The sequence below is a fragment of the Rhizobium sp. NZLR10 genome (genome assembly GCF_019685125.1).
Taxonomy (GTDB): Bacteria; Pseudomonadota; Alphaproteobacteria; order Rhizobiales; family Rhizobiaceae; genus Rhizobium.
Genome location: NZ_JABDWE010000002.1, coordinates 56,219 through 169,010 on the forward strand (window position 1 = coordinate 56,219; position 112,792 = coordinate 169,010).

General features: G+C 60.9%; 114 protein-coding genes and 6 tRNA genes (2 of these 120 cut by a window edge). 68 read left to right on the plus strand and 52 right to left on the minus strand.

The genetic code is table 11. The annotated features are described in order from the left end of the window. On the plus strand, positions 1-6 hold the end of the coding sequence (gene ald / locus HJB82_RS03445) for an alanine dehydrogenase (RefSeq protein WP_207583918.1). The gene continues 1,113 nt to the left of window position 1, outside the view; the window shows 6 of its 1,119 coding nt (coding positions 1,114-1,119); its start codon lies off the left edge, out of view; it ends in the stop codon at positions 4-6. A gap of 16 nt (positions 7-22) precedes the next feature. Here the strand turns inward: ald and HJB82_RS03450 are convergent, their stop codons facing one another. The 5 genes from HJB82_RS03450 to HJB82_RS03470 all read right to left on the minus strand — a co-directional run bounded on the left by HJB82_RS03450 (position 23) and on the right by HJB82_RS03470 (position 4,132). Further along, positions 23-526: a DUF1203 domain-containing protein gene (locus HJB82_RS03450; RefSeq protein ID WP_221139584.1), complete on the minus strand. Its 504-nt coding sequence runs from the start codon at positions 524-526 to the stop codon at positions 23-25. 370 nt (positions 527-896) lie between these two features. Next, positions 897-1,457, minus strand: coding sequence for a GNAT family N-acetyltransferase (locus HJB82_RS03455; protein WP_207583920.1), 561 nt, complete (start codon positions 1,455-1,457; stop codon positions 897-899). Between the two features lie 5 nt (positions 1,458-1,462). Beyond that, positions 1,463-2,332: a 3-mercaptopyruvate sulfurtransferase gene (gene sseA, locus HJB82_RS03460; RefSeq protein ID WP_207583921.1), complete on the minus strand. Its 870-nt coding sequence runs from the start codon at positions 2,330-2,332 to the stop codon at positions 1,463-1,465. 18 nt (positions 2,333-2,350) lie between these two features. Further along, positions 2,351-3,088 carry an alanyl-tRNA editing protein gene (locus tag HJB82_RS03465; RefSeq protein WP_207583922.1) on the minus strand — a complete coding sequence of 246 codons (738 nt, stop codon included), beginning with the start codon at positions 3,086-3,088 and terminating at the stop codon, positions 2,351-2,353. Positions 3,089-3,094: 6 nt separating this feature from the next. Next, positions 3,095-4,132: a cysteine synthase A gene (locus tag HJB82_RS03470; RefSeq protein ID WP_221139585.1), complete on the minus strand. Its 1,038-nt coding sequence runs from the start codon at positions 4,130-4,132 to the stop codon at positions 3,095-3,097. 226 nt (positions 4,133-4,358) lie between these two features. On the opposite strand from HJB82_RS03470, the gene HJB82_RS03475 reads away from it, so the two are divergent. Continuing rightward, positions 4,359-5,018, plus strand: coding sequence for a ChrR family anti-sigma-E factor (locus HJB82_RS03475; protein ID WP_221139586.1), 660 nt, complete (start codon positions 4,359-4,361; stop codon positions 5,016-5,018). Between the two features lie 99 nt (positions 5,019-5,117). After that, the gene (locus tag HJB82_RS03480; protein ID WP_207583925.1) at positions 5,118-5,951 is read left to right on the plus strand and encodes an SDR family NAD(P)-dependent oxidoreductase; all 834 of its coding nucleotides are present in this window, start codon (positions 5,118-5,120) and stop codon (positions 5,949-5,951) included. Here the strand turns inward: HJB82_RS03480 and HJB82_RS03485 are convergent, their stop codons facing one another. The 5 genes from HJB82_RS03485 to HJB82_RS03505 form a co-directional block, all read right to left on the minus strand. After that, positions 5,952-7,211, minus strand: a complete 1,260-nt coding sequence (locus tag HJB82_RS03485) for a cyclopropane-fatty-acyl-phospholipid synthase family protein (protein WP_221139587.1) — start codon at positions 7,209-7,211, stop codon at positions 5,952-5,954. It abuts the gene before it with no gap. Between the two features lie 95 nt (positions 7,212-7,306). Further along, on the minus strand, positions 7,307-8,158 hold the full coding sequence (locus tag HJB82_RS03490; RefSeq protein WP_207583927.1) for a DUF1365 domain-containing protein: 852 nt from the start codon (positions 8,156-8,158) through the stop codon (positions 7,307-7,309). After that, positions 8,155-9,486, minus strand: a complete 1,332-nt coding sequence (locus HJB82_RS03495; RefSeq protein WP_207583928.1) for an NAD(P)/FAD-dependent oxidoreductase — start codon at positions 9,484-9,486, stop codon at positions 8,155-8,157. The genes HJB82_RS03490 and HJB82_RS03495 overlap by 4 nt, the downstream gene beginning before the upstream one ends. Beyond that, positions 9,483-10,931 carry a deoxyribodipyrimidine photo-lyase gene (locus HJB82_RS03500; protein WP_221139588.1) on the minus strand — a complete coding sequence of 483 codons (1,449 nt, stop codon included), beginning with the start codon at positions 10,929-10,931 and terminating at the stop codon, positions 9,483-9,485. Before HJB82_RS03500 ends, HJB82_RS03495 begins: the two co-directional genes overlap by 4 nt. Before the next feature lie 154 nt (positions 10,932-11,085). After that, positions 11,086-11,412, minus strand: coding sequence for a hypothetical protein (locus tag HJB82_RS03505; protein ID WP_221116304.1), 327 nt, complete (start codon positions 11,410-11,412; stop codon positions 11,086-11,088). A gap of 202 nt (positions 11,413-11,614) precedes the next feature. Here HJB82_RS03505 and HJB82_RS03510 point away from each other — a divergent pair, with 202 nt between their 5' ends. Then, on the plus strand, positions 11,615-11,926 hold the full coding sequence (locus HJB82_RS03510) for a hypothetical protein (RefSeq protein ID WP_207584297.1): 312 nt from the start codon (positions 11,615-11,617) through the stop codon (positions 11,924-11,926). Between the two features lie 122 nt (positions 11,927-12,048). Continuing rightward, positions 12,049-12,726, plus strand: coding sequence for an HAD family hydrolase (locus tag HJB82_RS03515; protein WP_221139589.1), 678 nt, complete (start codon positions 12,049-12,051; stop codon positions 12,724-12,726). A gap of 27 nt (positions 12,727-12,753) precedes the next feature. On the opposite strand, the gene HJB82_RS03520 is transcribed toward HJB82_RS03515, so the two are convergent. From HJB82_RS03520 to HJB82_RS03545, 6 genes are all read right to left on the minus strand, one after another. Next, complete coding sequence (locus HJB82_RS03520) at positions 12,754-15,411, minus strand: nitrate reductase (RefSeq protein ID WP_221139590.1); 2,658 nt, start codon at positions 15,409-15,411, stop codon at positions 12,754-12,756. Beyond that, on the minus strand, positions 15,412-15,747 hold the full coding sequence (gene nirD / locus HJB82_RS03525) for a nitrite reductase small subunit NirD (protein ID WP_207583933.1): 336 nt from the start codon (positions 15,745-15,747) through the stop codon (positions 15,412-15,414). Positions 15,748-15,751: 4 nt separating this feature from the next. After that, complete coding sequence (gene nirB, locus HJB82_RS03530; RefSeq protein WP_207583934.1) at positions 15,752-18,202, minus strand: nitrite reductase large subunit NirB; 2,451 nt, start codon at positions 18,200-18,202, stop codon at positions 15,752-15,754. Between the two features lie 17 nt (positions 18,203-18,219). After that, a complete protein-coding gene (locus tag HJB82_RS03535) occupies positions 18,220-19,461 on the minus strand; it encodes a nitrate/nitrite transporter (protein WP_207583935.1) in 1,242 nt (413 codons plus the stop codon). A gap of 434 nt (positions 19,462-19,895) precedes the next feature. After that, positions 19,896-21,179 carry a CmpA/NrtA family ABC transporter substrate-binding protein gene (locus tag HJB82_RS03540; RefSeq protein WP_221132671.1) on the minus strand — a complete coding sequence of 428 codons (1,284 nt, stop codon included), beginning with the start codon at positions 21,177-21,179 and terminating at the stop codon, positions 19,896-19,898. Positions 21,180-21,213: 34 nt separating this feature from the next. Beyond that, complete coding sequence (locus HJB82_RS03545) at positions 21,214-21,801, minus strand: ANTAR domain-containing response regulator (RefSeq protein WP_207583937.1); 588 nt, start codon at positions 21,799-21,801, stop codon at positions 21,214-21,216. Here HJB82_RS03545 and HJB82_RS03550 point away from each other — a divergent pair. The 6 genes from HJB82_RS03550 to HJB82_RS03575 all read left to right on the plus strand — a co-directional run bounded on the left by HJB82_RS03550 (position 21,793) and on the right by HJB82_RS03575 (position 28,002). Continuing rightward, positions 21,793-22,071: a hypothetical protein gene (locus HJB82_RS03550; RefSeq protein ID WP_207583938.1), complete on the plus strand. Its 279-nt coding sequence runs from the start codon at positions 21,793-21,795 to the stop codon at positions 22,069-22,071. The two genes, HJB82_RS03545 and HJB82_RS03550, sit on opposite strands and share 9 nt — an antisense overlap. Continuing rightward, the gene (locus tag HJB82_RS03555) at positions 22,058-23,884 is read left to right on the plus strand and encodes a TRAP transporter large permease subunit (RefSeq protein ID WP_221139591.1); all 1,827 of its coding nucleotides are present in this window, start codon (positions 22,058-22,060) and stop codon (positions 23,882-23,884) included. Before HJB82_RS03550 ends, HJB82_RS03555 begins: the two co-directional genes overlap by 14 nt. A gap of 16 nt (positions 23,885-23,900) precedes the next feature. Next, positions 23,901-24,899 (plus strand): TRAP transporter substrate-binding protein, encoded by a 999-nt coding sequence (locus HJB82_RS03560; protein ID WP_221139592.1) that lies wholly within the window; start codon positions 23,901-23,903, stop codon positions 24,897-24,899. A gap of 288 nt (positions 24,900-25,187) precedes the next feature. Then, positions 25,188-25,847 carry a peroxiredoxin gene (locus HJB82_RS03565; protein WP_207583941.1) on the plus strand — a complete coding sequence of 220 codons (660 nt, stop codon included), beginning with the start codon at positions 25,188-25,190 and terminating at the stop codon, positions 25,845-25,847. Between the two features lie 149 nt (positions 25,848-25,996). Beyond that, positions 25,997-26,953 carry a lytic transglycosylase domain-containing protein gene (locus HJB82_RS03570; RefSeq protein ID WP_207583942.1) on the plus strand — a complete coding sequence of 319 codons (957 nt, stop codon included), beginning with the start codon at positions 25,997-25,999 and terminating at the stop codon, positions 26,951-26,953. 95 nt (positions 26,954-27,048) lie between these two features. Next, positions 27,049-28,002, plus strand: coding sequence for an NAD(P)-dependent oxidoreductase (locus tag HJB82_RS03575; protein WP_221139593.1), 954 nt, complete (start codon positions 27,049-27,051; stop codon positions 28,000-28,002). Positions 28,003-28,029: 27 nt separating this feature from the next. Here the strand turns inward: HJB82_RS03575 and HJB82_RS03580 are convergent, their stop codons facing one another. Beyond that, positions 28,030-29,295 carry a glycerate kinase gene (locus HJB82_RS03580; protein WP_221139594.1) on the minus strand — a complete coding sequence of 422 codons (1,266 nt, stop codon included), beginning with the start codon at positions 29,293-29,295 and terminating at the stop codon, positions 28,030-28,032. 199 nt (positions 29,296-29,494) lie between these two features. Here HJB82_RS03580 and HJB82_RS03585 point away from each other — a divergent pair, with 199 nt between their 5' ends. Beyond that, complete coding sequence (locus tag HJB82_RS03585; RefSeq protein WP_221116309.1) at positions 29,495-29,794, plus strand: DUF6074 family protein; 300 nt, start codon at positions 29,495-29,497, stop codon at positions 29,792-29,794. A 72-nt stretch (positions 29,795-29,866) separates the two neighbouring features. Here the strand turns inward: HJB82_RS03585 and HJB82_RS03590 are convergent, their stop codons facing one another. Next, the gene (locus HJB82_RS03590; RefSeq protein WP_207583946.1) at positions 29,867-30,958 is read right to left on the minus strand and encodes a PHB depolymerase family esterase; all 1,092 of its coding nucleotides are present in this window, start codon (positions 30,956-30,958) and stop codon (positions 29,867-29,869) included. Positions 30,959-31,168: 210 nt separating this feature from the next. Here HJB82_RS03590 and HJB82_RS03595 point away from each other — a divergent pair, with 210 nt between their 5' ends. Then, complete coding sequence (locus HJB82_RS03595) at positions 31,169-31,576, plus strand: low affinity iron permease family protein (RefSeq protein WP_207583947.1); 408 nt, start codon at positions 31,169-31,171, stop codon at positions 31,574-31,576. Between the two features lie 26 nt (positions 31,577-31,602). On the opposite strand, the gene HJB82_RS03600 is transcribed toward HJB82_RS03595, so the two are convergent. The 3 genes from HJB82_RS03600 to HJB82_RS03610 all read right to left on the minus strand — a co-directional run bounded on the left by HJB82_RS03600 (position 31,603) and on the right by HJB82_RS03610 (position 35,313). Further along, a complete protein-coding gene (locus tag HJB82_RS03600) occupies positions 31,603-31,962 on the minus strand; it encodes a low affinity iron permease family protein (protein WP_207583948.1) in 360 nt (119 codons plus the stop codon). A 147-nt stretch (positions 31,963-32,109) separates the two neighbouring features. Then, positions 32,110-34,227 carry a catalase gene (locus tag HJB82_RS03605; RefSeq protein WP_207583949.1) on the minus strand — a complete coding sequence of 706 codons (2,118 nt, stop codon included), beginning with the start codon at positions 34,225-34,227 and terminating at the stop codon, positions 32,110-32,112. Between the two features lie 165 nt (positions 34,228-34,392). Beyond that, positions 34,393-35,313 (minus strand): hypothetical protein, encoded by a 921-nt coding sequence (locus HJB82_RS03610; protein ID WP_207583950.1) that lies wholly within the window; start codon positions 35,311-35,313, stop codon positions 34,393-34,395. A gap of 340 nt (positions 35,314-35,653) precedes the next feature. On the opposite strand from HJB82_RS03610, the gene HJB82_RS31480 reads away from it, so the two are divergent. Beyond that, positions 35,654-35,833, plus strand: a complete 180-nt coding sequence (locus HJB82_RS31480; RefSeq protein WP_246762740.1) for a hypothetical protein — start codon at positions 35,654-35,656, stop codon at positions 35,831-35,833. Positions 35,834-36,438: 605 nt separating this feature from the next. Here the strand turns inward: HJB82_RS31480 and HJB82_RS03615 are convergent. Next, positions 36,439-36,684 (minus strand): hypothetical protein, encoded by a 246-nt coding sequence (locus tag HJB82_RS03615; RefSeq protein ID WP_207583951.1) that lies wholly within the window; start codon positions 36,682-36,684, stop codon positions 36,439-36,441. 581 nt (positions 36,685-37,265) lie between these two features. Here HJB82_RS03615 and HJB82_RS03620 point away from each other — a divergent pair. After that, positions 37,266-37,598 (plus strand): hypothetical protein, encoded by a 333-nt coding sequence (locus HJB82_RS03620; RefSeq protein WP_207583952.1) that lies wholly within the window; start codon positions 37,266-37,268, stop codon positions 37,596-37,598. A gap of 321 nt (positions 37,599-37,919) precedes the next feature. Here HJB82_RS03620 and HJB82_RS03625 read toward each other — a convergent pair. Together HJB82_RS03625 and HJB82_RS03630 are read right to left on the minus strand one after the other, a co-directional pair. After that, a tRNA-Asn gene (locus tag HJB82_RS03625) sits at positions 37,920-37,994 on the minus strand. Further along, on the minus strand, positions 37,995-38,192 hold the full coding sequence (locus HJB82_RS03630) for a hypothetical protein (RefSeq protein WP_207584408.1): 198 nt from the start codon (positions 38,190-38,192) through the stop codon (positions 37,995-37,997). It lies immediately after the preceding tRNA gene. Between HJB82_RS03630 and HJB82_RS03635 the strand changes: the two genes are divergently transcribed. After that, positions 38,112-38,429, plus strand: coding sequence for a hypothetical protein (locus HJB82_RS03635; protein WP_207583953.1), 318 nt, complete (start codon positions 38,112-38,114; stop codon positions 38,427-38,429). The two genes, HJB82_RS03630 and HJB82_RS03635, sit on opposite strands and share 81 nt — an antisense overlap. 102 nt (positions 38,430-38,531) lie before the next feature. After that, positions 38,532-38,867, plus strand: a complete 336-nt coding sequence (locus tag HJB82_RS31485; protein ID WP_207583954.1) for a hypothetical protein — start codon at positions 38,532-38,534, stop codon at positions 38,865-38,867. Here the strand turns inward: HJB82_RS31485 and HJB82_RS03640 are convergent. Next, on the minus strand, positions 38,864-39,199 hold the full coding sequence (locus HJB82_RS03640; protein WP_207583955.1) for a KTSC domain-containing protein: 336 nt from the start codon (positions 39,197-39,199) through the stop codon (positions 38,864-38,866). The two genes, HJB82_RS31485 and HJB82_RS03640, sit on opposite strands and share 4 nt — an antisense overlap. A 260-nt stretch (positions 39,200-39,459) precedes the next feature. On the opposite strand from HJB82_RS03640, the gene HJB82_RS03645 reads away from it, so the two are divergent. After that, positions 39,460-39,533 (plus strand) — tRNA-Cys (locus HJB82_RS03645). Positions 39,534-39,606: 73 nt separating this feature from the next. On the opposite strand, the gene HJB82_RS03650 is transcribed toward HJB82_RS03645, so the two are convergent. Then, a complete protein-coding gene (locus tag HJB82_RS03650) occupies positions 39,607-39,909 on the minus strand; it encodes a KTSC domain-containing protein (protein ID WP_221116313.1) in 303 nt (100 codons plus the stop codon). 516 nt (positions 39,910-40,425) lie between these two features. On the opposite strand from HJB82_RS03650, the gene HJB82_RS03655 reads away from it, so the two are divergent. The 6 genes from HJB82_RS03655 to exoR all read left to right on the plus strand — a co-directional run bounded on the left by HJB82_RS03655 (position 40,426) and on the right by exoR (position 48,476). After that, on the plus strand, positions 40,426-41,091 hold the full coding sequence (locus HJB82_RS03655) for a protein-L-isoaspartate O-methyltransferase (protein WP_221132668.1): 666 nt from the start codon (positions 40,426-40,428) through the stop codon (positions 41,089-41,091). Between the two features lie 352 nt (positions 41,092-41,443). Further along, positions 41,444-42,316 (plus strand): PopZ family protein, encoded by an 873-nt coding sequence (locus HJB82_RS03660; RefSeq protein ID WP_221139595.1) that lies wholly within the window; start codon positions 41,444-41,446, stop codon positions 42,314-42,316. A gap of 115 nt (positions 42,317-42,431) precedes the next feature. Then, positions 42,432-45,275 (plus strand): valine--tRNA ligase, encoded by a 2,844-nt coding sequence (locus HJB82_RS03665; protein WP_221116316.1) that lies wholly within the window; start codon positions 42,432-42,434, stop codon positions 45,273-45,275. 400 nt (positions 45,276-45,675) lie between these two features. Next, positions 45,676-46,953 carry an OmpP1/FadL family transporter gene (locus tag HJB82_RS03670; protein ID WP_207583959.1) on the plus strand — a complete coding sequence of 426 codons (1,278 nt, stop codon included), beginning with the start codon at positions 45,676-45,678 and terminating at the stop codon, positions 46,951-46,953. 139 nt (positions 46,954-47,092) lie between these two features. Then, positions 47,093-47,653, plus strand: a complete 561-nt coding sequence (locus HJB82_RS03675) for a hypothetical protein (protein ID WP_246762742.1) — start codon at positions 47,093-47,095, stop codon at positions 47,651-47,653. Between the two features lie 19 nt (positions 47,654-47,672). Further along, on the plus strand, positions 47,673-48,476 hold the full coding sequence (gene exoR, locus HJB82_RS03680) for an exopolysaccharide production regulator ExoR (protein WP_207583960.1): 804 nt from the start codon (positions 47,673-47,675) through the stop codon (positions 48,474-48,476). 17 nt (positions 48,477-48,493) lie between these two features. Here exoR and xth read toward each other — a convergent pair whose 3' ends face one another. Then, a complete protein-coding gene (gene xth / locus HJB82_RS03685; RefSeq protein WP_207583961.1) occupies positions 48,494-49,285 on the minus strand; it encodes an exodeoxyribonuclease III in 792 nt (263 codons plus the stop codon). A 231-nt stretch (positions 49,286-49,516) separates the two neighbouring features. Continuing rightward, positions 49,517-49,849: an iron-sulfur cluster insertion protein ErpA gene (gene erpA, locus HJB82_RS03690; protein ID WP_164009248.1), complete on the minus strand. Its 333-nt coding sequence runs from the start codon at positions 49,847-49,849 to the stop codon at positions 49,517-49,519. 222 nt (positions 49,850-50,071) lie between these two features. On the opposite strand from erpA, the gene HJB82_RS03695 reads away from it, so the two are divergent. The 13 genes from HJB82_RS03695 (at position 50,072) to HJB82_RS03755 (ending at position 65,563) form a co-directional block, all read left to right on the plus strand. Further along, complete coding sequence (locus tag HJB82_RS03695; protein ID WP_207583962.1) at positions 50,072-51,289, plus strand: deoxyguanosinetriphosphate triphosphohydrolase; 1,218 nt, start codon at positions 50,072-50,074, stop codon at positions 51,287-51,289. A gap of 64 nt (positions 51,290-51,353) precedes the next feature. Further along, a complete protein-coding gene (gene argS / locus HJB82_RS03700) occupies positions 51,354-53,111 on the plus strand; it encodes an arginine--tRNA ligase (RefSeq protein WP_221132664.1) in 1,758 nt (585 codons plus the stop codon). 61 nt (positions 53,112-53,172) lie between these two features. Continuing rightward, positions 53,173-56,442 carry an SPOR domain-containing protein gene (locus HJB82_RS03705; protein WP_221139596.1) on the plus strand — a complete coding sequence of 1,090 codons (3,270 nt, stop codon included), beginning with the start codon at positions 53,173-53,175 and terminating at the stop codon, positions 56,440-56,442. Positions 56,443-56,556: 114 nt separating this feature from the next. Beyond that, the gene (nagZ, locus tag HJB82_RS03710; RefSeq protein WP_221139597.1) at positions 56,557-57,570 is read left to right on the plus strand and encodes a beta-N-acetylhexosaminidase; all 1,014 of its coding nucleotides are present in this window, start codon (positions 56,557-56,559) and stop codon (positions 57,568-57,570) included. Between the two features lie 18 nt (positions 57,571-57,588). Then, a complete protein-coding gene (locus HJB82_RS03715) occupies positions 57,589-58,446 on the plus strand; it encodes a ScpA family protein (protein WP_221116319.1) in 858 nt (285 codons plus the stop codon). Continuing rightward, on the plus strand, positions 58,443-59,159 hold the full coding sequence (gene scpB, locus HJB82_RS03720; protein WP_207583967.1) for an SMC-Scp complex subunit ScpB: 717 nt from the start codon (positions 58,443-58,445) through the stop codon (positions 59,157-59,159). Before HJB82_RS03715 ends, scpB begins: the two co-directional genes overlap by 4 nt. A 183-nt stretch (positions 59,160-59,342) precedes the next feature. Further along, positions 59,343-59,534: a twin-arginine translocase TatA/TatE family subunit gene (locus tag HJB82_RS03725; RefSeq protein WP_064709192.1), complete on the plus strand. Its 192-nt coding sequence runs from the start codon at positions 59,343-59,345 to the stop codon at positions 59,532-59,534. A gap of 51 nt (positions 59,535-59,585) precedes the next feature. Then, entirely contained in the window at positions 59,586-60,194 is a 609-nt protein-coding gene (gene tatB / locus HJB82_RS03730; protein WP_207583968.1) for a Sec-independent protein translocase protein TatB, read from the plus strand. Next, entirely contained in the window at positions 60,191-61,018 is an 828-nt protein-coding gene (gene tatC, locus HJB82_RS03735) for a twin-arginine translocase subunit TatC (RefSeq protein WP_207583969.1), read from the plus strand. The genes tatB and tatC overlap by 4 nt, the downstream gene beginning before the upstream one ends. A 100-nt stretch (positions 61,019-61,118) precedes the next feature. Continuing rightward, positions 61,119-62,402 (plus strand): serine--tRNA ligase, encoded by a 1,284-nt coding sequence (gene serS, locus HJB82_RS03740; RefSeq protein WP_207583970.1) that lies wholly within the window; start codon positions 61,119-61,121, stop codon positions 62,400-62,402. Between the two features lie 5 nt (positions 62,403-62,407). Continuing rightward, positions 62,408-63,181 (plus strand): 5'/3'-nucleotidase SurE, encoded by a 774-nt coding sequence (gene surE / locus HJB82_RS03745; RefSeq protein WP_207583971.1) that lies wholly within the window; start codon positions 62,408-62,410, stop codon positions 63,179-63,181. Then, positions 63,178-63,831 carry a protein-L-isoaspartate(D-aspartate) O-methyltransferase gene (locus tag HJB82_RS03750; protein WP_007628476.1) on the plus strand — a complete coding sequence of 218 codons (654 nt, stop codon included), beginning with the start codon at positions 63,178-63,180 and terminating at the stop codon, positions 63,829-63,831. Before surE ends, HJB82_RS03750 begins: the two co-directional genes overlap by 4 nt. A 139-nt stretch (positions 63,832-63,970) precedes the next feature. After that, positions 63,971-65,563 (plus strand): peptidoglycan DD-metalloendopeptidase family protein, encoded by a 1,593-nt coding sequence (locus tag HJB82_RS03755; protein ID WP_207583972.1) that lies wholly within the window; start codon positions 63,971-63,973, stop codon positions 65,561-65,563. A 73-nt stretch (positions 65,564-65,636) separates the two neighbouring features. Here HJB82_RS03755 and HJB82_RS03760 read toward each other — a convergent pair whose 3' ends face one another. Beyond that, the gene (locus HJB82_RS03760) at positions 65,637-66,509 is read right to left on the minus strand and encodes an ATP-binding protein (protein WP_207583973.1); all 873 of its coding nucleotides are present in this window, start codon (positions 66,507-66,509) and stop codon (positions 65,637-65,639) included. A 204-nt stretch (positions 66,510-66,713) separates the two neighbouring features. Here HJB82_RS03760 and yajC point away from each other — a divergent pair, with 204 nt between their 5' ends. From yajC to HJB82_RS03785, 5 genes are all read left to right on the plus strand, one after another. Next, positions 66,714-67,061, plus strand: coding sequence for a preprotein translocase subunit YajC (gene yajC / locus HJB82_RS03765; protein ID WP_007628493.1), 348 nt, complete (start codon positions 66,714-66,716; stop codon positions 67,059-67,061). Between the two features lie 45 nt (positions 67,062-67,106). After that, complete coding sequence (secDF, locus tag HJB82_RS03770; RefSeq protein ID WP_221116323.1) at positions 67,107-69,647, plus strand: protein translocase subunit SecDF; 2,541 nt, start codon at positions 67,107-67,109, stop codon at positions 69,645-69,647. A gap of 4 nt (positions 69,648-69,651) precedes the next feature. Then, entirely contained in the window at positions 69,652-70,038 is a 387-nt protein-coding gene (locus tag HJB82_RS03775; protein ID WP_207583975.1) for an Mth938-like domain-containing protein, read from the plus strand. Positions 70,039-70,040: 2 nt separating this feature from the next. Beyond that, on the plus strand, positions 70,041-70,898 hold the full coding sequence (locus HJB82_RS03780) for a phytoene/squalene synthase family protein (protein ID WP_207583976.1): 858 nt from the start codon (positions 70,041-70,043) through the stop codon (positions 70,896-70,898). 73 nt (positions 70,899-70,971) lie between these two features. Next, complete coding sequence (locus HJB82_RS03785; protein WP_207583977.1) at positions 70,972-71,439, plus strand: hypothetical protein; 468 nt, start codon at positions 70,972-70,974, stop codon at positions 71,437-71,439. A 7-nt stretch (positions 71,440-71,446) separates the two neighbouring features. On the opposite strand, the gene trmFO is transcribed toward HJB82_RS03785, so the two are convergent. From trmFO to HJB82_RS03800, 3 genes are all read right to left on the minus strand, one after another. After that, on the minus strand, positions 71,447-72,853 hold the full coding sequence (trmFO, locus tag HJB82_RS03790; protein WP_221132661.1) for a methylenetetrahydrofolate--tRNA-(uracil(54)-C(5))-methyltransferase (FADH(2)-oxidizing) TrmFO: 1,407 nt from the start codon (positions 72,851-72,853) through the stop codon (positions 71,447-71,449). 120 nt (positions 72,854-72,973) lie between these two features. Continuing rightward, the gene (locus tag HJB82_RS31975) at positions 72,974-73,117 is read right to left on the minus strand and encodes a DUF1127 domain-containing protein (protein WP_003539017.1); all 144 of its coding nucleotides are present in this window, start codon (positions 73,115-73,117) and stop codon (positions 72,974-72,976) included. Between the two features lie 302 nt (positions 73,118-73,419). Continuing rightward, the gene (locus tag HJB82_RS03800; RefSeq protein ID WP_007628510.1) at positions 73,420-73,566 is read right to left on the minus strand and encodes a DUF1127 domain-containing protein; all 147 of its coding nucleotides are present in this window, start codon (positions 73,564-73,566) and stop codon (positions 73,420-73,422) included. A gap of 871 nt (positions 73,567-74,437) precedes the next feature. On the opposite strand from HJB82_RS03800, the gene HJB82_RS03805 reads away from it, so the two are divergent. From HJB82_RS03805 to HJB82_RS03825, 5 genes are all read left to right on the plus strand, one after another. After that, positions 74,438-75,541, plus strand: a complete 1,104-nt coding sequence (locus tag HJB82_RS03805) for a DUF2157 domain-containing protein (RefSeq protein WP_221132660.1) — start codon at positions 74,438-74,440, stop codon at positions 75,539-75,541. Continuing rightward, on the plus strand, positions 75,538-76,128 hold the full coding sequence (locus HJB82_RS03810) for a GDYXXLXY domain-containing protein (RefSeq protein ID WP_221132659.1): 591 nt from the start codon (positions 75,538-75,540) through the stop codon (positions 76,126-76,128). The genes HJB82_RS03805 and HJB82_RS03810 overlap by 4 nt, the downstream gene beginning before the upstream one ends. Positions 76,129-76,280: 152 nt before the next feature. Further along, a tRNA-Leu gene (locus HJB82_RS03815) sits at positions 76,281-76,365 on the plus strand. A gap of 199 nt (positions 76,366-76,564) precedes the next feature. Beyond that, complete coding sequence (tig, locus tag HJB82_RS03820) at positions 76,565-78,049, plus strand: trigger factor (protein WP_221139598.1); 1,485 nt, start codon at positions 76,565-76,567, stop codon at positions 78,047-78,049. Between the two features lie 174 nt (positions 78,050-78,223). Continuing rightward, a complete protein-coding gene (locus HJB82_RS03825) occupies positions 78,224-78,646 on the plus strand; it encodes a nuclear transport factor 2 family protein (RefSeq protein ID WP_207583982.1) in 423 nt (140 codons plus the stop codon). A 91-nt stretch (positions 78,647-78,737) separates the two neighbouring features. Here HJB82_RS03825 and HJB82_RS03830 read toward each other — a convergent pair whose 3' ends face one another. From HJB82_RS03830 to map, 5 genes are all read right to left on the minus strand, one after another. Continuing rightward, positions 78,738-80,522 (minus strand): radical SAM protein, encoded by a 1,785-nt coding sequence (locus HJB82_RS03830; protein ID WP_221139599.1) that lies wholly within the window; start codon positions 80,520-80,522, stop codon positions 78,738-78,740. A 155-nt stretch (positions 80,523-80,677) separates the two neighbouring features. Continuing rightward, positions 80,678-81,481 (minus strand): endonuclease/exonuclease/phosphatase family protein, encoded by an 804-nt coding sequence (locus HJB82_RS03835; protein ID WP_221139600.1) that lies wholly within the window; start codon positions 81,479-81,481, stop codon positions 80,678-80,680. Between the two features lie 62 nt (positions 81,482-81,543). Next, positions 81,544-82,950: a Si-specific NAD(P)(+) transhydrogenase gene (sthA, locus tag HJB82_RS03840; RefSeq protein WP_221139601.1), complete on the minus strand. Its 1,407-nt coding sequence runs from the start codon at positions 82,948-82,950 to the stop codon at positions 81,544-81,546. Between the two features lie 118 nt (positions 82,951-83,068). Continuing rightward, positions 83,069-83,896 (minus strand): RadC family protein, encoded by an 828-nt coding sequence (gene radC / locus HJB82_RS03845; protein ID WP_221139602.1) that lies wholly within the window; start codon positions 83,894-83,896, stop codon positions 83,069-83,071. Positions 83,897-83,903: 7 nt separating this feature from the next. Beyond that, entirely contained in the window at positions 83,904-84,740 is an 837-nt protein-coding gene (gene map, locus HJB82_RS03850) for a type I methionyl aminopeptidase (RefSeq protein ID WP_207583987.1), read from the minus strand. A gap of 248 nt (positions 84,741-84,988) precedes the next feature. Here map and HJB82_RS03855 point away from each other — a divergent pair, with 248 nt between their 5' ends. From HJB82_RS03855 to HJB82_RS03865, 3 genes are all read left to right on the plus strand, one after another. Beyond that, positions 84,989-85,648, plus strand: coding sequence for a TetR/AcrR family transcriptional regulator (locus tag HJB82_RS03855; RefSeq protein WP_221139676.1), 660 nt, complete (start codon positions 84,989-84,991; stop codon positions 85,646-85,648). Between the two features lie 129 nt (positions 85,649-85,777). Continuing rightward, positions 85,778-85,951 (plus strand): hypothetical protein, encoded by a 174-nt coding sequence (locus HJB82_RS03860; protein ID WP_207583988.1) that lies wholly within the window; start codon positions 85,778-85,780, stop codon positions 85,949-85,951. Continuing rightward, complete coding sequence (locus HJB82_RS03865; protein ID WP_221139603.1) at positions 85,948-86,274, plus strand: DUF6105 family protein; 327 nt, start codon at positions 85,948-85,950, stop codon at positions 86,272-86,274. Before HJB82_RS03860 ends, HJB82_RS03865 begins: the two co-directional genes overlap by 4 nt. Here HJB82_RS03865 and ruvX read toward each other — a convergent pair. Continuing rightward, positions 86,217-86,705 carry a Holliday junction resolvase RuvX gene (gene ruvX, locus HJB82_RS03870; RefSeq protein ID WP_221139604.1) on the minus strand — a complete coding sequence of 163 codons (489 nt, stop codon included), beginning with the start codon at positions 86,703-86,705 and terminating at the stop codon, positions 86,217-86,219. The genes HJB82_RS03865 and ruvX overlap by 58 nt on opposite strands. A 228-nt stretch (positions 86,706-86,933) precedes the next feature. Between ruvX and HJB82_RS03875 the strand changes: the two genes are divergently transcribed. The 4 genes from HJB82_RS03875 (at position 86,934) to HJB82_RS03890 (ending at position 89,909) form a co-directional block, all read left to right on the plus strand. After that, positions 86,934-87,638 carry a metal-dependent hydrolase gene (locus HJB82_RS03875; protein ID WP_221139605.1) on the plus strand — a complete coding sequence of 235 codons (705 nt, stop codon included), beginning with the start codon at positions 86,934-86,936 and terminating at the stop codon, positions 87,636-87,638. Positions 87,639-87,707: 69 nt separating this feature from the next. Further along, complete coding sequence (gatC, locus tag HJB82_RS03880) at positions 87,708-87,995, plus strand: Asp-tRNA(Asn)/Glu-tRNA(Gln) amidotransferase subunit GatC (protein ID WP_049734290.1); 288 nt, start codon at positions 87,708-87,710, stop codon at positions 87,993-87,995. 56 nt (positions 87,996-88,051) lie between these two features. Continuing rightward, on the plus strand, positions 88,052-89,533 hold the full coding sequence (gene gatA, locus HJB82_RS03885; protein ID WP_207583992.1) for an Asp-tRNA(Asn)/Glu-tRNA(Gln) amidotransferase subunit GatA: 1,482 nt from the start codon (positions 88,052-88,054) through the stop codon (positions 89,531-89,533). Positions 89,534-89,633: 100 nt separating this feature from the next. Continuing rightward, complete coding sequence (locus HJB82_RS03890) at positions 89,634-89,909, plus strand: hypothetical protein (RefSeq protein ID WP_207583993.1); 276 nt, start codon at positions 89,634-89,636, stop codon at positions 89,907-89,909. A gap of 51 nt (positions 89,910-89,960) precedes the next feature. On the opposite strand, the gene HJB82_RS03895 is transcribed toward HJB82_RS03890, so the two are convergent. After that, entirely contained in the window at positions 89,961-90,218 is a 258-nt protein-coding gene (locus tag HJB82_RS03895; RefSeq protein ID WP_207583994.1) for a YjhX family toxin, read from the minus strand. Positions 90,219-90,529: 311 nt separating this feature from the next. On the opposite strand from HJB82_RS03895, the gene HJB82_RS03900 reads away from it, so the two are divergent. Continuing rightward, positions 90,530-91,039, plus strand: a complete 510-nt coding sequence (locus tag HJB82_RS03900; protein WP_221116330.1) for a GNAT family N-acetyltransferase — start codon at positions 90,530-90,532, stop codon at positions 91,037-91,039. Positions 91,040-91,064: 25 nt separating this feature from the next. On the opposite strand, the gene HJB82_RS03905 is transcribed toward HJB82_RS03900, so the two are convergent. After that, a complete protein-coding gene (locus HJB82_RS03905; RefSeq protein ID WP_221116331.1) occupies positions 91,065-91,448 on the minus strand; it encodes a VOC family protein in 384 nt (127 codons plus the stop codon). A gap of 250 nt (positions 91,449-91,698) precedes the next feature. Between HJB82_RS03905 and gatB the strand changes: the two genes are divergently transcribed. The 7 genes from gatB (at position 91,699) to HJB82_RS03940 (ending at position 96,682) form a co-directional block, all read left to right on the plus strand. Beyond that, positions 91,699-93,201, plus strand: coding sequence for an Asp-tRNA(Asn)/Glu-tRNA(Gln) amidotransferase subunit GatB (gene gatB, locus HJB82_RS03910; RefSeq protein ID WP_221116332.1), 1,503 nt, complete (start codon positions 91,699-91,701; stop codon positions 93,199-93,201). A gap of 3 nt (positions 93,202-93,204) precedes the next feature. After that, a complete protein-coding gene (locus tag HJB82_RS03915; protein ID WP_207583998.1) occupies positions 93,205-93,708 on the plus strand; it encodes a GNAT family N-acetyltransferase in 504 nt (167 codons plus the stop codon). Between the two features lie 4 nt (positions 93,709-93,712). Then, positions 93,713-94,186, plus strand: a complete 474-nt coding sequence (locus HJB82_RS03920) for a GNAT family N-acetyltransferase (protein ID WP_207583999.1) — start codon at positions 93,713-93,715, stop codon at positions 94,184-94,186. Positions 94,187-94,289: 103 nt separating this feature from the next. Continuing rightward, positions 94,290-94,688 (plus strand): NADH:ubiquinone oxidoreductase subunit NDUFA12, encoded by a 399-nt coding sequence (locus HJB82_RS03925; protein WP_207584000.1) that lies wholly within the window; start codon positions 94,290-94,292, stop codon positions 94,686-94,688. A 114-nt stretch (positions 94,689-94,802) separates the two neighbouring features. Then, positions 94,803-95,243, plus strand: a complete 441-nt coding sequence (locus tag HJB82_RS03930; RefSeq protein ID WP_164009333.1) for a DUF2155 domain-containing protein — start codon at positions 94,803-94,805, stop codon at positions 95,241-95,243. A 215-nt stretch (positions 95,244-95,458) separates the two neighbouring features. Further along, on the plus strand, positions 95,459-95,650 hold the full coding sequence (locus HJB82_RS03935; protein WP_207584001.1) for a hypothetical protein: 192 nt from the start codon (positions 95,459-95,461) through the stop codon (positions 95,648-95,650). Between the two features lie 9 nt (positions 95,651-95,659). Then, positions 95,660-96,682 (plus strand): helix-turn-helix transcriptional regulator, encoded by a 1,023-nt coding sequence (locus tag HJB82_RS03940; RefSeq protein WP_207584002.1) that lies wholly within the window; start codon positions 95,660-95,662, stop codon positions 96,680-96,682. A gap of 58 nt (positions 96,683-96,740) precedes the next feature. Here HJB82_RS03940 and aat read toward each other — a convergent pair whose 3' ends face one another. The 6 genes from aat to HJB82_RS03970 form a co-directional block, all read right to left on the minus strand. Then, positions 96,741-97,355, minus strand: a complete 615-nt coding sequence (gene aat / locus HJB82_RS03945; protein ID WP_207584003.1) for a leucyl/phenylalanyl-tRNA--protein transferase — start codon at positions 97,353-97,355, stop codon at positions 96,741-96,743. Positions 97,356-97,362: 7 nt separating this feature from the next. After that, entirely contained in the window at positions 97,363-98,718 is a 1,356-nt protein-coding gene (gene accC / locus HJB82_RS03950; RefSeq protein ID WP_207584004.1) for an acetyl-CoA carboxylase biotin carboxylase subunit, read from the minus strand. 4 nt (positions 98,719-98,722) lie between these two features. Next, positions 98,723-99,187 carry an acetyl-CoA carboxylase biotin carboxyl carrier protein gene (gene accB, locus HJB82_RS03955; RefSeq protein ID WP_207584005.1) on the minus strand — a complete coding sequence of 155 codons (465 nt, stop codon included), beginning with the start codon at positions 99,185-99,187 and terminating at the stop codon, positions 98,723-98,725. A gap of 20 nt (positions 99,188-99,207) precedes the next feature. Next, positions 99,208-99,645: a type II 3-dehydroquinate dehydratase gene (gene aroQ / locus HJB82_RS03960; protein ID WP_007825196.1), complete on the minus strand. Its 438-nt coding sequence runs from the start codon at positions 99,643-99,645 to the stop codon at positions 99,208-99,210. 160 nt (positions 99,646-99,805) lie between these two features. Then, entirely contained in the window at positions 99,806-100,564 is a 759-nt protein-coding gene (locus tag HJB82_RS03965; RefSeq protein ID WP_207584006.1) for a DsbA family protein, read from the minus strand. Between the two features lie 104 nt (positions 100,565-100,668). After that, a complete protein-coding gene (locus HJB82_RS03970) occupies positions 100,669-100,815 on the minus strand; it encodes a hypothetical protein (RefSeq protein ID WP_207584409.1) in 147 nt (48 codons plus the stop codon). Between HJB82_RS03970 and HJB82_RS03975 the strand changes: the two genes are divergently transcribed. Further along, complete coding sequence (locus tag HJB82_RS03975) at positions 100,774-101,931, plus strand: pyridoxal phosphate-dependent aminotransferase (protein WP_221139606.1); 1,158 nt, start codon at positions 100,774-100,776, stop codon at positions 101,929-101,931. The genes HJB82_RS03970 and HJB82_RS03975 overlap by 42 nt on opposite strands. 40 nt (positions 101,932-101,971) lie before the next feature. On the opposite strand, the gene HJB82_RS03980 is transcribed toward HJB82_RS03975, so the two are convergent. Together HJB82_RS03980 and HJB82_RS03985 are read right to left on the minus strand one after the other, a co-directional pair. Beyond that, complete coding sequence (locus HJB82_RS03980; RefSeq protein WP_221139607.1) at positions 101,972-103,312, minus strand: DUF2778 domain-containing protein; 1,341 nt, start codon at positions 103,310-103,312, stop codon at positions 101,972-101,974. Positions 103,313-103,519: 207 nt separating this feature from the next. Next, positions 103,520-105,385, minus strand: coding sequence for an alpha/beta hydrolase (locus HJB82_RS03985; RefSeq protein WP_221139677.1), 1,866 nt, complete (start codon positions 105,383-105,385; stop codon positions 103,520-103,522). A gap of 146 nt (positions 105,386-105,531) precedes the next feature. On the opposite strand from HJB82_RS03985, the gene HJB82_RS03990 reads away from it, so the two are divergent. The 5 genes from HJB82_RS03990 to recJ all read left to right on the plus strand — a co-directional run bounded on the left by HJB82_RS03990 (position 105,532) and on the right by recJ (position 111,063). After that, complete coding sequence (locus HJB82_RS03990) at positions 105,532-105,945, plus strand: hypothetical protein (protein WP_207584009.1); 414 nt, start codon at positions 105,532-105,534, stop codon at positions 105,943-105,945. A gap of 220 nt (positions 105,946-106,165) precedes the next feature. Then, positions 106,166-107,383 (plus strand): LL-diaminopimelate aminotransferase, encoded by a 1,218-nt coding sequence (locus tag HJB82_RS03995; protein ID WP_207584010.1) that lies wholly within the window; start codon positions 106,166-106,168, stop codon positions 107,381-107,383. A 61-nt stretch (positions 107,384-107,444) separates the two neighbouring features. Continuing rightward, positions 107,445-108,770 (plus strand): homoserine dehydrogenase, encoded by a 1,326-nt coding sequence (locus HJB82_RS04000; protein WP_207584011.1) that lies wholly within the window; start codon positions 107,445-107,447, stop codon positions 108,768-108,770. Positions 108,771-108,931: 161 nt separating this feature from the next. Then, entirely contained in the window at positions 108,932-109,180 is a 249-nt protein-coding gene (locus tag HJB82_RS04005; RefSeq protein ID WP_207584012.1) for a hypothetical protein, read from the plus strand. Between the two features lie 80 nt (positions 109,181-109,260). Further along, a complete protein-coding gene (gene recJ / locus HJB82_RS04010) occupies positions 109,261-111,063 on the plus strand; it encodes a single-stranded-DNA-specific exonuclease RecJ (protein WP_221132655.1) in 1,803 nt (600 codons plus the stop codon). Positions 111,064-111,111: 48 nt separating this feature from the next. On the opposite strand, the gene HJB82_RS04015 is transcribed toward recJ, so the two are convergent. From HJB82_RS04015 to HJB82_RS04030, 4 genes are all read right to left on the minus strand, one after another. After that, positions 111,112-111,186: transfer RNA gene (locus tag HJB82_RS04015), tRNA-Glu, on the minus strand. 260 nt (positions 111,187-111,446) lie between these two features. Continuing rightward, a tRNA-Glu gene (locus tag HJB82_RS04020) sits at positions 111,447-111,521 on the minus strand. Positions 111,522-111,596: 75 nt separating this feature from the next. Continuing rightward, positions 111,597-111,671: transfer RNA gene (locus HJB82_RS04025), tRNA-Glu, on the minus strand. Positions 111,672-111,868: 197 nt separating this feature from the next. Next, on the minus strand, positions 111,869-112,792 hold the 3' portion of the coding sequence (locus HJB82_RS04030; RefSeq protein WP_221116339.1) for a D-Ala-D-Ala carboxypeptidase family metallohydrolase. It continues 144 nt past the right edge of the window; the window shows 924 of its 1,068 coding nt (coding positions 145-1,068); its start codon lies beyond the right edge, outside the window; its stop codon occupies positions 111,869-111,871.

Consider the following 112,792-nt stretch of genomic DNA (forward strand, 5'->3'; position numbering starts at 1 on the left):
GCGTAAGCTAGCTGACTATAGGTTAGGCGCCGGTCTCTGCAAGAACCGGCGTCTTTACCTTGTCGATCCGGCATTGGAAGCAGTTGTTGCGCGCCGAGCGCACGTGCACATAGGCTATGTCGGGCCGCGCCAGCAGCTTTTCGCCGTAGGCCGGAATATTGGCGATATCAGTCACTGAGCCGGTGCCATAGACGATGCGGTCGTTCTTACTATAGCCGCGGACGATGAAGTCGGGGCTCATCGTCAACATTGGCGGCTGGATCTCCTCGGCGGCGTAGCGTCGGCAGGGCTGCTTGTGGAGGAAAATCGGCCCGGTTTCGGCATAGGGCTGCAGCTCCGGGAACGGCCGGTAGGCGAAAACCAGAAACTCCTCGCCTTCTTCGATATTCCCCAGGCAGTGGCGGCAAGGGTTGCCGTCACCGTCGGAAACCACCGTCTCAGGCAGGTTGTCATAGGCGTCGCGGCCACCGCTCCAGAGATGTTCAGCGTCAGTGGTCGGCATGGCGGCAAAACGAATGGCGGTCACGGCAAATCTCCTTTGTGATCGCCATGAAATTGCACCCGGGCCTTCGCCCAAACCACCCGTTTCTTGCGCGCTGAAGCGTGGTGGCGATCGCATGGAACACCACTGGTGGACGTCAAATTGTCGGAAAACGCGGAGTTTGCGATCCGGTTAATTTTGAATCATGTGGTTTGCCGTGAAAGACGAACAAAAGAATAGCCGGACGGATCTCGATCAATTTGTGAGGGAGGCACCTGACGTCCGGTTGATTCTGTTGTTGGTGGATTTTTGGAACGCGCTTCGTTCCGCTTGGCCTGACAAGGGCAAGTCCTCGAAATCTTCCAACAACAGAGACGAAACTTAAGCCACTTCGGCAGGGTCGGATAAGCATCCGTCAGCTTTTCCGCGCCATCTCCAGCAGCTCCTTGTCGCTCAGCGGCCGGACAATGCCGGTGCCGGTTGAGACCGGCGAGAAGCCGTACATCTGGTAGAGCTGTAGCGCACGCGGGTGGTCGAGGTTGTTTGTTGTGGTGGTGACCCGCTTCGGATTGAGCGACCAGATGGCGTAGAGCGCCTGCAGCAGGAACCATTTGCCGATGCCGAGGCCGAGCGCGTGTTCGATCAGGCCGAAATGGCTGAGCTCGATCGTATCTTCGTCCTCGCAGAAATATTCGTAGAAGCCGGCGGGCGCGCCGTTGACGTAGAGGACGCTGATATTGTTGCGCTTGTCGTTCAACGTCTCGGCAAGCTGCTCGTCGCTCATGCGCAACCGGTCCACCCATTGCCAGCGCGCGCCGACCTGCCGGTACAGATAGCGGTAAAAGGGCAAGGGGATCTCGGGAGCGCGCATGATCGCCGTCTGGATATTGACGGGCACCGGCATGCTCGCCTTCGGCGGCGCCGTCATTTCCAGCCGGGTGATATGCGCTTTGAGCGACGCGGGTGTTTTCCCCATGGCGATCAGGCTTTGACCGGCGTCGGCGGGCCGGTGACGATAGGCGTATCGTCACGGCTGCCCCATTCGCTCCACGAGCCGTCGTAAAGTTTGTTGTCGTGATGGCCGAGCGATTCCAGCGCCAGCGTGATGATTGCTGCGGTGATGCCTGAGCCGCAGGAGGTGACGACAGGCTTGGAAAGATCGATGCCGGCATCCTCGATGGTCTGTCGCAGTTCGGGCAGCGACTTGAACCGGCCCTGGTTCGCGAAGGCACCGGAGGGCAGGCTGCGGGCGCCCGGCATATGGCCGGAGCGCATGCCGGCGCGCGGCTCGGGCTCGGCAGCAGCGAAGCGGCCGGCGCTGCGGGCATCGGCAATCTGCATCGCACCGCTCGAGACGATATCACGCATCCTATCGAGCGTCACCACCCGGCTCTCGTCGAAGTCAGGTGTGAAACTCGCTGGCGCATAGTTGGGTGCGGTGCTTTCGAGCGGACGGCCTTCGGCCCTCCAGCCGTCGAGACCGCCGTCGAGCACGAAGACGTTCTTCGCGCCCATCACCCGGAACAGCCACCAGACGCGCGGCGAGGCGAACAGGCCAATGCCGTCATAGACGACGATCCGATCGTTTTCGCTGATGCCGAGCCGGCCGACTTCGGCGGCGAAATAGTCAGGCGAGGGGATCGTGTGCGGCAGCGACGTCGAGTGGTCGGCGATCTTGTCCTGGTCGAAGCGGATGGCACCGGGAACATGACCGGCCGCATATTCGGCATCGGCATCGCGTTTCTGCGCCGGCAGATAGAAGGAGGCGTCCAGCACGCGCAGGTCCGGCTTCCCGAGTTCCGCCTGCAGCCAGTCGGCCGACACGACGAAACGGCTCTTGGTCTCACTCATTGTGGTCTCCCTTGATGGTCAGGCTTCGTCGCCGGGCGTGCCGAAGCGGATGCGGAAGCGCCGGTTCTCTTTGCCCTTCTTCTCGATCTTGGCGATGTGGATCTGCCCGACTTCCTGAGTCTCGGAAACATGTGTGCCGCCGCAGGGCTGGCTGTCAATCGACGAGTTCTCGCCGATGCAGACGAGGCTGACGCGGCCGAGCCCCATCGGCGGGCGGACATTCTTCGATTTGACGATATCAGGATTGGCCGCAAGCTCTTCGTCGGTGATCCATTGCAGGGTGACCGGATGGTTCTGACCGACCAGTTCCATCAGCTTGGCCGTGACTTCGTCTTTGTCGATCGTCTCGGTCATGTCGAAGTCGACGCGGCTTTCCTCCTCGCCGACGGCAGCCCCGGTGATCGGAAAGGAGCAGACGACTGAGAGCAGATGGCAGGCCGTGTGCATGCGCATCAGCCTGTAGCGGCGCAGCCAGTCGAGGTGCAGCACCAGCGTCTCGCCGACCACGGGCTTCGGCTCGTTTTCAAGTGGCACGTGGATGACGATATCCTTGCTCGGACCGTGCTTCGTCTGGCCAAGGGCGATCTTGGTGCCGTCGGCGCGTTCAAGCTCGCCTGTATCACCCGGCTGGCCGCCGGATGTCGCATAGAAGCAGGTCTGGTCCAGTTCGATGCCCCCATCTTCGTGAACGGCGGTGACGACCGCCTCGCATGTCGAAAGATAGAAGTCGTCACGATAGAGGGCATTGACGGGCATGGGATCTCACGCGGGCTCGTAGGGAACGTTTATATCGGGTGACGCGGCCATCCAGCTTGGAACGGGCAGCCCCTTCGACGTCAGGAAGTCCGGGTTGAAGAGCTTTGACTGATAGCGGTTGCCGTAATCGCAGAGGATCGTCACCACGGTGTGGCCGGGGCCTAGATCCCGGGCGAGATTGACCGCGCCGGCAATGTTGATCGCCGTCGAGCCGCCAAGGCACAGGCCCTCGTTTTCGACGAGATCAAAAAGATAGGGAAGCGCTTCTGCATCGGACACCCGATAGGAAAAATCGGGGGTGAAGCCTTCGAGATTGGCAGTGATGCGGCCCTGTCCGATGCCCTCGGTGATCGAGGAGCCCTCGGATTTCAGCGCGCCGTTCTGGTAGAATTCATAGAGAGCGGCGCCATCGGGATCGGCAATGCCGATCTTGACGTCTGCCTTGAAAGCCTTGAGGCCGGTAGCGACACCTGCCAGCGTGCCGCCGGAACCGACCGAGCAGATGAAGCCGTCGATCTTGCCGTCGGTATCGTTCCAGATCTCTGGGGCGGTCGTTTCGATATGCGCCTGCCGGTTGGCGACGTTGTCGAACTGGTTTGCCCAGATCGCCCCGTTCGGTTCGGTCTTCGCCAACTGCTCGGCGAGCCGGCCGGAAACCTTCACGTAGTTGTTCGGGTTCTTGTAGGGAACGGCGGGCACCTCGACGAGTTCGGCGCCGAGCAGTTTCAGAGCGTCCTTCTTTTCCTGGCTCTGCGTTTCCGGGATGACGATAACGGTGCGGTAGCCGAGCGCCTTGGCGACCAGCGTCAGCCCGATACCCGTGTTGCCGGCCGTGCCTTCAACGATCACGCCGCCGGGCCGAAGCAGGCCCTTCCGCTCTGCGTCGCGGATGATAAAGAGCGCGGCGCGATCCTTCACCGACTGGCCGGGGTTCAGGAACTCCGCCTTGCCGAGAATGGTGCAGCCGGTCGCCGCCGACGCACCCTTGAGTTTGATCAGGGGCGTGTTGCCGATGGCTTCGAGGACGGAAGGGTGGAAGGTCATGGAATCTGCCTCTATTCGAACTCTTACTTTAGGAACGGTCTTTTCCCTTCACAAGGCTGAGTTGGCAAGAAATGCTATTCCACGCCTCTGTCGGGCACGATAAAATTTGGCCTTCCTCCCCTGAAATGACGCGTAGCCGACAATCCCACCGTGCGCGGAGTGATCCGAAGATTGACTTTCCCCGTACGGATGACGACAAAGCGAAAACGGAGCGCGGCAACAGGGCGTGACCGAAACCGGCATGATTCACGAGCAGATCGATACGATCGATGCATTGATGGCGCATTATGTCGCCGGCTCCTTGCCTGAGCCGGCGCGTGTGTTGGTGCGGTCCCATCTCGAAATGACGCCGGATAATCGCAGCCTGGTCAAAAGCCTCGAGCTGCTGGCCGGGGAGGCCCTGGAAAGCGCGCCTGTTGCTGCCATTGCCGATCGCGACCGGCGGCTTTCGGCGATCTTTTCCTCGGCGCCTCCCGTCTCTGTGCCACGTGCGGCAGCGCGGCCGGAAAACGTACTGTTTCCCCAAGCGTTGCGCGATCTCGTCGGCTGCGAGGTCGAGGATGTGCCCTGGCGCAAGCGCTTGCCGGGCTTCAAGGAATATTGCTTCGATATGGACGGCTGCGAGGTCAACCTGATGTGGATCCGCCCGGGCCGTGCCTTGCCGGCGCATACCCACAAAGGCATGGAACTCATCCTCATCCTCGACGGCGCCTTCAACGATGAACGCGGCCGTTTCGGCCCCGGCGACATCTCCATCGCCGACGAGACGGTCGACCACCGACCGGTCGCCGAAAAGGACAGGCCTTGCATCGCCTTTGCCGTTTCGGACGGGCCGGTCAGACTGACGGGATCCTTTCGTCAGATGATCGGCGACCTGATCGGCTGAAAGCAGCCACAATGGTGTGATAGAGCCATAAATCCGGGAGACGCAGAGAACTTCCGGACCTGTTTTCGTGTTGGTCAGGCAGAGCCGGAGGAACATGTGATGCATGATTTCATCGCCCGTCCCGAACATGGAATCGTCTGGATCACCGGGGCAAGTTCCGGGATCGGCCGGGCGCTTGCGCTGAAGCTCGCGGCCGAAGGATACAAGGTCGCCGTTACCGCCAGACGTCACGAAAAGCTGGTCGAGCTGCAGGCCGAAGCCAGCGGTCTTTCCGGCAGTATCGTGGTTCTCGACGGCGACGTCACCGATGCCGAGGACATGGAACATGTCATGGCCTCCATCGAATATGAGCATGGCACGCTCGCCATGGCGATCCTCAATGCCGGCGTCTACCTGCCGGTCCATGCCGAGGACCTGAACCGCGCCGATTTCGAAAAAAGCTTTGCCGTCAATCTTTCCGGCGTCGTCAACTGTCTGCTGCCGGCGATCGGCCATATGAAGGCGAAAGGCCAGGGGCAGATCGCCATCGTCTCCTCCGTCACTGGCTATGGCGGCCTGCCTACGGGTGCGGCCTATGGCGCCACCAAGGCGGCGCTGATCAATATGGCCGAAAGCCTGAAATTCGATCTCGACAAGATCGGCATCCGCATCCAGCTCGTCAGCCCAGGCTTCGTCGATACGCCGGCGACGAGGAGGAACGCCTTTCCGATGCCGGCCTTGGTGTCGCCCGAAGACGCCGCCCGGCAGATTGCCGCCGGGCTGAAATTGCGGGCCTTCGAGATCACGTTCCCGAAGCGCTTCACAACCATGCTGAAACTGGCGCGCCTGCTCCCCTATGGTGCTTATTTCACGCTGGTGAACCGAGTGACCGGCTGGCGGGAGCGGCCGCCATTGACTGGTCACCATTCGGTGACGCCGCATTTAGCGGAATGATCACCGGCGCGAGAACACGACTTGGCGCACATCGATATTGCGGGCGCGGAAGCCGGCCTCGCAATAGAACAGGTAGAATTCCCAGAGCCGCTTGAAACGCTCGTCGAAGCCCATCGGGCGGATGCGCTCCCAGACCGACCAGAAGCGCTCGCGCCATTCGGCAAGCGTGCGCGCATAGTCGAGCCCGAAGCCGAAATCCTTGTCCAGCGACAGGTCGACCTTGCCGGCGAGTTCGGCCAGATGGTTGCGCGTCGGCAGCATGCCGCCGGGAAAGACATATTTCTGGATGAAGTCGGGATTGCTGCGATACTGGTCGAAGGATTCTGGCTGGATGGTGATGATCTGCAGGCCTGCCTTGCCGCCCGGCTTCAGGCATTGCCTGAGCTTGGAAAAATAGGATGGCCAGTATTTCTCGCCGACTGCTTCGAACATCTCGATCGAGACGATCCGGTCATAGAGCCCGGTCTCGTCGCGGTAGTCCTGGAAACGGAACTCGACGCGGTCGCCGAGGCCGGCTTTGCGGATGCGCTCCTCGGCGAAAGCGAGCTGCTCGCGGCTGATCGTCAGCCCGGTCACCTTGCAATTTAGCTCGCCTGCTGCGAATTCGGCAAAACCACCCCAGCCGCAGCCGATCTCCAGCACGTGATCCCCAGGCCCGATGCCGGTCGCCTCCGCGAGCGCGCGGTATTTGGCATTCTGCGCCGATTGCAGGTCGTTGGCCCCGGTCGAATAGAGTGCCGAGGAATAGGTCATGCTCGGATCGAGCCATTGCTTGTAGAAATCGTTGCCGAGATCGTAGTGGGCGGAAATGTTCCGCTTCGAGCCCGTCCTGGTATTGGTGTTCATCCAATGGCGGACGCGCTCGAAGAGGCGGCCAAGGCCGCCCTTGCCATGCGCATAGCTGTAGACGGCCTCGCCGTTGACGAGGAAGAGTTCAAGGAAGGCGGCGATGTCGGGGCTGTCCCAATCGCCGTCCATATAGGTTTCGGCAACCCCGATCGTGCCGCTCGTCAGCGCCCGATAGGCAAGATTCCAGTTGTGGAGGCTGAGCGCCGCCTTTGGACCGGCCTTCCTGCCCTCGACCAACAGTCTGCGGCCGTCGGGGAGGGTAACGGCGAGCGAACCGTGCTGCATGTGCAGAAGTCCGCGCACAGCCAGCTTTGCCTTGAAGGGCAGACCTTTCACCATGCGGGACATGTTTTCGGCCGTCAGCGTCACCGCATCACGAGCCAGCAGATTCCAGTCCTGCGCCTTACTCATCTCTCCTCCTCCAGCATTTTTTGCCGGTTAGGGGCGACGATACATCCGTGACGATGTGTTCGGGCGGCCTCCGGCCATTACATCGAAAGCTAATGTCATTCCGCCGCGTCTGCAAGCGGGCAGGGCTGGTGGATGCTGACTTCAGGCGGCGGGGCCGGACGCCTGATATAGCGCGCGCCTTTCAGCCAGAGTTTCAGCGCTTCCCAATGTATACCGGCCACGATTTTGACGGTGAGGAAAGGTATGTACGCCGTCAGCCTTAGCAGCGAGGCGCTGGTCAAGGGCTCTTGTCGCCCGGAATACGTCGCCGAAAGCAGCGGGCCTTCATTGTCGGTTTCGAGGATTCGCCAGCGGATTTCCGCGCCGGGCGGCAAGATGCGGAAATGATAGCGCCCCACCACACCGATGAAGGGCGAGACGTGGAAGAGCTTTTCGCAGCTCTGGCGAAGCCCGCTTTCCGACATCTCGCCGCGGCCGACGGGACAGACATAGCTGTGCCGCTCGCCGAAGGTGTTGCGCACCTCGTAGATCATCGCGACGAGTGCGCCACCGGCATCATAGGCGTGGTAGACGCAGAGCGGGTTGAAGACATAGCCGAGAATTCGGGGATAGCAGACGAGCAGGATCCTGTCGGCACGATCGAGCCCCGCTTGGGTCAGCAGCCGGTCGGCATAGATGCGTAGTCGCGTGTTGCCGGCATCGGCATGGTCCCTTTCGTAAAACGACACGAGATTGCCTCTGTTGACGGAAAACAGCATCGACGCCAGGTCCGCCTCATCGAGCCGATCAAGATCGACAAGCAGCGAGAAGACGCGGTAGCGGAAGCGATGGCCGAACGGTTTCATCCGTTGATGCATGATGTCGCCGACATAGAGTGCTGCCGCCGCATCCGGTGGCGGGCCGTTGGCCACCGTGTCCATGCCACGCTTTTCGCCGCGTCCTCTCATGCTGTTGCATCCGGTTGAGGTTCCCAGGTTCGGACCGTCCGCCAGGGGATGATGCCGCCCATCGCCTCCGCTGCCGCCAGGCCGGAAACGAGGCCATCCTCGTGAAATCCATATCCCGTCCAGGCGCCGGCGAAATGGCAATTGTTCTCTCCCTGAATGGCGGCAAGCGCCTGCTGCGCCTTCACCGCTTCGGTCGAAAATTGCGGATGCTCGTAGGCGAATTCCGCAAAAACCCTGCGGGGGTCCGGCTCACGATCCGGATTGAGCGTCACGAACAGCGGAAAATTGTCGTCGATGCCCTGCAGCCTGTTCATCCAGTAGGTGACGGCCACGCCTGCCTTTCCATCTACGCGGCTGGAACGCAGATAGTTCCACGAAGCCCAGACCTTGCGCCGCTGCGGCATAAGGGCTTCGTCGCGGTGCAGGACGACGCGGTTTGGCTGATAGGGGATGGCGGCAAGCAGTCTCCTTTCCCCGTCGGTAGCATCGACGAGCAGGCGGGCTGCCTGGTCGCTGTGGCAAGCCAAGATCACTTTGTCGAAGGCGTGTTCGCTGCCCGTATCGTCAATGATCGCGATGCCGCTCGCGGAGCGGCGCACGCTGCGCACGCCGCAGGAAAGCTTCATCCGTTCGCCGAGCGGCTGAAGCAGCCGGTCGAGATAGGTGCGGCTGCCGCCGGTCACCGTCCGCCACTGGTGCTGCCGGCGATAGATCAGCCGGTGGTTGTCGAAGAAATTGACGAAATGTTCGGCGGGAAACTGCAGCATGCGGGCGGACGGCGTCGACCAGATGGCCGCCGCCATCGGCAGGAGATAGTTGTTGGTGAAACCCGGCGAAAAGCCGCGCCAGTCGAGATAATCGCCGATCGAACGGGAGGCGAGATGGCCGGCCGCCCGGTCTTCGAGGCAGGTGCGGTTGAAGCGCAGGATCTCACGAATCATCCACAGGAACGACGGCCGCAGCAGATTGCGCTTCTGTGCGAAGATCGAAGACAGCCCGCCGCCGCACCATTCCAGTCTGCCGCGGTCGAGTGAGAGCGAAAAGCTCATGTCGCTTGCATGCGTGGCGATGCCGAGCTCGGCAAAGAGCGTCGTCAGATTTGGGTAATTCTGTTCGTTATAGACGATGAAGCCGGTATCGACCGCAATCCGAACCCCATCGTAATCGACGTCGACCGTCGCCGTGTGGCCGCCCGCCCGCGCTTGGCTCTCGTAGAGCGTAACGTCGTGTACCTGACACAGCGCCCAGGCCGCGGAGGCGCCCGAGATGCCGGAGCCGATGATGGCGATCTTCAGCCGGCGGGGAGCAGGACGCAAGTGCGCGTTCATGTGGCGTCCTTTGTGGCGTTGTAGGCGGCGAGCGCCCGGTTGCGCGCGCGCGTGTGGTCGACGATCGGTTTCGGATAGGTTTGGCCAAGCGTGATGCCTGCCTCGTCGAGCATGCTCTTTGGCGCTTCGAACGGCCGATGGATGTATTTTGCCCCGAGCTCTCGAAGCTCCGGCACATGAGCTCTGATATAGTCACCGTCCGGATCGAAGGTCTGGCCCTGCAGCACCGGATTGAAGATCCGGAAAAACGGTGAGGCATCGGCTCCTGAGCCAGCCACCCACTGCCAGCTTGCGGCGTTGTTGGCGGGATCGGCATCGACCAGCGTGTCGCGAAACCAGGCCTCGCCCCGGCGCCAGTCGACCATCAGATCCTTGATGAGGAATGAGGCGACGATCATGCGTACGCGATTGTGCATCCAGCCATGGTGCCAGAGCTGGCGCATGCCGGCATCGACGATCGGGTAGCCGGTCACCCCCCGGCGCCACGCGTTGAAATCGTCATCGTCGTTGCGCCATTCGAAGCCGTCGAATCGATTGTTCCAGTTTTCAGAGGCAAGCTGCGGGAAATGGAAAAGCAGGTGATAGGAAAATTCGCGCCAGGCGATCTCCTTGCGGAAATGCACGATATCGGCCGCCGGCACTTGGCTCGTAAGACCGCGTGTCGCATCCCAGATACGGGCAGGGGAGATCTCGCCAAGTGCCAGATGCGGTGACAGCATCGATGTCGCTTGCTTCGCAGGATAGTCGCGGTTCTCTTTGTAGCCATCGAGCGCTTCCTCGACGAAGTCACGTAGGTTCTGCTGCGCACCTTCTTCGCCCGGCGTCCAGAGATCGCCAAAACCCTTCGCCCAGTTCGGCTTCGTCGGCAGCAGTCTCCAGCTCTCCGGCCTTTCGGATTTTAGAAGCTGCGAGGCCAGCCTTAGTTTCGCAGGCGCGGCGAGCGGCCGCTCTGGTTCGCCGGCGGCCTCCAGCGCCCGCCAGAAAGGCGTGTAGACGCGATAGGGTGTGCCGGCGCCGGTCAGCAGCCGGGAAGGTTCGTGCAGCAGCTGGCCGCCGAAGCTTCTCGCCTCGATCGCCTGCTTTTCCAGTTCGTGCTTGATTTGGATATCGATGGCGATTCCGGATGGATCGTAGCGGCGGTTCCAGAAGACGGCTTCGGCACCACTCTCCCTGATCAAAGCGCAGAGCACCTCGAGGGCCTCGCCGCTGGCAAGCACCAGTCCTCCCTGCTGCTTGCGCAACGACCTGTCGAGCGCTTCCAGCGAATGGTGCAGCCACCAGCTTTGCGCAGCGCCCAGTGGACCGGTGCCTGCCGTGGGCTCGTTTATATAGAGGGGGATGACCGGCCGGCCGGAGAGATCGGCTGCATTGAGAGCCTGGTTGTCGTCAAGGCGCAAGTCCTTGCGAAACCAGAGAATGGCCGGTTTTGCCGCGTCCTGTGCCAATAAAGCCGTTCCTGCTTGTGTTCTTTTCGACCTGCTACGAATGTACGGAACGGCCGGATCAAAAGTTTCATCCGCGAGAACAAGCTTTGCATCGCCGTCGCGACATGAAAAAGGCCGGCGTGAACCGGCCTTTTCTGTCAGCGGAGGGTGCCTGTTAGTTGTCGTACTCGCGGCAGGCGTCGCTGATCGATGCGCCGCTCTGACCGCCGCGGGTGTCGACGCCGGACATCTGTTGCGGCATGCCGGGGCATTCCATCGATTGCGGACGGCCGATGCTTTGTGTCGTCATCGGGTCAACCGCCGTGCTGCGCACCGGATACATGCCGTTGTCACTGTTGGTGTAATCGGATGAATAGCTACCTGAACTCGGATCGGTCGAGCCGCCATTCGTCGGCCCGATCGGGTCGGGGTTCGACTGGCCAAAGGCAGACGATGCCATGCCGATCGCAAGCAGCGAAGCGGCAATAAGGGACTTGGTCATGAGGATATCCTCCTTTGATTTTCATCTTGGGTGGCCCTCGGGTAACCGCCCGCTGGAATCATTGTTCCGAAATTTGCCAAAAAACTTTTACGCGAACCTTGCATGGTTACGCATAAACCTTAACGGGCGAAGCCGCTGGATCGGCATCGCCGCCTGCCTTAATTGCTGGATAAACGCTGAAAACCGGCAGCATGAGGCCGCTATGTTCATTTCCTCTCGCGAGGCCGCAGATTTGGGCCTCCAGATTGCCCTTGCACTCGCCTTGACAGCAAGCGGCATGGCGATCGCGTCCTCTGCCGTGGGCCGCGAGAAGGACAGGATTTCTTCAATCGACGTCAGCCGCCCCTCGCTATGGACCGCCACTCCGATGCGCGTCGATCCAACCGCGCAAGCCGAGCTGCGCGCCGATACTCCGGTCGCGCGGGAGCTCGCCGCCAGCACCGATACCCTCTGCCACGACTCGATTGGTCTCCGACTCTCCTGCGGCTTACTGGCCACCCGCACGGCTTTCTAAGGCGGTTTTTGCCTTCTCAAGAGCGGCCGTCGTCTTTCCGCAAGCTTGCAAAATGCAATAATTTGCCGTTATCAATCGATAGCAACGACCGTCCGATATTCCTCCTTAAAAGGATCTACGTTTTGTCCCTGCCGATGCCCCGTGGCTTCGAGAAGCCTTATGCCGCCTTCCTGTTCGATATGGATGGCACCATTCTCAATTCGATCCAGGCGGCCGAGCGTGCATGGAGCGACTGGGCAAGGCGTCACTGGCTCGATGTCGCCACCTTTTTGCCGAAGATGCACGGATCGCGTGGCATTGACACGATCACCCGGCTGAACCTGCCCGGGGTGGACCCCGAACATGAATCCAGGCTGGTGACCGAAGCCGAAATCGCCGATGTCAGCGACGTCGTTGCCATTCCCGGTGCTGCGACATTCCTGAGTTCACTGCCTCCGGATCGCTGGGCGATCGTTACATCCTCGCCGTTGCGTCTTGCCCATCGGCGGCTGGAGGCGGCAGGCTTGCCGGTGCCGAAATTCATGGTGACGGCGGAGGATGTGAGGGTCGGTAAACCCGATCCGCAATGTTATATTCTGGGCGCCGAACGGCTCGGCGTCAGCACCCATGATTGCCTGGTGTTCGAGGATGTCGCAGCCGGCATCGTTGCCGGCGAGGCCGCCGGCGCCGATGTCATGGTCGTCACCGCTGCTCATCACCACAAGATAGAGACGCGGCATCCGACCCTCGCATCCTATGACGAGATTTCGGTGCGTATCTCAGCCGACCATAAGATGTTCATCGTCCCGAACGCGGCCTGATAGCAGCCGCGTCACGTTTCCTGCCGTTCACTCCGCGGCAGCGGCAAGACAGCGATCGATGATGCTGCCGATTTCGCTGCGGCAGGATCCGCAATTGGTACCAGCACTCGTTTCCTTGCCGACAGTCTCGACGCTGTGGCATCCGCCGTGCACGGCGGCAGCGATCTGGTTGACCCCGACGCTGAAGCAGGAGCAGACGGTGGCGCCCGGATCCGGCCTGCCGGCGCCGGGACGGCCTGCGACGAGTGCAAAGCGTTTCCTGAGGTCGCCATGCGAGGCGGAAAGCTGCGAGATCGCCCAGTTGCGGGCGACGGCGACCGGTTCGCGGGCGAGGAACAGCGCGGCGAGCAGGGTCTCGCCATCGAAGAAGGCCAGCCTGAGGTCGCCGGATTGCCGATCGGCATAACCCAGCGGCTCGATTTCATCGGGAATGGCGAAAACCGCGCGGCACCAGGCCGTCCAGTCGTCGACAGTGTTTCTGAAGGCAAGTTCCAGCCGCCAGCCGCCGTCGGCTTTCGCCAGCGCCCAATAGGCTGCCTCAGGTGTCGCCGGTTTTGTCGCCGAGACGGCGAAGCCATAATGGGTGGCGGGGAAGGGCCGAACGGCAACGGCAACGTTCTTCGACGCCGGCTGGCCGGAAAACGGATCGGTTATCGGCGCGACCACGGCGTCGATCCGCGCTTTCGCGGCGAACTGGTCGTTCCAGTGCATCGGCGCAAAGATGCCGCCGCGTGCCTGGCGATCGGTCACCAGCGCCCGGACGATCGCTTTGCCATGGGGGCTGTCGATCTCGACGAGGCCGGCGCTTGATATACCGGTCTCGATGGCGTCGCGCGGATGGATCTCGGCAAAGGGTTCGGCGATGTGGGCGGAAAGCCGCGCGCTCTTTCCTGTGCGCGTCATCGTGTGCCAGTGGTCGCGGACGCGCCCGGTGTTCAGCGTGAAGGGGAAATCGGCATTGGTGCGATCGGTTGCCGGCGGTTTCACCGCGATGAAGCGCGCCTTGCCGTCGGCATGGAAAAACCCGCCCTCGGCGAAGAAGCGGGTGATGCCGGGTGCGGTCCCTGGCGCCTGCGGCCATTGAAAGGGCGATAGTTCATCGTAGGCGCCGTCGCTTATGCCGGCACGAGCGCCGATGTCGAAATCGCGGCTGCCGTTATTTTCGAAGGCGGAGAGGGCGGCATGTTCGGCAAAGATTGCGGCCGGTGCATTAAAGTCGAAGGCGGCGGCAAATCCCATGCGGCGTCCGACCTCTGCAAGCTGCCACCAGTCGGCCTTGGCATCGCCTGATATGCCGAGAAACGGCCGTTGTCTGGAAATGCGCCGTTCGGAATTGGTAACGGTGCCTTCCTTTTCGCCCCAGCCGAGCGAGGGTAGAAGCACATCTGCGTGCCGGGTCGTATCCGTCTCTTTGAGGATGTCGGAGACGACCACGAAGGGACAGGCGGCGATCGCGCTTTCGACGCTGTCGGCATCCGGCATCGAGACGACGGGATTGGTGGCCATGATCCAGAGCGCCTTGATGCGCCCGTCGGCCACGGCGCGGAACATGTCGACCGCCTTCAGGCCCGGTTTTGCGGCGATGACCGGTGAATTCCAGAAGCGCTGCACGCGGTCCCGGTCTTGCGGATTTTCGATCGCCATATGGGCGGCAAGCATATTGGCGAGACCGCCGACCTCGCGCCCGCCCATCGCGTTCGGCTGGCCGGTCAGCGAGAACGGTCCCATGCCTGGGCGGCCGATGCGGCCGGTCGCCAGATGGCAGTTGATAATCGCATTGACCTTGTCGGTGCCGGAGGAGGATTGGTTGACGCCCTGGCTATAGCAGGTCACGACTTTCGGCGTGGTCTCGAACAGGCGGAAGAATTCCCGGATCTGCATGGCCGGCAGGCCGGTCCGCTCCAGGAGATCGTTGATATCAAGCGCCGCGGCAGCCGCAAAGGCGTCGGCGAAATCTTCCGTGTGGGAAGCGATATAATTTTGGTCGATTGCCGGGCTTGTCGCGAGATGGGCAAGCAGTCCCATGAACAGCGCGACGTCGCCGTCCGGGCGGATTGCCAGATGCAGGTCGGCGATATCGCATGTCATCGTCCGGCGCGGATCGATGACGACGATGCGCATGTTTGGCCGCGCCACCTTTGCGGCGGCAAGCCGCTGGTAGATGACGGGATGACACCAGGCGAGGTTGGAGCCGGTGAGCACCACCAGATCGGCGAGTTCGATATCCTCGTAGGTTCCGGGCACCGTGTCGGCGCCGAAGGCGCGGCGATGCCCCGCCACCGAGGAGGACATGCAGAGCCTTGAATTGGTATCGATATTGCCGGAGCCGATGAAACCCTTCATCAGCTTGTTGGCGACGTAATAGTCCTCGGTCAGCAACTGGCCCGAGACATAGAAGGCAACGGAGTCAGGCCCGTGTTCGGCGATCGTTTCGGAAAAACGCCGGGCGACCAGATCCAGCGCCTCGTCCCAACCGCTGCGCTCGCCTGCGATTTCGGGGTAGAGAAGCCGGCCATCGAGATCGATGGTTTCGGCAAGTGCCGACCCCTTCGAGCACAGCCGGCCGAAATTCGACGGGTGCTCGGGATCGCCCTTGACGCTGACTGAGCCTGCCTCGTCGACGGTGGCGAGAACGCCGCAGCCGACGCCGCAATAGGGACAGGTGGTCTTGACCTCGGCTACCATCTATTCCGCCGCCATCATCAGGCTTTCCAGGGCAATGAACAGCCTGCCGTCTTCGTTCAGCACCTGTATCGTCCGGACCTCGCCCTGGTCGGCACCGAGAGCCTTGCCGGTTTCCAGCGAGATCACCCAGTTGTGCAGCGGGCAGGTGACGGCTTTGCCGTGAACGATGCCCTGAGACAGCGGCCCGCCCTTGTGTGGGCAATGATCCTCGATGGCGAAGACCTCGTTTTCGGCGGTGCGGAAGACGGCGATTTTGCCCTGCGGTGTCTTTACGCAACGCGCCCCACGTAGCGGGATGTCGGAGATGTCGCCTATTGCGATCCAGTTCATGTCCATCTCCTTACTCTGCAGCCTGCGGATAGCCGATCGTCGCCATCGGCTTGAACTCATGCTTGTCCTTGCCGGAAACACGCTCCGACCACGGGTCGACCTGGGCAAATTTTTGGCTGAAGACGAAGCGCTCGTAATAGGCTTTGCGCTTTTCGGCATCGCCCATGATCTGCCGGCGGATTTCTTCGAGGCCAACACGCTTGGCCCACTTGTAAATGCGCTCGAGATAACGGGCCTGCTCGCGGTACATTTGCGTCAGTGCCACGATATGCTCCAGCGCCTCGTCCTCGGTCCGCACGAGCCCAAGGACCTCCGTACCCTTGATGTCGAGACCGGCGGCACCGGCGAAATGGATCTCGAAACCGGAATCGACGCAGATCACGCCGATATCCTTGCAGGTTGCCTCGGCGCAGTTGCGCGGGCAGCCGGACACGGCCAATTTCAGCTTGGCCGGCGTCCAGGAGCCCCACATGAATTTCTCGATGCGGATGCCGAGACCGGTGGAATCCTGGGTGCCGAAGCGACACCAGTCGGAGCCGACGCAGGTCTTCACTGTGCGCAGACCCTTGGCATAGGCCTGGCCGGAAACGAAACCGGCCTTGCCGAGGTCGGCCCAGACGGCGGGCAGGTCTTCCTTCTCGATACCGAGCAGGTCGATCCGCTGGCCGCCCGTCACCTTCACCATGGGGATCTCGAATTTGTCGACGACATCGGCGATGGCGCGCAGCTCGTTCGAATTGGTGACGCCACCCCACATCCGCGGAACGACGGAGTAGGTGCCGTCCTTCTGGATGTTGGCATGGACGCGCTCATTGATGAAACGCGACTGGTAGTCGTCGGCATATTGGTCCGGCCAGTCGCTGACCAGGTAATAGTTGAGTGCCGGCCGACATTTGGCGCAGCCGCAGGAGGTCTTCCATTCCAATTCCTGCATGACGGCGGGGATGCTCTTCAGCCCTTTCGCCTTGATCAGGCGGCGGACGTCGTCATGGCCGAGTTCGGTGCAGGTGCACATCGGCTGCACGGCAGCCGGGTTGTAGCTGTCGCCGAGCGTCAGCGCCATGAGTTGTTCGACGAGGCCAGTACAGGAGCCGCACGAGGCGGATGCCTTCGTGTGGGCCCGCACGTCGTCGAGCGACGTCAGCCCTTTGCCTGAAATCGTCGAGGTGATCTTTCCCTTACATACGCCGTTGCAGCCACAGATCTCCGCGTCATCCGGCAAGGCTGCAACGGCCGCCATAGGGTCCAGCGGCGACCCTCCCTGATAGGCCTGTCCGAAGATCAGCGTCTCGCGCATCTCCGAAATATCAGTCGCTTTTTTCTTCAGGTCGTTGAACCAGGCGCCGTCAGCGGTCTCGCCGTAAAGCACGGTGCCGATGATCTTGTTGTCCTTCAGCACCAGGCGCTTGTAGACGCCGGCGCTGGCATCGCGCAGCACAATTTCCTGGCGGTCGTCGCCGTCGGCGAAGTCGCCAAGGGAATAGAGTTCGATGCCGGTGACCTTGAGCTTGGTCGGTGTATCCGCATGCACGAAAGCCGGCGAGCGATCGCCCGAGAGATGTGCTGCGGCAATCCGAGCCATTTCATAGAGCGGCGCAACAAGGCCGTAGACCATGCCGCCCACCTCGGCACATTCGCCAAGCGCAAGAATATTGCCATCCGAGGTCTGCATGCCGGCATCGACGACGATGCCGCGATTGACCGCAAGGCCGGCGTCCTTCGCCAGGCCCACACTCGGACGAATGCCGACGGCCATTACCACCAGCGTTGCCGGGATGATGCGGCCGTCGTCAAGCTCGATACCCTCGACCCTGCCGTTGCCGACGATCGCCTTGGTATTGGCCTTGCAGATGACCTTGATGCCACGTTCTTCGACCGCCTTCTGCAGCAGATAGCCGGCGGCGGGGTCGAGCTGGCGCTCCATCAGCGTCGGCATGACGTGCAGCACGGTGACGTCCATGCCTCGCTGGGCAAGACCGGCCGCCGCTTCGAGGCCAAGCAGACCGCCGCCGATGACAACAGCCTTTTCGCGCGACTGAGCGGCAAGCAGCATCGCCTGCACGTCGTCCAGATCGCGATAGGTGATGACGCCCGGCAGATCCTTGCCGGGGACCGGGATGATGAAGGGCACCGAACCGGTTGCGATCACCAGCTTGTCATAGCTTTCGGTGACGCCGTGGTCGGAGGTGACGGTCTTGGCGACGCGATCGATGTTGACGATCTTGTGGCCCTTGTAGAGCATGATGCCGTGCTTGATGTACCAGCCGTCACCGTGAATGATGATCTGCTCGTAGTCCTTCTCCCCGGAGAGAACCGGCGACAGCATGATGCGGTCGTAATTGACGCGCGGCTCGGCATTGAAGATCGTAACTTCATAGCGTCCGGGCGCCTGTTCGAAGAGGTGCTCCAACATGCGCCCGGGCGCCATGCCATTGCCGATGATGACAAGTTTTTCGGTCATATTTCCAAGTCCTTAGATCAGGTTGCAGCCACGGGCGCGGAGTGCCCTTGGCGCGACAGTTGCTTTACGGACAGGTGCATCCAGATGAGAGAAGCGACGACGATTGCAAAGAGCAGCAGGAAACAGCTGGACCATAGGCCGGTCATGTCCTTGAGCAGGCCGAAGGCGATCGGCAAGATGAAGCCGCCAAGGCCGCCCATCATCCCGACGATGCCACCGACGGCGCCGACGCTTTCGGGATAGTAGGCGGGAATGTGCTTGTAGACGGCGGCCTTGCCGAGGCTCATGAAGAAGCCGAGCACGAAGATGACGACGATGAAAATGGCAGGCGTAATCGTAGCGGCCGGCAGGGACAGAATGAGGGTGGCCACGGCCGATACGGCCAGCATCGTATACATGACGCTGCGTGCGCCCTTTTTGTCCGACAACACGCCGCCGAAGGCGCGGAAGATGCTGCCCGGGATCGAGTAGCAGGCCGCAACCATCCCGGCCGTTTCCAGGTTGAAGCCGTAGACGCCGACCAGATAGCGCGGCAGCCACAGCGACAGGGCAACGAAGCCTCCGAAGGCGAAGAAATAGTAGAGCGAGAAACGCCAGACCTGAACGTTCTGCAGCGGCGCGAATTCCTGAGCCAGGCTCTTGGAGGCGACGCCGCGCTCGCGGCGAAGACGGAAGGCCGGGTCATCGGTGGTGGTGAACCAGAAGACGATTGCCATCAGCGCCAGACAGACGGCCCAGATCTCCGCAACCGCCTGCCAGCCCCATGCCAGCAGGACGAAGGGGGCGGCGAATTTGGTCACGGCCGCGCCGACATTGCCGGCGCCGAAGATGCCGAGCGCCGTTCCCTGCTTTTCCGCCGGGAAGAAGGGCGAGACATAGGCGACACCGACCGCGAAGGAGCCGCCGGCAAGCCCGACTCCGAGACCGGCAATCAGCATCTGCGAATAGGTCTGGGCGTAGGAGAGCAGGAATGTCGCCAATGCGGCGGCCAGCATGGTGATCGTGTAAACGAGACGGCCGCCGTAACGCCCTGTCCAGATGCCGAGGACGATGCGCACCAGCGAGCCGGTGAGGACCGGGGTGCCGACCAGTAATCCGAACTCCGCCTCGTTCAGGCCGAGATCCTGCTTGATGCGGATGCCGATGATCGCAAAGATCGTCCAGACGGCGAAACAGAGGGTGAAGGCGGCTGTGGAGATCCACAATGCTTTGGCTGGTTCGCCGGCGGACATAGGCTCTGCTTTCTCGATGACGGACATGGCTTCTCCGTGGCCCGACGAGGTCGTGCCGATCCATTGTTGGGGGTTAAAACAAAAAAGCCGCTGGCCAGGCCGCGCATACACGAGGTGCGCGAAGTATCCTGATCAGCGGCTTTGCTGGTGGCGCCCGTCGTTGGACGCCGAATTCATGTCAGTAGGACCTACGTCTTCAATCTGAAGAGCAATGTCTCTGTTTTGCGCGAGCGCCTAATGCGCGCTCATTGTGCTGATCGTCGTTGATCTGCGCGCTAATAACCTTGCAAGCTGTGTGCCAGATTGGTGTTTTCATATCAAGGCACTGAATAAAAACAGTATTTTTAAAAGTCTGTCGTCTGCTCGTTTTTGGGGCTACTAAAAATCGTGCAAATTTTTTGTGCGTTGCGGTGGGGCGGACGGAGATCATTGCTGGCGTTTTGTGCAGGCCGGCCTGTCGATCAGGTCTCATCGCTGTGGGAAGCGAAGGGCAGGGTGCTCCGAACGGCGAAGCCCGCAACATAGTCCGGCAATCGCGTCGGATCGAAGACGTGGTCGTCCATGAAGCGGTCGCCTTCGTCATTGCCTTCGATGCGGATATCGGCGTCATCGGGTGCGTTGTCGTCGCCGAGGGCTCTGCGATAAAGATCGGGGCGATAGGCGGATGCGGCGGCCCTTGCGCTGTTGAGGCTGGCCTCGGCCTGTCCCCAGCGGATCATTTGGCTGTAGATCCATAGAGCATGGCTTGGCCGGGGATAGTTGGCGAAACCGGAATGGAACATGAAATAGTCGGCAATGACGCGGCGGTTGCCCTTTGCATCGAGGCTGAATTCGCCGGCGAGAACACGGCGAATGATCTCGACGGGGGCGGCGATATAGCGGGAATCGGCAAGTGCTGCCGCCAGCGTGTCGTGATTGTCCGGCCGGTCGCACCAGCGGGCTGCGGCGTCGAGCGCCACGATCAGCCGGGAAACGGTTTCCGGATGGCTTTCCGCCCAGTCCGGCCGCATGCCGATCACCTTTTCCGGAGCCGATGGCCAGATATCCTGTTTGGCGGCAACGATGCGGCCGAGGCCGCGCTCCGAGGCGACCATATTCCACGGCGCGCCGACGCAGAAACCGTCGATCGCGCCGGCTGCAAGCGCGTCCGAAGTCAGTGGCGGCGGCACGACGACGAGCTTGACCTCCCTGTCGGGATCGATGCCGCCAGCCGCCAGCCAGTAGCGGAATTCGTAATTATGGGAGGAAAAGGGATAAGTGACCCCGAAGGTCGGTAGCGGCTCGCCGCGCATCTTCATCGCCGCCAGTGTCTTCGCCAAAGCTTGCGCATTGTCGAGCGCATTTGCCGTTTCCGGCAATCCCGCGTCATTTCGCATCCTGTCGAAAAGTCGCGTCGACAGCGTGATCGCGTTGCCGCCGCGTCCCAGAGAAAACGGCGTGATTGTCGGCGAGGGATTGGAGCCGAGACCCAGCATGGAGGCGACTGGCATCGGCGACAGCATGTGGGCGATATCGAACTGGCGGAATGCCAGGCGGTCGCGGACAGTCGCCCAGGAGACGTCCTTGACGAGATCGAGCGTCAGGCCTTCCTTTTGCGCAAAGCCGAATTCTGCCGCCGCAATCAGCACCGATGCGTCGACGAGCGGAATGAAGCCGGCCCGCAGCACTTTCGGCCCTTCGTTGTTCACGCGCACGGGCGAGGGCAGCCCGCCGCTAAAATTCGTCGCCTTCGTCATCATATCCACTCCGGTTCCTCCGGAAATTCACGAACGTCGGCCATTACATCAACAGCCCTGCGGCGGTGACGACGCTCTGGGCGATTTCCGACATCTTCTTCTTTTCGTTCATCGCTGTCTGGCGCAACAGGGCGAACGCCTCTTCTTCGGACAGTCCGCGCATTTTCATCAATATGCCCTTGGCGCGCTCGATGAGCTTGCGTTCCTCCAGCGCTGAGCGGGCATCGGCAAGCTCGCGCCGCAGCCGGCTGAAGGCATTGAAGCGGCTGACGGCCATGTCGAGGATCGGCTTGACACGTTCCTTCTTCAATCCGTCGACGATATAGGCCGAGACGCCGGCATCGACCGCAGCTTCGATCGAGGCCGTGTCGGAGCGATCGACGAACATGGCGATTGGCCGGCTGACCGTGCGCGTCAGCTGGAACAGATGCTCCATCATGTCGCGGTTGGGATTTTCGATATCGATGATGATTACGTCGGGCGTCAGTGTTTCGATGATTCGCGCGATGCCGTTGACCTCATGCACCACGGTGACGCGCGCATGCCCTGCCTCGCGCAGCCCTTCTTCGATGATGGAGGCGCGTATGGCATTTTCGTCGATCACCAGAATTGTCAGATCGAGATGCGTCATTATTCATTGATGACGCACTGCAGCAATTTTGGCAAGGTGTCGCCTGAAAAACGTGCATCAACGCAAATGCCTAAAAAACAATCAAATGCTGCACTTTTGGGCTTCTCCATTCAACAGACCGATGTCGATAGCCCGATTTTTCTGGCCCGTTGCCGCTTGAGGAAGCGCTCCGTTTCGGCGAAAAGGCGTGACGCTCTCGACCGCGATCTTTTTGAGGATCAGGAGTGCCAGATCCTCTGGGCAGAAGGTAGGTTTATTGGCCACCAGTGAAGTTCGTCCGATCGAACGGGTCGGGGACGATGGGCTTGCGGCGCGGGCGCTGCGGGCTGTTGAAGCGATCCTCGGCATTGCCGCGGCATCCGTTCTCGCCGTGTTGCTGTTCATGGTGCTCGTCACGGTCTGCCTGCGTTATTTCCTCGGCACCGGCTTCATCGGTGCCGAGGACCTCGGAGTCTGGCTGCATGTGGCACTGATCGCACTCGGCGCGCCGCTCAGCCTCAACAGCGCGCTTGCCATGCGCCTCGACGTTTTCGTCAGGATGCTGCCGGAAAGCCTGCAGAAGGTCACGCGGATCGGCGCCGATATCTTCACCGTGCTTTCCGCCTTGATCCTGAGTTTCGGCGGCAACCAGATCATGACGATGCTCGGCGGTATCTCGCCGACGCTCGGTCTGCCGGAATGGATCCGCTTCGGCTTCCTCGGCGCCGGCGGCGCGCTGATCCTCGTCGTATTGCTTCTGCAGCGTATCGCCGACGGCAAGGTCCTGCCGGTAACGCTTTCGCTTGCGCTGGGCGTCGCGCTCTATGCCGGCATCCCGCATATCTCAATTGATCTCGACTGGCCGCCAAGCATTTTCCTCGGGTTGATCGCGGCGATCGGTCTCGTGCTCGCCGCGCCGCTGCCGCACGCCTTTCTCGCCGCGGCCTATGTCGCCATCGCCTTCGGCAGCAGCCTGCCGGAAGCGGCGATCGTTTCCTCGACCGTCACCGGCATATCGAAATTCCTGCTGCTCGCCATTCCCTTCTTCCTGCTCGTCGGCGGCCTGCTGACGGCTTCGGGCGTCGCCAATCAGCTCGTCCGTTTTGCTGCCGCCATGGTTGGTCATCGCCGGGCCGGACTGGCGCAGACGACGCTTTTGACCAGTGTTCTCTTTTCCGGCGCTTCCGGCTCCTCGGTCGCAAATGCCGCTTTCGGCGCGTCGACCTTCCAGCCCGAACTGGTCAAGCACGGCTATCGACCGGCGCAGGCGGCGGCGATCATCGCCTCGACATCGGTTCTCGACAACATCATCCCGCCGTCGATCGCATTTCTCATCCTTGCCTCGGCGACCAATCTTTCCGTCGGCGCACTGCTCGTCGGCGGCTTTTTTGCCGGCTGCCTGATGGCCATATGCCTGGCGGTTGCCATTCACCTGACGGTCACCGAACAGGTGCCGTTGCCGCGCGCGACCGCGAGACAGCGCTGGCAATCGGCGGTCCAGGCGATCCCCGCCTTCGGCCTCGGCGTCATAGTCGTCGTCGGCATCCGTATCGGCATCGTCACGACCACGGAGGCAGCAGCACTCGCCGCCTTTTACACGCTGCTGCTCGGCATCGGTGCGCGCCTCGGTTTCCTCTCGCTCTATGTTGCCTTTCGTCAGGCGGCGGTCGAGGCAGCGGCGATCGGTCTCCTGATCGGCACGGCCGGCCCCTTCGCCTTCCTGTTGGCGGTCGATGACGTGTCCTCGCTGATCTCGCATCTGACGACGGCGCTCGGCGGCAGCGCGCTTGCCGTCATTCTTTTGTCGAACGTCATTTTGCTGTTCGTCGGTCTCGTTCTCGACATCGGTGCCGCGATCCTGCTCTTCGGCCCGATCCTGCTGCCGGCAGCGGTTGCCGCCGGCATCGATCCCATCCAGTTCGGCGTGATCATCGTGGTCAACCTGATGATCCACGGACTGACGCCGCCGCTCGGCATGCTGATCTTCGTCGTCAGCGGCGTCACCCGCATTCCCGCCTCAGAGCTCTTCCGGGCCGTCGTTCCTTATCTGCTCGCCCTTCTGGTCTCGCTCGCAATCCTTTGCGCCTGGGCCATCATCGTCTAACGAACAGGACAACCCCATGGACAATCTCAACCGACGCCATTTCCTGAAGACCGCAGCGCTCGCCGGAACGGCGCTCGCGGCGCCCGCTTTCGTCCGCACGGCCGCCGCCCGCACGACGACGATCACGATTGCCTCGCTGCTTAACGACGACAAGCCGGAAACGAAGATCTGGGTGAAGATCGGCAAACTGGTCGAAGCCAAGCTTCCCGGCCAGTTCAAGTTCAATATCGTCAGGAACGGCGCGCTCGGCGGCGAGAAGGAAGTGGCCGAGGGCGTGCGCCTCGGCTCGATCCAGGCCAGCCTCTCGACGGTCTCGTCGCTCTCCGGCTGGGCGCCGGAATTGCAGATCCTCGATCTGCCCTTCCTCTTCCGCGATGCCGACCATGTGCGCAGGACCGTCAGCGGCGATGTCGGTGCCGATCTCAAGCAGAGGCTGCAGGCGCAGAATTTCGTCGTCGGCGATTTCATCAATTATGGCGCCCGCCATCTCCTGACCAAGGAACCGGTGACGCGGCCCGAGCAACTCAAGGGCAAGCGCATCCGCGTCATCCAGAGCCCGCTGCACACCAAGCTCTGGAGCGCGTTCGGCACGACACCGATCGGCATTCCGATCACCGAGACCTACAATGCGCTCGCAACCGGCGTCGCCGACGCGATGGACCTGACCAAATCGGCCTATTCCGGCTTCAAGCTTTATGAGGTCGTGCCTGATATGACCGAGACTGGCCACATCTGGGCATCCGGCGTCATCTATTATTCCTCGACCTTCTGGGCTGGCCTCAATGACGAGCAGAAGGCGGTGTTCCAGCAGGCTTCCAGCGAAGGCGCCACCTATTTCAACCAGCTGATCGTCGACGACGAGGTGAAGTCCGTCGAGACGGCGCTTGGCCATGGCGGCAAGCTCTTGAAGCCGGAAGCCTTCGATGAATGGCAGAAGGGCGCGCAGGGCGTCTGGGCCGATTTCGCGCCTATTGTCGGCGGCATCGACAGGATCAAAACCGTGCAGGCGGCTTGAATGAGGGCAGGGCGGACCCCTGATGTTTCAGATAAGGCCGATTGAAATATCGGCCCTGTCATCGCTCGGATGCATCGGAAAAATAATGCCGCCGTAGGCCTGAAATCGAAAGAGCATGCCTTCGGTGATCGTGGTATATGACGTACTTAAAATCCTGGAATGGGAAGTTTTTATCTTCGGCCGGTGCGATCCTGTTGACCGCAATCTCGTGACCGCTTCCGGCGGACGGATCCCATGGCCTCGATTTGAGATGATCAAGATTTAACACAAGGCTTTGGAGGGCCGACCATGAGCTTACGCATCAACGATATTGCTCCCGATTTTACCGCCGACACCACACAGGGACCGGTCAGCTTCCATGATTGGATCGGCAGTGGCTGGGCCGTCCTGTTCTCGCATCCGAAGAATTTCACGCCTGTCTGCACGACCGAGCTCGGCGCCATGGCCGGCCTGGCCGGGGACTTTTCCAAGCGTGGTGTCAAGATCATCGGCATCTCCGTCGATCCTGTGGAAAGCCATGCCAAGTGGAAGAACGACATCAGGACCGCCACCGGCTTCGACGTCGATTATCCGCTGATCGGCGATAAGGACCTCAAGGTCGCCAAGCTCTACGACATGCTGCCGGCCGGCGCCGGCGAGAGCTCGGAAGGCCGCACGCCCGCCGACAACGCAACGGTGCGTTCGGTCTTCATCATCGGTCCCGATAAGAAGATCAAGCTGATCCTCACCTATCCGATGACGACGGGGCGGAATTTCAACGAGATCCTGCGCGCCATCGATTCCATCCAGCTGACGGCCAAGCACCAGGTGGCGACACCGGCGAACTGGAACCAGGGCGAGGACGTCATCATCACCGCAGCGGTTTCCAACGAAGACGCAATCACGCGTTTTGGCTCCTTCGATACGGTTCTGCCGTATCTCCGGAAGACCAAGCAACCGACGGCCTGACCGCTGTATTCAAAGCTTTCCTGAAGCCGCCGCGGCCATCTGGCGCGGCGGCTTTTTCGTGCGGGCATTGCGGAAATGGCAAGCTTCGCGCCTTGATCGATGCTATCTAGGATCACCGTCGCGATGGAAGTCGAACCTGCTGAGATCCGATGATAGGGCGAAAGCGTCAGTCCGGCATTGGGAGGAGAACGGCGAAGGCCATGCTTTCGCTCTGCCTTCTGTTTTCCGCCGCAGCCAGTGGAAAAGCCCAGCCGGAAGAAAGCGCTGCCGAGCCGGCCTGTCTCTACTCCGGGCCTTCGGCGTCGGGATCGGGCGAGACACTCTGCATCCGTAAGGACAATTTCAATCGCGACCTTTGCGTCGCGATCGAGCATTTCGCCAGCGCCAATCAATTGCCGCCGGATTATTTCGCCCGTCTCATCTGGCGCGAAAGCACCTTTCGCCCCGATGCCGTGAGCTTTAAGGGAGCGCAGGGGATTGCGCAGTTCATGCCCGGAACGGCGAAACTGCGCGGCCTTGAGGACAGCTACCAGGTGCTGGAAGCCCTGCGGAAATCGGCGCAGTATCTCGATGAATTGCGCAATCGTTTCGGCAATCTCGGCCTTGCCGCCGCTGCCTACAATGCCGGCGAAAACGGCCTTTCTTCTTACCTCGCGTCAGGAAGATTACCTTACGAGACGCGCGGCTACGTCATGGCGATCACCGCTCATACGGTGGAGGAGTGGAAGGACAATCCGCCGGAAGATGCGGCCGCCCCGCTCGACAAGGACAGGCCCTTTCTCGAGGGTTGCGTGGCGCTTGCCGAACGCCGGATATTGAAGGACACGCCTTGGCGTCCGGAGGGCGATTGGGCGCCCTGGGGCGTCCAGCTTGCCGCGAACGCGGATGTCGCGGTGGCCCGGCGTATGTTTCTCGATTCGGTGCAGGATCTGCCTGCGCCGCTCAATGCGGAGCAACCGCTGATCCTGCGACAGCGTGATCGCAGCTTCGGCTTTCGCCCGCGTTATGCTGCCCGCATCGGCCGGCAGACGCGCCCGGAAGCCAACAACCTCTGCAACCAGATCCGCAGTCACGGCGGCACCTGCCTTGTTTTCAAGAATCGATAGCGGGGCCGCTTTCCCATCTTGGCGAAAACTCCGCTTGCGGGATCGCGGCACGGCGCAGCATAGTCGGCGCGGATCATGCAAAGGGAGGAACGACAATGCGGGTTTTGGTCATCGGGGCAACGGGCCATGTCGGAACCTATCTCGTTCCTCGTCTGGTTGAGGCGGGGCACGACGTCGTCACGATCAGCCGCGGCGCCGCCAAGCCCTACACGGAAAACCGCGCCTGGGCTGCCGTCGATCAGCGTCGGATGGATCGGGCAGCGATGGAACGGACCGGTGAATTCGGCACGGCCGTGCGTGAGTTGAAAGCCGACACCGTCATCGACATGATCTGCTTCACGCTGGAGAGCGCGGAGCATCTGGTGACGGCACTATCGGGGCATGTCGGTCATTTCCTGCATACCGGCACGATCTGGACACACGGCCACGCCAGTGCCGTGCCGACACTGGAAGAGGCGCCGAAGTCTCCTTTCGGTCACTATGGCATCCAGAAGGCGGCGATCGAAACCTATCTGCTGCAGCAGGCAAGGCTTCACGGCTTTCCGGCAACCATCATCCATCCCGGCCATATTGTCGGTCCCGGATGGGCGCCGCTCAATCCTGCCGGTAATTTCAACCTGCAGGTCTTTTCAACCCTTGCTCGGGGAGAGACCCTGGCGCTGCCCCATTTCGGCCTGGAGACTGTCCATCACGTCCATGCCGATGACGTGGCGGCGATGTTCATGGGTGCGATCGCCAACAGGAATGCGTCGATCGGGGAAAGTTTCCACGCGGTTTCGGAGCAGGCGCTGACGCTTCGCGGTTATGCCGAAGCCATGTCGCGGTGGTTCGGGCAGGAGCCGAAGCTCACCTTCGCCCCATTCAATGCCTGGGCCAAAAGCCAGACGGCCGAAGATGCGAAGGCGACGTGGGAGCATATTGCCCGAAGCCCGAATTGCTCGATCGCCAAAGCCCGGCGCCTGCTCGGTTACACCCCCAGGTACACGTCCCAGCAGGCGGTGCAGGAGGCGGTGGGATGGCTGGTCGGGCAGGGGCGGATCAAAACCTGATCCACCATCGCTGCTATTGGCCGGCTTTCAGCGGATCAGGATAGCCCTGAAATCATTGACGTTGGTTCCGGTCGGGCCGGTTTCGAAGAGGTCGCTGGTGGCCGCAAAGCCGGAATAGCTGTCATTGCCGTCGAGCAGCCGGCGCGGATCGAGCCCGGCGGCACGAAGGCGCTTGACGGTGCCACCATCGGCAAAGGCGCCGGCATTATCCTCCGAGCCATCGATCCCGTCCGTGTCGGCGGCAAGGATATGGATACCCTCCTGTCCGTCGATATCAAGCGCCATGGCGAGCGCGAATTCGCCGTTGCGTCCGCCTTTGCCGCCCTTGGCTCGGAGCGTCACCGTCGTCTCGCCGCCGGAAAGGATGACGACCGGCTTCGAAAACGGCCTGTTCCGGCCCAGCACCTCGCGGGCGATGGCCGCATGCACCCGCGCCACGTCGCGCGATTCTCCCTCGATCGCATCCGAAAGGATGGCGGGCTCGATCCCCTGCGACTTCGCCAGGGCCGCAGCGGCCTCCAGCGACACGCCGGCAGAGGCGATGATATGATGCTCGTGCCGTAGGAAGACCGGATCGTCCGGCCGCGGTGCATCGGCCTTCGGCAAGTTCAGATGGTCGAGCGCCGCCTGCGGCAGCTGCAATCCATATTGCCTGATGATCTCCAGCGCATCGTGCCGCGTCGAACCGTCAGGCACGGTCGGCCCGGAGGCGACATGCGCCGGGTTGTCGCCGGGAATGTCGGAGACGATCAGGCTGACGACCCTTGCTTTGGTTGCTGCCGCAAGTCTCCCGCCTTTGATGGTCGAGAGATGTTTGCGCACGACATTCATCGCCGAGATCGGCGCGCCTGAGGCAAGCAGCATTTCGTTGAGGGCAATCTCGTCTTCGAGGGCCAGCCCCTCCGGCGGGGCGGGCAGCAGGGCCGAGCCGCCGCCGCAGATCAGCGCGATCACCAGATCGTCTTCCGTCAGTCCGTTCACCGTCTCCATCAGCCGCCTTGCCGCGGCAAGGCCTGCCGCATCGGGCACCGGATGGGCAGCCTCGATGATGTCGATATCGATTGTCTCGCAGCCGTAACCGTAGCGGGTGACCACCAGACCCTCGAGCGGTCTATCCCAGACGCTTTCAAGCGCCCGCGCCATCTGCGCAGCACCCTTGCCGGCGCCGATTACCACGGTCTTTCCCTTCGGCCGATCCGGCAGGTTTGCCTTGATGCCGGTTATCGGATCGGCGGCGCGAACCGCCGCGTCGAACAGGCTTTTCAGGAAATTGCGGGGAACGGTCATCGTCATCAGTGGTCTCTGTGCCTGGAGTGTCGATCGTGACACGGACTGTCGGCGCATCGGCGTGCCGGCGTCAAGGTCGAAGGCGAGGCTGACTGACGGCCGTGGGCTGCAAATTCTGCTTCGTCAAAAGGAACCGATACGAACGATAGAAAGCATTAACCATAGTCCCGTAGACAACGAATAGGATCAAAGGAACCTGTGTTCAATGGCTACTGAAATGACCTGCCGCCCCGCCGCCCGTAGTGAAGGCAGGGTTATTGCTTTTCCCTCTGCAACCGGAACCGCCAATATCGAGCGCTGCGCCCGTGAACTCGGCCGCCGACACGGCGCAGAGGCAATAGAATTCTGGAGGGCCGAATGCCGCAGGCTCGCCGATCAGCTTCTGGCAGCCGGGATGCCGGAGAGCGACGTTGGTCAGCGGGTGCTGCAGTTTCAGCAGGATGTCCAGATCGAACTCGTCCTCAGCCATCAAAACGGGCCACTGCCCAAGTCCCAAAACCGATAGCGCAATCTCGCCGGCTTCCGACGGTCATCCTGGCATGACGGCATAGCAGCCAGGGCTGCTCGGTCTGTCGCTTTACCGCAGCAGGCCGGCGGATCGAAGGGCGTCTTCAATGACCTTCTGAATGCCGCCACGGTCGCTCTCCGCGGCGAATGGAGCCGTGGCGTTTTCCGGTTGCGCAGCAGAGGATTTGGCGACGAGTCGCTTTTCAAACGAGGGAACCAGACCCCAGGATCTGGCAATTTCCACCGTCGAGGAAATTCCGACGTCAAGCATGAAGGGGCCGCTTGCCCCGTAGCCGGTGCCGACATCGAGCGGAGTGCCGTGATCCATCCCGGCAATCGTATAAAGCTCAATCACCTCGACCCCATGAGCATCGGTCCACACCCTTCGCTGATGTCGCCCGATATCCTCGACGCGTGACGGCGATGCGTCGACGCTGTGGATATTTCTCCATTGCTCCACGATCGCATTCGCATTGGCTGGCACGACGGTTCTGTCGGCGGTTCCCTGCCAGAGTGATAATGTCGGCCAGGGACCTTTGTGCCCTGAAGCGCTTCTCAACCGCAATTCAAGTTCTTCTGCCGTCGGACCGCCGTGGCCGCGCATTCGGTCGAATGCCTCGGGAATGGTCGCGGCGCTTGCATAGGGCAGGCCCGCAATGATCGCGCCGCCGGCAAAAACCTCCGGATAGGTGGCAAGCATGGCGGCGGCCATGGCGCCACCGGCCGAAAGCCCCGTCACGAACACGCGCCGGCTGTCGATACCGTGTTCGGCAACGAGTTTTGCGATCATCTGGCGAATGGAAGAGACCTCGCCGTGATCGCGTCTTGTGTCCTCCGGGTTAAACCAGTTGAAGCAGAGGTTTGGATTGTTTGCCCGTCGCTGCTCGGGAAACAGTAGCGCGAAGCCATAGTCCTCGGCCAATCGCGACCACCCCGACCCGATATCATAGCCGGCGGCAGTCTGGATGCAGCCGTGCAGGACGACGACCAGCGCCATGTTTTTCCCGCGCTTCGTCGGCAGATAGGTATGGCCTCCCAAAGCACCCGGGTTTGCGCCAAACGCCTCCAAGGCGACAAGATCGGAATTGTCCTGCGTGGGTTGGGGGCGAAGCGTTCCACGCAGCGCAGCAAGGCGTGCGAGAGTGTCTGACATAGATCTCATGAAAAGTCTCCGCCAATCAGCAGCCGGGATGGCGGTGATGCTTAACCAAACGTCTACACTAGCAAAAAGTTGCTGCGCTGCACAATATTTTCTGAGTTGGCCGTGTTTCCGGGTGCGCTGACGGCTCACCGGCGAGGAACTTCGGCCCGGATTTGACGTTGATGTTGTCGATTGACGGCATTGATGCTGCGATCCAGCGAGGCTTTTCAGATGTCGAACAAACCCAACTTCTTCTCTTCCTTTGCAACCCTCGTCGCCGATTTCTCGGGAAAGCCGTTCACCTTCGTAGCGGCGCTGGCGCTCGTACTTGCATGGGCGATCTCCGGCCCGTTTTTCGGCTATTCTGAAACCTGGCAGCTTGTGATCAATACAACCACGACCATCATCACCTTCCTGATGGTATTTGTCTTGCAGAACAGCCAGAACCGCGACGGAAAGGCGGTCCAGGCCAAGCTTGACGAACTCATCCTGACGAGCCAGGCCGCCAACAAGTTTGTCGGTATCGAAAAGCTGGAGGAGGAGGAACTCAGGGAAATGAGCAAGACGCTTGCCGCGCAAGCCGACTGCGTCGAGGAAAAAGCGGATGAAAAGTCTGCCGCAGAGGCGGCATCCGCCTGATGCATGCCGCCTCCGTGCGACGCGCTTCAGTTCATTGTCTTTGAGATCTGGTCGTGGTGTTGTTGGCGCATTTCCTCGATGGCGTCGGCATCTTTCTTCTCAGCCGCAATCCAGTGATTTCTTGCCTTGCTTGATCGGATGAGTTCGTCGAGCTTTGCATGGAGCGCCATCATGTCCCGATTTTGCGAGTGCTGCACCAGCAGCAAAATGAAAAATATAATAGCTGTACCGACCATGTTGGTCAGCAGAAGCCACTGCCGCGGGAAGGAAAAACTCAGGCCGACTGCCGCCCATGTGGCTACGAAAGCGACCAGCGTGACAGGGACCACACGATGCCCTGCCCATAAGACGGCTAAGTCGGAGATCTGTCGAAAGCACCAGCGCATACGGCTCTCCACAGCGCATTGGACGGAAGATGGAACAGATCGAAGCAGTTTCCATCACGTAGTTTCAATAAATTGCGTGCCTCATACGGTATAAAACCCGCGTTTACGCGGGTTTTAGATTGCGACAAATCATTCCCATGGCGGCGGTCAATTCCGTTTGACCGAGGGTTCGCGGCCCCAGACACGCAGTTTGCCAAGCACCTTGACGAAGGCCGATACATCCCCAGCCGCTCCGAGCGCAATCACGCCCTCATCCCGTGAATCGGCAATTCCGGCCTTCTGCATGAGTGGCAGCGCTGTTTCCACATAGCCGATGAACTTGCAGTGCACGAAGGCATCCGACACGAAATCATGGGCCGTGGCCTCCTTCAGCAGGTCACTCGTTCCCGCCGACGAGGGGAGGAGCGCGACGGCGTCGTAGAGCACCGAGGGTCCTCCGTCGATCATCTGATGCGCCTCGATCCAATTGCCGTCCGAGAGCGTCACGCCGCCGATCTTTGGCGCGATCACTTCGAAACTTGCCCTCTGTTCGGTGATTTCAGCAAGCAGCGCCTTGAAGATAGCGGCATCGGTACCATCGCTGACAAGAATGCCGAGCTTGCGTCCTTCGAACCGCTTCGGACCGCGCTCGATAATGCTGAGCGCCGGCGACGGCTCGAGATCCTGCCGCGTCGGCATGGCGGCATCGGCAGGTTTCGGCATCGATTTGAAGCCGAGCGCGTGGCCGACCTTGCTGGCCAGGGTCTCATCGATGTTCATCAGATGCGAGACCATGCGTTCGCGAATGACAGGTGTCTCGACCTTGCTCAGTTCGAAGATCAGCGCTGCCGCGATATGGCGTTGCTCCGGCGGTGTCTGGCTGATGAAGAACTGCCTGGCCTGGCTGTAATGATCGGCAAAGCTTTCCGGCCGCAACCGGACTTTGGGACCCTGCTCCTCGGCGGGGAAGTGACGATAGCCCTGAACCGGCGATTCTCGTGGCCCTTGATTCCAGGAGTTCGGTTGGTAATTGACCCGCCCGACAGGATTGCGCATCGCCATATGGCCATCCTGCTGGAAATTGTGGAAGGGACATTTCGGAGCATTGATCGGCAGATGGGTGAAATTCGGACCACCCAGACGTTTCAGCTGCGTGTCGAGATAGGAGAAGTTCCGTCCCTGCAGAAGCGGGTCGTTGCTGAAATCGATGCCGGGCGGAACGTTCTGCGTCATGAAGGCGACCTGCTCGGTCTCGGCGAAAAAGTTTTCGGGCATTCGGTCGAGCACGAGACGGCCGACCGGTTTGACCGGCAAGACCTCCTCGGGAATGATCTTCGTCGGATCGAGGATGTCGAAGTCGAACGTATCGGCGAAGTCCTGATCGAAGAGCTGGACACAGAGCTCCCATTCCGGGAAGTTTCCTGACTGGACCGACTGCCAGAGGTCGCGGCGATGGAAGTCCGGATCCGCACCATTGATTTTGACCGCCTCGTTCCATGCGACGGATTGCAGGCCAAGTTTCGGTTTCCAATGGAATTTGACGAAGGTCGATTCATCGGCGGCGTTGATGAAGCGGAAGGTGTGAACACCGAAACCCTCCATGAAACGAAAGGAGCGCGGGATGGCGCGGTCCGACATGACCCACATGATCATGTGCATGCTTTCGGGGGTGAGGGTGATGAAGTCCCAGAAATTGTCATGCGCCGACTGCGCCTGCGGAAATTCCCTGTCGGGCTCCGGCTTCACGGAATGGATGACGTCGGGAAATTTGATTGCGTCCTGAATGAAGAAGACGGGAATGTTATTGCCGACCAGATCCCAATTACCCTGCTGCGTATAGAGCTTCACCGCGAAACCACGAACGTCGCGCGCCAGATCAACGGAACCCTTGCTGCCGGCAACTGTGGAAAACCGTACGAAGGCTGGCGTCTTTTCGCCAGGCCGCTGGAAAAGATCGGCCCGGGTATAGGCGGCCAGCGATTCGTATGTTTCGAAGTAGCCATGGGCGCCGTAACCGCGCGCATGGACGACCCGCTCGGGGATGCGCTCGTGGTCGAAATGAAAAATCTTCTCGCGAAAATGGAAGTCCTCGATGAGGGCGGGGCCACGGGCGCCGACGCGAAGCGTATTCTGATCGTCGGAGACGGGGCCGCCTTGAGCCGTGGTCAACACCGGCATGCCGTCTTCGGCAAACTGATGAAGCTCACCGCCTGCACCGCGATGCAGTTTCTGATCATGGATCGTTGCACTGTCCGAGGGCGAGATCTTGGACGTCTTCTTGGCCATCTATCTTCTCCGGAAAAGGTTTGACTTAACCGAAGCTCAAAAATGGCCACATGTTCCGCTCGCCGCAAAATAAACTGCAACCTGGCGAAGGGCTGCGTTTCAAACAAGACAACATAAATAGGGCGCGCGGCCTTTCGACCCCGCGCCCCGAGTTCACCCGGGCCTTTAGCGCCGGGAAGTGACGATGAGATCTTCCTCTTCGTCGCGTTGCGATCCGCCAAACGCTGCGGCGGCAGAGGCGATGAAAGCCCCGATCAGAAGTGACAGCGAGCCGAGCAGGGCCGTGGTGGAGGCCGCCTTGCGTGCCTCATCGGCAGCTTTCTGGGCGGCAACCTTGGTGTCGTCGATACGCTTCAACACCGCATCGACGCGGGTGCGTGCATCGGCTTCGGAAAGACCGGTCCGAGAAGAGACGATGGTGGCAAGATAGGCCTTGTCGTCATCGGGAATCTTGCCCTCGGCGGCGCCGTTGAGCAGGATGCGAGACACCTCCGATGTTGCCGCGGAATCATTGGATGTGGCCGCTGCTCGCGCCTGATCGGGGCGCAGCAGTGCGTCGGTAAAATAGGAAGTGGAGAGATCCACCGGCGAAGTTGCCGACGATGCTGCTGCTGTACCGGCGGCAGTGGCAGTCGATCCCACGGCATGTGCCGCTGAACCCACGGCTTGTGCACCTGCGCCGGCCAGCGAGGTCAGCGACGATGCAAGAAAGCAGGCGACGAAGACTGTCGCCAAAGCCCAGCTCAAGAAACCATGCGCGGTGTCACGGAAGAAAACTTCATCAGTGTGGACAGCCGCCCATTTCGTCCGCAGCCGTCCGGTAATATAGCCTCCGAGCGCCGAAGAGAGCCATTGCACGAGAACGAGCCAGATTGCCGCCGTCACACCGAGTGTCCCGAGCGAACTGCTTTGTCCCGACCAGGGCGACACCATGGTCAGCCCGAGCCCGGATCCGAGCAGCAAAAGGATGAGCGTCACGCCAATGGCTGCCGCGGCTCCCCCAAAGATGGGCCCCCATGTCATAGCCGATTTGGAGGATTCGACCGGAGTGGCAATCTCTCCGGAACCTGTCATTGAAACCGACATATCTGTTCCTATCGCATAAACAGAGCCAGAAGAATGATGATAGGCAGTGGAACACCGAGCAGCCAAAGTAGAATACCGCGACCCATGAGAGACCTCCTGTCAGAAACTGACGTTACGTTGTTAATGCCACTCAACTTTGAACCACGGCCTTTGTTCCCGGCCGGCTTGATCGTCGACGATCTTCAGGCGCGGATGATAAAGATCGACGAAATCTTGGACGCTCCCGCTAACGCCAGTCGAGCAACGCGCCTATATCTTTGGGGGCAAGATAAATTCCTCCCGCTGCTCCCAAGGGACAGGCACTCATGATGGCGTCACGGCGTAAACTGGAGAAGCATCAATGAACAGATTTCGGGCATTTGTAGCAGCCGGAGCAATCAGTCTTGCCGCCATGATCTCGGCCTGCTCGACACCGCCGAATTCATATGGCACAGCATCGGGATATCAGCCGGGAGATTCCATGAATCCGGCCTGCGCCGATGGCTTCCGACCCGGCGACGGTCGTTCGTGCAGCTATTAAAGGCAGGCGGCTCGCGTCTGCACAGAACGGGAGTATGGGGGAGAAGTCAGGCAGGCGCTCCGTAGTCGGGAGCGTTGGCCAATAGGATCGCGATCGCGCCCGGACGTCATTTCCGTTTGATTGTAGCCCCAACGGCAGCGCCGAGCGCAACCCCGAACGTGATGCCAATCGCGACGTCGTCGAACAGAATCGGGCCGACCGCGGCGCCTATTCCAATTCCTATTGCCATACCGAGAGCCATGACTGAGCCTATCCGGTTGCTGTGGCGGTAGTATGTGTTTGAAAAGGAGCTGCGAGCGCGGTTCCCACGCTCCAATGATCAAGAGAGAACGGCCACGTGATCTCGTGGCAGCGACGTGACGTCAATCTGCCGCCCGACCCCATTCTAAAGTTAATGGCGGTCGCGTCCTGCCTCAGCCTCTACATCATTCGACCGTCAACGCAAAGGCCGGCCGGTTCGTCGTTTCGCTTTCATTAAAGACGAACGCCAGGACGACCAGCCCCGGAGGTATCGCCGTCGATGAAGGCCGGCGCCACGAGGGCTTACACGACCGCGGCCACGCTGTTCTCTCGCGACCTGGATCTTTGGGACTATGCCAACAATGTCACTGGCCGTGAAGGCGCAATGCATCGATCAACTGGTGCACCTTATCGGTTGCGTAAACGATATCCTCGCGGGGCAAGTGCACCGTGATTTCGATCTGCTGCCATCGACCGCCATTGTTTTTCGCGTAACTCACGGCGGCCTGTAGAGATTTGAATTCAACCGCGGGCGCGTCGGCAATCCAGAACTGCACGGTGCAATCGGCTTCGGAATAGTCGGAGAGTGCTTTGAGTGGGTCTAGGGCCATGCGATGGGCTCTACACCCTTGGCGGTTCTTTGGCTACCGCAGGTGAAGCGCCGCTGCTGTTTTCGAGTCGCGCAATCCGGTGAAGACGTCTGCAATGTTATAGTGGTGCTCTGTGCTAGGGCGAAGTAGCGTCTGCCAAGTTCGCAGCATGAGAACTTTTCAGGCCTCTCAGAACGTTGCCGATCGCGGTCTCTTGATGCGGCCACGGGCCAGGAGCGAGTGGTCCACAGGAGCACGGGGTATGACTAGCTTGACCCCTGTCTTGCTTTGCTTGAACCGGATCGTGACCATCACGATGGCAGGCGAGCGACGCCGCTTCATACGGCGCCGCGGCCGGGCGGCTCTCAGCTTTATGGGTGCGCTCGGTTCCTTTCGGCCGCTGCCCAGGCCAACAGCGGGGGGCACTTCACGCCACATTGACGTGACCTCCGCTCCTCCAACACCGATGGCCGGCGCGATCACCACCCCATCCGACACTAGGGCGCGGCGGCTGGTGTCTTTCTGGAAATTCCACAGCGGAGAGCCGTTCATGCCAGGTTAATGCCTATTAACCCAGACTCGGAGCCTGAAAGGATGCGCCGATGAAAAAGCTTTTTCCCGCAGTCGCAGCCACAGTCTTGGCTGCATGTTTTGCCCTGCCGCTAAACGCCACGCCGATCGTCGTGCCGAAACCAGTTGCAATGCACACCGCCGACGTCGAGCAGGTCAAACACCGTCGACACGGCAATGGATATGCGTATGGCCACTGGAAGAACCGCCGGTACGCTTACCGCGACTGCCGGTACTACGGTTCGTGCTACCGTCCGCGGTATTACGGGCATCGCGACTATTACGGCTATCGCGACGATTACGGCTATCGCAACGATTACGGCTATCGTCGTCGGTCAGGTGTGACCGTGTATTTCGATTTTTAGTCGGCAGTAACCCGGTCACAGTCGCGTCGGCCTGACCTAACCACACCACCACAGCAGCCCGTCGAGCAGCAACTCGGCGGGCGTTTTGTTTCCGGCGTCTGAACAAAAAAAGGTCGGGGGGAGCATTCGACCCGACCTTTCTTTGATTACATCAGCACGGTGCCAGTTCATCCGTGGTCACCAGCAAAAGCTATCCGATGGATTGAATTTATGCGTCTTGTGGATTTTCGCAAGGATTAGGGGATGCTGATTTAGGGCTAAAAGTGAGAAGAAAGCGCCTGTCTTCGGATTTCTCAACGAAACAGGCGATTAACTTGAAACTGGCTCCCCGGGCCGGATTCGAACCGGCGACCTGTCGATTAACAGTCGAATGCTCTACCGCTGAGCTACCAGGGATCACTGCTTGGCGCGGTGTGAGTGGGCTAATACAAATGCTTGCCCGATTTGCCAAGCGGTTTTTTCAAAAAAATGAAATGAACTTGTATTTGGGATGCCTGTGCCCATCTCTGGGGAATGACGAATCGGAATGATCGCGAACAGACGAGGGCCGGCGAAAGGCCCAAAAAGCGGGCGGGGCGCTTCGGCATCGATCATGCAAGCGGCAGGCTTATGCTCGGCTCCTTCAGCATCGGAATGCCCCGTTCGCGCATCGCGCGGATGGCGATCGGCGTGGCCCTCATTCTTTGCGGGTTCTTAGGCTTCCTGCCAATCTTGGGATTCTGGATGCTGCCGCTCGGCCTCCTGGTGCTTTCGCACGATCTGCCTGTCGCGCGCAGGCTTCGGCGGCGGCTGGTGGTCTGGTGGCACAGGCGGCGGGACCCGGCTGGCTGACAGTCATCTCCAGAAAGATTTGGCGAAACCCTGAATGGCTTTTGCCTTCATGGTTTATGGATTGTAAAATGCGAAAACGCGCCAATTGGTCCAGGTGAGGAAATGAAGGCATTATTTATCGTCGTTGTGTCAGCGGCGGCGATTTTTTCAAGCGTTCCTGCCGAGGCCCTCGACAGCCGGGGTTTTGACGCTCGCGGCGTCTGCCGCCGTCCCGAGGGATGCGTGATCGACCAAGGTCAAGGCGGCGGCTATAACGGACCTCGTAACTATCGCAATTTCAACGGCCGGAACGAGCGTGATGGCAGCAACGATCGCCACCGCGACGATCGCCGTTATCGCAATCAGAACAGAACCGACAATGTCGACCCAGCAGCCAGTCGCCTTGCCGCAGGCCCAGCGATTGAGCCGGGCACGCCGCCTATGCGAATTTGGGCCTAATTCGACCTGAGTTCGCTTTCCTCGAACACTCCACTGGGACCCGGATCGAGGCTGGTCACCATGAGGAGGCTGCAGACGGCAAGCAGGAGGACGAGCTTCAGCGCGTGGGAGACCGAGACCGGATGTCGCCCACCCCGTGATACGCGGGAAGGCGCAACATAATAACTGTAATAGAAGTGCGGATCACTCGTTTCCAGCAGGTTCTGGTAGACGTGCGGCGGAATATCCGCATGTTTCACTGGTGGAGAACCCGGGAATTTTACGTGGAGATCCCGGCTGTCGGCGTCGTATGCCGCATGCACGTGCTTCGATTTGAGGGCAGCCCAATCCATTGCAGCTCCTATCACCCTCCCGGGGGCAATATGAGGCCAACAGCACGATCGTCAAGCTGACAATTCGTTTCAAATGCAAACATTGGCAGGAAATAGGGCATCGTCACGGCCATGGAAATCCCAGCCTGCGCCCGCGCCGTTCCGGGATGGGAAAATGGCCTTTTCGGCAGCAGCGGAATGGCGTTTTTCCGAAATGCCCTCTTGCGATTTCCTTACGATCATTCTAAACGCTCGCCACGGCTCAGATAACGAGCGCGTGAGGCCTCGTGGCGGAGTGGTGACGCAGAGGACTGCAAATCCTTGTACCCCGGTTCAATTCCGGGCGAGGCCTCCAAAATTTTCCACACGACGTATACCGCCTGGCTGCGGCCGGTTAAGCGACGAGGCGTCGCGTCTGAAACGCACGGCTACCAGATCCGCGGGCGGGCCGAAAAATCGAACTGCGACGGATTGATTCCCCTGAGGCGGTGAAGCGCCTTCAGGCCGCCCTTGCGGATTTGCGCCTGATATTCCAGATCGCTTGATCCAGACCCGCTACCGATTTCGGGACCAGCGCCGAGCAGCCGTCGCATGGCCCGCGGCGAAACGCCGGTGAAGCTGCGAATGTCGCCGCTGCTGTATTTGATCAGCAGCAGGCGGGCATCGGCATTGTAGTGAAGCGCTTCTATATCACGCGATTTTATCAGAAAGGTTTGCATGCGCACACCCATAGCGAAAGGTGAGGGCGCCGCAACAAAATGGTTGACGTAACGTTAATGTGCGTGAGGCGGTCGAGGCTGGAAGTGCTGGCTACACCCCGGGGTCGCGCCGTGATTTCAAACGAACCGAGCGCAAATCAAACCCGCGTCTGCCTGCATGAGATTGCCGCAGACGATATGCCGGGAATATCTCTGAGCGCCCTTCGGCGCCCAATCACTTCAGGGTCGTTTCGCCGTCAAGCAGCCCGCAGCAGAATATGCCGATGAGCGCTGCGACGATGAAAAAATCGAACAGCGAGAAATGCTCGAAAATCGCAGACATTGCCTGCTCCTCCTTATTTCCTCCGTTGAGGATCATAACATGACGGGGCAGGGGATTCCACGTTTGCGTTGCAGCGCTTCAATCCCCCTGTGGCGCGGAAGATGCGCCTGCCGGATTCTTTACGCCGGAGGCTGCCAAGCCTTGAAAGCAACCGTGGCGGGGATTAAGAGACGAAGGATAGGAACCGCTTTCAAGAGCCAGAGGACATGATGGATTTCGAAGCAGCGCGCGCAAAGATGGTCGACACCCAGGTTCGCACGACGGACGTTACCTCGCATTCCGTGCTGACGGCGTTTCTCTCCGTGCCGCGTGAGGCATTCGTGCCGGAGAAGGCGAAGCTGCTGGCTTACATCGACAACGATGTCGAGATATCGGCCGCAGCACCGGGAAAGCCGGCCCGATTCCTGATGGAGGCATCGCCGCTCGCCAAGCTGCTGCAATTGGCCGCGATCACCAAGAATGATTTCGTCCTCGAAGTCGGTTGCGGTACGGGTTACGCATCGGCGCTGCTGTCGATCATTGCCGGCTCCGTCATCTCGCTCGAATGCGATGAGACGCTGGCCGCCGAGGCGAAGGCGCAGCTTTCCGGCTATGCCAAAGTCGAAGTCGTGACCGGACCACTCGAAAAGGGCTACGCTGCCGGCGCTCCCTATGATCTGATCTTCGTCAATGGCGCAGTCGAGGAGGTTCCGGCGGCTCTTCTCGGTCAATTGCGTGATGGCGGCCGTTTGATCACCGTCGAAGGTTACGGCAATGCTGCCCGCGCCAAGGTATTCGTCGCCGAGCGCGGCGCCGTTTCGGAAAACGTCTTCTTCAATGCCTCCGTGAAGCCGCTGCCCGGTTTCGCCAAGGCGCGCGAATTCGTTTTCTGAGGCGGTTTTGTCGATGAATTCAGCAACGGGCGTCAATGGGGCCTGTCAGACCGGCTAATAGGCCTGCCTATTTCTCTGTCGCAGATCCTCGGCACAAGGCCGAGGATGACGCCGAGTAAAGAGCAAGGCTTGTCATTAATGCTCGGTTTTTGTTCGTGCCGCTGGAAAGCCTTCACAAACATGAATTACCCTGATGCCGCCAGGTCGCAAACATCGGGTAACAAAACTGTGCATGGCCGCATTCATTTGATTCGCGATGATTTTTTTCCTGCCTGGGGTATTCTAAGGTCGTGGTGATTCGGGTGAACGCTCCACATCATCCGGTCGTTGTTTTTGGATAACGGGGATTGAAATGGCTCAGCCAGGTGTAGCGCGTGAACCGTCCATGGAAGAAATTCTGGCCTCCATTCGCCAGATCATCGAAAGCAATGAGCCCGGCGCCGGCAAGGCGATCTCCGCATCCCTGCCGCCGGTCTACGGCGCCGATGAGGACGAGAACGGCTCCGAAATCCATCTGACGGTGGATGACACCTATGCCGGCGTGGAGTTCCCCGAACCGGCCATGCGCTCCTCCGATCCGCGTTTCGTCGCAGCCAATTCGGCCGGCACCGCCCCTGAAGCAGAAGTGCCGGCCCGCGCCCTGTCGCTTGCCGATGTCGCCGCCCGCGTGCGCGCCGCCTCCGAGCGCAGCGCCGTGCAGGCCGGTCAGGCACTGCGTGAGATTCCGAGCGGCTTCCGCCAGCCCGAACTGCAGCCGGCAGTGATGCCGGAGCCGCCGCGTGCAGCAGCACCGCAGCCGCAGCCGGCGCAGCCTGTTTTTCCTCCGGCTAGCGTTGCACCCGTTCCGCAGGCGGTGATCGAGCAGCCGGCCGAGCCGGTCTATGCGGAAGCACCGCGGGTCGCAATCGACGAGCCGGCGCCCGCCGTCGAAACAATGCCGCCGGTTTTGGAACCCGCACAGTCGTCGGCCGAACGTTTTCTGCCGAGCGTCATGGACGAGGTCCAGCCGACGCTGCTTTCACAGGATGCCGGTCTGCAGATCAGCCGCTCTTTCGAGGAGCTCGCCGCCGCGATCGACGGTGCGGAGCGCCGCTCGCTGGACGAGATTGCAGAGGATATGCTGCGCCCGATGCTGCGCGAATGGTTGGACGACAATCTGCCGACGCTGGTCGAGCGGTTGGTGCGTGAAGAGATCGAGCGCGTGGCGCGCGGCCCGCGCCGCTGATCGGATTGCTTTTTCCTGAAAAGCCGCTCCGGTCTCCGGGGCGGCTTTTTTATTGACTTGCCGGTAGCCATCCTATTTACAAACGCCATCCTCGAACCTCGAAATTGGTCAGAAAATGCTCGACAAGACCTATGATTCAGCTGCCGTCGAACCCAAAATCGCTGCAAAATGGGATGAGGACGACGCCTTCCGCGCCGGCGCGAACGCCAAGCCCGGGGCCGAGACCTTCACCATCGTCATCCCGCCGCCGAACGTTACCGGTTCGCTGCACATGGGCCATGCGCTCAACAACACGTTGCAGGACATCATGGTTCGCTTCGAGCGCATGCGCGGCAAGGACGTGCTCTGGCAGCCGGGCATGGACCATGCCGGCATCGCCACGCAGATGGTCGTCGAGCGCAAGCTGATGGAACAGCAGCTGCCCGGCCGCCGCGAAATGGGCCGCGACGCCTTCATCGACAAGGTCTGGGAGTGGAAGGCTGAATCGGGTGGCCTGATCTTCAACCAGCTGAAGCGCCTTGGTGCCTCATGCGACTGGTCGCGCGAACGCTTCACCATGGACGAGGGCCTGTCGAAGGCCGTCCTCGAAGTTTTCGTCACACTCTACAAGGAAGGCCTGATTTACAAGGACAAGCGCCTCGTCAATTGGGACCCCAAACTCCTGACTGCCATTTCCGACATGGAGGTCGAGCAGCACGAGGTAAAGGGCCATCTCTGGCATCTGCGCTATCCGCTAGAGCCGGGTGTCACCTACCAATATCCGATTGCATTCGACGAGGAAGGCAAGCCGACCGAATTCGAGACGCGTGACTATATTGTCGTCGCGACAACGAGGCCGGAGACGATGCTGGGTGATACCGGCATTGCCGTCAACCCCGAAGACGAGCGGTATGAATCGATCGTCGGCAAGCATGTCATCCTGCCGATCGTCGGCCGCAAGGTACCGATCGTCGCTGATTCCTATGCCGATCCGACGGCCGGCACGGGCGCGGTGAAGATCACGCCTGCGCATGATTTCAACGACTTCGAGGTCGGCAAACGCGCGAAGCTGCGTACCATCAATGTCATGAATGTCGATGCCACGATTACCATCAAGGAGAACGAGGACTTCCTCGAAGGTCTCGACAATCCGGCAGCGCTGCATGGCGCCTGGGACCGTCTGGAAGGACAGGACCGTTTCTTCGCGCGCAAGATCATCGTCGAGATTTTCGAAGAGGCCGGCCTCGTCGACAAGATCGAGCCGCACAAGCACATGGTGCCGCACGGCGACCGCGGCGGCGTGCCTATCGAGCCGCGGCTGACTGAACAATGGTTTGTCGACAACAAGACGTTGGGACAACCCGCGCTGGAATCCGTTCGCGAGGGAAGAACCAGGTTCATTCCCAGGAACTGGGAAAACACCTATTTCAACTGGCTGGAGAACATCGAGCCGTGGTGTATTTCTCGCCAGCTCTGGTGGGGGCATCAGATTCCCGCCTGGTATGGCCCGGACGGCCAGGTCTTTGTCGAACAGACAGAGGAAGAGGCGCTGCAGGCGGCGATCCAGCATTACCTCTCGCATGAAGGACCAATGAAGGCTTATGTCGAGGACCTGCTCGAAAACTTCAAGCCGGGCGAGATCCTGACGCGGGATGAGGACGTGCTCGACACATGGTTCTCCTCCGCGCTCTGGCCATTCTCGACACTCGGTTGGCCGGACGAAACGCCGGAACTCGCACGCTATTATCCGACGAGTGTTCTGGTCACCGGTTTCGATATCATCCCGTTCTGGGTCGTTCGCATGATGCAGATGGGCCTGCATTTCATGAAGGACGAGAATGGCGATCCTGTCGAACCCTTCCATACGATCTACATTCACGCGCTGGTGCGCGACAAGAATGGGCAGAAGATGTCGAAGTCCAAGGGCAACGTCATTGATCCCCTGGAACTGATCGATGAATATGGCGCCGACGCGCTGCGTTTCACGCTGGCGATCATGGCGGCGCAGGGCCGCGACGTGAAGCTCGATCCGGCCCGCATCGCCGGCTATCGCAACTTCGGCACAAAACTCTGGAACGCCACGCGCTTCGCCGAGATGAACGGTGTCAAGAGCGACCCGCATTTTGTGCCCGAGGCGGCCGAACTCACCATCAACCGCTGGATCCTGACGGAGCTTGCCCGTACGGAACGTGACGTTACGGAAGCGCTTGAAGCCTTCCGCTTCAACGATGCCGCCGGCGCGCTCTATCGCTTCGTCTGGAACGAGGTCTGCGACTGGTATCTCGAGCTCCTGAAGCCGGTCTTCAATGGTGAGGACGAGGGTGCCAAAGCCGAGGCCCAGGCCTGCAGCGCCTATATTCTCGAAGAGATCTACAAGCTGCTGCATCCCTTCATGCCCTTCATGACCGAAGAGCTTTGGGCCCATACGGCAGGCGAGGGCAAAGAGCGCGACACCTTGGTCTGCCATGCCGAATGGCCGTCGCCCTCCTATGCCGACGACGCGGCCGCCGACGAGATCAACTGGCTGATCGACCTCGTCTCCGGCATCCGCTCAGTACGCGCCGAAATGAACGTACCGCCGTCGGCGACAGCCCCGCTCGTCGTCGTCAAGGCCAACAACCTGACGCGCGAACGTCTGTTCCGCCATGACGCCGCCATCAAGCGGCTTGCCCGTGTCGAGGCAATATCGCTGGCCGACGATGCGCCGAAGGGGGCTGCTCAGATCGTCGTCGCGGAGGCTACCATCTGCCTGCCGCTCGGCAATCTGATCGACCTTTCCGCCGAAAAGGCCCGACTCGAAAAGGCGATCGCCAAAATGGAAGGTGAGATTTCGCGCATCAACGGCAAACTCTCCAACGAGAAGTTCGTCGCCAACGCCAATCCCGAAGTGGTCGAGGCCGAACGCGAGCGCCTCGACGAGCTGAAGGGCCAGATCGCCAGCTTGAACACTGCCCTCTCCAGGGTAAGCGAAGCCGGGTAAGGTTCATCGCCCGTTTTGGTATTTTATTTCAAAGGCGCGTCCCTCCTCGGGCGCGTCTTTTTCATTGGTTTCGGCGCGCGTGATTCGGCCTGAAAGCGGCTGATTTCAGGCGCTGAGCCTGTGGATTACGGCTGGACGGACCTCCTGGGGGTGAAAACTGCCACTGTTGTCGGATTGATACAGCTTCTGCAATGTTTGGAATGAAAACCCAAAAGCCCATCTTAAAACCGATAACGTGGGAATAAAATTTTATTAACCAGATTTTTTGACGTGTCCGTCAATTTCTTTACGTAAGCTAGTCGCTGCAATGCCTGGAAGCGCTGCCGTGGCGCGCGTTGCCATGTCGAGCGAACACTTACTAGAGTGACGTGACATCAATTGCTGGAGTGGGGGAGACACAATGGCATCGCGTAGGTTTTCCAAGGGCGTAACGTCGCTCGTTCTTTTTTCGTCGCTTGCATCGCCGTCCTTCGCCGGCGGTCTGGAGCGCGGCGGATACAATATCGACCTTCTCTTCGACAATTCGCGGTTCTCGGTGCAATCCGGTGCGACCTATGTCATGCCGCAGCGCAGGCTGACGAACGTCAAGGACACCAAAGCCTCGGACGGCCTCGGCACCAACGGCATCGGCGGTGGTTCGACCACAGCGGATGAGACGGAGGATTACTGGGTCCCCTATCTCGGGGTAAAGGTTGGTTTCGGAGACGCCATCGACTGCTTGGGCGATTATTCAACGCCCTTCGGCGCACACACCAATCCCGGCACTGATTGGCTGGGCGTCAACAACAACATCGAAACCAAGATCAGCACCCGCAACTACGGTGCCACTTGCTCCTATCGTTTCGACATGGGTCCCGGACAGCTTCGCCTGATCGGTGGCGGATTCTACCAGACGGTCGAGGGGTTCAAGACGCGCCTCGTCGCCCCGATCACCACTCTGCCGGCCGCACTAATCTATGACGGCACTGGCCGTCTGGACCTTGCCGACCAGGCTTGGGGATGGCGGGCGGGCGTCGCCTACGAAATCCCGGAATATGCCTTTCGCGCCAGCCTGGTCTATAACAGCAAGGTCAAGTATGACGATCTCACGGGCACGGTCGACTTGACCGAGGTGCCGAAGGCCGTCAGTCCCACCAATCCCTACCTCGGTATCGTCACGCCCGTCTACGGTTCGGCCGAAGCGCCCGATTCCGTCGAGTTGAAGCTGCAGAGCGGCATTGCCCCCGACTGGCTTGCCTTCGGTTCGGTCAAGTGGACGAACTGGAGCGTGCTTCAGTCGATCGCCTTCTGCCCGAAGGCCACCAAGGGCGTCGTCGCCTGCAACGCCGGCAGCCAACTCACCTCGCTCGACCTCTTGTATCGCGACGGCTGGACGATCAGCGGCGGCGTCGGCCACAAGTTCAACGACCAATGGGCAGGCGCCCTCAGCCTGACCTGGGATCGCGGCACAAGCCAGGGCTACGGCGCCCAAACCGACACGTGGACGCTTGGCGCAGGTGTTTCCTATACGCCGGTCGAAAACGTCGAATGGCGTCTGGCCGGTGCGCTCGGCATCATGACCGCCGGTGAATCCGGCACCTTCGTCTATAACGGCAAGACTTACGGCGACGACGTCTCTTATTCCTTCGGCGACGATCTGGTGGCGGCGCTTTCCACCAGCGTAAAGATCAAGTTCTGACCCTGCGTCCCAAGTAGAGGTTTGAGAGCCCGGCAGTCTGCCGGGCTTTTTTTGAGCACTCCGTAAGACAAATGGACGTTCTGATTTGTGACGATTCAGCAACACTTTTTTACGACGATTGCCGTAAGGTGGCAGCGGGGTGAAATTGTCCATTTCCCGCCACAAAGAGGGCGCAGCGCTATTTGCGGGCAAGGTGATGGGCAGGCTTACGGTGCGTGTAAATAGTAGCATGGGTCGATTTTTTTCCGGCAACAACAGATCGCGCGATACGATTGGCAACAATCGTTTGATTGCGGCCGTTTCGCTTTCTGCACAAGGCTGTTGCGACCGCCAATCCGGTCTCACGGCGGCGCCGTCGAGCCGTTCTTTGTTGTCGTTTTCGGCCCGCTCGGATGAGCGGCACGGCTTTCCTGGAGATGTCGATACCGGTTTCGTCACATTTGTTGTTTACGATTATGGTGAAGGCGGGAAGGCGGATGCCGCAACTGTCGAAAGCCTGCCACGGAGATTGCTGTCGGGCCATGCCGTGAGCCGGGTGGTTCTGAATGATGCGCTGAAAATTCGGCCTTCGAGAGAGGGCCAGTGGGCTGGATGCGACGCGGGCAAAGGAGCCATGGAGCTCGCCGCGGGATCGCTCGCCTCGAAGAAATACATCCGCGGAATGCACAGCGCGAGCGCCGCTGCTTCCTGCCTGCGATGAGCGAAAGAAATCGGTTGAAATGGTGACGTCCGAGTTCAGACTGTTCAAATTCATGCTGATGGGCATGTCGATGGCCGTAGCGCTGGCGCTGTCCGGCCCGGTCCGCGCATTTGACATCAAGGCGGGCGTCAGCAAGGAATCCGGACCCTTCGACCTCTTCAAGTTCGGCTTCAAGGCCTATAAGAACGGACAGAAGGAAGAGGCGGTCGAAGCCTATAAATACGCTGCTGAAAAGGGGCACACCGGCTCACGCTGGGCGCTCGCCAATATGTATGCCGATGGCGACGGTGTCACGCAGGATGATTTCGAAGCCTTCAAGATTTACAGCGAAATCGCCCAGCAGGGCGTCGAACCGGGCTCGGAAGATACCGGCTTCTTTGTCAACGCGCTGCTGTCGCTCGCCAATTATTACAAACACGGCATATCAGGCAGTCCGGTCCGGATCGACCTCAGCCAGGCGCGCCAGCTTTATTTTCAGGTGGCCTCCACCTTTGGCGTCCCCGAGGCGCAGTTCCAGCTGGCGCAGATGATGCTGGCCGGCGAGGGCGGCAATTCCAGCCCGCAGCAGGCGAAGAAATGGCTGAACCAGGCCCGCAAGAGCGGTCACCCAGGCGCCATGGCGGTCTTCGGCAATATTCTTTTCGACGAGGGCCAGACGGCCCGCGGCCTGGCGCTGATGACGGCCGCGCTCGACCGCTGCAAGCCCAAGGATTGCAGCTGGATGGAAGCGCTGCAGGAACAGGCCTTCTCCGTTGCCAATGAGGCCGACCGCCGCACGGCGGTATCCCTCTCGCACAGCATCGCAACTAGCTCCGACGACTAGTATCAAGGCGAAAAGCCTCAGGCCGTGAAATCGAAATAAGCGATGACCGGTACGTGGTCGGACGGCTTTTCCCAGGCCCGCACGTGTTTTTCGATTGCAGCCGACGTCATCCGGTCGGCGGCCTCAGGCGACAGCAGCAGATGATCGATGCGGATGCCGTTGTTCTTCGGCCATGCGCCGGCTTGATAATCCCAGAAGGAATAGAGCTGCGTCGCATCCGTCGTCACGCGCACGGCATCCGTCAGCCCGAGATTTTCGAGCCGGCGGAACGCCTCCCGCGTCTGCGGCAGAAACAGCGCATCGCTTTCCCAGACCTTGGGATCGAAGCAGTCGTGCGGTTCCGGGATGACATTGTAATCGCCGGCAAGGACCAGCATCTCCTCATAGGCCAGCCGCTCGGCTGCAAACGTCCGCAGGCGCTCCATCCAGGCGAGCTTGTAGGGATATTTTTCCGTGTCGACAGGATTGCCGTTCGGCAGGTAGAGGCAGCAGACGCGCAGGATACGTGTGTCGGGCAGGGTGAACACCGCTTCGATGAAGCGGGATTGTTCGTCCAGCGGATCGCCGGGCAGGCCGCGGTTCACTTCGGAAGGTGAACTCTTCGAGAGAATGGCCACACCGTTGAAGCCCTTCTGACCGTGCGTCTCGACGTGATAACCGAGCGCCTCGATCTCGAGCCTTGGAAAACCTTCGTCGACCGTTTTGATCTCCTGCAGGCAAACGATATCCGGATCGGAATCCTTGAGCCATTGCGTAAGATTGTCGATGCGCGCCTTGACGCCATTGATGTTCCAGGTCGCGATCTTCATGGCTCTGTCCCGTTGCGCATAATGCATGTCGCCCAGAAATGTGCAGCGGTTCTGGATAACGGCATGCATAAAAACAAAAGAACTAAAGCGCGCCGCATGAATCAGCTTCGAGGCGGTGCGCTTTAGTGCGCTTCTTTTATCGTGGTCTTTCGTCGTCGGACAAGACGGTAAACCGGCCGAAAGCATTATCTTCGGCCGGTTCGATGGGGAGAACGCAGTGCGTTCGGATCTTCAGATCGAGAAGCTGGTGCCACAACCGCAGCTTGCCACTGCGTTCGGGTTCTTGATCTGGAAGGATTGACCGAGCAGATTGTCGACGAAGTCGATCTCGGAACCCGCCATGTAGACGAGCGAAAGGCTGTCGATCAGCACCTTGGCATTGTTCTTTTCGACGACGACGTCGTCGTCATCAGCGCTGTCGGCAAGGTCGAACTTGTAGGAAAAGCCCGAGCAGCCGCCGCCTTCGACGGAGACGCGCAGCGCGCTCTTGCCGGCCTCGGCGCCGACGATCGCAGCGATACGCTTTGCTGCGGCATCTGAAAGGGTTACACTCGTATCCGTCATGTTTCCTCCTGCCGGGGTCAAGATCCGGAGAGAATGGGTTTTGGCACTCGAATATTCAAATGCCTGATATCAAACAAACTTATCATGATCTTCGTAAAAAGGCCATGATGCGCCGAGGTGGTTGAGAAAGCACCTCTTTGCCGTTTCTTCGGGCTATAGGTATGAAGAGCGCAAAGCGGCGTCAATGGGCAGATGCGGCAACATGCAGGATGACGGTGAACAATGACGATCGATAGGCGTGCTTTGGGTTTCGGCAGCGGTGAAAGGGCGGTCTATGCGGCCGACCCCTGGACGACGCGCGGACGGCTTTATCAGGAGGATGAAAGCCCGACGCGCTCCGACTTCCAGCGCGACCGTGACCGCATCGTCCATACCACCGCCTTCCGACGGCTGAAGCACAAGACCCAGGTCTTCATCGCTCAGGACGGCGATCATTACCGTACCCGGCTCACGCACACGATCGAGGTGGCGCAGATTGCCCGCGCGCTCGCCCGCGCCCTGAAGCTCGACGAGGATCTGGCCGAGGGCGTGGCGCTCGTGCACGATTTCGGCCACACGCCGTTCGGTCATACCGGCGAGGACGCGCTGCACGAGGTGCTGCTGCCCTATGGCGGCTTCGACCACAATGCACAATCGCTGCGCATCGTGACCAAGCTGGAGCGGCGTTATGCCGAATTCGACGGCATCAACCTGACATGGGAAAGCCTCGAAGGTCTGGTCAAGCACAATGGTCCGCTGCTGACGCCCGAAGGTGTCGGCACGCGCGGTCCCGTTCCACAGCCGATCCTCGATTATTGCGAGCTGCACGATCTCGAGCTTGCAACCTATGCCAGCCTCGAGGCCCAAGTCGCGGCGATCGCCGACGACATCGCCTATAACACCCACGATATCGACGACGGCCTGCGCTCCGGCTACCTGACTTTCGATATGCTGGAGGAAATCCCGTTTCTCGCCGGGCTGATGGCCGAGGTCAGGGCGCGATACCCGCATCTGGAGCCGAGCCGCTTCACCCATGAGATCATGCGCCGGCAGATCACCCGCATGGTCGAAGACGTGATCGGCGTCGCGCAGGCACGCCTTTCCCTGCTGCGGCCCGAGAGCGCAGCCGACATTCGCGGTGCCGACCGGGTTATCGCCACGTTTTCCGATCACATGGCCGAGACCGACAGGCTGATCAAGGCGATGCTCTTCAAACGTATCTACCGCAATCCCGATATCATGCGCATCCGTGCGGGTGCGGCGCAGATCGTCACCGATCTCTTTGCCGCCTACATGGCCAATCCCAAGGAGATGCAGAGCCACTACTGGGTCGATCATATCGCCGGCCTGTCGGATGCGCCGAAGGCCCGCCATGTCGGCGATTATCTCGCCGGCATGACCGACACCTATGCGATCAGCGCCCACAGGCGATTGTTTGACCAGACTCCGGATTTGCGATAGGCAGCGGTCGCCCCGCCGAAGGCCGATTTAAGCCTTTGGCACAGCCTATGCATGGAAGAGTGTGATGAACCTTTTTACCGACTTCGAAGCCAGGATCAAAACCGCCCTTGAACAGATCGATCTGGTCAGGGAAAAGCGATCCGAGCTCGATTTCGGCCGCATCGCCGTCGAGCCGCCACGTGACGCGAGCCATGGCGATGTCGCGACCAATGCCGCCATGGTGCTGGCAAAACCGCTCGGAACCAACCCGCGCGCGCTGGCCGACATCATCATCGCCAAGCTCAGGGAGGATGCCGACATCGCCGAGGTTTCGGTCGCCGGCCCGGGTTTCATCAACATCCGTCTGGCCGTCGGCTACTGGCAGCGGCTGCTCGCTGCGATGATCGGCGCCAGCATCGATTACGGCCGCTCGACGCTTGGTGAGGGCCGGAAGGTCAACGTCGAATATGTCTCGGCCAATCCGACCGGCCCGATGCATGTCGGCCATTGCCGCGGTGCCGTCGTCGGTGATGCGCTCGCCAACCTGCTCGCCTTTGCTGGTTACGACGTCGAGAAGGAATACTATATCAACGATGCCGGCTCGCAGATCGACGTGCTCGCCCGTTCGGTTTTCCTGCGCTATCGCGAAGCGCTCGGCGAAAAGATCGGCGAAATTCCCTCGGGTCTCTATCCAGGCGACTATCTCGTGCCCGTCGGCCAGTCGCTTGCCGCCGATTACGGCGTACGGCTGCACAACATGCCGGAAGACCAATGGATGCCGATCGTCAAGGATCGCACCATCGATGCGATGATGGTGATGATCCGCGAAGACCTGGCGGCGCTGAACGTCCATCATGACGTCTTCTTCTCCGAGCGCACGCTGCATGCCCATGGTGCAGCCGCGATCCGCACGGCGATTAACGACCTGACCTTCAAGGGCTATGTCTACAAAGGCACGCTGCCGCCACCGAAGGGACAACTGCCTGAGGATTGGGAGGATCGCGAACAGACGCTGTTCCGCTCGACCGAAGTCGGTGACGATATCGACCGGCCACTGATCAAGTCGGATGGCTCCTACACCTATTTCGCCGCCGACGTCGCCTACTTCAAGAACAAGTTCGACCGCGGTTTCGACGAGATGATCTATGTGCTTGGCGCCGACCATGGCGGCTACGTCAAGCGCCTGGAAGCGGTTGCACGTGGCGTTTCGGACGGTAAGGCGAAACTGACGGTGCTGCTCTGCCAGCTCGTCAAGCTCTATCGCAACGGCGAGCCGGTGAAGATGTCGAAGCGCTCGGGCGATTTCGTTACGCTTCGGGAAGTGGTCGAGGAGGTCGGTCGTGATTCGGTGCGTTTCATGATGCTTTATCGCAAGAATTCCGAGCCGCTCGACTTCGATTTCGCCAAAGTGACGGAACAGTCGAAAGATAATCCGGTTTTTTACGTGCAATATGCGCATGCCCGCTGCATGTCGGTCTTCCGGCAGGCGAGGGAGGCTTTTGGCGACCTCGATGTTTCGGCCGCCGAACTGGCGCAAACCGTTGCAGGCATTGGCGATCCGGCCGAATTGCAGCTCGTCGCCAAGCTCGCCGAATTCCCGCGGATCGTCGAGGCTGCAGCCCAGTCACAGGAGCCGCATCGGGTCGCTTTTTACCTCTACGACCTCGCTAGTTCTTTCCATGCGCACTGGAACAAAGGTAAAGATCAACCGGAATTACGATTTGTTAATGATAAAAACCGAGAATCAACTATTGCCAGACTTGGGCTGGTGTACGCCGTCGCGTCGGTTTTGAAGTCGGGACTTGCCATTACAGGCACTGCCGCACCGGACGAAATGCGATAACGTCACCATTTCCCCACAATGCGCTGGCAATTCAGAGTTGGCGTTTGCGAGTGGGATAGGCATGGCTGATAAACAACTTGCGTATGATACGCGCGGAAAAGATGACCTGTTTGCCGACGATGATCCGTTGGCCGAACTTGCCCGTATCGTCGGCTTCGAACCCCGTGTTGCAGCAAACACGATAACCGAGCCCGCGCGGCAGGAGCCCGCCCTCGATCTCGAGGACGAGCTTGGCCGCGAGTTCGACCGTTACGATTCGCCACGTCCGCTCGCAGAGCTCGACCGGCCAGCCGAGCCGATCTCTGACGACGTCATCCCCGAAGATTACATTGAGCCCGTTCTCGATGTTTCTCCGGCTGCCGAGAGGCCGGAGGTTGCAGAGCCGGTTTCCGTCGCCTCCGTTGAGGCTGAGGAAGCAACTGTGCCTGCAGCAAGCAACTGGGATGCACCCGCCGCCGACCCGGCGGCTTGGCCGCAGCAGCTTTCCGTCGAGCCCGCTTTCGAGACGCCGGTGCAATCGGCTATCGGCGGTGCCCGCGACCTGATCGAGGAGCTTGAGCTGTCGATCGGTGCTGCTCCGGTCTCTTCGCTGCCGCAGCCCGCCAAGGCGCCGCAGTGGTCGGCCGCCAGCATCAGGTTGCCGCTTGCCAATTTCCACGCCGCGAAACGCGAGGAATCGGTTGTTCCGCCGAAGCCCGAACCTGTGGTCGAAGCAGCCGCAACGCCGGTGGCTGAAGCGCATTCCGCCGATCTGCCCGCTGCAGAGCCGCAGCCCGTAATCGAGCAGTCCGCCCCCGCCGTCGAGCAGTTGGCCCCCACCGTCACTGCCGAGCCGTCCGAGGAATTCGAATCCGCGTCTCCGTCGCTCGGCTTCCCCGCCGAGCTCGATCGCCACGACGACGTGATCGCGTCGGAAGAGGTTGCCGAGGTCGAGGACTTCGTCGAAATCGAAGACGATCTGGAAGATTTCGGGTCCGACGCCGGTTTCGATCTCATTGCCGCCGCCGTCGAAGGCGAGATCCAGGCCGATGCCGCGCTGACCGAGGTCGTGCCCGACGTTCCGCACACTGCCGGCACTTTCGATCTTGACGATCTGCTCGCCGACGTCTCGCGTTATCCGGTACCGCAACGCCCCAATCCGGCGACGGTTTCGCCGCAGGCCGAATCGATCGAGGCAGCCCCCGTTGCCGCTGCATTTGTCCAGCCGCAAGTGATCGCGCCGGCACCGGTCGCCGCGGCTGCCGTTGGGCCTGCTCCGGTCGAGCCGGCTCCGGTCTATGCTGCTGAAGCCGTAACGGTCGCGCCGCAGCTTGCCGAGGTCGCTGCACCTCGGCCTGCCGCGACGGCATATTCGCGGGCACCGCAACCTGTACCGGAAGCCGACGATCCCTTCGCCGGCCATGATTTCGAGCTGGATCTTGCCGGCATCGAGCTGGAACTCGCCGATCTCGATTTCTCCGAACCGCCAGAGCTGGCTCCGGCTGAGCCCGCGCCGCAACTGGAGCTGGCAGTCCGTGCTCCCGAGCAGGTCGCTGCCGTCTCGCCTCGGCCCGCCGCCGTTTTTGCGCCTGAGCCACAAATTCCTGCTTTCCAGCAGGCGGCTTCCGCCCCTGCACGGCCCGCTCCGGCTGTCGTTGCTGAGACCCACGTTCGGGCTCAGGCTCAGGTTCCAACTCCGGCTCCGGCCTTCAACTGGACGCCTGTCGCTGACTCGACCGAAGACTTGCCGTTTGATCCGGCGATGATCTCCGATCCGGAGGATCGTCCTGAGGCTGTCGAGGACATGCACGTGCCGGCGCTACCGCCGGTCGAGCAGCCAGCTCCGGTCGCGAAAACTCAGGATTTCGATTTCGATCTCGACGCGGAGATCGCGAGCTTCTTCGAACCGGCCAAGCCGCGGGAAAACCCGGCGCCGGCCACGGATACGGCTGCCGCAGCGGCAAAGGTGGTCAAGCCCACCATCGCCGATGGCCTCGATGATTTCGAACGGGCGCTGGAGGAGGATTTCCGCCGCAGCGTGCGCGAGCCGGTCGAGCGCCGCGAAACCTCCGAAGTTCGGATTGAATCGGCAAGCCAGGCGGCTGATTTCAGCCGGGCCCGGTCGATGCGCCGGCTGCTTGCCGGAGCCGTCGTGCTCGTGGTCTTCGCCGGCGTCGGTTACGGTGTCTATTCCTCCGTCTGGAACGGCGAGGGGCTCGGCATCGTCGCATCGGGCGAGCCGCGCGTGATCGCTGCGGACAAGGAGCCGGTCAAGGTCGTTCCGGAAAATCCCGGCGGCAAGACCGTGCCGAACCAGGACAAGGCGGTCTACGACCGTGTTGCCGGTTCTGCCGAGGAGCCGAAGCAGAAGGCGTTGGTTTCTTCCGACGAGGCACCGGTCGATGTCGTCCAGCGCACGCTGACACCGGAAGCGCTGCCTGAGGACGACGAGAACGCCAACCCGAGTGATCAGGTCACACCGACCGCAGTCGGTGAGACGGAGGATCCGCGGCTGCTGCCGAACCAGGACAATGCCGAAAACGCGCCCGCTAGCGATGCCGACAAGGCGCCGTCCGTTTCGCCGCGCAAGGTCCGCACGATGATCGTCAAGCCCGATGGCACGCTGGTCGCCCGCGAGGAACCAGCAGCCGTCGACCAGCCGGCTGCCCCGGTGACATCGTCTGCTCAGCCGATGCCGGCGTTGACGGCCCCGTCGGCGCAATCGGCTTCGCCCGTGCCGCCGGTAGGCGGAACGGCCGTAAGCTTCCCGTCAAGCGCCGAGGTTGCTTCCGCCGATGCTCGTTCTGCAGCACCTGCCGAAACGACGCCGGCACAGCCGCCGCTGACAGGTGGCGCCGACACGCAGGCTGCAAATCCCGCCCCGGTCCAACCGCCGGTGCGCCCGGTCAAGACCGGGGCGATGACCGATACCGCTCCGGTTCCGATCGCCCGTCCGGCCGAGCAGCCCGTCAACGTTGTCGGCACCGTGACCGAGAAGGGCAATGTCCGACCGCCGGCACAGCAGCCGAAGCCGGCACAGCAGCCGAAGACGACTGAGGTCGCGGCCGCAACACCGGTCGCCGCTCAGCCGCAGCAGGCCGCGTCCGCCGGCGGCTACGGCATCCAGATCGCCTCATTGCCGTCGCAAGACGAGGCGACCAAATCCTATGCCAACCTGTCGAAGAAATTCGCCGGTGTGCTTGGTGGCCGCGCACATGAGATCCGCAAGGCCGATATCGCCGGCAAGGGCACTTTCTACCGTGTCCGTATTCCTGCCGGTTCCAAGGACGAGGCCGCAGCGCTCTGCGAACAGTATCGCGCAGCGGGCGGCAGCTGCCTGATCTCCAAGTAGTCTCGGGTTTGAATGGAATAACAAGAGCGGCGGGCCGGATCGGTCCGCCGCTCTTTTTTGTGCATCGCTTTCGACCTTGCTCGCATTTGGCCGGGCGCCGTCTATGATTCTCAAATGACCGAATCAAAAGCGATGATCCTTGGCTGCAGTGGCCTTTCCCTCACATCCGAAGAGAAAGCCTTCTATCGGGGCGAACGGCCCTGGGGCTTCATCCTCTTCGGGCGCAACATCTCGGAGGCAGGTCAGATTACCGATCTTGTCGCCGAACTGCGTGACAGCGTCGGCTGGCATGCACCGGTGCTGATCGACCAGGAGGGCGGCCGTGTCCAGCGCATCCGGCCACCCATTCTCAAGCGTTATCCCTCAGGCCGGGAACTCGGCGATCTCTATCGCCGCGACCCAGGGCTCGGCCTGCGCGCCGCATGGGCGATGTCGCGGCTGCACGCCTTCGACCTTTCGAGCCTCGGCATCGATGTCGATTGTCTGCCGGTGCTCGATGTGCCGGTCGAGGGCAGCAGCAATGTCATCGGCGACCGCGCCTATGGCGGCGATCTCGAGACCGTCATCGCGATGGGCCGGGCGGCTGCCGAGGGGCTGAAGGCCGGCGGCCTGTTGCCGGTGATGAAGCATGTTCCCGGCCACGGCCGCGGCTTTGCGGACTCACATCTGGAACTTCCTGTCGTCACCGTCTCGCGCGATGAGTTGGAAGCCCATGACTTCCCACCCTTCGTCGCGATGAAAGACGAGTTGATGGCGATGACCTGCCACGTCGTCTTCACCGCCATCGATCCCGATAATCCGGCGACAACGTCGCGCAAAGTGACCGACGGTATCATCCGCGAGCATATCGGCTTTACCGGTCTGCTGCTCTCCGACGACAGCTCGATGAATGCTCTTTCCGGCACGATCGGTCAACGGGCGGCGAATATCATTGCAGGCGGATGCGATATCGTGCTGCATTGCAACGGCCATATGGACGCGATGCGCGAGGTCGTGGCAAATGTTCCGCAGATCGCCGGTCAATCGCTTGTCCGCGCAAAAGCGGTGGAGGCGGGCTTCACGGCAGCAGATGCCGCCGACGAAGCGGAATTGAGGGCAGAATTCGAGGCGATGTTTGCGACGGTCTGATTGTAGAGGAGCAGGGTGGTGAACACGGTCAAGGGCACGGAGCGTTCGCAGGCGGCAACGCCGATGGACAAGCTGTGGCAGGAAAATGGTGCCGAGCGCGCCAGCCACGAGCCGGCGTTGGTGATCGATGTCGCCGGCTTTGAAGGCCCGCTCGACCTGTTGCTCTATCTTGCCCGCAACCAGAAGGTTGATCTGTCGCGCATTTCGGTGCTGGCGCTTGCCGAGCAATATCTGCAGTTCGTCGAAAGCGCCCGGCGCATCCGCATCGAGCTTGCCGCCGACTATCTCGTCATGGCAGCCTGGCTCGCCTTTCTGAAGTCGAGGCTGCTCATTCCCCAGCAGGCCAAGGATGACGGTCCTTCCGGCGAGGAACTGGCGGCAACGCTCGCCTTCCGGCTGAAACGCCTCGAAGCCATGCGCCAGGCTGCGGAAGGCCTCGTCAACCGCAACCGTCTCGGCCGCGACATCTTCATGCGCGGCGCGCCCGAGCATATTCCCGACCGGCAGCAATCCGCTTATGCGGCCAGCCTCTACGATCTGTTGACCGCCTATGCGGCGCTGCGCCAGCGCAATGCGGTCACCCATGTGACGATCGAGAGACGCAGCGTCTGGTCGCTGACAGATGCCCGCGAATTGCTGACCCAGATGATCGGCGAGGTCGGCGACTGGACAGCGATGGAGCATTATCTGCTGCGCTATCTCGCAGCGCCCGAGGAACGCGTCACGGCGATCGCTAGCGCTTTTGCCGCCTCGCTAGAGCTGGTGCGCGAGGGCAAGTTGGAAATCCGCCAGGACGGCGCCTTTCAGCCGTTATACATGCGCCGCGGTCCCAAACACGCCACGCTGCAGGTGGTGGAGCAGGAGCAGCCGGCTTGATCGATCCGAAGAGTGATGAGGATTTCGAGGACGATTTCGAAGGCAGGGGCCGCGACTTGCAGGCGGAGATCGAGGCAGAGCGCATCGCCGAGGCGCTGGTCTTCGCTTCCTCGCAGCCGGTTTCCGAGAGCTTCCTGGCTGAGCGTCTGGCTGAGAATGCTGACGTGCGCGCAATCATGCTGCGTCTGAAAGCGCAATATGCGCCGCGCGGCGTCAACCTCGTGCAGATCGAGGGCGCCTGGGCCTTCCGCACCGCGGCCGATCTGTCCTTTGTCATCCGCCGCGATGAAAACGAGGTGAAGAAGCTGTCGCGCGCCGCACTGGAAGTGCTGGCGATCATTGCCTATCACCAGCCGGTGACCCGGGCCGAAATCGAGGATATCCGCGGCGTTCAGACCTCGCGCGGCACGCTCGACGTGCTGATGGAAGCCGGCTGGGTGCGGTTTCGCGGCCGCCGGCGCACGCCGGGCCGGCCAGTGACACTGGGCACGACACGCGATTTCCTCGACCATTTCGGTCTCGAGGAACTGCGTGACCTGCCCGGTCTCGAAGAATTGAAGGGAGCGGGCTTGCTGTCAGGCCGGATTCCGGCGAATTTCAATATTCCCTCGCCGTTGATGAACGACGAACTGACCGAGGACGAGGACCCGATAACCCAGATGGACCTCGAGGAACTGGGGTTGCTGGCGCCGCGCGGCGCCTCCGAAGATTGAGGGGCTTGCGTCTTGCTTTTGCCATGCATGGCGAAAACAATGGGGGCCGCCACTTTTCGACGGGTCAATGGCTTGTCACAAAGGGCGATACCGTGACATTAAGCGCAGTTCAAAAGGCGTGATGTTGGAAACGGTGTTTGAAATCCTTACATCGTGGGAACAACGAAACAGGGAGTTAGGGTAATGGGTTCTTTTAGCATGTGGCACTGGTTGATCGTTCTGGTCATAGTGCTGTTGTTGTTCGGTCGCGGCAAGATCCCGGAACTGATGGGCGACGTTGCCAAGGGCATCAAGAGCTTCAAGAAGGGCATGACGGACGAGGACGCGCCGGAAACGGCAAAGACCGTCGATCACAAGGCCGACGAAACGAAATAACCAAGTCCGGGAAAAGGCGCTGCCCCCGCGCTTCCCGTCCAGGAGCCTTGCATGTTCGATATTGGCTGGACCGAGCTTTTGGTCATCGCGGTGGTCCTGATCGTGGTCGTCGGTCCCAAGGATTTGCCGCCGATGCTGCGCGCTTTCGGCAAGATGACGCAGCGCGCCCGCAAGGTGGCGGGTGACTTCCGCGCGCAGTTCGATGAAGCGTTGCGCGAGGCAGAGCTTGACGATGTCCGCCAGACGCTCAGCGACGCTCAGAAGCTCAACCCGGTGAATAGCCTGCGCGAGGCGATGAATCCGCTTCGCCAGATGGGCAACGAGATCAAGGCCGACCTGCAGAAGGCGACCGTGGCCCCGGAAAACAAGACCGAGGTGCCGCCTGCTGCGGTCTCAGCCCCGACGCCGTCGATGAGCCTGCCGGAAACGCCGCCGTTGGTGCCGGCGCCTGCGCAGCCTGAACCCGTCGCAGCAGCGATCGTCCAGGCCGAAACGGTTGCCGCCAAGCCGAAGGCCGTACGCAAGCCACGCGCCAAGGCCGCAGATAAGGCCGCCTTTGCCATTGCCGCGCCTGTGGAAAAGCCGAAGCGCACGACGGCAGTCAGGAAGCCTGCAACGCCGAAGACGCCGGTACAGATGAAGAAAAAGGACGAGGCATGAGCGGTGAGTCCGAAGATAAGCCGCAGCCGTTGATCGAGCACCTGATGGAGTTGCGCACGCGGCTGATCTGGTCGATCGGCGCGTTTTTTATCGCCTTCATCGCCTGCTTCTTTTTTGCCAAGCATCTCTTCAACTACTTAGTCATTCCCTACAAGACAGCCGTAATATGGGCGCATCTCGACGTCGAGAAGGCCCAGCTGATCTACACCGCGCCACAGGAATTCTTCTTCACGCAGGTCAAAGTGGCGATGTTCGGCGGACTGGTGGTCGCTTTCCCGATCATTGCCGCCCAGGTCTACAAGTTCGTAGCGCCCGGCCTCTACAAGAACGAACGTCAGGCCTTCCTGCCGTTCCTGATCGCCTCGCCGGTCCTGTTCCTGATGGGCGGCGCGCTCGTCTATTTCTTCTTCACGCCGATGGTCATGTGGTTCTTCCTGTCTATGCAGCAGGCGCCGGGTCATGACGAGGTGGCGATCTCGCTGATGCCGAAGGTCTCGGAATATCTGAGCCTGATCATGACGCTTGTCTTCTCCTTTGGCCTCGTCTTCCAGCTTCCCGTCGTCACCACGCTGCTCGCCCGCGTCGGACTTCTGACGTCGCAATGGCTCGCCGAAAAGCGCAAGTTCGCCATCGTGCTTGCCTTCATCGTCGCCGCCGTGTTGACGCCACCGGATCCGATGTCCCAGATCGGCCTTGCGATACCGACGATCCTTCTCTACGAGATTTCCATCCATGCGGCGCGACTCGTAGAGCGCCAGCGTGCCCGGCAGGCGGTCGAAAAGGACACCGAATCCGCGGACGTTGCCAAGACGGACAGCGTCTGAGCGGCAATCCGGAAATCCTTTCATGAACGCCGTCTCATCCGGTCGAAGCCCGCTCAGGCTTTGGCCGGGTCACTTCTGTTGCAAACGATCTGGAACGACGATGCTCGATATCAAATGGATCCGTGAGAATCCCGAAGCGCTCAATGCCGCTCTTGCCAAGCGCGGCGCGGAGCCTCTGGCCCAAAGCCTCGTCGCCCTCGATGAAAAGCGCCGCTCTGCCGTGCAGAAAGCGCAGGACTTGCTGTCTCGCCGCAATCTCGCCTCCAAGGAGATCGGCGCGGCGCTGTCCCAGAAGAATGGCGAGCTTGCCGAGAAGCTGAAGGCCGAGGTCGCCGAATTGAAGACCCTGCTGCCGGCGATCGAGGAGGAGGACCGGCTACTGACGGCCGAACTCGCCGACGCGCTCTCTCGCATCCCCAACATACCTTTCGACGATGTTCCGGTCGGCAAGGACGAGCACGACAATGTCGTCACCCGCGTCGTCGGCGAAAAGCCGCGCTGGAACCATACGCCGAAGGAGCACTTCGAAATCGGCGAGGGGCTCGGCTATATGGATTTCGAGCGCGCCGCCAAGCTCTCCGGCTCGCGCTTCACGGTTCTGACCGGGTCGCTCGCCAGGCTCGAGCGTGCGCTCGGCCAGTTCATGATCGATCTCCACACCCGTGAGCACGGTTATACCGAAGTCAGCTCGCCGCTAATGGTGCGCGCTGAAGCCCTGTTCGGCACCGGCAACCTGCCGAAGTTCGAAGAGGATCTCTTCAAGACGACGGACGGTCGTTATCTCATTCCGACAGCCGAAGTGACGCTGACCAATCTGGTGCGCGAGGAAATCCTCGATCAGGAAAAGCTGCCGCTCCGCTTCACCGCCTTGACGCCGTCCTTCCGTTCGGAAGCGGGCTCGGCCGGCCGCGATACGCGCGGCATGCTGCGTCAGCACCAGTTCTGGAAATGCGAACTCGTCTCGATCACCGACGCCGAAAACGCCATCGCCGAGCATGAGCGCATGACGGCCTGCGCCGAAGAAGTTCTGAAGCGCCTAGGTCTGCATTTCCGCACGATGACGCTTTGCACCGGCGACATGGGCTTCGGCTCGCGCAAGACCTACGATCTCGAAGTTTGGCTGCCGGGACAGAACGCCTTCCGCGAAATCTCCTCCTGCTCTGTCTGTGGCGATTTTCAGGCCCGCCGGATGAACGCGCGCTACCGCGACAAGGACGACAAGAGCAACAGGTTCGTCCACACGCTGAACGGCTCCGGCACCGCTGTCGGCCGCTGCCTGATCGCCGTTCTCGAAAATTATTTGAACGAAGATGGGTCCGTCACGATTCCGGACGTTTTGCTTCCCTATATGGGCGGATTGACCAAAATCGAACGGGCGGCCTGAAGGCGATGCGCATCCTGCTGACGAATGACGACGGAATTCACGCGGAAGGCTTGGCCGCGCTGGAGCGGATCGCCCGCACGCTGTCCGACGACGTCTGGATCGTGGCGCCCGAGACTGATCAGAGCGGCCTTGCCCATTCGTTGAGCCTGTCGGAACCTTTGCGGCTACGCAAGATTTCCGACAAGCATTTCGCCTTGCGCGGCACGCCGACCGATTGCGTCATCATGGGCATCCGGCAGGTGATGGACATCAAGCCCGATCTCGTTCTCTCCGGCGTCAATTCGGGCTCGAACGTCGCAGACGACGTAACCTATTCCGGCACTATCGCCGGCGCCATCGAAGGCACGATGCAGGGTGTGCGTTCCTTCGCGCTGAGCCAGGCCTACCTCTATGAGGACGGCGCGCGCATCGTTCCTTGGGAGGTCTGCGAGACACATGCGCCGGCCCTTCTGGAAAAGCTGATGGTTCTGGACCTGCCGCAGGGCACGTTTCTCAATCTCAACTTCCCGAACTGCGGTCCCGACGAGGTCGATGGCGCCGAGGTGACCATGCAGGGCAAGCTCGCCTTCAACCTGCAGGTCGACGCCCGCTCCGATGGCCGGGGCTTTCCCTATTACTGGCTGAAGTTCGGCGAACGCGCCGGCGCCTTCATCGAAGGCACGGATATTCATGCCCTGAAGCATAACAAGATTTCGGTAACGCCTTTGAAACTGGATCTGACCGATTATTCCGTGACGGACCGCGTGGCGCGGGCCTTGGGATACGGAGCACAGGTTTGACGGCAAGACTGGCCGAGAAAGAGGGCTTTGCGGCGCTCGTCCTTAGATTGCGTGCCGAAGGCATCTCCGACCTCGATCTGCTGACGGCGGTCGAGCAGACGCAGCGCTCGCTCTTCGTGCCGCCGCAATTTTCCGATGATGCCTATTCGAGCCGGACGATACCGATCGAATGCGGCTCCTTCCTTGAAGGCATCGATTTTGTCGTCCGCATCCTGCATCACCTCAAAGTCAAACCAGGACAGCGCGTCCTCGAAATCGGCACCGGCAGCGGCTTTACCGCCGCCGTCATCGGCAGAATGGCTGAGCGTGTTCTGTCCATCGACCGCTACAAGACGCTGACATCGGCGGCACAGCGGCGCATGGAATCGCTTGGCCTGCGCAACGTTATCATCCGCCACGCCGACGGTAGTGCCGGCATGCAGGGAGAGGGCACCTTCGACCGCATCCTGGTGACGGCGGCCTTCAATGCGATGCCGCGCTTTTATACTGACCAGCTTGTTTCCGGCGGCTCGATGATCGCGCCGTTGATGATCTCCGAAACCGAATGCCGCATGGTGCGGTTGACGAAAACCGGCAGCCGGTTCGAACGCGAAGAACTGTTCGAAGCCCCGTATCTGCCGATCGTTCCGCGCCTTGCCTCGCTGCTGTAAGCTCTACGATTTTTCACCCGTAAGCTATGGTTATCAACTTCTCAAAAATACCGCACTGATTCCAGCATCTTAACCGCGTGGTAATACTAACGCGTTTTAATAGACTCACAAATGGTTGCGTTCTCAGTGGGTCGAGTCAATGCGTTTCAGTCTTTCGCCGAAGTTCGGGAAGTCGGCCGGTAATCTTCTGGTTGTGGGTCTGTTGGCGAGTGCCGCAACAGGCTGCAGTTCCGATGTGACACGGTTTGGCGGCTTGTTTTCCTCCTCAGGGCAGGATCAGATCACCACCAGTTCCATTCCGCGCAGGGGTGGTGCTCAGGGCGATCCGGTGCCGCGCGCCGATCTCGGCGGCTCCGCCGTTGCCAGCCAGTCGGGCTACGGCGGCGGCAATGGTGCGCTGAGCCAGCCTTATCCGTCGAGCCCCAGTTATGATCCGGTCCGCACGTCGAGCGCCCGCATGGCTTCCGCACCGGTCTCGGTGCAGCGTTCCGAGCTTGCTGCGCCGACGGCTGTTGCGCCTTCCCGCCAGCGGGAAAAGGAAGTCGCGCTCGCCCAGCCTTTCCCTTCAGCGCCCCAGGCCGAAAAAAACCGATTGGTGGCCCCGGCTGCGCCGAAGCTGACGCCCGATACTCTGACGACGGGCACGACGCCGAAGGTTTCAGGCTGGTCCGGGACCAATGCCCCTTCCGTAACGCTACGTCCGGGCGAAAGTGTTGCCACGCTGTCCAGGCGCTTCGGTGTTCCGGAAAAGGAAATCCTGCGGGTCAACAACCTGAAGACGGCTTCCGCCGCTGCGCCCGGCCAGGCGATCCTGATCCCGACCTTCAATGGCGGCAATGCCGCCAAGGCGGCGTCGCAGGCGGCCGATCTTTCCAGGCCCGGCAAGATGCCGGAACCGGTGAAGGCTCCTGAGCAGAACGTCGCCGTCATTCCCGGCGCCAATTCCGCCCGCGACAAGACCATGGCGAGCGCCGATTCTACCGGCAAGCTTCCGGCCGGCGCCGGCAAGGATCCGAAAGCGCCTGCCGGCAGCTACGTCGTCAAGCAAGGCGATTCGCTGGCAAAGATCGCCAAGGCGACCGGTAGCAATATCGACGATCTGAAGGCCGCCAACAAACTTTCGGCCAACTCGCTCCGGATCGGCCAGGCCCTGAAGATCCCGAACGGCACTGCCGACAATATCAAGACGGCGTCGATCCAGCCCGAGAAGGTCGATCCGAAGCCGGCTCAGACAGCGCCGGCCCAGCAGACGGCCTCCGTTCAGCCAGCGCCCTACAAGGCGCCGGCCGCCACCCAGACGGTCGACGATGTCGAAAAGAAATCTGACGTCAGCTCCGCCGCACCGGAATCGACCGGCATCGGCAAGTACCGTTGGCCGGTCCGCGGTCAGGTCATTGCTTCATACGGCGCTAACGTCAACGGCAACCGCAATGACGGCATCGACATCTCGGTTCCGCAGGGAACGCCGATCAAGGCCGCCGAAAATGGCGTCGTCATTTATGCCGGCAACGGCCTGAAGGAACTCGGCAACACGGTTCTCGTCCGTCACGACGACGGCACCGTCACCGTCTACGGTAATGCCGATACTTTGAGCGTCGCTCGCGGCCAGAAGATCCAGCGTGGCCAAACCGTCGCCGTCTCCGGCATGAGCGGCGACGTCAAGCAGCCGCAGGTCCATTTCGAGGTGCGCAAGGACGCATCCCCGGTCAACCCGATGACTTTCCTGGAATAGGTATAGCGTACCAGGAAACGAGAAAAGCCCGGCAACAGCCGGGCTTTTGTCATTCAATGCATATCATTCTAAATTAGACCCGGTCGATGTGAACGCGCATGCGTCCGGCCAAGTCCTGAATATACTGCCAGGCGACACGGCCGGAGCGCGCCCCGCGCGTCGTTGCCCATTCCAGCGCTTCGGCATGCATCTTGCCGCGTTCGAGCCCGAGCTTGAAGTGATCGGCATAGCCGTCGATCATGCCGAGATAGTCTTCCTGGCTGCATTTGTGGAAGCCGAGCCAGAGGCCGAAGCGGTCGGACAGCGAAACCTTCTCTTCCACGGTCTCCGACGGATTGATCGCCGTCGACTGCTCGTTTTCCATCATGTGGCGCGGCAGGAGATGGCGCCGGTTCGATGTGGCATAGAAGAGTACATTGTCCGGCCGCCCCTCGACGCCGCCGTCGAGTGCTGCCTTCAGCGATTTGTAGGCGGTATCGTCATGATCGAAGGACAGATCGTCGCAGAAGACGATCACGCGGTACGACGTGTCCTTCAAGAGGTCGAGCAGATTGGGAAGGCTGGAGATATCCTCGCGATGGACTTCGACCAGTTTCAGCGAGACACCACTTTCGCGGCTGACATCCTCGTGCACGGCTTTGACCAGCGAGGATTTTCCCATGCCGCGTGCGCCCCACAGCAGCACATTGTTGGCGGCATAACCCTCGGCGAAACGCACCGTATTCTCATGCAGAATGTCGCGCACATGATCGACGCCGCGGATGAGCTTCAACGCCACCCGGTTCGGCTTCTTCACAGGCTGCAGATGCTGGCGCAGAGGCGCCCAGACGAAACAGTCGGCAGCATCCCAGTCGTTGAGGGCAGGCGCCGGCCCGGCAAGACGCTGGAGGGCATCGGCGAGCCGTTTCAGTTCGGCAAGCAGGGCATTGTTGATTTCCTCGGTCATCGCAGGCCTCCTGTTTTTCGCTGCGGCAATCCGCTTTGATCTTTCGCTGCGGGGTAGCATGGCGTTTTGACGCCGGAAAGGTTATGAGGCAGCGGAATCGGTACTGTTTCCGGCTGTTTCTGTTGCATTCACCGAAGCCGTAACTATAGTCCGGCAACCTGAAAAAAGAGGCGGTGTTCCGCCGTGAAGCCTGAGGAGTTTAGCATGTTCATCACCCCGGCATTCGCCCAGAGTGCGACAGACACCGCAACCGGTTTCGGTGGCTCCGGTTTCGAAATGATCATCCTGTTCGTGCCGCTGATGGTCGTCTGGTACTTCCTGCTGATCAGGCCGCAGCGCGCGCAGGCAAAAAAGCGTGACGAGACCCTGAAGGCGATCCGTCGCGGCGACCAGGTCGTCACCGGTGGCGGTCTTGTCGGCAAGGTTACCAAGGTCGTCGACGACAAGGAAGTCGAAGTCGAGATTGCCGACGGCGTTCGCGTACGCATCGTCCGCAGCGGCATCTCTGAAGTGCGGGTCAAGGGTGAACCCGTCAAGGCCGACGCAGCGTAACGAGCGATAACGGCAGGACCGCCGGATCGGAAGATCGTCGAGAGAATGTTGCATTTTTCCCGCTGGAAAACACTTCTGATTTGGCTGGCCGCGTTTGCGGCCATCGTCATCGCTGCGCCCAATCTGCTGAGCGAGGAGCAGCGTTCCGCTCTGCCGGGCTGGTTGCGTCACGACCGCGTGACGCTCGGTCTCGATCTGCAGGGCGGCTCGCATATCGTTCTGAAGGTCGAGCGTTCCGATGTCGTCAAGGACCGCCTGGAAGAGGCGGTCGCCAATGTGCGCAATGCGCTGCGTGGCGCCGGCATCCGCTATACCGGGCTGACCGGCAATGACCAGACCGTTACTGTCCGCATCACCGATCCGGCCGAGACGCAGAAGGCGGTTGATCTCCTGACACCTTTGACGGCGACTGCCGGCAGTTTAGGGCCGGAGGTGGCGCTGCGGCGGGGCGAGGAGGGACAGCTCTCGCTGCAGATTTCCGACGCCGGCATCACAGCTGACGTCGCTTCCGCCCGGACTCGATCGCTCGATATCGTTGCCCGCCGTATCGCTGGATTCGGCCATGCGAATTTCCTTGTTCACCCCGATGGCGCCGACCGGATCGTCGTGCAGGTGCTGGGATCGGTCGATGCGGAACGGCTGAAAAACCTGCTCAACCAGCCGGCCAAGCTTTCCTTTCATCTGATCGATGCAAGCATGTCGGGGCAGGAGGCGCTGAACGGCCGTTGGCCCGCGACATCGCAAGTGCTCTATTCGCTTGATGATCCGCCGATCCCATATCTCGTCGACCGCACGGCTTTCGTCTCCGGCAGCAATATGGTCGATATCGAGCCTGTCGTCGATCCACAGACGCAGGATACCTCGATTACTTACCGCCTCGATGCCGAAGGCACGCAGCGGCTGGCGGAGGTGACGGGGCAGAATATCGGCAAGCACCTTGCCATCGTCTTCGACGACCAGGTGATGTCGTCACCGGTTATCGATGCGGCGATCACTGGCGGCGAGGGCGCGATTTCGGCGAACTTCTCCGAGGATGGCGTCCGCGATCTTGCGATCATGCTGCGCGCCGGCGCCCTGCCGGCGACGCTGACGAGCGTCGAGGAACGCAGCGTCAGCCCAAGATTTGGCGCTGATTCGATCTTCAGTGGCCTTGTTGCCGGCCTCGTCGCCGTCGTGCTGGTCGCAGCACTGATGATCGCGCTCTACCGCATTCTCGGCGTCATCGCCGTCGTCTCGCTGTTTTTCAACCTGATTCTCATCGTTGCGGTGCTGAGCCTTGCCGGCGCGACGCTCACCTTGCCCGGGATTGCCGGCATCGTGCTCATCGTCGGCATGGCGGTCGACTCGAACGTTCTGATCTACGAGCGCATCCGTGAAGAGGAGAAAACCACCCATTCCTTCGCAGAGGCCGTCGGCCGCGGTTTCACGCGCGCATTCGCAACGATCGTCGACGCAAATGTCACGATCTTTATCGCCGCGATCATCCTTTTTTACCTCGGCAGCGAATCCATCCGCGGTTTCGCGGTGACGCTTGCGGTCGGCATCCTGACGACAGTCTTCACGGCCTTCACGCTGACGCGCTCGATCGTCGCCGGCTGGCTGAAAGGCCGCCATCCCCGGCATCTGCCGAAGAGCGTTCTGACCGATCTCTTCGAACACGCCAATATCCGTTTCATGGGAATCCGCCGTTATGTCTTTACGGCGTCAGCGGTCATCTCGCTGATTGCCATGGCCGCCTTTGCTACCGCCGGCCTGCGTCTCGGCATCGATTTCACCGGTGGCTCGCTCATCGAGGCGACGGCGAAGCAGGGCAATGCCGACCTCGCCGATCTTCAATCACGCCTCAACGATCTCAATCTAGGCGAGGTGCGTGTGGAGCGCACGGGCGGGCCGTCGAATGCGCGGATCAGCATCGCGTCCCAAGGCGGCGGCGAAAATGCCGAACAATCCGCGGCGACGCTGGTGCGCGGCGAGCTCCAGGAGGATTATGACTTTCGCCGCGTCGAGGTCGTCGGCCCCGCCATCTCCGGCGAATTGACGATGATGGCGACGCTCGGCGTGCTTGCAGCGCTTGCGGCGATCCTCATCTACATCTGGATCCGCTTCGAATGGCAGTTTGCGGTCGGCGCCATAGTCGCAACGCTGCACGATGTCATCATCATGCTCGGTCTCTTCGTCCTTACCGGCATAGAATTCAACCTGACGAGCATTGCCGCGGTGCTGACCATCGTCGGTTACTCCCTGAACGACACGGTCGTGGTCTATGACCGAATGCGCGAGAATCTGAAGCGATACAGGAAGATGCCGCTGCCGATCCTGATCGATGCTTCGATCAATCAGACGCTGTCGCGCACCATTCTGACCGCCGCGACGACGCTGCTCGCCTTGCTCGCGCTCTATCTTTTCGGGGGCGATGTCATCCGCTCCTTCACCTTTATGATGCTCTTCGGCGTCGCTCTCGGCACCTTCTCTTCAATCTATATCGCCGCTCCCGTGTTGATCGTCTTTCGGCTACGCCCGGAGGCTCCCGACGGGGAAGAGAGCAACAAGACGGATGTTGGTGTAAAATCCGGCACGGTGGTTTGAAAACATGGCAAAAGGCATAGAAATCCGCGCCGCGCATTTCCCCGGGCGCGCGCCGATCGATAGCTACGGCAATGGCGGGTTCCGCTTTGCCGATATGTCTCATCGCGGCTCGATCCTTTGTCTTCCCTCCGGCATTCACGGTTGGGACATGGATATGTCGAAACCGCTGTCGCCTGAAAATTTTCGGCGTGTGCTCGATGAGGCTGACGAGATCGAGGTTCTGCTTGTCGGCACCGGAACCGAGCTTCGCCGTCTGCCCGAGGAATTGAAACTGGCGCTGAAATCGCGTGGCATCTCCTCCGATCCGATGAGCACCGGCGCGGCGGTACGCACCTTCAATATCATGCTCGCCGAGCAGCGCGCCGTCGCTGCGGCATTGATCGCGGTCTGACGATGGCTGAAGCCAATAGTGCGACGAACCAGGAGATCTGCCTGGCGATGCTCCGTGACAGCGACCGCGACCGTTATCTTGCCTGTCTTTTGTCGCCGGAGGAAAAGCGCGGCGCGCTTGCAGCTCTCTATGCCTTCAATGCCGAGCTTGCCCGCATCCGTGATCTCGTGCACGAGACTTTGCCCGGCGAGGTGCGGCTGCAATATTGGCGGGATCTGCTGGAAGGCAGCGCACACGGGTCGACGGCAGCCAATCCCGTCGCCGCCGCACTTCTGGCGGCGATCGAAACCCATCGCCTTCCGCGCAAGACGCTGATCGACATGATCGAGGCCCGCACCTTCGATCTCTATGATGATCCGATGGAAACGCGTCTTTCACTCGAAGGTTATGCCGGCGAGACGGCATCAGCCCTCATTCAGCTTGCAAGCCTCGTGCTGTCGCCTGAGGAGGCCGCACGATCGGCGAATGCTGCCGGCCACGCCGGCGTCGCCCAGGCTGTCGCTGGCCTGTTGCTGCTGATGCCGCTGCATCGCCGCCGTGGTCAGGTCTATATTCCGCTGCAGATCCTTTTCGCCACCGGGCTCGACCGCGATTCCTTCCTTGCCGGCGAAGACAGGCCACGCATCGCAGCCGCCATCGAGGCCTTCGCCGGCCTCGGTCGCGAGCATCTGGTAAAGGCGCGGGCGGCGGGGCCGATTGCGCCGGCGGTCTTTCCGGCCTTTCTGCCGGCGACCCTTGCCGAACCGGTACTCGTCAACGCGCAGAAACGCGGCGCTTTGATATTTGACCGGCCGCTGCAGTCGCCGCAATGGCGCCGCCAGTTGCAGATGGGGCTGGCCGCGGCGCGCCGCAAAATCTGACATCGGGTCAAATTCGCGCAAGTCTCGCGCGTTAGAAGGCTTGAACCGCTACCCCATTGAACGGAGACTCGGCGTGGGCATTATCGTCTGGTGCGTTCTTTTCACCATCGTTATCTTCTTTGCTTTTGTGGCAACGCGCATGGCTGCGCAAAACAAGGAAGACGGCCTGCACGATACAGGCCTCGCCATCATCGAGTTCGGCCGCGCTTTTCCGACCGAGGCGATCCGCCAGTTGCAGGCAACGGAAAACGGCCAGGCCATCTTCGTGCGTCTGCACGACAACAAAGCGGGCTTCATGCGCAATATGTCACGCCACTTCGCCTGCCATCTGATCGAGCCAGGCCGCGTGCGCGTCGTCAGCTCGCAAACGGGCAGGGGCCTGGTGATCGACTTCCTCGATGCACCCCATCACAACGGCGATTTCGAATTTGCTTCCGCTAAAGAATCCTCGGAAGTGGCGCTCTGGCTGCTCGGCAACTATATCGCCGAGCCGGATAAGGACCTGCCGCCGAGCCATATCTCGGCGGCGAACAAGCAGTAGAAGTGCTTTAGCCGAGCCAGGCGGCGCAGTCTGCAAGCGCGCGGCGTGCGATCAACTGCCGTTTCATGATCGTCTTGTCCTTGCCGCGGAAACGTTTGACGCCCTCGGGCTTGACGATCGAACCCGGCTGGAGCTCCGGAAACAGCCCGAAATTGATGTTCATCGGCTGGAATGATCGTTTACCCGGCTCCTCGTCGGTGACGATATGCCCACCGGTGATATGACCGAGCAGCGAGCCCAGCGCCGTCGTCGCCGGCGGCAGCGAGATCGCCTCGCCTTTGCGTTCGGCGGCGGCGAAACGGCCGGCCATCAGCCCGACGCTGGCGCTTTCCACATAACCTTCGCAGCCGGTGATCTGGCCGGCGAAACGCAGGCCGGGCCGCGATTTCAGCGTCAGCGACGGGTCGAGCAGGGTGGGGGAATTGATATAGGTGTTCCGGTGAAGACCGCCGAGACGGGCAAATTCCGCATTTTCCAGGCCGGGGATCATCCGAAAAATTTCCGCTTGCGCGCCATATTTCAGCTTCGTCTGGAAGCCGACCATGTTGTAAAGCGTGCCGAGCGCATTGTCCTGCCGCAGCTGCACGACGGCATAGGCCTTGACCGTCGGGTTATGCGCGTTCGTCAGCCCCATCGGCTTCATTGGCCCGTGGCGCAGGGTCTCGCGGCCGCGTTCGGCCATCACCTCGATCGGCAGGCAACCGTCGAAATAAGGCGTGCCTTCCCATTCTTTGAAACCGACCGTGTCGCCTGATATCAGCGCGTCGACGAAGGCATTGTACTGCGCCTCGTCCATCGGGCAATTGATGTAATCCTTGCCGGTGCCGCCGGGGCCGACCTTGTCGTAGCGCGACTGATACCAGCAAATATCCATGTCGATGCTCTCGCGGTACATGATCGGCGCGATGGCGTCGAAGAAGGCGAGCGAATCCTTGCCGGTTTCTGCCTGGATGGCGCTTGCGAGTGACGGCGCCGTCAGCGGCCCGGTGGCGACGATGGCAAGATCCCAGTCCCTTGGCGGCAGGCCGGTGACCTCTTCCCGCACGACCGTGATCAGCGGGTGGTCATGGATCGCCCTCGTCACCGCCTCGGAGAAGCCATCGCGATCGACGGCGAGCGCGCCACCTGCCGGAACCTGGTGCCGATCGGCAGTGGCCATGATCAGTGAGCCCGCCATGCGCATCTCGGCATGGATGACGCCGACGGCATTGCTGGTCGCATCGTCGGAGCGGAAGGAATTGGAGCAGACGAGTTCGGCAAGGCCGTCGGTTTTATGCGCATCCGTGCCGCGCACCCCGCGCATTTCATGCAGGATGACGGGGATGCCGGAGCTGGCGATCTGCCAGGCGGCTTCCGAACCGGCAAGCCCGCCGCCGACGACATGGATGGGGGAATAGGAGGAGATCGTGTTCATTCCGGGCTGATATCATGTCGGCAGGTGCGATCCAACACCCCGGAATCAAAAACGGCGCCCTGGGGCGCCGTCTTGGGAGCATCACGCTCGCTATTAGCGGCCGTTATTAACGGCCGGCTATTAGCGGAACGAGCGGGATGCGATATTGCGGATGTCGTAGCGGCTGACGCCGATATCGGACAGGGTCTGGTTCGAAAGGCCGCCGAGTTCATTGAGCGTACGGCGGTAGCTGAGCCAGCTTCTTGCAATGCGGATCGGGTTCATTGTCTTTTTCCTCTAACATATGTCCGCTGGATGGCGGGATCGCCTATCTCTCTGCGGTTGATGTTTATATAGGCGAGAACCGTCCTATTGTGCAGTGCAAATAAAAGGCGTCTGCCATGCAATTGTGCAGTGTGATGCTCGTCAATTAGGCGGTGGATATTTTTTGTGCGGGCTAACGAAAGCGGCAAAACAATGCAACCGCCGCAGCAGCCGCATGCAGACAAACGAAAACGCCCGCTGTGGGTACAGCGGGCGTTTCAATCAGAACGATCCTGCTTGGGAGGAGCAGCGGATCGCCTGGATTAGCGGGAAGAAGCCTCACGGGCAACGCGATTAATGTCCGAACGGTCGATGCCGAGATCGTGCAATTCGCGGTTGGTCATGCGGCCAAGTTCCGTGATCGTCTGACGATACTTGCGCCAGTTATTGAAAGAGCGAGAGAAGTTCATGTTAAGCCCCTTTCTGAGGGTTTCATCTGCCAGCAGCCGCCGATCGGCGCTGACCTCTATTTGATGACCAGAATATATGTTGCGGCGCGAAAGACTAAAACAGCCAAGTTTTCAGATCACCTATGCGATGTATGCAATGCTCTAGGCGTGTTTGACGCAGATTTTCCGTTTTTTGGTCAACGAATAGGCAGAATGGCTTTCAGGAAAGCAATCCCGTTTGGAGGACCGAACCGGTGCCATTGCTCAAAAACGCCGCTGCTTCCGGCGGTTCCGCCCATATATCCGCTATAAGAACGCATTCCGCCGCCGGATCGAAGTTGCTCATCTGTCCGCAGCGTTGCCGGTGCGGTGTGACGGCAATGCGGCAGGCCGGCGCCAAACGGCGGAAATCCTCGGACCGCCAATGCTTTAATTCAGTTTTTGCCGAACAAAAACGCCCGCCGGGGGAGGATCCGGCGGGCGCGTTATGGTGACCGGCAACTGGGAGGAGGAGTGTTGCCAGCCTATCGCAGCGCGCTGGGAGGAGGAGTGCGCGGCTGCGAATATCGTCGCGGACCAAGCGATCCGCGGGCGTCCGGCTGAAGCCGGGCCGGGGCGCCATCCCCGTGCTTCTATGGTTCGATAAATAGTATGACTAATGATTATTTTGCAGTGCAATAAACTCATGAGTGATATGCGATCGGCGCATACCTCTCCGTCCATATGCTGATATTAGCGCTTCTGAGGTTAGCGGCCGGTTAATGCTCGGTACAAGTTAGACCAATGAGGAAGTTGTATATTTGCGCAAGAGCGTTTGCGAACACCCGTGCTGCGTCTATAACGGCGTGAGCCGTAGCGCCGCAGTCGGCGTTGCGGAAATGAGGGGTGGAGCATGTATCGCGGCAGATTGGAGCGGGATCTCTCACTCTGGGTAGGCAAGGGCCTGCTGGGGCAGGAAACGGCAGGCGCGCTTCTCGCCGAATATGACAGCCGCCCGGCAAGCTTCAGCCTCGGGCGGGTGCTGATGGCGCTGGCGGCGGTACTGCTTGCAGCCGCCATCCTGCTGGTCGTCGCCTCCAACTGGGAGGCTATTCCGCGCCTCGTCCGCGTCGGCGTCATCCTTGCCCTGATCTGGGTGGTGCATATTGCCGCCGCTCGGATGCTCGCCCGCGGTGCGACAGCGGCGGCAAGCGGCTTGCTGATCATCGGCGCGATGAGTTTCGGCGGCGCCATCTCGCTGATCGGGCAGATGTATCATCTCTCCGGCGATGAGCAGACGGTGATGTATCTCTGGTTCGCGATTGCGACGATTTCCGCGATCCTGTTCCGTTCGGGCGCAGTGGCCGTCGTCGCCGGCTTCCTCTCCTGGGCGTCTTTCGCCGTCTATCTCGAGAATCACGACACACATTGGATAGGACTCGATCCCTGGATGGCGCCGGTTATGGCTGTGATCATTATCGGGCTGGTGCGGTATACCGGCGCCGAGCGGGCCCGCCATCTGGCCTATCTGCTTTTGATCGGTTGGCTTGCCTGGCTCTATACGCTTTATGAGGAAATCGCCGTGGCGCTCGCCTTCGCGATCGGCGGCATGGCGGCCTTCGTCCTGACGGCATTGCCGCTCCCGCGGATTACCTCCCTGCTCAGGAGCGCCGGTGCGGCCCCGGCCTTCTACAGCTTCCTTGTCGCTGCGATCGGCTTGCTGCTGCTGCATTTCGAAATCGAGGACGGCTGGCGGCTGGTGGTGCTCGGCCTGGCGACGCTTGCCGCTTCAGTGCTGGCGATTGCCCTGCATGGCAGGGACAACGGTGCGGTGCGTTATCTCGCCTACACCACGTTTGCCGCCGAAATGCTTTATCTCGCTTCCGTCACGGTCGGCTCGATCCTCGGCACGTCGAGCCTCTTCCTGTTCTCCGGTCTCGTGGTCGCACTGGTTGCCTGGATCGTCATCCGTCTCGAGCGGCGTTTTTCGGCGAATGCACAGGGGGAGCGCGTATGAGCTCGTTCATGGCAAGGCTGCAATCCGGAAAGGGCTATCTGCTTTCGGCGATCGTCGTCGCCGGCCTGCAGACCCTTATCCTCGGCACGATCATCCAGAGCCGGGCGTCGATCCTCGCCGATGGCGCCGAGGTGCTGCTGAAAACGGCGCCGGTCGATCCGCGCGATTTCCTGCGCGGCGACTATGTCGTCTTGAACTACGACATTTCCTCGGTGCTGGTGCAGACGGTTTCCGGCGGTATTCCGGTCGAGCCCGGCGAGCGGACTTTATGGGTCCGGTTGAAGAAGCAGGAGGATAGTTTCTGGACGGTGACCGAATCGTCCTTTCACGGACTGCCACCGCTACCGGAGACGGTGATTCTGCGCAGCCAGCCATTCTACAGTGGCGGACTGGCCGCGGCCGACAGCATCCGCGTCGAATACGGTATCGAGCGCTACTACGTTCCCGAAGGCGAGGGCAAGCCGATCGAGGAGGCTCGCACTGACGGCAATGTCGCAATCGCGGTGCGCGTTTCGCCAGCGGGAGGCGCACAAATCCGCAGTCTTCTCGTTGACGGCAAGCCGGTTTACGACGAGCCGCTTTACTGATCCGGCGGCAGTTCGGAAGAAGACGGCTTCCGGGCGGGAAATCCCTGTCATTTGCCGTTCATTTTTCCTTTGCCTCGACCAAATCGGGTGATATAGAGACGCCGCGCTCCGGAAGGCCTCATGTGCAGGCATAAGCATGCGGTTTTGTGAACGCGGGTATGGTGAAATTGGTAGACACGCCAGATTTAGGTTCTGGTGCCGCAAGGCGTGGGAGTTCAAGTCTCTCTACCCGCACCAAGCTGTTTGCAGGCGGGAGACTAAAATCGGTTGCCGCAGGGCAGCCGAGAGTTATCCCGAATAGCCCGCGAGTGCCGTTCCCCCTTGGGCGGAATGATACAGGAATTGGGAAAAGCCACGCGCGGCACTCGGCCGGCGTCGTGCTCATTGAAACGAACGGCGTCTGGGCACGGCCGCCACGAAATGAAGGTAGGAAGACATGCAGGTTATCGAAACGCTCGCTGAAGGGCTGAAGCGCGAAATCAAGGTCGTTATCCCGGCCAAGGACATGCAAGACAAGATGAATGAGCGTCTTGCCGATGTGAAGGACAAGGTTCGCATCAACGGCTTCCGTCCGGGCAAGGTACCCGCTGCTCACCTGAAGAAGGTCTACGGCAAGTCGATCATGGCCGACCTCGTCAACGAGATCGTCCGCGAGCAGCCGTCCGCCATCTTGTCCAGCCGCGGCGAAAAATCGGCCACGCAGCCGGAAATCGCCATGACCGAAGACAAGGATGAAGCTGACAAGATCCTCGCCGCCGAGCAGGATTTCGAATTCACGCTCTCCTATGAAGTGCTGCCGCCGATCGAACTGAAGTCGGTCAAGGGCATCAAGGTCACACGCGAAGTCATCGACATCTCGGACGACGAAGTCAACGAGCAGGTCCTGAAGGTCGCCGAAAGCGCTCGCGCCTACGAGACCAAGACCGGCAAGGCCGCGAACGGCGACCGCATCACCATGGATTACGTCGGCAAGGTCGACGGCGAAGCCTTCGAAGGCGGCACCGACCAGGGCGCCGAACTGGTGCTCGGCTCCGGCCGCTTCATTCCTGGCTTCGAAGACCAGCTCGTCGGCGCCAAGGCTGGCGACGAGAAGACCATCACCGTGACCTTCCCGGCTGACTATCCGGCCAAGAACCTCGCCGGCAAGGAAGCGACCTTCGACGTATCGGTCAAGGATGTTGCAGCACCTGCCGCTGTCGAGATCAACGACGAACTCGCCTCGAAGCTCGGCATCGAATCCGCCGATCGCCTGAAGGAAATCGTTCGCGGCCAGATCGAATCGCAGTACGGCTCGCTGACCCGCCAGAAGCTGAAGCGCCAGATCCTCGACCAGCTCGACGAGATGTACAAGTTCGAGACCCCGAACTCGCTCGTCGACGCCGAATACAACGGCATCTGGAGCCAGGTGAACAACGACCTCGCCCAGTCCGGCAAGACCTTCGAGGACGAAGACACCACCGAAGAGAAGGCACGTGAGGAATACACGACGCTCGCCGAGCGTCGTGTCCGCCTCGGCCTCGTTCTCTCCGAAATCGGCGAAAAGGCCGGCGTCGAAGTCAGCGAAGACGAAATGCAGCGTGCGATATACGAACAGCTGCGCCAGTATCCGGGCCAGGAAAAGCAGATCCTCGAATTCTTCCGCAGCCAGCCGGGTGCCGCCGCGTCGATCCGCGCGCCGATCTTCGAAGAGAAGGTCATCGATCACCTGCTGACCGAAATCGACGTCACCGACAAGAAGGTGACCAAGGAAGAGCTGCTCGCCGAGGAAGAAGGCGAGGCTAAGACTGAGACCAAGAAGGCCGCCCCGAAGAAGAAGGCTGCCGCCAAGGCCGAAGCTGCCGACGCCGGCGAAGGCGAGGAAGCCGCTCCGAAGAAGAAGGCTGCTCCGAAGAAGAAGGCGGCTGACGAAAGCGCCGAATAATCGCTTTTCAGTTCTGAAGTCTGCAAGGCCTCGCCATTGTGCGGGGCCTTTTTCTATTATCCGGGGCCGTTCAGTCTCGAGGGTCTCCCACTATCGAGTTGTATTCCCGGCAACAGATAGTTGCGTTAAAGTATAATTCGATGCAGATTTCGCTGACGGTGGGAGGACCGGAAAATGACCGCAAAACATGACATGAAGAAATGCGTGGAAGAAATCTACGCTGTGCGCGACCGCGGCGATATCGAGGGCACGCTGGCGCTGATCGGCGAGGATTGCACCTTCCGGATGGCCGGCAATACACGGTTGGCGCCTTTTTCAACTGAATCCGGCGGGCATGCCTTTCGCCAAGTGATAGAGCAACTCATCACTGTGTGGGATCTATCCAATATCAAGACAGTCGGCATCTATGTGGACGAGGACGAGCATATGGTCTTCGCCCATCGCGAGGGTGAGGTCAGGCACATCCCATCGGGTGCGAGCTTCTATACGGAATTCGTCGACAAGATCCATTTCAGGGACGGGAAACCGGTCAAGATCGTCGAATTCGTCGACACACTGCAAGTGGCCGAGACAAGTCAGATAATCCAGGTCGCTTAGCGTAACGGAAGTCGGAGCTCCAGGCTTCGACTCCGTTGTCGTCAATGATTCCGGCTGACAGCGTATGAGCCGCCGCTGCAAGAGATGCCGGTCAATGCGCGGCAGATCGGCCGTGGGTCAGTTCCGCCACCTTGCGAATATGGTTGACCGCCGCGGTGCCGCCAGCGGTCTTGGTGAAGAGGCTGAGTGTCTCTTCCTCATCGTCGGCGACCGGCGTCAAGGCCTGATCCATATAGGTCTTCGACTTGGCATCCCGTGAGATCAGGAATGCCGAAATCGTCAGGCCGATGATCGTACCGGCAAGCGAAGCATGTTTTCGGAAGGTTTCCCAGGCAAAGCGCGGCCAGAACACCAGCGGATTTTCGCGCGGCAGGTCCGGGCGCCGCTCCGCCGGCGTCTTCAGGCGCAGCAAGCCGCTTTGCAACGGATGCACATTTTCCAGCGGCACGGTGGTTGCGAAGGAGACGAGAACCTTGACGAGCCTTGCGAGCGGTACCCCGGTCGCCACAGCACGGCGCAGCAGGGTCTTCATGTGCTTCGGCGAATAATAGAGCGCCCAGGCCTCGTGATAGATGTCTTCCCACTCCTGCTTGCTCATCTTCGGATGTGCCGTGCAGACGTGCTCGACATCGTAGATGTTGAGATCCGCATCCATCTCGATGCCCTTCTTCCACAACACCTGATGGTCCTCGGAACCGGGCAGCGGCGTCAGGATGAAGAATTCGATGACGTCGAGCGGCAGTTCGTCCTGGATGATCGCGATGTCGCGGCGGATCGATTCCGGCGTGTCGGCGGGGAAGCCCAGGATATAACCGGCCAGCGTCATGATGCCCTGCGCCTTCCAGGCGAGCAGCATTTTGCGGTATTCGGTAATCTTGTTCTGGTTCTTCTTGGCCGCTGTCAGATTGTCCGGATTGACGTTTTCGAGGCCGATGAAGACGCGGGTAACGCCAGCGCGCCGGGATTTCTCGATGAAATTGGGAATCTTGTGGCAGAGCGTGTCGACCTGGATCATCAGGCCGAGCGGAATGCCGTCCCGCTCCTTGAGTTCGATCAGCCTGTCGAAAATCGCCTCCCAATCCTTGTTGCGGGCGAAATTGTCGTCGGTGATGAAGAATTTGTGGATGCCCTGCGCCCAGTTCATCCGCACCAGCTTTTCGACGTCGTCAGCCGAGCGGAAGCGCGACTTGCGTCCCTGCACGTTGATGATGGTGCAGAACGAGCACTGGTAGGGACAGCCGCGTCCGGCATCGAAGCTGGTGCTGAGCCCGAGCGTGCGCTGGATATTGTCCTTCGGCAGGAACGGAACCGGCGTGCCGCCGATGCCGGGAAGGTCGTTCATGAAATTGTAAAGCGGCTTCAGCTCGCCGGCGGCCGCATCACGCAGCACCATCTCCAGCCGCCCTTCGGCTTCACCGGCGAACATCGAGATGCCCATGTCACGGCAGGCGTCGAGCCCCACCGCCTGGCCATCCAGCATCGACAGGCAGCCGGAAACATGGAAACCACCGATGGAAACCGGCAGGCCGGCCTCGCGGAACGGCCGGGCGATATCAAGCGCGCGCGGATACTGATTGGTCTGAACGCCGACCAGCGAGATCATGCCGAAATTGTCGTGGCGCTTGAACTGTGCGAGCAGCCCGGCGACATCGATCCGCGTATTGGTCTCGTCGATCACGGTGATATCGATCGCGGTATCAGGCCCGAGCACCTGGCGCTCGGCACATTCGACGGCGATGCCGTAGAGCGCCGCGAGCGAATTGGAGGGAATCATCGCCCGCCACCAGCGGATGACGTAGCCGTCATCGTCATAATGCGACGGCTTGATCAGGATCAGCTGAAAACGTCGGCGCGCAGCTTCCAAGACATGGGACACGAGTATCTATCTTTCTTCAGAAGCTTTTGCCGGAGCAAAATAGTGTTGAAGCCATATATCAGGCATGACGTATCAATGCGATTCAAGAGGTCAAACTAAGGCGTAAAAACGCGCGTTGCATGCAAAACGCTTCGCACGGCAACTTCTTCAATATACTACCCGATATCGAGCAGCAATGCGCGGTGGTCGGAGACCTCGGGCGCCTCGACCACCTCGAACTTGGCAATGTTCACCCCCGGTGTAACTAGCATGTAATCGGCAAAGCGGCCCTGCTTCAGATAGTAGGAGGTCCGCGTGTCTACAAGGCCGTTTCCGGTGACGAGATCCGAAAGCCCCAATCTGGCGAGGATCGTAAAGGTCGCGCTGTCAGGTAATACGTTGAAATCGCCGCAGACGACGAGCCCTTCGTCGCCCGGCCAGATCCGCTCGATGAGCGCCGCCAGCGCTGCGGCCTGTTCCTCGCGCGCCGCCGTGTCGCCCTTGCCTGTGGGATCACGCAGGCCATGCAGGTGGGCGATGGTCACGGTAGAGCCGTGCTCATGGCTGAAGACGCGGATGCAATGGGCGTTCCGTGGCCGCGGATGTTCGCCCCAGCCATTGGCGGAAAAACTCCCATGCACGAAGTCCAACCCCTGGGCGATGATCGAATGCGATTTGCGCACGAAGGTCGCCAGCCCGAATTCGGCGGCAATGGCAGTATCGCCGTTAAACAGCTCGCCTCTCGATGTCGGGCAGAAGAAGCCGTCGTGGCCGGGCAGGGCGGCGCGGATCTCTGCAAACAGATTGGCGCGCTGCGGCAGCTCCAGCCCCGCATCCCGATAGATCGACCATCGGTCATCCACACCCGGCGCCCGCAGCACCTCCTGCAGGCAGAGCACATCCGGATCGGCCTGCGCGACATAGTCGATCAGGGCCTCATGCAGCCTGCCGCCCCATGCATTCAGCGAAATGATGCGCAATGCCGTTCGGCTCCGTTTTGACGGCCGGATTTACACGAAAGCCCGCCGTCTATGAGAGGCCCTCAGAGTTCCGACTTGATGTCGCCCATCCGGTTCCAGGCGTCGAGGCCGGCGATCTTGTAGGCTTCGGCGAGTGTCGGATAGTTGAAGGTGTTTTCGACGAAATATTCGACCGTGCCTTTGAGATTGAGCACCGCCTGGCCGATATGCACCAGCTCGGTGGCGCCTTCGCCGACGATATGCACGCCGAGCAGGCGCCGCGTCTTCAGCGAAAAGATCAGCTTCAAAAGCCCGGTGTCGAGGCCCATGATATGACCGCGCGAGGTCTCGCGGAAGCGGGCGATGCCGCATTCATAGGGAATGCCGCGCTCCTTCATCTCTTCTTCGGTCAGGCCGCAGGTGGAAATCTCCGGCACGGCATAGATACCGTAGGGGAAATATTTCGGCGGTTCCTTGGCGACCGCGCCGATCGCGACGCGGGCGGCGATGCGGCCCTGTTCCATCGAGGTTGAGGCAAGGCTCGGAAAGCCGACGACGTCGCCGGCGGCATAGACGTTGGCAACCGATGTCTGGAAGGTTTCCGGATTGACCTTGAGACGGCCGCGGCTGTCGGCTTCGAGGCCGATGGCCGGAAGGTTCAGTGCATCGGTCGCTCCCAGGCGGCCGGCGGCGAATAGCACCATGTCGGTCGTCAGGCGCCGGCCGCTGTCGAGCGTCAGCTCGACCTTGCCGTCCTCCAGCGCCTCCACCTTGTCGGCCTTCTGGCCGAGCAGCAGCTTCATGTTGCGGTCGCGCAGCTGGTAGGTGAAATCCTCGACGATTTCCTTGTCGATGAAGTCGAGCATCGTCGCCTTCGGGTCTATCACGGTGACGGCCGTGTCGAGCGCACTGAAGATCGTCGCATATTCGATGCCGATGACGCCGGCGCCGATGACGACCATTGAGCGCGGCAGCTCCTGGATATCGAGCAGTTCGTCGCTGTCGAGAACGGTCTTGCCGTCGAAGGGTATGTAATCGGGGCGGAACGGCTTGGTACCGACTGCAAGCAGCACGCTGGCGCCGGTGACCTGGGTAATCTCACCGTCATCCTTGATCACCTGCAGCGTCGACGGATTGATGAAGCTCGCCTTGCCGCGAATATGCTGCACGCGGTTGCGGGCGAACTGGTGTTCCAGCACCTCGACCTCGTGGTTGAGCGTAATCAGCAGGCGTCGGCGCAGATCATCTGCACTGATCTCTTCCTTGACGCGGTAAGACCGGCCGTAGAAGCCGCGTTCGCGCCAGCCGGAAAGATTGAGCGCGGTCTCGCGCAGCGTTTTGGAGGGGATGGTGCCGGTATGCACGGACACGCCGCCGACGCGTTTGCCCTGCTCAATGACAAGCACTTTCTTGCCGAGTTTTGCAGCCTGGATCGCGCCGCGGCGCCCTGCGGGACCGCTGCCCACCACAACAAGATCGTACTGAAGCATCGTCTGGCCCCGGATTGGAAATGGAATCATTTGCGACACAAAGATGTCGCCCGTCTATCGGTAGCCGGTCAATGTTACAGATTGTTTTACGACCGCCGATTCAGCCGCCCTGTGCCTTTCAGATAAGCTTCAGCCCCTTCAGGCTGACATGGCCGTCCTTGCCGATAATGACGTGGTCGTGGACGGTGATATCGAGCGCCTTGGCCGCCTCGATGATAACCTTCGTCATGTCGATATCGGCGCGCGACGGCGTCGGGTCGCCGGAAGGATGGTTGTGGACGAGGATGATCGCCGTTGCCGAAAGCTCGAGCGCGCGTTTCACCACCTCGCGCGGATAGACCGGCGTGTGGTCGACCGTGCCGCGGCCCTGGACCTCATCGGCAATCAGCACGTTGCGCTTGTCGAGGAAGAGGATGCGGAACTGTTCGCGGGTCTCGTGCGCCATGGCGGCGTGGCAGTACTCTATGACCGAGGACCATGAGGACAGGACCTGTTTGCTCCTAAGTTCGCTCTTCAGGGTCCGGTGGGCGACGGTCGAGATTAGCTTCAGGTCGAGCGCCACGGCCTCGCCGACGCCCTTTATCTCCGTCAGCAAAGCCGCCGGCGCGCCGAAGACGCCGGAGAGCGAGCCGAACCGTTCGATCAGCGCCTTGGCGATCGGCTTGGTGTCGCGCCGCGGGATCAGGCGGAAAAGCAGCAGTTCGAGGATTTCGTAGTCGGCAAGCGCGGTGTCGCCCAGCTCGCGGAAGCGGTCACGCAACCGCTCGCGATGGCCGTGATAATGTTCTTGGCCGGCGAGCGAGGCGGGCAGGGCGGCCTTGGCATTCGGCACGGACGGTTGTTGCGAGCGTCCGCCGAAGAACGAGCGTTCGTCGGCGGCAATGGGCTCCTGCGTCTCGAAAGGCAGCTCGTCGTCGGAAGATGTCGCAACAGGCCGCTTTGCCATCGGATCGTCACCCGGCAAACGACGGCAGGCCGGGGCGATCGAGCCCACCCGGCGACAGGGTGAAGATCTCGCAGCCGCCCGAGGTAACGCCGACGGTATGTTCGTACTGCGCCGAAAGCGACCGGTCGCGGGTTACCGCCGTCCAGCCGTCGGCAAGAACCTTCACATGCGGCCGGCCGAGATTGATCATTGGTTCGATCGTGAAGATCATGCCTTCGCGCAGCTCCGGCCCCTCGTTGGCACGGCCGTAATGCAGGATATTCGGCGAATCGTGGAACAGCCGGCCGACGCCGTGGCCGCAGAAATCGCGCACCACCGAACAGCGTTCGGCCTCGGCATAGGTCTGGATCGCCTCGCCGATTGCGCCGGTGCGGGCCCCGGGTCTGACGGCACCAATACCGCGCATCAGCGCTTCATAAGTAACCTCGAGCAATCGCTCGGATGCGCGCTTGATCGTGCCGACGGGGTACATCCGGCTCGAATCGCCGTGCCAGCCGTCGAGCACGAAGGTGACGTCGATATTGACGATATCGCCTTCGCGCAGCGGCTTGTCGTTCGGAATGCCGTGGCAGACGACATGGTTGATCGAGGTGCAGGTCGATTTGGTGTAGCCGCGATAGTTCAGTGTCGCCGGCTGGGCGCCGTGATCCATCCCGAAATCGAAGACGAAGCGGTCGATGTCATCGGTCACCAGCCCCGGCTTGACGATGTCGGCCAGCGCATCGAGGCAGCGCGCCGTCAGCTGGCACGCCTTACGCATACCCTCGAATGCTTGCGCGTCGTAAAGCCGAATAGCGCCCGTATTCTTCGAGGGCGCGGAAGAGGCTTCGATATAGTTCACCATTGCAGGGCCTTAGCGGAGAATATTAGAATTGTTCATAATGCAGCTATGCCGGGTTCGTCCATCGCGATCAACCGCCCGGACGAGATTTCTGAGCAGATCCGATCGCTCCGGTATGCAGTCTTCTGCATCCTTTTCTCGCCAAATCATTGGCCGGGATGGAATATCCACAGTCTTCCCAAGGGGATAGGATTGATCGGATGATGCCGCCCCGCTACTCACCGATTGGTGACAGCGGGGAAGGGTCGGTCGTGCTTGATGAAGCGGCAAAATTTGAAATTTCGTCCGAGCCCGGCGGCGAGCCGGAACGACGCGTGCGTGATCGCGGCGCCACCGAGCGGGCAATCCTTGCAGCCGCCAAAGGCCTGCTGGCCGAGGAAGGCTTCCAGAATTTCGGCATCAATGCGGTCGCGCGCCGCGCCGGTTGCGACAAGCAGTTGATCTATCGCTATTACGGTGGTCTCGACGGACTGGTCGAGGCGATCGGCGCCGATCTTGGCACATGGGTGAAGGATCGCATTCCGGAAGACGCCGGCGGCATGTTCCTGCTCACCTATGGCGACCTGATGGAGCGGCTGTCGCTTCTCCTTCTCGACGCCTTGAGAAACGATCCGCTGATGCGCCGCATCCTCGCCTGGGAAATATCGGAAAACACCGAGCAGGTGAGGCGGCTGTCGGAAGCGCGTTCGAAGGAGCTGGCTCTCTGGCTGGAGCGCATGCGCGGCTCGCTGACGCCGCCGAAGGGCGTCGATGCAACAGCCGTCAACGCCGTCGTCATCGCTGCGATCCAACACCTCGTGCTTGCCGCCTCAGCCGGCGGGCAGTGCGCCGGGCTGTCGCTGAAGACATCAAAGGATTGGGAGAAGGCGGCGATGGCGCTGAAGCGCATCGTGCGCGGCGTCTACGGCTAATACCTGTCTTATCCACAGGGGGCAGGCCCCGCGTTAACCTTAACAAATGGTTTACGTTGCCTGGCCGCGGTTAACCCGACAGTGTGGTGGCGAGCAGAGATGGAATGAGTAGAGCCCCGAGTTGACGCCATGGGAACCAAAATCGCCAAAGCCTTGTTTTTCGTAACGGCGATGATGTTTTTCGCAGTGCTGGCGCTGGATATCGCAATTCCGACGCTGGTGCTTTGCGCCATGGCATTGTCGACCTGGTTGGTCTCCCTCGATCTGCCCGTCTCGCGCAAGCATGGAGGAGAGGCCGCATGAGGTGGTTTCTGGTCTTCTGGGCCGGCCCTATCGTCTTTCTGGGCGGATGGTACTGGCTCTCTTATTACGACATGAACTTCGGCATCTTCATGTTGACGCGGCAGGTGCATGACCTGACGTTCCAGCTGTATGGCGAGGTATTGGGAATTCCGCCGGAGAGCATCCCGCCGCTCGTTGCCCGCGCGATCGCAGTCGACAGCCTGGTCGTCTTCGCCATCATGGGCTTCCGCAAACGCCAATCGATCATTGCCTGGTGGAAGGCGCGTCAGCTGAATTCGTCTTCCGACCTTGCCAGCAAGGAAAGCCTGTCGAGCGCGCCCTGAAGGATAAAGCTTGCCGCGGCCGAATCGATCCGTTCGGCCCGCTTGGCGCGCGACACGTCCATTTCAAGCAGCGTCCTCTCGGCCGCCACCGTTGATAACCGCTCGTCCCAATAGACAAAGGGCAGGGCTGTCTTCTGCTCCATGTTACGCACGAAGGCACGCGTCGCCTGCACCCGCGGACCAGCCGATCCGTCCATGTTCATCGGCAGGCCGATGATGAAGCCTGCGACCTTTTCGGCTGTCGCGAAATCCAGCAGCGCCTGGGCATCGATGGTGAACTTGACGCGCCGGATCAGCGTGCGGGGCGTGGCGAAACGCCGCCCGAGATCGGACATCGAAAGCCCGATCGTCTTGGTGCCGAGATCGAGGCCGGCAATCGCCTGCCGCGGGGCAAGCGTCTCGGCCATTTCCTCGATCGTCAGCACCGTCATCGCCATTTCATCCCGTCAAAAGAAATTGAAGTCGCCGCTGCTTTCCTTTGCGGCCGCATAAGATATGTCCTTAGAGCATGATGCCGAAAAGTGTGAACGGTTTTCGGACGACGTCATGCTCCAATTCCCTGGTTGAGATGCGGATTGAGATCGAGGCCGATCCGGCCAAGATCATCCGGATTTCCCATCGAAACCCGCTTTTGCATTGCGTAATAAAGGAGACATTTCATGAAGATCACCTGGCTCGGCCATTCCGCCTTCCGCATCGAGACTGGAAAGGCGAAAATCCTGCTCGACCCATTCCTCAGCTATAACGCCTCCTTTTCCGGCCAGGATATCAAGGATGTTTCGGCAGGCGTCACCCATATCCTGCTGACGCATGGCCATGGCGACCATGTCGGCGATACCGTGGCGCTTGCCAAGGAAACCGGCGCCGTCGTTCTCGCCAATGCCGATCTCGCCGCCTGGCTCGGCTCCAAGGGCGTCGACAAGATCGAGATGGGCAATACCGGCGGCACGATCGCGCTCGGCGGCTTCTCGGCGACCTTCACCAATGCGCTGCACTCCTCCGCGCATATCACCGAGGACGGCGTCTCGCATGCGCTCGGCAACGCCAACGGCCTGATGCTGCATTTCGATGACGAAGCCTCGATCCTTGCCATGGGCGACACCGACATCTTCTCCGACATGACGCTGATCAATGAATTGCACCAGCCCGATATCGGCCTCGTGCCGATCGGCGACCGCTTCACCATGGGCGGCGCCGTGGCAGCCCTTGCCTGCCGGCGCTATTTCAGCTTCAAGACCGCGATCCCTTGCCACTACGGTACCTTCCCGATCATCGAGCAGACGGCCGATAAATTCGTTACCGGCATGGAAGGATCGGAGACTGACGTGAAGGCGCTGAAGCCCGCCGAGGGCCTGTCGATCTGACGAAATCCCGTTGCACCGGGCGGACATGGCCTTTATAGCGGGTAGGAAAAATCCTATCCGGAGAATGCCATGTCCGTCGACCTTGCCACCGTGAAGCGCGTTGCCCACCTTGCCCGCATTGCCGTCTCCGAAGACGAGGCAAATCGCATGGTCGGCGAGCTGAACGGCATCCTCGGCTTCGTCGAGCAACTCTCCGAAGTCAATGTCGATGGCGTCGAGGCGATGACATCCGTCACCCCGATGGCGATGAAGAAGCGGACCGATGCGGTGACCGACGGCAGCAAGGCCGCCGATATCGTCGCCAATGCGCCCGTCACCGACCACAATTTTTTCCTGGTGCCGAAAGTCGTCGAATAGGGCTCAACGCCTCTTTCCGACCCTGTTGCCATTTCCAGATCTGAAGCGAAAATACGATGAGCGAACTCACCAGCCTGACCATTGCCGAAGCCCGCCAGAAGCTGCGCGCCAAGGAGATCACCGCACTCGAACTGACCGAGGCCTATATCTCGGCGATCGATGCGGCCAATGCTCATCTGAATGCCTATATAAAGGTCACGCCCGATCTCGCCCGGGTCATGGCGAAGAACTCCGACGAGCGTATCGCTGCCGGCAAGGCAGGCGATCTCGAGGGCATTCCGCTCGGCATCAAGGATCTTTTCGCCACCGTCGGTGTGCACACCCAGGCTTGCAGCCACATTCTCGACGGTTTCGAGCCGCGTTATGAATCGACCGTCACGCAGAACCTCTGGGATGACGGCGCCGTCATGCTGGGCAAGCTTAATATGGACGAATTCGCCATGGGTTCGTCCAACGAAACCTCGCACTACGGCCCGGTGATCAATCCCTGGCGTGCTGCGGGCTCCAACCAGCAGCTCGTTCCGGGCGGCTCCTCCGGCGGCTCAGCAGCAGCCGTCGCCGCGCATCTTTGCGCCGGCGCCACCGCGACCGATACCGGCGGCTCGATCCGCCAGCCGGCCGCTTTCACCGGCACCGTCGGCATCAAGCCGACCTATGGCCGCTGCTCGCGCTGGGGCACGGTCGCCTTCGCCTCCTCGCTCGACCAGGCGGGCCCGATCGCCCGCGACGTGCGCGACGCCGCAATCCTTTTGAAGTCGATGGCAAGCGTCGACGCCAAGGACACGACCTCGGTCGATCTGCCGGTGCCGGATTACGAGGCAGCTCTCGGCCAGTCGCTGAAGGGCATGAGGATCGGCATTCCGAACGAATACCGTGTCGATGGCATGCCTGAGGAAATCGAGACCCTCTGGCGCCAGGGCATCGCCTGGCTGAAGGATGCCGGCGCCGAAATCGTCGACATCTCGCTGCCGCACACCAAATACGCCCTTCCGGCCTATTACATCGTCGCTCCCGCCGAGGCATCCTCGAACCTGGCGCGCTACGACGGCGTCCGGTACGGCTTGCGCGTCGACGGCAAGGATATCGTCGACATGTACGAGAAGACGCGCGCCGCCGGCTTCGGCAAGGAAGTCAAGCGCCGCATCATGATCGGCACTTATGTGTTGTCGGCCGGTTATTACGATGCCTATTACATCCGCGCCCAGAAGGTCCGGACGCTGATCAAGCGCGATTTCGAACTCGCCTTCGACGCCGGCGTCGATGCCATCCTGACACCGGCAACACCGTCGTCTGCCTTCGGCGTCGCCGATGAGAACCTCGCTTCCGATCCGGTGAAGATGTATCTGAACGACATCTTCACGGTGACGGTCAACATGGCGGGCCTGCCGGGCATCGCCGTGCCCGCTGGCGTCGACCAGAAGGGCCTGCCGCTCGGGCTGCAACTGATCGGCAAGCCGTTCGACGAGGAAACCCTTTTCAAGACCGCCCACGTCATCGAGCAGGCAGCCGGCCGGTTTACGCCGGCGAAGTGGTGGTAACGAATCCAACGATCCGGCTCTTCCACGAGCGGCGTCGACCTCGAAAAGGTGCATCTTAAGAAGCGGCTGGCTGATCGATAACGGGAACCAGGAGGAGCTTATGGCGAGCATTGATCTTGCGCGATTGATCGAGGCAATCGACAGTCTTGCTGCCGCCGGTTTCACCATGGGCGCGGATTGGCAGGCGGTACACGAAATCTGCCAGCGCCACGAAGGTCAACAGCCGTTCGACTGGGGCCATGCGCTTTGCCATCGCATCGAGGGCGACGACTGGAATGCCGATTACTGGTATCGCCGAGCCGGCAAGACGCGCGGCACGGGCACGATGGCCGACGAATGGTCGGCGATGCGGTCGGAACTTTCCGCAAAGGCTTGAGACGACACCCTGACCGCGCCGGTTCGAGCGTAGTCAGGGTGGCTGAGTGCATTACCTGTTGTTCAATTGCGCCCTGACCAAGCTCAGTCCTCTTTCGGTGATCCGGTAGGGCTGGCCGCTGGAGGACTTGATCGCTCTCAGCCGCTTCAGCCTGCGAAAGAGATCGAGATCGACGCCGGGATAGAGCCAGCCGTCGCGGGTGAAGCAGCTGACTGCCTCGATCTTCCTGTCGTCGTCGCGAGAAATTTCGATGCGGCCGCCTTGGGCCATGAGATGCAGGATGCGCTGCTCCGTGCGGGAAATGTCCATGTGTTGAGATCCGGTATCGCGCCCTGCAGGGCGCACAAAAACGATCTGGCGCTCTTTCGAACGTCAGGGCTTCGTTTTTTTCGGGCCCTTGCGCGCAAGCGGACTTGCGGGCAGGGCCTTTACCGGGTCTGTGACAGGCTCAACATAAAACACCTCGATAAGGTTTTTTATTCAGCGCGGAAATGGCGGTCAAGACCGTGCTTGCCGATCAAACCGGTCGAGTACCGCAGTTTCCAGCCATCATCCCCCAGGGGGGTACTGGTAAATTCGGCGACTCAATGGTCTAGTTGCGGGATAACGCGGAGGTGTCGTTGATCCACATTCGCAATGCCCGCGACGGCGAAGCGGTGCTATTGAGCGAGATCGGGCTGAGGGCCTGGCAAAAGGCGATGGCGGCGATCGGCGAATCGCACGCGATGATCGATGCAGCCCGCAACGCCTTTCGCAACTTCGTGGAAAACGACTGGCTGACCATCACCGTCGTCGAGCAGAATGGCCAGGTCGCAGGCTGGGCGGCGCGCGAGGGTTTGGACGAAACCATCTCGGATTTCTGGATCGATCCCGTCTTCGCCCGCCAGGGGCTGGGCTCCGCCCTCCTTGAGCGGATCGAAAAGGAGATCGCTGATCGAGGTTTCGAGAAGGCGGCGATGCAGACCCATTCCGGCAACAACGAGGCGATCGGCTTCTTCCGGAAACACGGCTACAGCATCCACTGGCTCTCGGTCGCCTATAATCCGAAGCTCGACCGCGACGTGCCCTCGGTCGGGCTGACGAAAACGCTGGTTTCGGACGGTAAGGGCGGATACGGGCAGGAATTCTGACAAATGCCGCCGGATGCGGTTAAGCCTATGGCAGATAATCGGACGTGACGCAAAAATTATTGCCTTCGGGATCATTCAATACGCAGTAAGCATCCGTCTCGCGCACCAATGTCGCGCCGAGGGATAAGAGCCGTTTCACTTCTTTCTCCCGATCGTCAGCGGCGATATCGAGATGAACACGGTTGCGGGCTGGACGTTCTCCTTGGCGAAGGTGGAAGCAAAGGCGTGTTCCGGGACCATCGACCATCACGGTCGGGTCCGTGTCGGGCGTCAGTCCTATCGCGGCGAGGCGGGCCAACTCATCATCGTCATAAGGCATCACTTCATAACCATCGAGCGCAGCCGCCCAGAAACGAGCAACCCGTGAGGGGACGTCGCAATCAACCACGATTTCCTTCAGTCTTCCCATGGGAGCTTTCGGTCCAAGGTATTTTTACTGAAGATAGAGATCACTATGGTATCGACAATCGGGGCGGTCGAAACTCTTGTCCATCGGTTCGTGTCCATGAAATGCATGGCCGCTCCTGGTGCAAAGCGGCCTTTCTCTGCGGGCAGAAGCGGCCGGCGGCAACTGCCATGCGATTCCGCGAAAGCCTTGCACCGGCACGCCATTTCCTTTACCTCACGAATGGAAAAGAACAGCCTGCAAAGAGTATCAGATGACCCTTGTCGACGTCCGCACGCCTGATCCGAAACGCTTCATCCCCGGCGCCACCGGCGACTGGGAAGTCATCGTCGGCTTGGAAGTCCATGCCCAGGTGCTCTCCAATTCGAAGCTCTTCTCCGGCGCCTCGACGGAATTCGGCAAGCCGCAGAATTCGAATGTCTCGCTGGTCGATGCCGCCATGCCCGGCATGCTGCCGGTCATCAACGAGGAATGCGTCAGGCAGGCCGTGCGCACCGGTCTCGGCCTCAAAGCCCAGATCAACAAGCGCTCGCTCTTCGACCGCAAGAACTATTTCTATCCCGACCTGCCGCAGGGCTATCAGATCTCGCAGTTCAAGGATCCGATCGTCGGCGAGGGCAAGATCGTCATTTCGCTCGGGCCGGACCGCCAGGGCCAGTTCGAGGATATCGAGATCGGCATCGAGCGCCTGCATCTGGAGCAGGATGCCGGCAAGTCGATGCACGACCAGCACGCGACCATGTCCTATGTCGATCTGAACCGCTCCGGCGTCGCGCTGATGGAGATCGTCTCCAAGCCCGACATGCGCTCGTCCGACGAGGCCAAGGCCTATATGACCAAGCTGCGCTCGATCGTGCGTTATCTCGGCACTTGCGACGGCAACATGGACGAAGGTTCGATGCGTGCCGACGTCAACGTCTCCGTCCGCCGTCCGGGCGAAGATTTCGGCACGCGCTGCGAAATCAAGAACGTCAACTCCATCCGTTTCATTGGCCAGGCGATCGAATACGAAGCCCGCCGTCAGATCGGTATTCTGGAGGATGGCGGCAAGATCGATCAGGAGACGCGGCTCTTCGACCCAAACAAGGGCGAGACGCGCTCCATGCGCTCCAAGGAGGATGCGCACGACTATCGCTATTTCCCCGATCCGGACCTGCTACCGCTCGAATTCGACGATGCCTTCGTCACCGCGCTCGCAGCCGATCTGCCGGAATTGCCTGACGACAAGAAGGAGCGCTTCGTGCGCGAACTCGGTCTGTCGATCTACGACGCCTCGGTGCTCGTCTCCGAAAAGGCGATCGCCGATTATTTCGAGGCGGTGGCTGCAGGCCGTGACGGCAAGATGGCGGCAAACTGGGTGATCAACGACCTGCTCGGCGCGCTGAACCGCACCGGCAAGGATATCGAGCAGACACCGGTTTCGCCGGTCCAGCTCGGCGCCATCATCGATCTCATCAAGGCTGGAACCATTTCCGGCAAGATCGCCAAGGACCTCTTCGAAATCGTGCTGAGCGAGGGCGGCGATCCCGCCGAGATCGTCGAAGCGCGCGGCATGAAGCAGGTGACGGATACAGGCGCGATCGAAAAGGCCGTGGACGAGATCATTGCCGCCAATCCCGATCAGGTGGAAAAGGTCAAGGCGAAGCCGACCCTGGCCGCATGGTTCGTCGGCCAGGTGATGAAGGCGACCGGTGGCAAGGCCAATCCGCAGGCCGTCCAGGCGCTCGTCAAGGCGAAGCTCGGCATCGAGGAATAAGCGGTGTATTTCGTCCGCACGGCCGGCGAGCGTGACTTGGAAAAGGTCCGCGTCCTGCTGGTAGAGAGCTTTCACGCCACCTATGACGGTCTGCATGGCAGGGCCAGGGTGGATGAGCTCACCACCCAGCTCTTTTCTCTCGCCGCACTGAAGACGCGCCTGGTGCGAAAGGACGCTGAATTCCTCGTTGCCGACGATGGCCGCACTATCGGCGGCATGGGGTATGCGGCGATGTCGCCTGAGCTGGCGAAGACAGTCATGCTGCATCTTCTCTATGTCAGGCCGGCGCTGCAACGCCAGGGCATCGGCCGCGATCTCTTCGCCGAACTCGAAAGCTGCTTCCCGGATGCGGAAATCATGCGTCTCGAAGTCGAGCCGCAGAACGTGGCAGCGATCGCCTTCTATCACGCGCACGGCTTCACCGAGGTTGGACGCAACGAGAATGGCGGGGCCGGGCAATCCGGCATTCCCACGCTGATTTTCGAAAAACCGCTCGAAGGGAATTGAGTCTATGGCGTCCGCGTTGTCCGACATTGTCGTTCGCCAAGCGCGGCCGCAGGATCTGCCGGCTCTGGTGGCTCTATTCGCAGCCGATGCGCTCGGTGGTCATGGCGATACGATCGATCCCGACGCCTTTGCCGATTATCTCAGGGCCTTCGCAGCCATCGAGGCTTCGCCCGACCAGGCGCTTTATGTCGCGGAGTGCGGCGGTGAGGTCGTGGGCACCTTCCAGATGATGGTGACGACCTCGCTGACCGGCCGCGGTTCCTCGGCGATGATCATCGAGGCGGTGCAGGCCCGGGCCGATATGCGCGGGCAGGGGATCGGCGCACGGATGATCGAATTCGCCATTGCCGAGGCAAAAGGCCGCGGCGTGCGATTGGTGCAGTTGACCTCGAATGCGATCCGCAAGGATGCCCATCGTTTCTATGAAAGACTGGGTTTCAAGCCCTCGCATCTCGGCTTCAAGATGGCTTTGAAATGACCGGTGCTTGTCGTGGAATCGCTGGACAATTCGGCTTGGCGACGGCATAAGCGAGAAAACGAATTCTGGTTTGGCTCGCATCTGACGGGCACAAGGAAAAGACATGTGGAATCTTCTGGTTCAGACCTTTACCTGGTGGAACGGTCAGACGATGGGCACGCGTTTTGCGACCTGGCGTTTCGGCAAGCGCGTCGGCGAGGATGAATTCGGCAACGTCTATTACGAAGGCGGCATGTCTTCCTACGGCCTGCCGAAGCGTTGGGTAATCTACAAGGGTTATGCCGATGCCTCCGCCATTCCACCGGGCTGGCATGGCTGGATGCATCATCGCACCGATGTTCCGCCGTCCAAGGAGACCTACGTCGCCAAGGAATGGCAGAAGGCGCATCGCCCCAATTTCACCGGTTCTGCGCAGGCTTACCGTCCGCCAGGCTCAATCGCCGTTCCGGGTGAGCGTCCCCGCGTCACCGGCGATTACGACGCCTGGACGCCGGGCAACTGAGACGGCTCGACCGGGCAATCCCAAACCCGGCTTTTGGCCACAATTGACCTTTACCCGCAGGTTGGCCGCGCTTGACCGCGGCTGCGAACGAAGAATGTCTGGAGACGGGTACACATGAAGCTCTTCACGCGGAACAGGGTGCTGCGTGCCGCCGGATCGCTGCTGGCGCTCTCGGCCTTGCTTCCGCCAGTTGCGGCGAATGCCGCACGCATCGAAAATCCGGTAGCCGTCTTCTCCGGCCTCGACAAGATCACCGGCCGTATCACCACCTTCGACGTCTATGTCAACGAGACGGTTCAGTTCGGCGCGCTGCAGGTGACGCCGAAGGCCTGTTATTCGCGCGACCAAGCCGAAGCACAGAAGATCGACGGTTTCGTCGAGGTCGACGAGATCACCCTCGACCGCAAGATCCGCCGCATCTTCACCGGCTGGATGTTCGCCGCCAGCCCGGGCCTTAACGCCGTCGAACACCCGATCTACGACGTCTGGCTGAAGGACTGCAAGGCAAACTCGGACGTCCCGGCTCCTGACGGCACCAAGGCGACAGCCCGCTAAAAAGCGTCCCGCCAACGCGCCAGACCTTCCCTTCGTCGAACTGCAGGTGCTTCGTGACGATCGCAATGACGTCTTCGATTTCCTTACTTCGTGCAAAGGGAGGCCCAGCGGCAAGCGTGATCTTCTGAGCCCGATGTCGTCCGCCTGCATGACAGGGTACGGCTCGGATGCGTGCGAGAATGTTTCAGATGAAGCCCCGAACCAAGAGGCATCAAATGGATCTTCAGAGTCTCGTCGCTGCTCACATGCCGAACCACCGCCGCCCCACACAGATGGACGCCGCGGCCGAGGGCCGATACTACCGAAATCAGATCACCCTGCCGCCGCCCTTGGGGCTTCGGTTACTCGGCCTGATCGCAACGACCGCCGGCGTGACGCTGTTTCTGGCTGGCGTCATCAAGGCATGAGGCGTCGTCATGGTCAGACAGACCGATCATGCTATGCTGCGATCCCTTGTCACTGGGGAACGGGAGATGGACGACAGCGAGGCTGACCGGGCGTCGATCATGGCGGTGATCCGCGCCGAAACCGAGGCCTGGCTGCAGCGGGACTTCGAGGCGCTGGCGAGCCATTGGATGCAGTCGCCGCAGACCCGGCGGATGGAAGCCTTCGCCTCGCTGGGCGTCCGGGTGGACGAAGGTTGGGACCCGATCGCGGCGCGGATCAAGAAGATCGTGGAGCGATTCCCGGAGAAACACGCCTTCGAGGGGCGCGTCCGCTGGGAAAAAGTCAACATCGTCGTTGACGCCAACATGGCCTGGGTGACCTTCGATCAGATCGGCAGCGACACCGGCGAGGATCGCAAGCGCCAACTGCGGATACTTCACCGGATCGGCGGCGCCTGGAAGATCGGCTGCATGGTAATGATGGAGAGCAGCGTCGAGGAGGCGAGATGCTCGCTGATCGAGGTCGACGCGGATGCAAAAATCCTCTGGACGAACCGGCTGGCGCGGGAACGGATTCGCGGCCATCCGGGGCTCGTCGCCGCTGCCGGCCGCTTGCGCGCCCGGCGGCGTGATCGCGACGTCGCGCTGCGCGAGGCGGTGCGCCTGGCATTCCATGAGTTGCAGAGCCAGAGACCTTTGAACATCGCGCCGAAGCAGGCCTGGTCGGTGGCGCTCGGCGAGGACGCGGCGGGGATTCCGCTCTACTGCTGGGTCCTGCTCGAGGACGGCAAGGCGCTGGTTTCCTTCGACGACGCCGAGACGGTGGTGCGTCGGATTGCGAGCGCGCGGGAGGTCTTCGGCCTCTCGCCGGCGCAGACCCGGCTTGCTCGCCTGATCGTCGATGGCCACGACCTCGCCGCCGCCTCCGATCAGCTTGGGGTCAGTGTCAACACGTTACGCACCCAGTTGCAGCGCATCTTCGACAAAACAGGCGTCCGCAGCCAGGCGGCATTGGTCCGGGCGCTGTTGAGCGCCGGGACTCCGAGCAAATAAACTCGACTGCCGGGCGCCGCGGCATCCGGCTAACCGCCGGCGCCTGATCTTTCGGAGCTTAAAACTTAATGTGTGGCGACTCCATCGCCGTGGCAAGCATATTGGCATAATCGGCCTTCGGAACGTCTATCGCTCCGAACGTCTTCAGGTGTTCGGTGGTGAACTGTGTATCGAGCAGGGTGAAACCTTTTTCCCGCAGCCGCTCGACCAGATGCACGAGGCAGATTTTCGAGGCATCCGTTCGCCGCGAAAACATGCTTTCGCCGAAGAAGGCCGAGCCCAGCGAGACGCCATAGAGACCGCCGACCAGATCATCACCGTCCCAGGCTTCGACGGTATGGGCATGGCCCATGTCGAACAGCGTCGAGTAAAGGGATCTGATCGTTCTGTTGATCCAGGTGCTCGGGCGCCCGGAGGTCTCTTCCGCGCAAGCCGCGATCACCTGATCGAAAGCGTAATCGAAACGGATCTCGAAGGGTTTTCGGCGCACCGTCTTGGCAAGGCTCTTCGACACGTGGAAATCGTCGAACGGCAGCACGCCGCGCAATTCCGGCTCGACCCAGAAAATTTCCGGGTCGTCGGCGGATTCGGCCATCGGGAAGAGGCCGATGGAATAGGCGCGCAGGAGGATTTCAGGAGTGATGCCTGGTGACTTCCTGCGCGATCCTGCCATTCCCGCCCTATGCCGCCGGTGTGTTGGCGAGGTAGTCTTCCAGCCAGTGGATGTCGTAGTCGCCGTTGGCGATATCCTGGTTGGAGACGAGATCCTGGAACAGCGGCAGCGTCGTATTGATGCCGTCGACGACGAATTCGTCGAGTGCTCGGCGCAGCCGCATCATGCATTCGACGCGCGTGCGGCCGTGCACGATCAGCTTGCCGATGAGGCTGTCGTAATAAGGCGGGATCTTGTAGCCCTGATAGGCACCGGAATCGATGCGTACGCCGAGACCACCCGGAGCGTGAAAATGCGTGATCGTGCCGGGCGAGGGCACGAAGGTGCGCGGGTGCTCGGCATTGATGCGGCATTCGATGGCATGACCGGAAAAATGCACTTCATCCTGGGTCACCGAAAGACCGCCGCCGGAGGCGACGCGGATCTGCTCGTGCACGAGGTCGATGCCAGTGATCGCTTCCGTGATCGGATGCTCCACCTGCAGGCGGGTGTTCATTTCGATGAAATAGAACTCGCCATTCTCGTAGAGGAATTCGATCGTGCCGGCGCCGCGATATTTCAGCTTCTTCATGGCGTCGGCGCAGACCTGGCCGATCTTCATCCGCTGCTCGACGTTGAGCGCCGGCGAATTCGCCTCTTCCCAGACCTTCTGGTGTCGCCGCTGCAGCGAGCAGTCGCGCTCGCCAAGATGAATGGCATTGCCTTCGCCGTCGCCGAACACCTGGATTTCGATGTGCCGCGGCTTGCCGAGATATTTTTCCATATAGACGGCATCGTTGCCGAAGGCGGCCGCCGCTTCGGTGCGCGCCGTCGACCAGGCCTCGATCACGTCGGCCTCGCTCTTGGCGACCTTCATGCCGCGTCCGCCGCCGCCGGCCGTTGCCTTGATCAGCACGGGATAGCCGATTTCAGCAGCCGTCTTCAGCGCATCCTCTTCGGTCTTCACTTCGCCGTCCGAGCCCGGAACGACGGGAATGCCGAGTTCCAGCGCCGTCGTCTTGGCGGTGATCTTGTCGCCCATGATGCGGATATGATCCGCCGTCGGCCCGATGAAGGTGATGCCGTGGGCTTCGAGAATATCGGCGAACTTGGCATTCTCCGACAGAAAGCCGTAGCCCGGATGCACGGCGTCGGCGCCGGTGATCTCGCAGGCGGCGACGATCTGGTGGATATTGAGATAGCTCTCGCGCGAGGAGGGCGGGCCGATGCAGACACTTTCGTCGGCAAGCCGCACATGCATGGCATCGGCGTCGGCGGTGGAATGAACCACGACGCAGGCGATGCCGAGCTCCTTGCAGGCCCGAAGCACGCGAAGGGCGATTTCCCCGCGATTGGCGATGAGGATTTTCGAAATCATGGGCATGGGCCTATTCGATGACGACGAGGGCTTGGCCGTATTCGACGGGATGTCCGTCATCGACGAGGATCTCGGTCACCTTGCCCGACTTCGGCGAGGGGATCTGGTTCATCGTTTTCATCGCTTCGATGATGATCAGCGTCTGGCCTTCCTTGACTGTCGCGCCGACTTCGATGAAGGCACGCGCGCCGGGAGCCGGCGCCATGTAGACGGTGCCGACCATCGGCGCACTGACGACATTGGCGGGATTGCGGGCGGGAGCGGCGGCCGGCGCAGTTGCTGCTGCCGGAGCGGCGGCTGCGGCATAGGCAGGCGCTGCGATCGGCGCCTGGACATATTGCGGCGTGCCTGCACGCGAAACGCGAATGCGCAGGTCGTCCTGCTCGACCTCGATCTCCGTCAGATCCGTCTCGTTGAGGATATTGGCGAGATCGCGGATCAGTGCCTGATCGATACCCGATTTCTTTTCAGCCATGGTGTTGCCCTGTCTTATTCTTATGCCGTGATGTTCTTCAGCGCATGAAGCGCCAGGATGTAGCTATGAGGCCCGAAGCCGCAAATCACGCCCTTGCATGCCGGCGCAATCATCGACTTATGGCGGAATTCTTCCCGCGCATGAACGTTGGATATGTGGAGTTCAATGACGGGAATGGAAATAGCGCGGATCGCATCATGCAGCGCGACCGAAGTATGCGTATAGGCGCCTGCGTTGATGGCAACGCCGACGGCCTTTTCGTCGGCCTCATGGAACCAGTCCACAAGCGTACCTTCGTGATTGCTCTGACGGAAATCGATGTCGAAGCCGAGTTCGCGGCCGGCGGCCTTGCAGTCCGCTTCGATGTCCTTCAGCGTCTTGCCACCATAAATGCCGGGCTCTCGTTTGCCCAGCATGTTCAGGTTGGGGCCGTTCAGGACGAAAATCGTTTGCGTCATCGAATGTTCCGTAAAATGTACGACGGCAACCTATAGACTCCGTGAAGGCTGAATGAAAGCCCTTACGGATTGGCCAGCGGAATCACGCCACATTTGTCCACATGGTTGAAACGCTTCGATTTTGGCGATTTGATGGGCGGCCGGCTGGCGGCTCACTTGCTCAGCAGGCGGTCTTGCCGCAGCTGCGCATATTCTTGACCTTGGCTTCGAGATCGTCGAGCCCGACGGCGCCCGGCACCAGTTCGTTGCCGATCACATAGGACGGCGTGCCGCTGATGCCGAGACTGGAGGCGAGCTGGTAGGTCGCCTGGACGACACCATCATTCGGGCTCTTTGCCATCTCGGCGCGAATCTTGTTCTCGCTGACGCCGAGCGAAGCTGCAACCGCGATCGCCGTTTCGTCGGAGGCGCGGCCTTCGGCGCCGAGAAGCGCGACATGGAAATCGGCATATTTCTCCGGCGCCAGCTTGCGGAAGGCGTCGGCCACCTTGTGGGCTGCGACCGAATCCGGCCCGAGGATCGGAAACTCCTTGAGCACGAAACGAACGTTCTTGTCCTTCTTGAGCATCGCCTGCATGTCGGGAAGCGCGTGACGGCAGTAGCTGCAATTGTAATCGAAGAATTCGACGACGGTGACATCGCCCTTGGGATTGCCGAGGGTGACGTCGTTCTTCGAATCGAAGATCGCGGCCGTGTTCTCGTCGATCGCCATATTGGCCTTCACCAGCCGCTGGGCTTCCTGCTTCTTCTGCAGCGCATCCTGAACATCGAGCATGATCTCGGGATTCTCGATCAGGTATTGCTTGATGAATTCGCCGAACTCCTTCTTCTGCTGGTCGTCGAGCGCTGCCGCCGGAAACGGAAGGGCGATCGATGCGGCAAGTGCCAGTGCGGTGAAGGTTTTCGGAAGAAAGGCCATGATATCCTCGTCAACGGCGATGTGGTCGTCTCTCTGTCGAAAAGACCGTCGCCGGGTTATGGACTTGAGTGCGTCGCGTCAAGGTACGGTGCGTTGTGTTCTGCTCAAACAGGAATTTTCATCCCAGCGTGACCCTCGCGGGATTGTGATGAGCCGATTAATGCGGCAATTGTCAGGCCGTCAGTGAAGTAGCCGAGCGAGAAGCGATCTTGTTTTCCATATCGAAACGCAGCGAAGTCGAGCCATTTCATGCCATGGACGTCCTGGCGGAGGCGACGAAAAGGCGGGCGGCCGGCCAGCCCGTTATCTCGATGGCGGTCGGTCAGCCCTCGCATCCCGCCCCTCAGGCTGCCCTTGAAGCAGCGCGCGCAGCTCTTGCCGAAGGCCGGATCGGTTATACCGATGCGCTGGGAACGGCGCTGCTGAAATCGGCACTTGCCCGGCACTATAAGGATCGCCACGGCCTGGAGATCGATCCCAAGCGGATCGCCATCACCACCGGTTCCTCGGCCGGCTTCAACCTCGCCTTCCTGTCGCTCTTCGATGCCGGCGATGCTGTGGCGATCGCAAGGCCTGGTTATCCCGCATATCGCAATATCCTCGGCGCGCTTGGCTTGAAGGTTGTCGAAGTGCCGGTAACGGCCGAGACCCACTTCACCCTGACGCCTGAGAGCCTCGAGGCGGCGCAGAAGGAAAGCGGCGTGACGCTGAAAGGCGTGCTGCTCGCAAGCCCCGCCAACCCGACCGGCACGGTGACCGCTCGCGATGGGCTGAAAGCGCTCGCGGACTACTGCGCGGCCCATTCCATCGCCTTCATCTCCGATGAAATCTATCATGGGCTGACCTTCGCCGGCGAGGAGGCCAGCGCGCTGGAGCTGACCGACGAGGCGATCGTCATCAACTCCTTCTCCAAATATTACTGCATGACCGGCTGGCGAATCGGCTGGATGGTGCTGCCGGAGCGCCTGGTGCGGCCGATCGAGCGGGTGGCGCAAAGCCTTTATATCTCTCCGCCCGAACTTTCCCAGATCGCCGCCACGGCCGCGCTCGGTGCCGGCGACGAACTCGATCTTTATAAGGCGAGCTATGCCGCCAACCGCGACTTGCTGATGCGCCGCCTGCCGGAGATCGGCCTTGCGATCGCGTCACCGATGGACGGCGCCTTCTACGCCTATCTCGACGTCACCCGCTTCACCAATGACAGCATGGGTTTTGCCAAGCGCATGCTCGCGGAAATCGACGTCGCCGCAACACCCGGCCTCGACTTCGATCCGCTGGTAGGACATCGAACCCTGCGTCTGTCTTATGCGGGCTCGGAAGCCGAGATCGCCGAGGCGGTGGAGCGAATCGCAACCTGGTTGAAATAGCGCCCGCGGGCACGCCAGCGGCTGCGCGCTCTCCTATTGCTTAGCTGCGCGATGAAAACAGCGAGGCGAGCGTCGAAGCGGGCTTGTTGTTCAGCCGTGGCACCACCACGAGCTGCTTGATGTCACCGCGCTTGTAGGCGGCGAGGAAACGGCGGTAGTCCTTGAAGGAGACGCAGCCGTTGGAATCACCGTCTTTGCCGAGCATGTAGGTGTGGGCCAACAGGCCGACACGGTCATAGATGGCGTCCGCGCCTTCGAGCGGGGTCAGCCGCAGCGCCTCGACACCATGGAAAAGGCTCTCGCGCATGGTGAGGGCATAGGTGTGCGGCGGCGTCGGCCCGTGCATCTTCTTATTCACGAAACGCGGGTTGTCGCGCATCTTGCCGAGACCGGAATGGGCTTCCAGCCTCTCGCCGTTCGGCAGATAGACGGTGCTGTTCTCGATGTCGTAGATCGCCACACCGGCGCGCAGCTTCGGCGAGAAGACCGGCTTGTCGTAGCGTGGCACTGCATCGTCCTTGTCGTCCTCGATCGGCGAGTTTGGCTGGGCGTAGGCAAGTGCAGGTTCGCCGGCGCGCTGCGAACCCTTGGCGACCGGCGCCGGCTTGCCGATAAGGCCGTCGGGACGCGCCATCGGCAGCGGCACGGAGTCTTCGTCGGGCGTCAGCACCAGATCGAAAGGCGGCGCGTCGTCGGCGGCGGCAACGGCCACCGGTGCGGGTTCCGAGGCGGGAATTGCGGCGGTGCGGACCGGAGATGCTGATGGTTCGACCGGAGCCGGTGCGATCTGCCGGGATCCGGCATCGGCAAGTGCCAGAAGGGCCGGGAGTTCGGCAGCAGCAACGGCCTCCTTCGAGGGAATGATGACCCGGTCGCCGTCGTGTTCTTCCGTCGCTGCCGAGGCGACATCGACCGGCGCCTGCGTGATCACATCATCCTTGCGGAACTTGGCGCTGTCCGAAATTGCCGCCACGACTGGCTGCTCGGCAGCCATGACAAGCCGATTGTGTTTTGTAAGTGCCGCCAGTGCCGTTACGGCGGCGGCAGTCTTTTCGGCGTGGGATTGAATGAGGCTCGCCGTCAGCGGGATCTTCGGCTTCGCATCGAAGGCGGCCAGCCGGTCAGCCTTGCCGACATGGATCAGCCGCTCGTGGGGCGTCGCCGGTTTGGCCTTCGGCGCCGATGCCGCCTGCGTGAATCTGTCGGGCGGAGAAACGGGCACGGCCACCGAGTGCATTGTCGCCAAGGTCGCGATCAACCATGTGGAGGTCAGAAATCCGGCGCCGACGACGCCGTAAAGAAAGCCGCGAGATCCGCGCAAACGAAAGGCAGATCCGCCAAGAGGGGTGACGTCATCGAACGTCCCGACCGCAAACGCCATACTACACTCGTCTTTCAAACTCGCTACGCAGGCCGGCGGCACTGACTGACTACACTTCGCCGGGGCCGGTATAGGCGCAAGTGGGCCGAATTTAGACCACTCGCGACTTCCGACTGTCTCGCAAGGATGACGAATTATGGTTTCTAATTTATTTACGCCGCGCCGCTGTTTCTCGCGACGTCTCAAAAAGAGATGCGCTGGGCCTTCTCAGGCGCGTTCCATCACATAACTTCCCGGGGCTTCTTCGATCGCATTCAGCGCATCGCCGCCCGGTTTGCGCGCTGGCACGCGCCTGCTGTCATGGGTCTCGATCCAGGTCTGCCAGTGCGGCCACCACGATCCAGGTGTCTCGGTTGCCCGCTCGAGCCAGGTCTCGTACTCGCCCTTGGCGGGGCCGCCCGTCCAGAATTGATATTTCTTCTTGTCGGGCGGGTTGACGACGCCGGAGATATGTCCCGAGCCGGTGACGACGAATTCCACCTTGCCGCCGAAAAACTGGCTGCCGAGAAAGACGGACTTCGCAGGCGCTATGTGATCCTCGCGGGTGGCGAGATTATAGATCGGGATCTTGACGTCCTTCAGCGACACCGGCTTGCCGTCGAGGACCATCTCGTTCTGCGTCAGCGCATTCCTCAAATAGCAATTGCGCAGGTAGAAGGCATGGTTTGCCGCCGCCATGCGGGTCGAATCGGCGTTCCAGAACAACAGGTCGAAGGGCAGGGGATCCTGGCCCTTGAGGTAGTTGTTGACGAAATAAGGCCAGATCAGCTCGGAAGCCCGCAGCATGTTGAAGGCCATCGACATCTTCGAGCCGTCGAGATAGCCGGCCGCCTGCATATGCCCCTCAAGCGCTGTCAGCTGCTCCTCGTCGACGAAGACCTTGAGATCGCCGGCATGGGTGAAATCGACCTGGGTGGTAAAGAGCGTCGCAGTCTTGATGCGCTTGTTCTTCTCCTTGGCATGCAGCGCCAGCGTTGCCGCTAGCAGCGTGCCGCCGACGCAGTAGCCGACGGCGTTGACGTCCTTTTCGCCGGTCGCCTTCTCGATCGTCTCGAGCGCGAAATCGATGCCCTCGCGGGCATAGGACGTCCAGTCCTTATCGGCGTGGCGCGCATCCGGGTTGACCCAGGAAATGACGAAGGCGGTCTGACCCTGGTCGACACACCATTTGATGAAGGATTTCTGCGGGTTGAGATCGAGAATATAAAACTTGTTGATCCAGGGCGGGCAGATCAGCAGCGGCCGCTTCAGCACCGTTTCGGTCGAAGCCTCGTACTGGATGATCTGGCAGATGTCGTTTTGGGCGATCACCTTGCCCGGTGTCAGCGCCATGTCGCGGCCGACGACGAATTTCGTCATGTCGGTCTGACGAAGGCGAAGATCGCCGTTTCCGGCAGCGATGTCCTCGGCAAGCATCTTCATCCCCCGCACCAGGTTTTCGCCGCTGGTTGCGATCGTCTCGCGGTAGAGCTGGGGATTGGTGGCGATGAAGTTGCTGGGCGAAAGTGCTGCCGTGATCTGCTTCACGTAGAAGCCGGCCTTGTGCTTGGTGTGCTCGTCGAGTCCGTCGGTCTCCGACACCAGCTTTTCCGCCCAGTCGGTCGTAACGAAATAGACCTGGCGCAGAAAATCGAAAAACGGGTTCTTCTGCCAGTCTTCGTCGGAGAAGCGCTTGTCCTTGCGGGTGTCCGGCTCGGCATGCAGAGGCTCGCCCTGCATGTGCGTAGCTTGCATCCGCTGCATCGAGCGCATCCAGATGCCGAAGAACGAGGACATCAGCTGCGTCTGCGCCTCGAAGGTGCGGCGGGGATCGGCAATCCAGTATTCGGTGACCTTGGAAAGCGTCTTGACCATGTCGGTCATCGGATCGACGGCGGTTTGGCTGATCTCGCCGCGTTCGCGCGGCGCAAGCCAGGCCGAGGCGGCCTGTCCGAGATTTTCGAGCGCCCGGGCGAAATTCATCGCCATGGTCTCGGGATCCTTCAACAGATAGGGATCGAGATCGGTCGCATCGAAACCGGCTTTGCCGCCATTCTTCTGGCCGCCATTCTCCCGCTTGCTGTCGGTCACCATTTCCTCCGGCGGCAGCACTGTTTTTATCCAATCGTTGTACATCGTGATTGAACGAGAAAACAAGTTCCACCCGCGCCGGCTCATGCTATTGCTTTGTGGCTGCGACAAATTTAACAGTCGACGCAGTCAGAACTGGATTTTGAGGCATGACGAAGAACGGCATTCGGCGCATCGCAACCTTCAACCGCACCGCATTGATCTGCGCCGCGGCGGCGATGGCTCTTGCCGGATGCAATCTGACGGCTGAGCAGAAGGCCGCAGCCGCCGCCAAGCGAGCGGCGCCAACCGCCGTCGTCATGCCGGCCACCAAGGGCGATGCGGTCGAAGGCGGCCTGGCAAAGTCGCCGGACGGCTATCCGAATTTCGGCGCGCCGCTGACGGCCGCCAACGTCCAGATGAGTGACGAGCAGGCGGCCGAACTGCAGCATCAGTTGACCGCACTCGCCGCCCGGCGCAAGGCCGGCACGATTTCGGAGGCCGAATATCAGGCCAAGGCCGCGGAAATGCGCCGTCTCGCCGCCGAACACGGCCCGGAGACGCTCTCCGAAATCTCCAAATAGACCTTGCCTTTCAGGCAATTTGGACGCAAAGCCTTCCGGATGGATCGGAAGACAAGATTTTCCCGATAATGCGCGTTACGCGGCCTTTCCGTCAAAGATTTGCCGCGTGTTTTGGGTCTGATGAATACGGCGCTGCGATTCTGAAGTTCGTGTCGCAGCCGCCGGGAGACGGAACGAACTTCGACTGCGGCCCGAAAACCGCCTTTCCATGGGGAATGAAATGGAAGAGTTTCACAAAGTCCGGCGTTTGCCGCCTTATGTTTTCGAACAGGTCAACCGTTTGAAGGCAAGCGCGCGAGCGGGCGGTGCCGATATCATCGATCTCGGCATGGGAAACCCCGACCTTCCCACTCCTCAGTCGATCGTCGACAAGCTGTGCGAAGTCGTGCAGGATCCGCGCACGCACCGTTATTCGTCTTCCAAGGGCATTCCCGGGCTGCGCCGCGCTCAGGCCGCTTATTATGCCCGCCGTTTCGGCGTCAAGCTCAACCCGGATACGCAAGTGGTCGCTACCTTGGGCTCCAAGGAAGGCTTTGCAAACATGGCGCAGGCGATCACCGCGCCGGGCGACGTCATCCTCTGCCCGAACCCGACCTATCCGATCCATGCCTTCGGCTTCCTGATGGCGGGCGGCGTCATCCGCTCCATGTCGGTGGAGCCGGACGAAAGCTTTTTCCCGCCGCTTGAGCGCGCGGTCCGGCATTCGATCCCGAAGCCCTTGGCGCTGATCCTCAACTACCCCTCGAACCCGACGGCCCTTGTCGCGACGCTCGATTTCTACAAAGACGTCATTGCCTTCGCCAAGAAGCACGACATCATCGTGCTCTCCGACCTTGCCTATTCGGAAATCTATTTCGACGGCGCCCCACCGCCGTCGGTTCTCGAAGTGCCGGGTGCAATGGATATGACGGTCGAGTTCACCTCGATGTCGAAGACATTCTCCATGCCCGGCTGGCGCATGGGCTTTGCCGTCGGCAACGAGCGGCTGATCGCGGCGCTCACCCGCGTCAAGTCCTATCTCGATTACGGCGCCTTCACGCCGATCCAGGTGGCGGCGACGCATGCGCTGAACGGCGACGGCTCCGACATTGCTGAGGTTCGCAATGTCTATAAACGTCGCCGCGACGTCATGGTCGAAAGCTTCGGCAAGGCCGGCTTCGACGTACCGCCGCCGGCTGCCACCATGTTCGCCTGGGCGAAGATCCCGGAAAAGTTCCGTCATCTCGGTTCGCTCGAGTTTTCCAAACTGCTGGTCGAGAAGGCTGACGTCGCCGTTGCCCCGGGCATCGGCTTCGGCGAACAGGGCGACGACTACGTTCGTCTGGCGCTTGTCGAGAATGAACACCGCATCCGCCAGGCTGCGCGCAACATCAAGAAGTTCATGTCGACGGCAGACGAAACGATGCACAACGTCATTTCGCTGAACGCGCACCGCTAATCCAACTCTAAGGCAGCCGCGTCCCGCGGCTGCCGCCACACAGATATTTCAGGATAAATCTATGGCAGATGCCCTCAAAATCGGCATTGCGGGCTTGGGCACCGTCGGCGCCTCGCTAGTCCGCATCATCCAGCAGAAGAGCAACGAGCTTGCCGTCACCTGCGGGCGTCCGATCACCATTACCGCGGTTTCCGCGCGTGACAGGGCGAGGGACCGCGGCATCGATCTTGCCACTGTCACCTGGTTCGACCGGCCGGAAGAGCTTGCTGAAAAGGGCGATATCGACGTCTTCGTCGAGCTGATGGGCGGCGCCGAAGGGGCTGCCAACGTTTCCGTGCGCGCCGCACTCCAGCGTGGTCTCCATGTGGTGACAGCCAATAAGGCGCTGCTTGCCTATCACGGCGTCGAGCTCGCAACGATCGCCGAGGAGAAGGGCGCGTTGCTGAATTTCGAGGCGGCAGTCGCCGGCGGCATCCCCGTCATCAAGGCGCTGCGTGAATCGCTGACCGGGAATTCCGTCTCGCGCATCTATGGCATCATGAACGGCACCTGCAATTACATCCTGACCAAGATGGAGAAGGAGGGGCTTTCCTTCGCCGAGTGCCTGAAGGAAGCGCAGCGCCTCGGTTATGCCGAGGCCGATCCGGCCTTCGACATCGAGGGCAACGACACCGCCCACAAGCTGTCCATCCTGACGACGCTTGCCTTCGGCAATCGCATCGCCGCCGATGACATCTATCTCGAAGGCATCACCAACATCTCGATCGAGGATATCCACGCTGCCGCCGAGCTCGGTTATCGCATCAAGCTGCTGGGCGTTGCCCAGCGCACCGATACCGGCATCGAGCAACGCGTTCACCCGACCATGGTGCCGGTCGATTCGGTCATTGCCCAGGTCGACGGCGTCACCAATGCGGTGGCGATCGAATCCGACGTGCTCGGCGAACTGCTGATGGTCGGCCCCGGCGCCGGCGGCAATGCCACAGCCTCGTCTGTGCTCGGTGACATTGCCGATATCGCCAAAAGCCAGCCGGGCGCCCAGCGCGTGCCGGTGCTCGGCCATCCCGCAAAGGCGCTGGAACCCTACCGCAAGGCGCAGATGCAGAGCCACGAGGGCGGGTATTTCATCCGCCTGACCGTGCTCGACCGCACCGGCGTCTTTGCCAGCGTCGCAACCCGAATGGCCGAAAACAACATCTCGCTGGAATCGATCGTCCAACGCTCGAAGCAGCATCTGGCGCCGTCGCACCACCAGACGATCATTCTTGTCACCCATGCGACGATGGAAGAGTCGGTGCGCAAGGCCGTCGCCTCGATCAAGTCGGAAGGTTATCTCTTCGGCGAGCCGCAGGTGATTCGAATCGAGCGGCCGAAAGAGGACGGCTGAGCCCTCCCGATCGTGTGGACACCCGTTGAACCGCCCCGTCTCGACAGGGCGGTTTTTCTGTAATTTTTTCAACCTCCCCTTACGGAAGTCTATATTAACAAATACCGAAATATTGATATAATTAAACCGGAGATTGGTGAGTCGTCTGCGTGGAGAATTTCATGAGCAAGGACAGCCACGCCGGGAAAGGGTATGGCTGCCCGGGCGAGGTGCCGCCGGACCGTCCTGATATGCTTGAGGAAATGCTCAAGCCGACCTACCGTGAAATTCGTCAAGAGGCTCCTGATGAGCCTGACGGCGACGATGAGCAGACAGAAGGCCGCAACTGGGCCATTCTGCTAACGCTGTTTTCGGTCATGCTGGTGCAGCTGGGCGGCATCGCCGTGATCGTCTGGGCGGTGTTCTGGTAAAAATCCGTGTCTGCAAATCCATCGCTATGTTATCTCCGCTGCTTCTGTAGAAAGAGCAGATGAAGTCAGCGGAGTGTGGCATGGCAGATCTCGTTGATCCGGTACAGCGCGCGTTTCTCGGCGTGGAGAAATCCGCGCTCGACAATCGCTGGGTCGCGCGGCTCGACCAGGCCGGGCAGAACCGGGCGCTCGCCATGTCGCAGATCCACGGCCTGCCGGATCTGATCGCTCGCGTGCTGGCCGGGCGCGGCGTGACGGTGGACGAGGCGATCGAATTCCTCGATCCGACGATCCGCAGCCTGATGCCCGATCCCCATAGGCTGACCGATTGCGAAAAGGCGGCAACCCGCCTCCTGAGCGCCATCGAGCGCGGCGAGAGCGTTGCGATCTTCGGCGACTACGACGTCGACGGCGCGGCCTCCTCGGCGCTAATGTTTCGCTTCCTCAGCCATTTCGGCGTCAAGGCGAACATCTATATTCCCGACCGCGTCTTTGAAGGTTACGGCCCCAATCCGGCGGCGATCAACCAGTTGATCGACAACGGCGCCCGGTTGATCGTCACTGTCGATTGCGGCTCGACCAGCCACGAGGCGCTGGCCGCCGCCGCCGCCCGCAACATCGATGTCGTCGTCATCGATCACCACCAGGTGACACATGAGCTGCCGCCCTGCCATGCGCTCGTCAATCCGAACCGCGAGGACGATCTCTCGGGGCAGGGGCATCTTTGCGCCGCCGGTGTGGTCTTCATGGTGCTGGTCGCGACGCTGAGGCTGCTACGCGCCGCCGGCAACAAGCGCATCCTCGCGCTCGACCTCTTGCAATGGCTGGATATCGTCGCACTGGCGACGGTCTGCGATGTCGTACCGCTGAAGGGCCTCAACCGCGCCTATGTGGTGAAGGGGCTGGTCGCTGCCCGCCACCAGAGCAATGCCGGGCTTGCAGCCCTCTTCCGCAAGGCCGGGCTCGCAGGCCCGGTGACACCCTATCATTTCGGCTTCCTGATCGGCCCGCGCATCAATGCCGGCGGGCGGATCGGCGATGCGGCACTCGGAAGCCGGCTGCTGACGCTCGACGACGCCGGGGAGGCTGATGTGATCGCCCAGCGCCTCGACGAGCTCAACCGCGAGCGCCAGGCGATGGAGACCATCATGCTGCAGGAGGCGGAAGCCGAGGCGCTCGCCGAATATGGCGACGGCGAGGGCGCCTCCGTCATCGTCACCGCCCATGAGAAATGGCATCCCGGCATCGTCGGGCTGATCGCCGCGCGGCTGAAGGAAAAGTTCAAACGCCCCGCCTTTGCAATCGCATTCGATCCTTCCGGCCGCGGCACCGGCTCGGGCCGCTCCATCAACGGCTTCGACATGGGCAGGATGGTGCGGGCTGCCGTCGACGAGGGGATCCTCGTCAAGGGCGGAGGCCACGCCATGGCCGCCGGGCTGACGGTCGAGCGCGCCGATCTCGGCAGGCTGAGGACCTTCTTCACCGAGAAGTCGGCAAGGACTGTGGCGAACCTCGTCGCCAACGAGACGCTGAAGATCGACGGTGCGATCGGCGCCAGCGGCGCCACGCTCGAACTCATCGACCGCCTGGAGGCCGCCGGCCCATATGGCTCCGGCCATGCACAACCGCTCTTTGCCGTGCCGGCACATCGTGTGAGCGACGCGCGCCTGGTCGGCGAGAAACATGTGAAGGTGACGATGGAGGCAATGGACGGATCGCGGCTCGACGGCATCGCCTTCCGCGCCGCCGATACGCCACTTGGTAATCTTCTCCTCAACTCACGCGGCGCCAGCCTGCACGTGGTGGGTTCGCTGGGCGCCGAGCATTATCAAGGCGCCCGCCGCATCCAGCTGCGCGTCTGCGATGCTGCGCCGGCAAAATAAAACAGCCGCGCAAAAAAGCTGATGATGAGGAATTCGGAGGGAAGAAATTGGTACGCCCTAGGGGAGTCGAACCCCTCTTCCCAGAATGAAAATCTGGTGTCCTAACCGATAGACGAAGGGCGCTTCCTTCGTGGTGGCGCCCTTATAGTCAGCACCTTCAAAAGCCGCAAGCGCCAAGACGCGAAAAAATCATCGTTTTCGCCGATTTTTTTGCTCCTGTGGAAAAACGTGGCGGGGGAGGCGATGCAGCCAAAACAGCGCGATCAAGCTCCAAGGATAGCCGTTAAATGCAATCCCTGAGATATCGTCTCCGCAACTTCTCCGGTGAGTCGCAGGGGTAGACATACAAGTGCTTGGTCAAACGCAGGCATTTTTGCCCATGTTGGTACGCCCTAGGGGAGTCGAACCCCTCTTTACAGAATGAGAATCTGTCGTCCTAACCGATAGACGAAGGGCGCAGGCCGGCCCCGTTAAAATAGGACCGCGCGCAGACTTCTGCAAGCGGATGCGATGGCTTCAATATGGAGAGAAATTGGTACGCCCTAGGGGAGTCGAACCCCTCTTCCCAGAATGAAAATCTGGTGTCCTAACCGATAGACGAAGGGCGCTTCCTTCGTGGTGGCGCCCTTATAGTCAGGCGTTTTGAATCCCGCAAGCGGCAATTCGGTTTTCTTTCAAAAAAATGACAGGAAATCCGAGTGCGTTCGAAGAGCTGATTATTAAAGCTGAATCAATAGGCTGCCAGTTGTTTCTTTAACAAGACGAGGCGGCGCTTTCGTACCGTCATGCGAAAAATGCGCGGTCGTCAGATCGCTCTTGCGGTCGCCGTCGGCGCGCGTTTGCCGCCGCAGCCCCAGTTCCAGTCGCGGGTTTTGCCGGTATCGAGATGGACCGAATCCGTGTGGCAATAGGTGCCGACACCGCCGCGGTTCGGCAGCGAGCGAATATAGGCGGCGATATCCGATTTCGTCACGCCGTCGATCTGGATGTCGGCCGCCTCGCAGCTCTTGTGCATCGATTCGTCGGCGCCGCCGACCAGGCGGTTATGCTCTTCGTCGCGATAACCTGAAGTGACGATAACAGGGCGGCCGAAATGGCTTTCGACCGTCTTGATCACACTCAGCAGCTCGGGCTTGAAGCAGCTGACCTCGACCTTGTCGTTCTGGAGATGCAGCCCGTTCGGCGCGATGCGCGTCATGCCGGGCAGGGCAGCCTTGTGCAAAAGGCCGGAAAGGCTGCCGAGCAGGTTCTGCTTCGGCGCGCTGTAGAGCGCGTTCATCGTCGTGGCCGGACTGCCGTCTGTCGCCAACGACGCCGTTTGACCGGGTGCAGGCTGGGTGCTGCCATTCTGCGAGGATTGCTGGGGCAGCACCGGCTCCGCCGGTTGTGCCGATGCAGGCGGCTGGCTGTAGACGCTGCTTCTTGCGGGTACTGCACCTTGAACCGGCGCATAGGCCTCCGGCTGAATGACGGTGGACGTGCCGTTGTTCTGCGGCGCCGGCTGATGATCCGAAAAGATGCTCATCGCCTGCGCGTTGATCCTGGTCGATTGCAGCACGAGCCCGCCGATATTGGCAGGTGCTGCCGTCGCCGGATCGGCCGGCGGGACGGCGGCATTCGGACCCTCAGCGACGACCTGCGGCGCGGCTTGGGCGCCGGAGACGTTGACGAGCCGGGGGTCCGAGTACATTGAGCGTGGGGCATTTTTTGCAGGCGCTGCCTGAGCAAG

Coding starts and splice junctions, on each gene's coding strand:
- tatC (WP_207583969.1), top strand. CDS start 60,191: ATGAGCGGTGAGTCCGAAGATAAGCCGCAGCCGTTGATCGAGCACCTG.
- HJB82_RS03490 (WP_207583927.1), bottom strand. CDS start 8,158: ATGAGAGGACGCGGCGAAAAGCGTGGCATGGACACGGTGGCCAACGGC.
- HJB82_RS03620 (WP_207583952.1), top strand. CDS start 37,266: ATGAAAAAGCTTTTTCCCGCAGTCGCAGCCACAGTCTTGGCTGCATGT.
- HJB82_RS03630 (WP_207584408.1), bottom strand. CDS start 38,192: ATGATCGATGCCGAAGCGCCCCGCCCGCTTTTTGGGCCTTTCGCCGGC.
- HJB82_RS03590 (WP_207583946.1), bottom strand. CDS start 30,958: ATGAGATCTATGTCAGACACTCTCGCACGCCTTGCTGCGCTGCGTGGA.
- HJB82_RS03755 (WP_207583972.1), top strand. CDS start 63,971: ATGCGTTTCAGTCTTTCGCCGAAGTTCGGGAAGTCGGCCGGTAATCTT.
- HJB82_RS03575 (WP_221139593.1), top strand. CDS start 27,049: ATGCGGGTTTTGGTCATCGGGGCAACGGGCCATGTCGGAACCTATCTC.
- erpA (WP_164009248.1), bottom strand. CDS start 49,849: ATGACGGATACGAGTGTAACCCTTTCAGATGCCGCAGCAAAGCGTATC.
- HJB82_RS03995 (WP_207584010.1), top strand. CDS start 106,166: ATGGAAGAGTTTCACAAAGTCCGGCGTTTGCCGCCTTATGTTTTCGAA.
- HJB82_RS03985 (WP_221139677.1), bottom strand. CDS start 105,385: ATGGTGACCGACAGCAAGCGGGAGAATGGCGGCCAGAAGAATGGCGGC.
- HJB82_RS03485 (WP_221139587.1), bottom strand. CDS start 7,211: ATGAGTAAGGCGCAGGACTGGAATCTGCTGGCTCGTGATGCGGTGACG.
- accB (WP_207584005.1), bottom strand. CDS start 99,187: ATGGCTGAAAAGAAATCGGGTATCGATCAGGCACTGATCCGCGATCTC.
- HJB82_RS03470 (WP_221139585.1), bottom strand. CDS start 4,132: ATGACCTTCCACCCTTCCGTCCTCGAAGCCATCGGCAACACGCCCCTG.
- HJB82_RS03865 (WP_221139603.1), top strand. CDS start 85,948: ATGAGGTGGTTTCTGGTCTTCTGGGCCGGCCCTATCGTCTTTCTGGGC.
- HJB82_RS03760 (WP_207583973.1), bottom strand. CDS start 66,509: ATGACCGAGGAAATCAACAATGCCCTGCTTGCCGAACTGAAACGGCTC.
- sseA (WP_207583921.1), bottom strand. CDS start 2,332: ATGAGTGAGACCAAGAGCCGTTTCGTCGTGTCGGCCGACTGGCTGCAG.
- HJB82_RS03520 (WP_221139590.1), bottom strand. CDS start 15,411: ATGGTAGCCGAGGTCAAGACCACCTGTCCCTATTGCGGCGTCGGCTGC.
- sthA (WP_221139601.1), bottom strand. CDS start 82,950: ATGCTTCAGTACGATCTTGTTGTGGTGGGCAGCGGTCCCGCAGGGCGC.
- HJB82_RS03930 (WP_164009333.1), top strand. CDS start 94,803: ATGAAGCTCTTCACGCGGAACAGGGTGCTGCGTGCCGCCGGATCGCTG.
- HJB82_RS03775 (WP_207583975.1), top strand. CDS start 69,652: ATGGCAAAAGGCATAGAAATCCGCGCCGCGCATTTCCCCGGGCGCGCG.
- radC (WP_221139602.1), bottom strand. CDS start 83,896: ATGGCAAAGCGGCCTGTTGCGACATCTTCCGACGACGAGCTGCCTTTC.
- HJB82_RS03705 (WP_221139596.1), top strand. CDS start 53,173: ATGGCTGATAAACAACTTGCGTATGATACGCGCGGAAAAGATGACCTG.
- tig (WP_221139598.1), top strand. CDS start 76,565: ATGCAGGTTATCGAAACGCTCGCTGAAGGGCTGAAGCGCGAAATCAAG.
- HJB82_RS31480 (WP_246762740.1), top strand. CDS start 35,654: ATGAACAGATTTCGGGCATTTGTAGCAGCCGGAGCAATCAGTCTTGCC.
- HJB82_RS03610 (WP_207583950.1), bottom strand. CDS start 35,313: ATGTCGGTTTCAATGACAGGTTCCGGAGAGATTGCCACTCCGGTCGAA.
- HJB82_RS03725 (WP_064709192.1), top strand. CDS start 59,343: ATGGGTTCTTTTAGCATGTGGCACTGGTTGATCGTTCTGGTCATAGTG.
- HJB82_RS03935 (WP_207584001.1), top strand. CDS start 95,459: ATGGATCTTCAGAGTCTCGTCGCTGCTCACATGCCGAACCACCGCCGC.
- HJB82_RS03810 (WP_221132659.1), top strand. CDS start 75,538: ATGAGCTCGTTCATGGCAAGGCTGCAATCCGGAAAGGGCTATCTGCTT.
- trmFO (WP_221132661.1), bottom strand. CDS start 72,853: ATGAACACGATCTCCTCCTATTCCCCCATCCATGTCGTCGGCGGCGGG.
- HJB82_RS03535 (WP_207583935.1), bottom strand. CDS start 19,461: ATGTCCGTCATCGAGAAAGCAGAGCCTATGTCCGCCGGCGAACCAGCC.
- HJB82_RS03505 (WP_221116304.1), bottom strand. CDS start 11,412: ATGACCAAGTCCCTTATTGCCGCTTCGCTGCTTGCGATCGGCATGGCA.
- HJB82_RS03570 (WP_207583942.1), top strand. CDS start 25,997: ATGATAGGGCGAAAGCGTCAGTCCGGCATTGGGAGGAGAACGGCGAAG.
- HJB82_RS31485 (WP_207583954.1), top strand. CDS start 38,532: ATGAAGGCATTATTTATCGTCGTTGTGTCAGCGGCGGCGATTTTTTCA.
- HJB82_RS03660 (WP_221139595.1), top strand. CDS start 41,444: ATGGCTCAGCCAGGTGTAGCGCGTGAACCGTCCATGGAAGAAATTCTG.
- HJB82_RS03650 (WP_221116313.1), bottom strand. CDS start 39,909: ATGGGTGTGCGCATGCAAACCTTTCTGATAAAATCGCGTGATATAGAA.
- nagZ (WP_221139597.1), top strand. CDS start 56,557: ATGACCGAATCAAAAGCGATGATCCTTGGCTGCAGTGGCCTTTCCCTC.
- xth (WP_207583961.1), bottom strand. CDS start 49,285: ATGAAGATCGCGACCTGGAACATCAATGGCGTCAAGGCGCGCATCGAC.
- argS (WP_221132664.1), top strand. CDS start 51,354: ATGAACCTTTTTACCGACTTCGAAGCCAGGATCAAAACCGCCCTTGAA.
- HJB82_RS03800 (WP_007628510.1), bottom strand. CDS start 73,566: ATGAACTTCTCTCGCTCTTTCAATAACTGGCGCAAGTATCGTCAGACG.
- HJB82_RS03665 (WP_221116316.1), top strand. CDS start 42,432: ATGCTCGACAAGACCTATGATTCAGCTGCCGTCGAACCCAAAATCGCT.
- HJB82_RS03655 (WP_221132668.1), top strand. CDS start 40,426: ATGATGGATTTCGAAGCAGCGCGCGCAAAGATGGTCGACACCCAGGTT.
- HJB82_RS03480 (WP_207583925.1), top strand. CDS start 5,118: ATGCATGATTTCATCGCCCGTCCCGAACATGGAATCGTCTGGATCACC.
- aroQ (WP_007825196.1), bottom strand. CDS start 99,645: ATGACGCAAACGATTTTCGTCCTGAACGGCCCCAACCTGAACATGCTG.
- aat (WP_207584003.1), bottom strand. CDS start 97,355: ATGGCAGGATCGCGCAGGAAGTCACCAGGCATCACTCCTGAAATCCTC.
- HJB82_RS03920 (WP_207583999.1), top strand. CDS start 93,713: ATGGCGTCCGCGTTGTCCGACATTGTCGTTCGCCAAGCGCGGCCGCAG.
- HJB82_RS03565 (WP_207583941.1), top strand. CDS start 25,188: ATGAGCTTACGCATCAACGATATTGCTCCCGATTTTACCGCCGACACC.
- HJB82_RS03890 (WP_207583993.1), top strand. CDS start 89,634: ATGGCGAGCATTGATCTTGCGCGATTGATCGAGGCAATCGACAGTCTT.
- nirD (WP_207583933.1), bottom strand. CDS start 15,747: ATGGACATGAACTGGATCGCAATAGGCGACATCTCCGACATCCCGCTA.
- HJB82_RS03940 (WP_207584002.1), top strand. CDS start 95,660: ATGGTCAGACAGACCGATCATGCTATGCTGCGATCCCTTGTCACTGGG.
- accC (WP_207584004.1), bottom strand. CDS start 98,718: ATGCCCATGATTTCGAAAATCCTCATCGCCAATCGCGGGGAAATCGCC.
- HJB82_RS03905 (WP_221116331.1), bottom strand. CDS start 91,448: ATGGGAAGACTGAAGGAAATCGTGGTTGATTGCGACGTCCCCTCACGG.
- HJB82_RS03695 (WP_207583962.1), top strand. CDS start 50,072: ATGACGATCGATAGGCGTGCTTTGGGTTTCGGCAGCGGTGAAAGGGCG.
- HJB82_RS03640 (WP_207583955.1), bottom strand. CDS start 39,199: ATGGATTGGGCTGCCCTCAAATCGAAGCACGTGCATGCGGCATACGAC.
- HJB82_RS03895 (WP_207583994.1), bottom strand. CDS start 90,218: ATGGACATTTCCCGCACGGAGCAGCGCATCCTGCATCTCATGGCCCAA.
- HJB82_RS04005 (WP_207584012.1), top strand. CDS start 108,932: ATGAGCAAGGACAGCCACGCCGGGAAAGGGTATGGCTGCCCGGGCGAG.
- HJB82_RS03595 (WP_207583947.1), top strand. CDS start 31,169: ATGTCGAACAAACCCAACTTCTTCTCTTCCTTTGCAACCCTCGTCGCC.
- HJB82_RS03600 (WP_207583948.1), bottom strand. CDS start 31,962: ATGCGCTGGTGCTTTCGACAGATCTCCGACTTAGCCGTCTTATGGGCA.
- map (WP_207583987.1), bottom strand. CDS start 84,740: ATGGTGAACTATATCGAAGCCTCTTCCGCGCCCTCGAAGAATACGGGC.
- HJB82_RS03805 (WP_221132660.1), top strand. CDS start 74,438: ATGTATCGCGGCAGATTGGAGCGGGATCTCTCACTCTGGGTAGGCAAG.
- HJB82_RS03965 (WP_207584006.1), bottom strand. CDS start 100,564: ATGGCCTTTCTTCCGAAAACCTTCACCGCACTGGCACTTGCCGCATCG.
- gatB (WP_221116332.1), top strand. CDS start 91,699: ATGACCCTTGTCGACGTCCGCACGCCTGATCCGAAACGCTTCATCCCC.
- HJB82_RS03465 (WP_207583922.1), bottom strand. CDS start 3,088: ATGCCCGTCAATGCCCTCTATCGTGACGACTTCTATCTTTCGACATGC.
- nirB (WP_207583934.1), bottom strand. CDS start 18,202: ATGACCGAAAAACTTGTCATCATCGGCAATGGCATGGCGCCCGGGCGC.
- HJB82_RS03580 (WP_221139594.1), bottom strand. CDS start 29,295: ATGACGATGACCGTTCCCCGCAATTTCCTGAAAAGCCTGTTCGACGCG.
- HJB82_RS03455 (WP_207583920.1), bottom strand. CDS start 1,457: ATGGGGAAAACACCCGCGTCGCTCAAAGCGCATATCACCCGGCTGGAA.
- HJB82_RS03860 (WP_207583988.1), top strand. CDS start 85,778: ATGGGAACCAAAATCGCCAAAGCCTTGTTTTTCGTAACGGCGATGATG.
- HJB82_RS03495 (WP_207583928.1), bottom strand. CDS start 9,486: ATGAACGCGCACTTGCGTCCTGCTCCCCGCCGGCTGAAGATCGCCATC.
- HJB82_RS03780 (WP_207583976.1), top strand. CDS start 70,041: ATGGCTGAAGCCAATAGTGCGACGAACCAGGAGATCTGCCTGGCGATG.
- HJB82_RS03670 (WP_207583959.1), top strand. CDS start 45,676: ATGGCATCGCGTAGGTTTTCCAAGGGCGTAACGTCGCTCGTTCTTTTT.
- HJB82_RS03560 (WP_221139592.1), top strand. CDS start 23,901: ATGGACAATCTCAACCGACGCCATTTCCTGAAGACCGCAGCGCTCGCC.
- exoR (WP_207583960.1), top strand. CDS start 47,673: ATGGTGACGTCCGAGTTCAGACTGTTCAAATTCATGCTGATGGGCATG.
- gatC (WP_049734290.1), top strand. CDS start 87,708: ATGTCCGTCGACCTTGCCACCGTGAAGCGCGTTGCCCACCTTGCCCGC.
- tatB (WP_207583968.1), top strand. CDS start 59,586: ATGTTCGATATTGGCTGGACCGAGCTTTTGGTCATCGCGGTGGTCCTG.
- HJB82_RS03925 (WP_207584000.1), top strand. CDS start 94,290: ATGTGGAATCTTCTGGTTCAGACCTTTACCTGGTGGAACGGTCAGACG.
- serS (WP_207583970.1), top strand. CDS start 61,119: ATGCTCGATATCAAATGGATCCGTGAGAATCCCGAAGCGCTCAATGCC.
- secDF (WP_221116323.1), top strand. CDS start 67,107: ATGTTGCATTTTTCCCGCTGGAAAACACTTCTGATTTGGCTGGCCGCG.
- HJB82_RS04000 (WP_207584011.1), top strand. CDS start 107,445: ATGGCAGATGCCCTCAAAATCGGCATTGCGGGCTTGGGCACCGTCGGC.
- HJB82_RS03545 (WP_207583937.1), bottom strand. CDS start 21,801: ATGACGCATCTCGATCTGACAATTCTGGTGATCGACGAAAATGCCATA.
- yajC (WP_007628493.1), top strand. CDS start 66,714: ATGTTCATCACCCCGGCATTCGCCCAGAGTGCGACAGACACCGCAACC.
- HJB82_RS03990 (WP_207584009.1), top strand. CDS start 105,532: ATGACGAAGAACGGCATTCGGCGCATCGCAACCTTCAACCGCACCGCA.
- HJB82_RS03615 (WP_207583951.1), bottom strand. CDS start 36,684: ATGGCCCTAGACCCACTCAAAGCACTCTCCGACTATTCCGAAGCCGAT.
- HJB82_RS03635 (WP_207583953.1), top strand. CDS start 38,112: ATGACGAATCGGAATGATCGCGAACAGACGAGGGCCGGCGAAAGGCCC.
- HJB82_RS03970 (WP_207584409.1), bottom strand. CDS start 100,815: ATGAAATGGCTCGACTTCGCTGCGTTTCGATATGGAAAACAAGATCGC.
- HJB82_RS03825 (WP_207583982.1), top strand. CDS start 78,224: ATGACCGCAAAACATGACATGAAGAAATGCGTGGAAGAAATCTACGCT.
- surE (WP_207583971.1), top strand. CDS start 62,408: ATGCGCATCCTGCTGACGAATGACGACGGAATTCACGCGGAAGGCTTG.
- HJB82_RS03585 (WP_221116309.1), top strand. CDS start 29,495: ATGGCTACTGAAATGACCTGCCGCCCCGCCGCCCGTAGTGAAGGCAGG.
- HJB82_RS03550 (WP_207583938.1), top strand. CDS start 21,793: ATGCGTCATTATTCATTGATGACGCACTGCAGCAATTTTGGCAAGGTG.
- HJB82_RS31975 (WP_003539017.1), bottom strand. CDS start 73,117: ATGAACCCGATCCGCATTGCAAGAAGCTGGCTCAGCTACCGCCGTACG.
- recJ (WP_221132655.1), top strand. CDS start 109,261: ATGGCAGATCTCGTTGATCCGGTACAGCGCGCGTTTCTCGGCGTGGAG.
- gatA (WP_207583992.1), top strand. CDS start 88,052: ATGAGCGAACTCACCAGCCTGACCATTGCCGAAGCCCGCCAGAAGCTG.
- HJB82_RS03980 (WP_221139607.1), bottom strand. CDS start 103,312: ATGGCGTTTGCGGTCGGGACGTTCGATGACGTCACCCCTCTTGGCGGA.
- ruvX (WP_221139604.1), bottom strand. CDS start 86,705: ATGACGGTGCTGACGATCGAGGAAATGGCCGAGACGCTTGCCCCGCGG.
- HJB82_RS03510 (WP_207584297.1), top strand. CDS start 11,615: ATGTTCATTTCCTCTCGCGAGGCCGCAGATTTGGGCCTCCAGATTGCC.
- HJB82_RS03875 (WP_221139605.1), top strand. CDS start 86,934: ATGAAGATCACCTGGCTCGGCCATTCCGCCTTCCGCATCGAGACTGGA.
- HJB82_RS03605 (WP_207583949.1), bottom strand. CDS start 34,227: ATGGCCAAGAAGACGTCCAAGATCTCGCCCTCGGACAGTGCAACGATC.